The organism is Acutalibacter caecimuris (genome assembly GCF_034335085.1).
Classification (GTDB): Bacteria; Bacillota; Clostridia; order Oscillospirales; family Acutalibacteraceae; genus Acutalibacter; species Acutalibacter caecimuris.
Window position 1 is genome coordinate 57,672 of sequence record NZ_JAWXXJ010000002.1, and the last position, 115,343, is coordinate 173,014.

Here is a 115,343-nt window from a genome sequence, read left to right on the forward strand (position 1 = left end):
GTGCCCATGCTTTCTTCGGTGGATATGATGCAGTTCCAGTTGGGGAGCAACGCCGCGCAGTTGCTGCTGGAGCGGATTGAGGGGAAGAGGGACTACAAAAAGGCCATTGCCCTGGAGCCGGTACTGGTGGCCAGGGACTCGGCGGCAAAAATCAAGAAATAGCACCGATATCATATAGCAATGGTGCTGGTTCTGGAGTGAAGTCTAGGCAGAATCTCCTAAAAAATAATTTTTTTCAAAAAGTTTCGCAAAAGTATTGACAAACAAAATGAAATGACTTATACTACAGGCAACGAAAGTCATTTTATTTTTTGCACAAATATGACATCGATATCATAAACGGGTGCCAGGCGGTTATCGGGCAGGTATTGGGCAGATAACAGGCAGGTAGCAGGCCAATGGCAAAATGCCCCCTGTGCCGGGACTGCCGGGGCGGGTGTGGCGGCGCCACAAGGAGGTTGACACGCAGATGCATAAAATTGAGAAAAGGCCCCGGCTGCTGGTGGTTGGCAGCTTTGTGATGGACTTGATTGTTTCCGTACGGGAGCTGCCCGGCTCGGGGGAAACCATTTTGGGGCGCACCTTCTCCACGGCCCCCGGCGGCAAGGGGGCCAACCAGGCCATCCAGGCTGCCAGGCTGGGGGCCCAGGTGGACATGGTGGGCAAGGTGGGGGACGACGACTTCGGCCGCCGGCTGGTGGCCTCGGCCCGGGAGGCGGGGGTGGACATCAGCCATGTGGCGGTGGACAGGGCCCAGCCCTCGGCCATTGGCAATGTGCTTTTGGAAACGGACGGGAACGGCAAAAGCCGGAACCGTATTGTGGTGATACCCGGCGCCAACATGGCCATAGGGCCTGCGGACGTGGCCTTTTTGCAAGACTGCATAGGGATGTACGACATGGTGCTGCTGCAGCATGAGATACCCGCCGAGGTGAACGGGCTGGTGGCGGCCTATGCCGCTGCCGCCGGGGTGCCGGTGATGCTGAACCCGGCCCCGGCCGCAGCAGTGCCGGACGAACTTTTGGGCAGGCTGGCCTATATCTCACCCAATGAGCACGAACTGGAAAGCCTGACCGGCATAAAGGTGAAGGCGGACGGGGTGCTGGACCGGGAGGCCCTGGGCCGGGCCGTGGAAACGCTGCACCGCAAGGGGGCCCGGAACGTGGTGGTTACCTTGGGCAGCGGGGGCGCGGCGGTTTCGGGCGGGGGGGAGATCCTCTACAGCCCCTGCGTGGACGCCATACAGGCCGTAGACCCTACGGCGGCCGGGGACAGCTTTGTGGGGGCCTTCTGCACCGCGGTATGCGCGGGGGCGGACCATCAGACGGCCCTGGGGCTGGCCAACTGCGCGGCCTCCCTGACCGTGTCCCGCATGGGGGCCCAGCCTGGGCTGCCCTGGCTGGGCGAGGTGCGGGAACTGCTGGACCGGCTGGGGGATACCCGGATAGACCGGGGCCTGCTGGCCGGGCTGGGCGGCGGGCGGACCGGGCGCATCGGCGAAACTGCGGCCAAGGCCCTGGAACGGGGCAAGGAACTGGCCGGCCGGGAACTGGAGCGCTTTATAGCCGGCATGGATGTGGCGGGCTATGAGGCCGCCGCCGGGGTGATATGGGACGCCCAGGCAAAGGGCGGGCGGGTGCACATTACGGGCATCGGCAAGCCCTCCCATGTGGCCAACTACATGGCGTCGCTGCTGAGCTCTACCGGCACGCCCACCTATTTCCTCCACGGGACAGAGGCGGTGCATGGCTCCTGCGGGCAACTGGTGCCGGGGGATGTGGTCATCTGCATCTCCAACAGCGGCGAAACGGCAGAGATGAAATCTACCGTGGCGGCCATACAGAACAACGGCTGCAAGGTGATTGGGGTTTCCGGCAACCCGGAAAGCTGGCTGGCGGAAAGGGCCGACGCCCATATTTTCGCCGGGGTGGAGCAGGAGGGCGGGCCCTTGAACCGGGCCCCGCGGAACTCGGTACTGGCGGAAATGCTGGCGCTGCAGGGGCTGAGCCTGATTTTGCAGGCCCAGCGTGGGCTGACCCCACGGGAATATGTGCGCTGGCACCCGGGCGGGGCCCTGGGCGCCCTGCGGGACAACGAGCGCTGAAACGCTTAGCGGGCAGAAAAATGGGAATACTGGAAACCAGGGGGACGGCCTGGTTTGGCATGGATAGGCTCCCGGCGGGCCGGGAGGTGCAAGGAGGTGCACGGAAGTATGATCGTATTGAACAGCGGACGGCTGGAAGTAGCCATTGACCGGGACACCGGGGCCATACGGCAGGTGACGGACCTGCGTACCGGCACGGTGGTGGCCAAGGGGACCCAGCAGGAGGCTTTTATCCTGGAGCGGGAAGAGGGCTGCTTTTCCTCCGGCTACCGGCGTTTCTCTTACCGGGAGGAGCCGGGCAGGGTGGAACTTTGCTGGCAGCGGGAGGACGGCGTGGCCGTGGAGGCACAGGTGCGGGTGCGGGGGGAGGCCATCGCCTTTACCGCCAGGGCCTATGGGAACAGGGACTTCCCCCTGTGCAGCCTGGAGTACCCGTTGATCAACGGCATAAGGAGCATTGGCGGGGACGAGGACTACCTGGCCCATGCCTATGCCACGGGGTTTTTGGTACAGAACCCCCACGGGGCCTTTGAAAAGGAAGGGGACGGCCTGCGGCATATGCCCTACCCGGAGTCCTTCTCCGGGGCGTCGATGCAGTTTTTTACCTACTACACCCAGGGGCTGTGCGGGCTGTACTTTGCCGCCGAGGACGGCGGGTTTTACCAGAAGTGGCTGGATTTTTATAAGTCCGGCGACGCCCTGCGGGCCAGCCAGGCCTTTGGCTATGAGGATGTGGGGCCGGGCAAGCCGGTGGAGAGCCACTGGGACTTCCTGATGCAGGCCACGGAAGGGGACGGCTGGTACGAGGCGGCGGACCTGTATAAGGCGTGGGCCCTGGGGCAGGTGTGGTGCCGGCGGGGCCGGCTGCGGGACCGGCCGGCCGAAGAAAAGGCTGGCTGGCTGCTGGAGGATACCGGCGCCGTGACCTTTGGCATAAACGGGATGCACGACCGGGCCAAGTGGATACGCAAATACCGGCAGGCTGTGGGCGCGCCTTTGTTCCATGTGACGGGGCCGGACTGGCCACGGGTGCCCCAGACCTACGGCAGCGGTGTGCCGGGGGGCTACCCGGACTGGTTCCCCACCCGGTTCCACCCGGAAAATGTGCGGGCCTGGCAGGAGGACGGCGGGCATTTTGCCCCCTTTGAGTTCGACTTTTTGGTGGACCCGGAGAAGGGGGACAGGGAAAAGCTACAGGCCAGCCTGCAAAAATGGCCGGAGAAACCGAAGTCCCATGACGGGTACAAGTTCCATATGCTTTGCCCCCTTTGCGGGTACACCAGGGAACTGCACCGGGAACGGGACAGGCAGGTGGTGAAGGAGTGCGGCGCGGACGCCATGTACTATGACATTTCCGCCAACAACATTTTGAAAACCTGCATGGAGGAGGGCCACGGCCACCCGGTGGGGGCCGGCCGGCAGATGACGGAGGGCTACCGGGAAATATACCGGGACACCCGCCGGGCCCTTTCGGCGGACAGGGGGCGGTATATCCCCCTGGGCACGGAGATGATTAACGAAAGCCTACTGGACGTGCTGGACTTCTACCAGGCCAGGGCCAACGCCCAGCCCTGCTCGGCCTTGGAGCTGTGGCCCTACCGGACGCTGCTGCGGCTGAACCGGGCCTGGCTGGTGCCCATGTTCCAGTATGTATACGCCGGGTATGCCCCGGTGCGGATGGACGGCTGGGGCAAGCTGGCCGCCGAGGGCGGCGACCTGGTGTACCATACCATTGCCAAAACCTACCTTTGGGGCGGGCTGTTTGAGATCAACAGCGAATACAGCCCCATGGAGGTGATAGACGGGGCAGGGGAGAACAGCTCGGACGAGCATTACTGCCGGCTGGAGCCCAGGGGCTACCGGTTCGACGAGGGGATAGGGGCCTATATACGGAAGTTTGCCGCCCTGCGCACAGGCCCTTACGGGAAGTTTTTGGCCTATGGGGAGATGCTGCGGCCCCCAGAACTGGTTTGCCGGAGGACGCCCCGCACCTACCTGCAATATAACCTGAGCGCCGGGACCGCGGAGCAGAACACCAGCGGCGCCATTACCCGGAACAGCGTGGTGGCCCAGGCCTACCGGCTGGAGGGGGAAGTAGCGGTCTTTTTGGCCAACACCACGGCCCAGCCCCAGGAGGTGGCGGTGGATGTATCGAGAATAAAGGATGCGCCGGCATGGTTGGCGTGTTTAGACTATACGGACGAAAACCAGACGGAAAAGGTGGTGGATAGCAAAAAACTGGAACGCCTTACATTGGGCCCCTATCAAGTGGCTGCCCTGCGGTGCGCCGCGGGGGAATAACCGACAGAAAGGATGGACGACTTATGAAGAACACAAAGAAAACATTGGCCCTGCTGTTGGCGCTGGCCCTGGTACTGGCAACGGTACTGGTTGGCTGCGCGGGCGGGGATAACGGAGAGAGCGGAAGCAGCACGGTGGCCAGCACGCCGGAGGAGGACGGGAGCAGCCCTGAAGAGGAGGGGGAGCCCGCCGGGGACGAAGGCGGCGAGGAAGGCGCAGAGGGCGAAGAAGAGCCTGTGCACGTAAACCCATATGAGGGCACCGAGTACCCGGAAGGGGAAGAGATCGTGCTGTGGAGCCAGAGCATGGGCGACATCTGGGTGAATTTCTTCGAGAAGTCTGTGCATGAATACAACCTGGAGGGCCGGGGGTATACCATCCGCGAGGAGTTTATTGCCGCTTCTGCCTGGGACGAGCGCATTGCGGCGGCGCGGGCCTCGGACACCTGCCCCACGGCGTATATCCAGTCTTACAACCACATCCCTACCGGGGTGAAGGAAGGCTATTACGGCGCGTTTGACGACTACATGGACAGCGCGGTGTTTGACGATATGCTGCCCATTGTAAAAGAGATGGTTTCCATTGGGGGCAAGACCTATGCCATCCCCCTGCTGTGCGAGCCCTCGATGGTGCTGTACTACCGCAAGGACCTGCTGGAGGCCGGCAACTATACCGAGCCACCCAAGACCTGGCAGGAATTGATCGACATGGCCAACGCCCTGAAAACCGACGAGGTGTTCGGGCTGGAGATACCCGGCTTTGGGGATATGGGCTGGAGCACCTGGGGGATGCAGTTTGGCAACGCCGGCCACGGGCCCATCAACGACAACTGGGACGCGCCGCTGATTGACGACGGCTACCGGGATATTGCCCTGTTCTTTAAGGAGCTGTACGATACCGGCGCGGTGCCGGAGCAGCCTTTGTCCGGCTACACGGACATTAAGCCCTTTGGCCAGGGGGACGTGGTGTTCCAGATTTGCGGCTCTTGGGCGGTTACGGATTTGATTGACACCTACCCGGAGGTATGGGAGAACACCGGCGTGGCCGTGGTGCCCACCAAGGACGGCAACCTGGACAAGACCACCGCGACCATTGGCGGCTGGGTGTATGTGCTGGACTCGAAGGCGGAGAAGCCGGAGGGCGCGGCGGACTATCTCTCTTGGCTGGTGAGCAAGGAGAACCCCCAGCGGCTGGGCCAGTACTATGTGGACGTGAAGTTTGCCAAGGCCTCGCCCTTTGCCAGCATTGCGGACTGGGCGGCGGAGCAGGCCGGGGACGGCGCGGCGTATGTGGACGTGATCAACCGCATTTCCTCTTACGGCCAGCCGGAGGCGGCTTACCCCTGGGATATCTCGGCCAGGGTGGCCTCCCTGTTTGAGGACGTGGCCATGGGGTACGACGACATTGACAACGCCTTGCAGGCCTGCGCGGAGGATATACAGCAACTGATAGACGACAACAACCTGCCCGGCACAGACCCCCGCAAGTAACGGGGCCGGCGCTTACGGGACTTGATGGAAGGCAACTGAATAGGGTTTCCGGGGCCTGCCTTGCAGGCACCTCTGAAAACAAAGGAGATACCGGGTTTTCAGACGTGCCCTGGGCGGGCCCCGGACGCCTTTACTACCTGAAAAGGAGGTATGGGAATATGCGTAGGCCGGCCGGTACAAAAGTGCCCCGCTACACCAAAATGCAAAAGCGGGATATGCGCACCGCCTACCTGATGCTGCTGCCCGCTGTGGCGCTGCTGACGGTGTTTGTGGTGGCCCCCTTGGTGATGGCCATTGACAAAAGCTTTTACGACTGGAACTTTTACGGGAACTCGACCTTTGTGGGGTTTGAGAACTTCCGGGTGATTGTGGTGAACAAATCTTTTAGGCGGGCGGTGGTGAACGCCCTGAAGTTTGTGGCCATTTTGGTGCCGTTGCAGATTTTGCTGCAATTCGCCTTTGCCCACCTGCTGAAGAGCCTTTCCGTGCGGTTCTCCAACGCCATTAAGACCGCCATCTACATCCCCGGCATTATTGCGGGCATTGTGGCGGGCATCATCTTTATGTTTATCTTTGAGTATAAGGGCGGGCTGATCAACCAGATGCTCACCTCGATGGGCCTGTCCCGCATCGCCTTTTTGAACAACGGCTTTTGGGCCATGTTCTCCATTGTGGTGCCCACCCTGTGGCTGGGCTTTGGCGGGGGTACCATCCTAAACTACGCGGGGCTGATCAGCGTGCCGGCGGAGTACTATGAGGCGGCCTCTATTGACGGGGCCGGGGCTTTCCGCAAGCTGGTGTACATCACCCTGCCCCAGATGAAGAACATCTTTGTGTTGCAGTGCATCAGCATGGTGACGGGCACCTTGCAGATGTTTGAGGTGCCGATGATGATGACCAACGGCGGCCCCAGGGAGAGCACCCTGACCCCTATGCTGTACATCTACAACAACTTTAAGAGCACGGGCGTGAACATGGGCCGGACCATTGCGGGGGCGCTGCTGATTATGATTTTTATCGCCATACTCAATTCCTTTGTGTTTACGGTGATCCGGTCCGAACGGTCCATTGACGGTTAAGGAGGGAAAACAGGTGAAAACGAAACCTTTGGCAAAACTCCGGCGGGGCGTGGGCTACTGCGTGGCCCTGGCCGTAGCGGCGGTATCGCTGTTCCCCCTGCTGTGGATGTTTTTGGCCAGCTTTAAAAACAAGCAGGAGGTATTGGCCACCCCCCTGCGGATGCTGCCCAAGGCCTGGATAACCACCAACTATGAGGCCGTGTTGGTCAGCACCAAGAACCCCCTGTTCCATGCCATGCTGGTGACCTTTGTGGTGGCGGTGCTGGGCGTGGTGTTCTCGCTGCTGGTGAACATGATGGCGGCGTACGCCTTTGCCCGGCTGGAGTTTTTTGGCAAGCGGCTGTTTTGGGTGTACTGCCTGATTACCATGTATGTGCCGGGGCTGACGATCCTGATCACCTCTTACCTGGTGGTGCACTCGCTGCACATGATCAACACCATATGGGTGCTGCTGGTGCCGGGCATTGCGGGCGGGTACAATATCTTCTTCTTCCGGCAGTTCTTCTTGAACATACCCGCCAGCCTGGAGGACGCGGCCCGGATAGACGGCTGCGGGCGGTTCCGCATATTCTGGACCGTGTTCTTGCCCCTTTCGGTCACGCCCATGGTGGTGCAGGGGGCGGGGATCTTTATCGGCTACTGGAACAGTTTCATGTGGCCATCCATCACGGTAACGGACAAGTCCATCCAGCAGGTGATGCCCATTATCCGCTCGTTCCAGACCGACTACGGCACGGAGTACGGCCGCATTATGGCCGCCACCTGCCTGGCGGTGATACCGCCCATTGTGCTGTTTGCCATCTTCCAAAAGCATATTGTCAAGGGCTTTGTGCTCTCTGGGCTGAAGTAAGGGGAGGGGCTGTGGCAGTATGGACAGTGTAAACGGTGTGAGCAGGAAAGTGAAACAGGGGGTGGCCGCCATACTGGCTGCCCTGGTGGCGCTGGCTGCCGGGGGCTGCCGGGAGGCCGGGCCTGCCCCGGAGCCTACCCCCAGCCCTGCCCCGGCCCTGGCTGTGGCAGAGGCCAGCCCCACGGCAAAACCCACCCCGCAGGCCCTGACCAACGCCGAAAAGACCCGCCAGGAGGGGGAGGCGGTGGTAGCCGGGCTGCTGGAAAAGAACGTGACCTACAAGCCCCTGCGGGACCCGGAGGGGGCCTATACCCTGAAAGGGGTGAAGAACATCCACATGATCGGGATGGTGACAGGGGAGTACTCGGAGAACCGTACGGCCAGCCGATACGGGGTGGGGGGTACGGACCTGGGGGTGACGGTCAACAGGGGGGAGGAAACCTTCCTCTTCTTTGGGGATACCTTCCGGTATGAGGACCAGACCGGGAACTGGCGCAGCAATGTGGCCGCCGTGACCAGGGACAGCGACTATACCGACGGCATCACCTTTGACAGGATGATTGTGACCGGCACCGGGGTGGCCAAGGAGCTGCTGCGGGGGAAAAAGGCAGAGGGCAAAGAGGTGACGAAAATACCCACCGGGGCTGTATGCATCGACGGCAACCTGTACCTGTCCTTTATGTCGGTGCGGCACTGGGGGGAGCCCGGCGCCTGGGACTGCAACTATGGCGCGGTGGCGAAAAGCACCGACGGCGGGGAGAACTGGGAGATCCTGGAGGGGCTGGCGTGGCCGGGGGAGAGCCGGTTTTGCCAGATGTACCCGGTGCTGGTGGAGGATATGGTGTATGTGCCGGGCATTGGCGGCGGGCGCAACGGCGGCGCGGCCCTGATGCGGGCGCCTGCCGGCCGGTATGAGGAGTTTGACGCCTACGAGTACCTGACCGGCTATGGGGAGGACGGCACGCCTGTCTTTACCCAGGGGGAAGAGGGGCTGGAAAAGGCCATCGACTTTTTGCCAAAGCCGGTGGGGGAGATGTCCTTTTTGTACAGCGAGTACCTGGGGGAATGGCTGGTTACGTATATCTCCGGGCAGGATATTATTTTGCGCAGCGCCAAGGAGATATGGGGGCCCTACTCGAAACCCGTGACCATCGCCGCCCAGCAGGACTTCCCAGGCCTGTATGGCGCGTTTATGAACCCCCGGTATGTGTCGGAGGACGGGAAGAAGATCGGCTTTTTCATGTCCCTGTGGCTGCCGGTGTACAATGTGGCCCTGATGGAAATGGAACTGGAAAAATAAATTGCCTACAAGGCGGGCCGCGGGACTTCCCATGGAAGGGCCGCGGCCCGGCCTGTAGGCGGGAAACGGAGGTCGGTTATGGATAAAAGCTATACGGGCAGGCAGTTGGAGCAGGTCAGCTTCCCGGTAGGGGGCATGGGCGCGGGGATGTTCTGCGTGGAGGGCACAGGGGCCATTGGCAGCCTCTCTTTGCGCAACGCGCCGGATTTGTTTTATGAGCCAGAATGCTTTTCGGCCCTATACGCCCGGCGGGACGGGGCGGACTGGGCCAGGGTGCTGGAGGGCCCTGTGCCCCGGCGGAAGATATTTGGGGGACGGGGGACTTTATCCGGGCTGGGGACCAGCAACCAGTTCGGCAAAACCTATGGCCTGCCCCGGTTCCGGGCCAACACCTTTACGGGGCGGTTTCCCTTTGCCCGGCTGGCGTTTCAGGAGGAGGGGGCGCCGCTGGAGGCGTCGATGACGGCTTTTAGCCCCTTTTTGCCGGGGAACGAGGATGACTCCTGCCTGCCGGCGGCAACCCTGCGGTATACCTTTGAGAACCGGGGGGACAGCCCGGTTGAGGCGGTGTACTCCTTTCACACCGTCAACTTTATGGTGCACCCGGCGGACAAGTGGTTCCCCTCGCCCATACGGGAGGAGCCGGAGGGGACCATCACCCGGCAGGGGGGCGGGCTGCTGCTGGCCTGCCCGGCCAGGGAGGGGGACCCGGCCGCCTTCGGCCAGTGCCTGATCCAGGTGGGGGAGGCGGGGGCCCTATGCCATACGGACTGGTTCCCCAGCGGCTGGTTTGACCCCCTTACCATGCTGTGGAAGGGCCTGGCCGCAGGCGAAACGCCCCAGGGGGAGCGGGCGGACGGCAAAAGCCTGGGGGGCTCGCTGGCGGTGCGCTTTTGCCTGCAGCCGGGGGAGCGCAGGGAAATCGACCTGCACTTTGCCTGGTATGTGCCAAAAACCAACCTGCGCCTTGGCTATGAGGCCCAGGGGGGGCCGGGGGCCAAAGAAACCTACCGGCCCTGGTACGCCGGGCGCTTTGGAAACGTGGAGGAAGTGATGGCCTACTACCGGGGGCAGTTCACCCGGCTTTGGGAGGAATCGGCGGCGTTTTCCCGGGCGCTGTTTGCCTCCACCTTGCCGGAAGGGGCGCTGGACGCGCTGGCGTGCAACCTGTCGATCCTGAAATCCCCTACCATTTTGCGGCAGGCGGACGGGCGGCTGTGGGCCTGGGAGGGCTGCTGCGACAACATTGGCAGCTGCCACGGGAGCTGTACCCATGTGTGGAACTACGCCCAGGCCCTCTGCCACCTGTTCCCCCGGCTGGAGCGCAGTTTCCGGGACGCGGAGTTCCATGAGGACCAGAACGGGGCGGGGCATCAGGAGTTCCGCTCCTCGCTGCCCATACGGCCTTCGGGCAACACCTTCCACGCGGCCGCGGACGGGCAGTTGGGGGGGATCATGAAGATGTACCGGGAGTGGCGCATCGGCGGGGACATAGGCTTTATACGGGCATACTGGCCGTTGATGAAGAAGAGCCTGGACTACTGCATCGGCACCTGGGACAAGGGCCGGGAAGGGGTGCTGAAGGAGCCCCATCACAACACCTATGACATTGAGTTTTGGGGCGCGGACGGTATGTGCTCCTCCTTTTACCTGGGGGCCCTGGTGGCCATAAGCCGTATGGGCCGGGCGCTGGGGGAGGATGTAACCGGGTACGAGCAACTGTACCGCCGGGGCCGGGCGTACCTGGAAACCCGGCTGTTTAACGGCGCATACTTTGTGCAGCAGGTGGAATGGGAAACCTTACAGGCGCCTTTTGACCTTTCCGGGGAGCCGGAGGCCTGCCGGGCCCTGATGGAGCGGGAAGGGCCCAAGTACCAGTACGGCGCCGGGTGTATTTCCGACGGGGTGATGGGGGCCTGGCTGGCCCGCGTCTGCGGGCTGGGGGATATTCTGGACCCGGCAAAGGTGAAGAGCCACCTGCTGGCCGTATACCGCCACAACTTTAAGCCCGACCTGACAGGGCACGCCAACCCCCAGCGTCCCGGCTATGCCCTGGGCAACGAAGGGGGGCTGCTGCTGTGCACCTGGCCCCAGGGCGGCAGGCCCTCGCTGCCCTTTGTGTACAGCGACGAGGTGTGGACGGGCATTGAGCACCAGGTGGCCGCCCACCTGATGCTGTTTGGCTGTGTGGAAGAGGCAAAGTCCATTATAGCGGCCAGCAGGGCCCGGTATGACGGGGCGAAACGCAACCCCTTTGACGAGTATGAGTGCGGCCACTGGTACGCCAGGGCGTTGGCCTCTTACAGCTACTTGCAGGCCTACACCGGCGTGCGCTATGACGCGGTGGAAAAGACCCTGTATGCCAGCGGGCAAAACGCCCCGGCCTATGCAGTGTTTTTGAGCACGGCAACCGGGTATGGCGTGGTGACTTTGCAGGACGGCCGGGTGGACTTGCAGGTGGTGCGGGGGGAGATACCGGTAGAACGGGTGGTGCTAGCATAACCGGGGCGGGTTTACCGGCCGGCGGCTTTCCAGAATGCCTCCAGCGTACGGTTAAACGCTTGGGGTACATCCATGTTCACACAGTGGCCGGCGTTGGCGAAAATGGCCAGGGTGCAATCCGGCTCGCTGTTTTTCCACGCCCGGACCGCCTCTAGTTCCATGGGGACGTCAAACGCCCCGCAGCCGATGAGCAGGGGGTAATCCCTTGGCCCTGGCTTATGCCGGTTTACCAAACGGTGGAGCGTTGCCAGGTACCGGAACGACTTTTTGGGAAAGCGTAGGTTCATGGCGTAAAATTCGTTTTGGGCCTTTGGGGTATAGGCGGAAATCTCCCGGTTTGCTTTGGCAAACCATTTCACCGAGAAAAGCGCTTTCAGCATCATTTGCGCCTGTTTGGCGCTGTTTGCGCGGTTCATTTTGGGGTCGAACCGGCAGATGTCATACCCTCCAAAGCAGGCCAGGGAGCTTACGGCATGGGGGTAATGGTGGGCAAAATCCTGCGCCAGGACCGCGCCCAAGGAAACGCCGGCCATATGGATTTTGTCAATTTTTTCCGCCTGTAAGATGGCATAGATCCACGGGGACATCCTTTCGATGGTGTCCCCTTTTTGCGTGTGCAGGGACTGCCCGTGGCCGATGACGTCAACCGCCAGGATGTTGTAGGTGTGCTGAAAATACGCGAACTGGGTTTGGAACATTTGATGGTTGACAAAAGCCGCGTGGATAAACAGCACCCATTCGGCCTGCCCGGCGGCCCGGCTTACAAAATAGGTAAGGGGCGAGTTGGCTAACTTTCTTGGTTCCATGGTTTCCTACCTCCTTTTCTGGGGATTGCCCGGCGGTGGGGGGAAGAAATACCCCGCTCCCGCAGCAGCGCCGGATCTTCTCCTTCTTTTCTTCTGCCGTCCACGCACGGATAAAGTTGTCCAGCGAGGCGTACTCCCCCAAAATATTTTCCTTTGTATAGTCCATCATGCTCTCCTGCCGGAGCAGCTTGCCGTTGGTATCGTAGATGGAAACCGTTTTGTAGATGACCTTTACCGTGCAGCCGTTTGCGTCTACAACCGGCTTTTCCTGTGGGCCTACCGGGGGGACGGGCGGCTTTCCGGCACCGGGGACGGGTGCGGTTGGGGCAAAGCCGTCTACCTGCTCCACAGGGCCGCCCCAGCCGGGGTCTGCAAACAGCCGGGTCACTTTGCGGAAGTCCATCACCACAAAGTGGGTTTTCCCCTCCTTTTCCCGCAGCCGGGTACCCCGGCCAATGATTTGCTTAAATTCCGTCATGGAGCCGGTCATCTCGTCCAGAACGATCAGCTTTGTCATTTTGCAGTCCGCGCCGGTAGAGAGCAGCTTGGAGGTGGTTGCAATCACAGGTCCCTCTTTTGACGTGGAAATGAAGTATTTCAGCTTGCTTTTGCCGTATTCATCGCTGCCGGTTATGCGCACCACATAGTCCAGGTTTTCCCTGACCATGTCCGCGTTCAGGTTGACCAGTGCCGAGCACATCCGTTCCGCGGCGTCCTCGGTGGCGCAGCATTGGATGCAACGGTAAGCCCCCTTTGCACAAACGCAACGCGTTGCTTTTTTGGTATATTATATCATAGGGGGCGTCCTAAATCAAATATTTTGTAATATTCCATCAGGAACAAGCGTGGCGCGTGCTGCGGCCTACAGGTACGCCCGCTGAAAGCGTACCGTGCATTCTGCCCATCAAAAAACCTTTCACCTCCGCCAAATGAGAAAAGCAAGGGATACCTTCCCGGATAGCCGTATCCCACAGTATATTCGCTCCGAAGCCATGGATGCACACAGCATCCATGACTTGTTCTACGAACACCTCCGGATCAGTGTCCGCGAACAGCAGCAACAAATCCCCGCGACAATGGAAAAGCTCAAAGACCAGTGGGGCCAGATCGTACCACCCAGGGGAAAGCGGTCAATCAAAAACGCCGCATTCTCCACGTAGTAGCGCATCCCATACCGCTCACAAAGCTTATTCAAACGCCGACAGAAAGCCATCCCGCTCTTCCTTGGTATCGCAAGGATGGGACAGCGCAATCTTTTTCACCCTGGCGCGAACCATCTCGCAAAAACAATCGGCAGCGCCTAAATGGTAAGAGAATGTATCAATTTTCATGAGGAAGTCTCTTTCAAAATTTTGTAGTAAAAAACCTCCAAGAATTCAAATCCTAGAGGTATTGGCGCGCTTGACTGGATTCGAACCAGCGGCCCTTAGAGTCGGAGTTATCAGGCCGTTAAATGGGAAGGCCCGAAAACGCTGGATTTTGTCCAGGGCGCACAAAAAAGCCTTTTATTGTATCGGGGCCGGGAACCCTAGAAACGGCTGGGTTCCCGGCGATTTTATTGATTTTTCAAAATAGTAGTCAAACAGTAGTCAGAGATCCTGCAGCGCAGTCAAAAATTCCGGCAGCTCATCAAATAGGATAGTGCAAATCAAAGACCAATTTGTGTTGTCGTAATCATGAACCAGTCGATGCCGCAGACCGGATATTTTGGCCCATGGGATTTGACTATGACTCTGTTTGAATTCATCCGACAGGTTGTATACCTGTTCGCCAATATTGTAAAGCGGAGTTGTTATCGTCCAGCGAACCGTTTCCTCTGCCATAACTTGGTCAGCCGTGATGGATTCATCCTGCAGAAATGCCAGCAGCTTTTCCGTTGTGGAACGTATCTTCTCTAACCGCTGCTCATCTGTATACTTCATGCAATCGGCACTCCCTCCGCGAAAATGGTGTTGTAGAGGTCTGAGCCTGCCTTGATCTCGCATAGCTCATACACGTCCACATCTTTTGCTAGAGCGCGGTAAAGCTCATCTGCGATACAAAAGACATCTGTCGGCACAAAATGCTCGCCTCCGATGATGAGAAGGTCTATGTCTGACTGGCTATCGGCCTCATTTCTAGCGTATGAGCCAAACAAGATTGCTTTCTCGGCTCGGTACTTTTTGAGCAGAGGAAGGATTGCCAAACGGATCTCGTCGCCTGTTAGAATTTTGTCAGACATCGGTCCTCTCCTCCTTTTTAATGGCGTGGTAAACTTCACTAAAACATAGTATACCATAAGCTGGTCAAATAATCAACTGTCCTCTAACGCAGGATAGAGGATTCCTTTGATCAACACATTTCTGTAAAATGACAGCACAGTGGAATACCAATGAAAGCGGTCAAATGACTTTACAGTGATTGGAACAGTGATATCATATTCCAAGCTCACGTTGCAAGAAATATCAGTTTTTTGATTCCGATAGGGTGAAATATCAGCGGACCCACAATCTGCTGTCAGGAGAATATCACCATCAGATTCATCATCGAAATCCCCGCAAGCATATGAGCCACAGAGATAGGCTGTAATTAATTCGTTTGGCAATATGTTGTGGCAACGCTGACACACTTTATTCAGAATAATGATAGCTTTGGGTTGGCACATCTGGCTCCTTTCAGCCAGACAAAGCAAAAGATTTTTTGGAAATTTACGAAAGGCTGAAATACGCCAGTATTCCTGCGAGTTTCCACATAGATAAATTCCATTTTTGGCTGCGCCTGAAATTCAAAAGTTAAGCGCCTCATTCAGTATTGCTACCTGTTCCATTCTGCGGTATCGCCAACAGAATAAGTTTGCTGTGCTTTTTCTCGCAGTCCCCCTGTGCAAAAGTGTCCAGAATCAGGCCACCAATGCCGTACAGAATGCGAATACATTCGTTGCTGTCGATTATATTGTGATAGGTTTCTGTCAGCTCGCTAAGTCCCTCTGCGTTCTATACCGGTTCCGGGGAAATGATTGTTCCATAAGGAATGTAGGTTTCAAAGGTGGAAGAGATCGAACGGCCCTCTACCTCTTTTACTTTTGACCTTCTGCGACTGATTTTCGGTAGACAACAAGAGCAATCAAAGCGGTTAAGGTTTCTGCTACCCAGAAAGCATGCCAGACGCCCACGGCTCCCAGCCATCTGCTGAGGAGAAAGGCAACTGGAATGATGATCACCACATACCGGCAAATGGAAATGATCAGAGACTGTGTTCCCTTTCCCAATCCCTCCAAAGCTCCTGCTGAGGTAACAGAAATGGTGGAAACGATAAAACCACCGCTGATGATGCGCAAAGCGACCTCACCTGCATGAATAGTGGCAGCTGTGCCGGTAAACAAGCCCATTAACACTTCGGGAAATAGCAGACACACAATGGTTCCGGCTATCATAATAATGCCGCTCATGCACAGGGCAACCTGATAGATACGGCGAACCCTCTTGTGTTCTCCGGCACCGTAATTATAACCCATCAGAGGACGCATCCCCTGTACGATCCCGTTTGCAGGAAGATAGAGAAAAGTCTGCAATTTGTAGTAAATGCCTAGCACAAGGATGTAAACCTCTGAATAAGTAGCCAAAATAACATTCAGCGCTGAGATTAGGAAGGAGGGCAGCGCCAAGTTCAACGTGCCGGGAATGCCAATAGAATAGATCTTGCACAGGATGGTTTTCTCTGGTTTCATCCGTTTTATTGTAATTGATACAGGAAGGGGGCGGATCAGGTAGACCGCCACATAGATTATCAGAGTCAGTACCTGTCCGATTCCAGTGGCAAGTGCCGCTCCTTCGATTCCCATTTCCGGGAATGGACTTATTCCGAAAATCAGCATAGGATCAAGAACAATATTGGTCACACATCCGAACAGCAGACTGATCATGGTCACTTTCATGCGGCCAACGGCCTGAAATATTTTCTCAAAAGTCATTCCAACAGTAATGACCAGAGAAAAGGAAAAAGCTACGTGGGAATAGCGGATTCCTAAATCAACAATTTCCTCCGAGGTGGTAAACATTCTCAAAAAGGCGGGTATGATGGAGATGGATACAACCAGCAAGACGACACCATGTAGAATAGTCATTACCATACCCTGACTGGCCGCCCGATCTGCCGCATCCCGCTCTCCAGCGCCAAGAAATAGGGCAATCGCGGCATTGATGCCGATTCCAAAACCTACTCCTACCGAGTTGATGAAATTTTGTACTGGATATACGAGCGATAGTGCCATCATAGCATTTTCGCTGATCTGTGCTATGAAAAAGCTGTCTACAATATTGTAGAGGGAATTGACCATCATGGAAAGCACCATGGGTAGTGCCATAGACAGCATCAGCGGCACTACTGGTTTTTCTTTCATAAATGCTTCATTCATTTATATTACCATACCTTTCTACTGCGTTGCAAGGCACCAAAAGGAGATGAAATGTGGATGCCTATATCCATCTTGCAGGCTCTTATACTGCGGCGTGTTTTGATGATTGATAAAATAGTTTTCTATTTAGCATAACCTCCGTTTCAGACGCTTCTCCACAGATTTGAGCAAAAAAGCCACACAGCTATCAAAAAGATAACTGTGTGGCAAAAAGATGATTAATTCCGGAAAAGTCCACCCATATTTTACTGTGTGATTATATCACGTTATATGCCAATTGTCAAGTAGAAATTATTTGCGGCGGAAGAATCTTTCTCCGCCATAATTACTTTAGCCTTCAAAGATAGGAAAAACTGCGCGGTCCAGGGGCATCAGACCCCTGGTAGGGTTTGGGGCAAAGCCCCAAGGCCTTGCCGCAGGCCGCTTCGCATCCCTCTATTTTTTCCTACTGATTGGGACAGAAGTAATACCAAAAATAGAATCAACTATCCTTTTTGCCCACACATACCTCCTGTATCTACCGGCATAAAGTGCTTGCCTTAGTGACTCGATTGCCTTGCGGTATGCCTTCTCCGCCGCGCTATGCCCATTATAATTCAGCTGCACCGCCAGCTGCTGGAAGGTCATACAAAACTCATCGGGATTGTTCAACCCCAGGTGATACTGAATCAGATTCCGTTCCCTCGGAGATAACTGTTCCATAGCCTCCCTAAGACAGTCCTCTAAAAGTTTCTGTTCATACACTTTCGCCGGGTCAGTCTCAAAACAAGGAATACTCTGCTCCCACAGCCCATCCAGCGTAGTTTCCTGGAAAAATGTACTATAGTCTCGCAATAATCCCCGTGCAACTTTTTCAGACACATTCATTTCATGACAAATTGTCAAGAGTAAATCCTGTGGCGAAGTGTTCTCTTTCTCCATCTGAAACTTGGCTACCAGAAAGTTCACTTGCCGCAGTTGACTGTACCGCGCTGCAGGTATCGCCATTAGCAAAGACATTCGCGCCATGAAATTGCGCATGGTTTTCTTGACTATTGGAGTCACATAAGTCAGAAATAATGTGCCGTGCGCCGGCTCATAACTGCCAGCCGCATCCAGAATCGCAATGCTACCCTCCTGCACCAGGTCTTCAATTACATCAGGACTATTACTCAACCGCCGGGCCAGCTTGTAGAGATACTCCTGATTGTTCAGCAAAAGTTTTTCAATAGAATCTGCATCCCCACCCAGGACGCGCCCCATTAACTCCTCATTGGTCATGGGAGTCACCACTACCCAGGCGCTTGTTCGTTTCCGCATAAATCGCATCCTGCTCCATGAGCCGAAGATATTCCTTCATAGCAAAACTGTTGTCCAGCAGTGCTCGGTCGCGTAGTTCCTCGCAGACTTTCAGTGCCTCTCGCCGTACCTCGTCAGTGATCTTCCCACGCAGATGATGCTTGCGGATCGTTCCTGTGCGGGTTTTGAAGATTTGAAAGGTGGGGTGATTGGAGTTCTTCTCTTTCTGCTGATTCATAGCACCATACTGACGACAGGTATAGTGCGGATTTTGTGGAGCCATGCCATCGCAATACTTGGGCTTGCGGGCATCCAGTGTCAGAAAATATCTTCCACAGTTCTGGCACTTGCTTGGAGCGTGGCCGTGCCGCATTCCGTTGAGCAGGTCATATGTAAAGAAATCCATATAGCTTTCAAATGCAATCGTATCCAGGAAAACCAGCTTGTCCTTATCCTGTGGATCACAACCAAAAGAAAACCTGGAAAGTAGCGATGGGGAAAATGGGAAGTTCTCATCAGTGAAGCTTGAAGAAAAAATCAGGTTAAGGAAGTCTTCATTGCAAAAGCATTCACCGGTTGCAGTGGCAAAACTCTGCTCATCTCTCCGAGAAATGTCCCTTAAAAAATTCTTTTCAAGGAATATTCCTACGTCTCGAAAATTCTGAATAGCAGTGGCGGCAGATGCTGCACTTCGTATGTAGCGCCAGAAAAGACCACCTATCAATCCGGGTTTCAATAAACTTTCTATATCTGAATCGCAAAGAATATAACCCAATCCACGAATTTCACTGTCCGCATCCCATGAAGTGAAAGGTGGAAGCTTGCATAAAGTCCTGATCATCTCTGCAATAGTTTCCCTCAGAACAGAAAGCGGCAACGCCAAATTGTTTGTTTCAGGGTTCTTAAATGAAACGGAAACATTCTTAATCGTATCGGCATACTGTTTCAAGAGTGCAATGGACTCATCATCAATGTTAAGAGCTTCCGCTGCGAAATGTCCGATTGGAAATAACTTATTATTTGCAAATTGACTGTCTTTATAGATGCTGACTTCGGGACTGAATATAGTAATAAAAAGCTCTTTTTCTATAAACACATCTACGCCTCCTGTCCCATATGGCAAAAGCCACTGTCCTGCGATATTCACATTTTATCACTTTTGGAAGAATAATACAAGTAGAAGGACGAAATCGAGTGCGGCACTCGGTTCCGTCCTTAATCTTTGCGGAAGGAGGTGCGTCAACGTGAGTGTGACTTTGAATCTGGAATATGAATACTGCTCCCACTTTTCACGGAGCAGCCAATAGAAAGGAGGGCTTTAATGACCCAAATGCAAACCGAACTACGCCTTATCCGAATGTCCGAAGTCGAACTCCAAGAGGTACGATGGCTATGGTACCCCTACATACCGCAGGGCAAACTCACCATAATCCAAGGCAACCCCGGCGAGGGCAAGACCACCCTTGCGCTCTGGCTCGCCGCCATGTGCAGTCAGGGGACAGCGCTACCGGGAATGGAACCGAGTTCACCCATCAACATTCTCTATCAGACCGCCGAAGACGGCCTGGGCGACACCATCAAGCCCCGCCTCACGACCGCCGGTGCCGACCTCAACCGCATCATTTGCATCGACGAAGCCGAGCACTCCCTATCCCTTTTAGACGAGCGCATTGAGAAAGCAGTCAAAGCTACTGGTGCAAAACTTATGATTCTTGACCCGCTCCAAGGCTACCTGGGCCGGGACGTTGACATGAACCGCGCCAATGAAATCCGGGATGTCCTCAAGCAGCTCACCATCATGGCAGACCAGACCGGCTGTGCTGTTGTCCTGATTGGGCATCTCAACAAGGCTGTCGGAGCCAACAGCGCCTACCGAGGACTCGGCTCCATGGACTTCCGTGCGGCGGCTCGGAGCGTTCTGCTGGTGGGCAGAATGAAAAAAGAGCCAAGCGTCCGCGTCATTGTCCACGACAAATCCTCTCTTGCTCCGGAGGGAAGGTCGGTAGCGTTCAGCATTGAGGACGGCGCTCCGCGCTGGGTGGATGGCTACGATAAGGTTACCACCAGCGATTTGTTGAACGGTGGGCCGGCAGATTCTAAAGTTGACATAGCCGAAAAACTGATAAGAGATAAGCTGAGCAGAGGGGTTTCGGCTCCTGCCAGCGAGATGTTTCAGATGGCAAAGCAGGCTGGCATCTCCAAACGCACGCTGAAAATAGCCAAAGAAAATCTCGGAGTTGACTCTATAAAGAAAGGAGAGGGGTGGCATTGGAGACTGTCATGTTGAAGGATGCAAGGGTGCAAAAGATTCGGACTGCACTCTTCTATCTTGTGTGGGTGGTATGCAGTAGATTCTACATAGTGTGTGTACCTGTAAATATCTTCGAGAATCTCTACACCCTTGCACTCTTGCACCCTTGGGCCCAGGCGCAACCACAGCCAAGCAACAGCCGCCCCATAGTCGGCCCGTGTTGGCCCCGTGTGGCGGTTTTAAGGGCGAGGTGGGGTAGGAACCGCAGTCCACCCGGATAGGCCTGTGTGAGGCCACACAGGGCCGCTTTTGCGTGGACAGGTGCAGGCGGCGGTGTCCTACAAAAAACCTCCCCCTTGGGGGAGGGGCAAGCAGAGCGCTCGTCCGACGTTGTCGGACGGCACATTCAGCGGGCAGTAGCCCGCACCCACTTATGGCAGGAGCCATGTCAATGATTGGAGGAATTAAATGAGCAATAAAAAGGACAGGGCCTTCACGGTTCGGTTCACGGAAGAACAATTTCATCACATCGCGGAACAGGCTGACAGGGCAATGATGTCACCCAGCAATTACATTCGCGCGGCGGCGATGCGCGGTAAGGTCAACGTCATTCTTGACGGTAAAGTGGTGGCGCGGGAGCTAAAAGCCATCGGGAACAACCTCAACCAGTTGACGGTGCTGGCAAACATGGGACAGATCAACGCGGTGTACTTGGAGCAGGTGCATGAGGATATGAACAAGCTTTATGAGCGATTCTTTGCTCTGGCAGACAAGGAGGTGCGCCTATAGCTGTAGTTGAATTTATGCCATATAAGCGGCAATCCGTAAAAGCATTGGGCAGGGCGGTCAGTTATATTTTACAGAAACACAAAACGGTGGATGCAGATGGACGTCAGTGGGCCACTGGAATAAACTGTTCTCCTCAGTTTGCTTTCCAGGAGTTCCGTGCCACCCGCGCCGCTTATCACAAGGACAGCCCAGTCTGGTTCTATCATTACACGCAATCCTTCGCACCGGATGAGCCTATCACTGTCCAGCAGGCCCATGAATTGGCGAAAGAGTTTGCGGAAAAGGCTTGGCCTGACAGTCAAATTTTGGTGGCGACCCACATTGATAGAGAGCACATTCACTCTCACTTTGTGGTCAACTCCGTGTGCTATGAGAGCGGCTATATGCTCCGGCAGGGACCAACTACACTGGCAAAGTTGCGGAAACTCTCTGATGAAATTTGCTTGGCGCACGGGTTCTCGGTACTGCCTCCCGACCCGCCCAGGCATAGCAAGCAGCTCGGTACCCGCGAGTATCGTTCCATGGAGAAGAACCAGAGTTGGAAAATGCAGTTGATGATTGCCATAGAGGACGCCATGGCGGTGGCGCGTTCACGGGAGCATTTCATCAAGCTGCTCGAGCGGAAAGGGTACGAGGCCAAGTGGACAGACGAGCGCAAGAGCATCACCTACACCACTCCCGTCGGTATGAAATGCCGGGATATCAAGCTGTACGATGCAAAATTTTTGAAGGAGATGATGGAATACGAGTTCAAACTTCGAGCGGAAATCATTGGAAGAATTGGAGGAGCAGTCCCGCAGGCAGGCGAAAACGGCGGCAGAGGTAGTGCCTTGCGTGACGGTGACAGAGAAGAATTGGGCGGCACTGCTCGGGCTACAGCAGTCACAAATTCAGTTGCTGGTGGAGGTTCAGACAGCGGCGGCGCGGCTGGCGACCAAGGAGGAACTGGTGGAGTACCTCGACCAGCGAGTGCAGGAGTTGGAGAGTTGCACCCAAGAAATGCAATCGTCGGCGCAGAAGTTCCAGCGGGAGATAGAACGGTCTGCCTCGGAGATTGCGAAGAACCTAACGTCACAGGCTGGGAAAATGAGCGAAGAATTTTCGAGGAATCTCTCTTTGCAGGGGGAGCAGATGAAAAAATTCTCAGCGGTACTGTTCTGGATCGCACTGATTCCATCGGCGGCGCTGGTGATTTTGGAATTGATCTCGCATATCTTTCCGCTGATATTTCCGGGATGATTGACGACCGTCGTCCGCAGGACAGCACGACTATGCGAAAGCAGAAACATAAAAAGCGCGCGCTGGGTCAGAAATCTGACGAGCGTGACTTTGAGCAGAAGATGTAAGGGGGAATTTTATTGGCAAGTATCAAGCAGTTAGACGAGCACAAATTCAAAATTACTGTCAGCAATGGGTATCGTCCTGACGGTCGGAAAATTTCTAAGGCGAGGACGATTACTGTGCCTGACAGCGTAGGCAAGCGCGGTATTAGGCAGTATGTTTCTCATGCCGCAGAGGAAATGGAGCGTACCATCAAGCAGGGATTTTGTGAGGATGCTGAGATGACCTTCGAAGAATTCTCCTTGCGTTGGCTGGACAGGCAGGTGAAGTATGCGGCGGGTACTATCGCCAGCTACCGGCGAATGCTGAAAGTAACTTACCCATTTATCGGTGCTATCAAGCTAAACAAGCTTCGACCTATCGCGCTGGAGAATATGCTAGTGGAGCTTCGCAAGCGCAGTAATCACGGCAAACCTGTGCAGGAGGCTACCGTGCAAAAGTACCTAACTGTAGTGTCAGCGGTGCTGAGCGACGCCAAGCGCAACGAAATTATCCCGAAGAATCCTGCTCATATGATTGACCTGCCCGACACGGAAAAGCGTGAGCAGTTTATTCCTACCGAAGAAGATGCCAACCGTTTTCTCAACGCTCTGCTGGACGAACCGCAAGAGTACAAGATTTTTTATGTGCTGGCGCTCTACACCGGGTGCCGCCGGGGTGAGCTCTGCGCTCTGATGTGGCACGACTTTATCATGACTGACAAATACCGCTGTGTACTTACGGTCAGCCGTTCCAGGAGTAATGTGCCGGGTCTGGGTGTGCAGGAGGGGCCGACCAAGAATGGCCGCAGCCGTACCATTGTTATCGAGGAAGATATCACGTCGTTGCTGCTGGGGTATTGTGGTTACAAGACCGCCCAGGCTGAAAAGGTTGGGCGCGAGGTCAGCCCGTATCTGTTCGCCGATGAGTACGGCAATTTTATCCACCCGGACACGTTCACAAAACATTTGCGGAAGATTTTTCGAGAGAACGATTTTCCAGAATCTTTCCATTTGCACACCCTGCGCCATTATGTGATCTCGTCTTTGCTCCATCATGGTGTGGACAAGCAGACGGTGGCTGAAATAGCCGGTCACGCCGACACCTCGTTCCTTGAGCGCACTTACTGCCACCCTCAGATGGAATTGAAAAAACAGGCCGCAAATGTTATGACAGATGTGCTCCTGCACAGCGCGTAACAGCAGAGTGATGGACATAGGAGCCGCCATAGCAAGCGCATTTTGTTGGCGTAGTAGAAAGTGAAAACGCCCATGGACTTCCGGCGGGTAGTGTGGTATTGTGAGGTTGCCTCAACAGGGCAAATCGCAACAGGAAAGAGGTTATTTCAATGGCAAGCATCCGCAAACGAGGCAACAGCTACCTGATCGTGGTATCCATGGGCTATGATTTTGATGGCAAGCGCCGTAAACCCCAGCAGAAAACTGTCCATCCACCCGAAGATTTGACACCAAGGGCCAAGGAGAAATGGCTTGAGGAAGAAGCCGCTCTCTTTGAGCGCCAGTGCAAAAATGAGCCGCTCAAGGTTGATAAATCCATCACCCTTGCGGACTATACTGCGATATGGCTTCGGGAGATCGCTCCAACCAAGTTAGCAAAATCCACCCTAGCCCGGGACAAGCAGGATATTGACCGTTTCATGCCGTACCTAGGCGGTTACAAACTCACCGACCTAAAGCCCGAACATTTCAGGAATCTTTACGCCGAACTGCGTAAACAGAAGAACTCCGTGACAGGAAAGCCGCTCTCTGAATGCACCGTTGAGGGTGTCCACGCTTGCTTATGTGGCATCCTCTCCGACGCGATGGAGGGCGGCTTTTTGTCGCATAATCCGGCGTGGAAAACATACAAGTATACAGGCAAAAAGAAGAAAAAGCAGAATGTTGCCGATGAGGAAACTACACAGAAACTCATCGCCGCGCTGGAGGAAGAAAGTATCAAATATGAAACTTATTTCAAGCTGATTATCGCCACCGGAATGCGCCGAGGTGAGTGCTGCGGGCTGAAGTGGTGCGATGTGAACTTCAGAGAAAAGTCGATACACATATGCCGGAATGTGGTAAAGATTACTGGAGAGGACATCATCGTGAAAGAGCCAAAAACTGCCTCGGGCGAGCGCTATGTTTACTTCTCCGCTGAGATGGCAAGCCTGCTCAAAGAGTACCGCAAATTCTGTCAGCAGGAAACGGAAACAGTTGATGAACGTGAATTATCTGCCGATGATTATATCTTCCGCAGGCATGGAATGGAACTGCCAATGACACCCAGCAGCTTTACTTGGCGGTTTAAGCTGATATTGAAAAAGCATGGGTTACCAGAAAATTTGAACGTGCATTCCTTACGTCACACGGCGGCGAGCCTTATGATAGCTGGCGGCGCTGATGTAGCAACCGTATCAGGGCTACTCGGTCACTCACAGGTGTCCACTACGCTGGATATCTACACCCACGCCTTCGATGATAAGAAGAAAGCTGCTAGCGCGGTTTTACAGGAAAGCCTGGATATCTAGCCACACACCCGATTCAACAAAAAGTCCCTGACATCCGTAAAATGCGAAAAGCATGGGACTTTTTCTCTTTCAGCCAAGTCCCAGAGCATATTTGCACCGAAGTCGTGTATGCACACAGCGTCCAATACCCTCTCCACAAATGTTTTCGGGCCGGTGTCCACAAACATCCGCAGCAAATCCTTTCGGCAGTGGAAAAGCTCAAATACCAGCGGGGCCAGTTCGTACCACCAAGGCGCCAGACAAGCATCAGCGCAGTCGATAATCACCGGGCTGCCATATTCATCGACCAGAATATTCTCCCCGGTCAAATCTCCATGCACTAGCACCGTATCCGTCAAATCAAGGCTTGCCGCGCGCTCTGCCATCTCAGTACGCAGACTTTCTGGCAGGCGCTCTACTCTTGGATTTCCCAATGATCTACTCAACAAATCCACCGGCGGAATCAGTCCATGTGCCGGACGATTGAGCTTTTGGAGCAATTCACGTAACTGCTTGATAAATATTTCCTGCTGGTCAGGAGAAGCCTTTTCCAGCCAAGTTCCAGCTTCTATCCCCGGATAATACTCCGTGATAATGTAGTAAAAAAGGTACCTATCTTCCACCGAACCACAAGCAACCATCCGAGGTGTGGGGATTCCCCGTTCGGTCAGGACCCCGCACACCGCTGACTCATTGAGATAGTCCGCATGGGAATCGAACCCGGATTCCTTCGCTGCGAATATTTTTACCACATAATTACCCGCGCGGAACACGGCGTTTGTCCCGGGAGTAAGATTTTCAAGATTGGCAAATTCCAGCTTTTCACGGCAGAAAATCTCTTGCGCCAGAGGCGTGAATTCCTCGATTGACTGAAACACTTTACCCCAATCATCCCAATTCTTGATCGTGTAATTGAACAGCATACTTATTCCTCAGTCTCGCTATTTGCGTCCAACAAACGCTTGATACCTTCGTCTGTGTAGGAAAGCAATTTGCCGTACCGCCGGGCTATATCCTCGCGGCAATCGTCATAATTACCCGCCGCGATTGCCTTTTCCTTCTCTGCTTTCAGGCCGAGATATTCCTGCAACACCGTTTCGTCCTGATAAAAAATCACATTAACCTTGCCTTGATTCAGCGACAGGGGAAAGAGGTCCGTCAAAAACGCCTCATCCTCCACATAGTAGCGAACGCCGTACTTTCCGCACAGCGTATCAAACTCCGGCAGAAATCCGTCCCTCTCATCCTTGGTATCACAAGGGTGCGACAGTGCGATGCGTTTCACACCTGCGCAAACCATCTCGCAGAAACAATCTGCCGCACCCAGATGGTAGGAAAACTTATCAATTTTCATGAAATCAACTCCCATTAGCAATCATGATATCCTCAATAATTTTATCGAAAACGCACTCCCGTTCTGACGATGTATCGTAAACTGTAAAGCCATACTTTGTCAGGTGATTCGTCATAACTCGGTTAAATGGAATAGCGTCTCGTGTAACATAATCTCTCAATTCGTCCTCACTAAAATTGTATGTCCAATCGTCTTCTGTGTCGTACTTTTTGAAGTCGCTTACATACTCATCAACTGTCTTTTGGCCCTGCACTAATCCGATCAAAATGAAGCGGTCTTTTATCTCATTCGCCCCATATTCCTGCAAAATAGAGGTGATTTTCTCAAAATCAAAGTACCCGCCTTCCAGCACAAAAGCGTTGTCTTTTACATTGTGTGCACGGAGATTTAACTCTCCCGCAAATCCTGTATCAGACGAAAACAGGCCCAGGAAGTGGCCGATAAACGGAGCTATGTTTTCTGTTGTTTTATCCCTGTTCCAGTTCAGACGAATGTCCAACTGTGGGTATGCCGCATGAAATATAGCGACAAGTTTATCCAGGCTGATGACAAAGTAGCCCAAGTCTTCGTGGAGCCTTTTTGCCAAAGTGGTTTTCCCGGCCCTTGAGGGGCCGACGATAATAATGCTTTTCATGAGCAAGCACCTCATATCGGATATATTGTAAAGCGGTAAAGTTCGTATCGAACTTTACCGCTTTTTGGCGCGCTTGACTGGATTCGAACCAGCGGCCCTCAGAGTCGGAGTCTGATACTCTATCCAACTGAGCTACAAGCGCATATTTATGGCAACCGCAAAACCCGCGGTAGTCAACTTTGTAAAAATAGTGGTCAAACAGTAGTCAACGGCAAAAATTTTTCTCTCTCAAAACTCTGCCAACCCTACAAAACACTGGCTTTTCTGGCCTATCTCAACCGAACCGGCCTGAAACGTCGGAGTCTAATACTCTATTCAACTGAGCTACAAGCGCATATATATGGCAACCGCAAAACCCGCGGTAGTCAACTTTGTAAAAACAATGGCCCAACAGCAAGCAAAAACCAACCCTCGTAAACCCAACGGCGCCGGCAAAAACCACCTACCGTCCCCGGCGGCCCAAACCGCCGAAAAACACCTGCCTTTCACCATCTGCCTGCTATTATAGCACCGGCACAAGGCGGAAAATGTCGAAACATAGGGGAAAGTAAACTTTCCAGCCACCCGGCCGCCCCCTATATTCAAGAAAAATACGTGTCCGGGTCTACCATGTAATCATAAAACTTCTTCAGTACCTCCAGCGCGTCGGCCCCGGAGATCCCCCGGCTGCGCAGGTACGCCACCAAAGTTTTCTCTTCCCCGGTCAGCCCCCCCACTTTCTGGGGATCCACCTTGATCTTTTTCGGCGCCCGGCGCGGCTTGGCGCCCGGATCCCGGAAACGGGCTCCGTCGGTATGCCCTTCCTCCTGGAAGAACACCTCCAGCGGCACGTCAAAAATCTTGGCAATCCGGTTGAGCGTAGTGGGGTCCGGCGAGGTCTTGCCGGTTTCATAATAGGTATAGGCCGAACGGCTGATCCCAATAGCGGCCGCCACGCTCTGTTGCGAAAAGCCCGCCGCCAGCCGGTATCTGCGCAGGGTATCGGCCAGTAAAGCCGAACGATCCTTCGGGGAAACATCTGCCTTTTTCATGCTATGCATCTTCTCCTTATCAGCCCGCATAGCCCTGCTTTGCTTAAGCACAGTTGTTATTATAACCCGTATTCGACAAAAAATCCAGTACTTTTTGAGAAAAAGAAGTTATCGTGAATCTTCCTCACATTCCCGGCCTGTTTCCGCCCCAAAAGAAAAAAGTCCAAAACCCCCTTGACATTTCCCCCCGGATACGCTATACTAAGTAAGCAATGCGGGTGTAGTTCAATGGTAGAACATCAGCTTCCCAAGCTGAATACGAGGGTTCGATTCCCTTCACCCGCTCCACGAAAGTCCTCAGTCGATGATACAATCGGCTGAGGACTTTTTAATTTTGCCTATGAAAAAGCCTTGTAATTAAGGGAAAAGCGGGACGCAGGGGGTGCGGATATCCTCCGGCGTCCCGCTTTTTTCGTTTTGTGGGGTCAAGACACCATCAGGGGAGATTTGCAATTTGCACCCTCCCACTGTCCCAAGGGAGGGAAAATTAAAAGGTTGGGGGAATCGTTGAAAAGTAGAATTAAACTGGTAAATAATTTTCTTCTATTTTTATGAAGACACGATGGTACTCACAATCAGAGATGAAGGTGTCCGACAAAACCAGGCCAAGATTGCTACAATTATATGCCCTTAAATGCCGCAAAAAAAATTGTCATTTTGGGGTGGCTCCTTTGTTTCCGGGATTTCGGCAGCGTAGGTAGGATATCTGTCCAGGCGAGAAACACTCCGATTTTCTACCAAGCTATGTAACGATTGAAAAGCTATCATTACATAATAAGACTATCGATAAGAAGGGTTAGAATGTTATCGTTACTGAAGTTAAGGAATCCCTGATTAATTCTGGTTTTCCCAAAAATCGGGAATAAAATCAGAAAAACCTGATTAAGTCAGAGGTTCCTTAATGTTTTATTGAAAGAACATTCTTGATATTGAACGCAAAGTTCTCTGGAATTTATAAAAAAGTAAAGCTCTGCCCACTTGCTGGGCAGAGCTTTACTTTTTTATCCGCTAATAGATTATTGCCTGTTGAAGATATCCTTCGCCAACGGTTGTACAAGACTGCGGATTTTCTTGATATCGTCTGATACCGTCCGTTGCTTGAGACCCAACTCGTCCGCCATTTCCTGCTGCGTGGCACCGTCATAGAGCAGACGGAAAATCCTTCCGTACTTCGGCTTGATCTCGCTCAGTATGGCGATGAGGTCTTCCAAGATTGTCTCGTAGAGGATATCATCCTCAAACGCCCTTTCAGCGGCTGGCTCCGCTCCTTCATCCACCAAGAATGAAAGCGATGCGGGCTAGTTCTTCTCGCGGCACACCTCTGAGAACCGCCCACATTCTTCGCAGCGGTTAGACTCCGGGCAGTGGATCAGTTTGCCGTTCTTGCCCTTGACCATGCACTGGCCGTCCCTGTCCTCACGCTTGATCTCCGCCCAGACCGGCTCCATGTGCGCCTTGTACTCCGCCTCCGTTGCATCGACCATTACGACGCGGCACTTGCGGTTTCCGATGCGCCGCCAAGTAACGTCCTCCGGCTTGATTCCAAAATCGCGGATAACCTCATCCGTTACGGCCATAGGGATCTGGAACTTGCTTGACTCTGTGTTAATCTGGTTTACTCTCATAATTCGGGTCCTCTTTCGACCCTGTCTGGTCGAAATGAGGACCCCGTGAGAGCAACCGTGAAAAAAACGCAGTTGACCAACCGAAACGAAACCCTCATTTCAGCAATGGCCAACCATTCCAGTGGTCGGCTGTGTGTTAAGTTGTCTGCCACTCCGCTCTGGAATCGCCCGTGATCAGCGGACGAACTTCATGGCAGAGTAAACCGATTCTGTGCTTTTGCAAATTTGCCTTTGCGTTCGCAGTATCAAAATTTGCAAAGGTGTAGAAATCCAATTCGAAGTGTGATACAATGATTTCATACACTATACCCACGCCGAGATGTTGGTGACGGGATTCTGCCGAGGATTCCTACCAATCAGGTTTACTGCTTAATATTTTAGCAAAACGGCCTTTTTGAAAAGCGGACTGGATGACGCTCTCGGACGCTCTCGGACAGAGGGTGAATTTTCAAGCAGGAGGAAAATAGGGCATGACATTTTCTGAATTTGTTTCAGATCTTTCGGCGTACATTTCATTCGGAAAATCAGAGCGTGATTATTTCACAGAGCTTATCGGAAATTTTATACAAGATGCCGCAATGGACTCCTGTAAATTACTGAAGAGAAAGCCAGACACAAAATATCGATACATCAAAGGGGACCGCACATTTCAGCAGAAGGACGCGCAGTATCTTTATGATCATCGTGACAAAGACAAGTTTTCAACTTGGATATGGGGTCGGATGGCTGAGTCCGACTCCTACGATAATGTTGTCGCCTGGTTGGATGCACACGGCATTGCAAGCGACGATCCCTCAACTGCTTGTGCGGAATTATTGGAGAGCATAATCCTGGACCTCATTAACAGCACAACCGTTTCCAAAACAGCGCAAGAATCAGCAATTGATTTGAAACTGATCGATGACATCCAGGAAAAAATAAAATCGCTACCCCGTCCGGCTAATGTGCCGGTTCCTAAGGTAGCGACTTCAGACGAACAAATATATATTGATGAATTGCTTCTGGCATATGGTGATGCAAAAAAAATGACTTCTTTTACGGTTGATGACCTTCCATCATTTCCTGATTACGCAGAAGATTTGGATGACCGCCGCGTTGATTTTTATGCCGCCGAAACCATACGCCGGGGTGTTTTGGAGTTGCGCAGTAGCAGCCTGACGGACCAGTTCGAGGTGCTGAAGAAAGAAACACTTGATGGGGTGAAAGACACTGCAAAACGAATACACCCAAGCGGCTATGACCATATGCTTGCCGTAATGGAACAGGCTGTCATCGTTCCAGTTACGAATTACATACTCAGCGCATCACCATACTGGATAAGTGCGACAATCAAAAAGGGTGTGTGCCACCATCTCGTAAATGACGGCAAATTAGTATGGGCAAGGAGAAGAAGGAATCTATGAATGAATCAGCCCTTGGCTCTACCTTTGAAATATCTCTTCGTATTCTGCTGATGTTGAACGAACTGTCAACCTCGGCATTAGATGAGCAGCAGATCAGAGCGATAGATTTCATTTCCGTCTATGCGGCTGATTTCGGCCTTCTGGACGAAAATCTTCATGGGTACAGCAATTACAGATTTAGCGAATATCCCGCAAGAAAACAAATGGTGGTTTCTGCCCTAAAAGACCTTGTGTTGGATGGATACGCCCATCTGTATCCCACTTCAACGGGGTACAGATATTCCATTACAGAAACAGGTAAAACTGTCTGCGGAAAATTGACCAGCAGTTATGCCGAGGAATACATAATTGCAGTTCAATCTGTAATTAGCAGATTTGCCAATGCAGATGCCGAGGCCATGCTACTGGCAATCAGCAGAGTTACCATCCAGTCGTTGGAGAAGGTCGGACACGAATAGATTTTATATTGATAAACTCATTGCGTCTGGCGGAGGGCATAGGGCAACCATCATCGACTTTGAACCAGGGTTGAATTTTATCTTGGGTCCGTCCAATACAGGGAAAAGCCTCATGATGGACTGCCTGGATTATATGTTTGGTTTTTCTCCGAAGAAAAACTGTCCTTCAAAAATTGTGGACAGCAACTATGGTTATGAGCGGATTACTCTCCATTTGGTGACGAACAAAGGAACTGTCGTTTTTGAACGCAAAATTGGCGACACAAAAATTACCGTCAGCGGTACTGATCCCACTGTCGATCACGGATCGTATAGCATAGGGCATACCGCAAAAAAGAACATTAACTCCGTGTATCTCCATTTGCTCGGAATTGACGAGCCGCATTCCGTGCGTTCCGCAGAAAAGGGTTCTAAAACACAGGATTTAACTTGGAGAAGTATGCTCCACTTGTTTTTTATCAAGCAAGGTGATGTTGCAAGAGAAAGTTCTGCGTTGTTGGCTCCCGGCAGTGTTGGGCATACGGCATCTGCCGCTGTCCTGCTGTATCTTTTAACCGGGCAGGACGCAAATGATCTCGCTGCAGATGAAGACCCAAAAATCAGTGCGGCAAAGAAAAAGGCCCTCATCGGCTACATCCAGGAAAAAGTCGAAGAATTTACAACCAGACGTGAAAAGCTGGAAGAAACACTTGTTTCCTTTAATATCACGGACACTCGCTCAAGCGTTGAACAGGTTCGGAAGGAAATTGCAGAACTGCAAGCCCAATTGGATGCTGCCACCAAAGAAAGCCAGCAGATAATGTCGCAAATCTATGAGTGGAACGGCAAACTTTCTGAATCCAGAACTGTTGGGCACAACTTCTCCGTCCTGCGCCAACAGTACCAATCCGATATAAGGCGAATTGGATTCATTGTTGACGGTGCAGCGAGTATCTCGCCCGTGCGCAAAAAAATAAAATGCCCCATTTGCGGCGAAGAAACAGAGCGAGTTCAAGACAATTCTTTCATTGATGCATCGGCAGCGGAACTTGAAAAAATCAAAAGGCATCTTTCCGAACTTAGTGATGCGCAGCACAGCGTTGAGCGTCAACAGGAAACCATAATCGCAACGATCCGCACATTGGAAGAAAAGAAGGATACAATCGACAGCCTGATTACCGATCAGTTGCAGCCGCGATTATCCTCTTTCAAGGAGAAACTTGAACAGCAGCTTAAGCTGGTACGCCTATCAAGCGAATTAGAGGTTGTCCGCCAGAACGAAGACCAGTACAGAAGCGATCTGTTCAGCAAGGAAACTGAAGAAACGCCGGAAGCCTCGAAGTATAATATCTTTGAGGACTATGAATATGATATCATTCACGGCCTTGAAGAAAAGCTAAAAGAAATTCTAAGTGTTTCAAAAATCGGCGGTGCAGCTACAGCCAGACTCAACATGGAGAACTTCGATATTGAGATTGGTGGGTTCAAGAAGTCAGTTTCAATGGGTGGCGGATTCTGCGGAATACTGAACACGATCACCACGCTGGCGATGAGCGCATATCTTATCGAACTCAATAGGAAGGCCCCTGGTTTCTATGGCGTGGACTCTTCATTGACACAGTTGTCCGAGGCGGAGCATAAGGAGCAGAGCGATACCATAAAGCAGAACTTCATCGAATACCTTATCGCTCATGCACACGAGCGGCAGGTCATCATCGTGGAGCAGACAAAGCGTATGCCTTTCGTTTCTAACGAGGATGAGGAAAAAGGTGTCCATGCTATTCAGTTTTCCAGGAATAAAGAAGAAGGTCGGTACGGATTCTTGAACGAAGTTTATAATCCGGAGGATCAATAATCCTCATTCATTGCTTTTATGCTCAAAACTTAGGAGGCAAAAAATGCGTATAAGTTATAACAAGTTGTGGAAAATGTTGATTGACAAGGAAATGAACAAACATGACCTCGCAGAAAAAAGTGGTGTGAGTTCGGCTTCTATTGCAAAACTAAGTAAAGGTGCGAATATCACCACAGACATTCTTCTCAAGATTTGCGAGGCGATGGACTGCACCCTGATGGACATTATGGAGACAGTTAAAGAATAAATATGGAGGCAGCTATGGATTACATATTAAATAGAAATATTACCATTGTGGATAAGGAACGCAAAAAGCACTCTAAAGCATCCGAGGAATATGTTCATGTCAGGTTTGACTACCCGGATACGACTTGGGATGGCTGGGTCCCTGTTGAATATAGGAGAACAGGCATCTTTATCAAGCAAGGAGAGGTCGATAAGCTCACCGCATATCTCAATAAGGTATATGAGCAGATGAACCCCATAAATTTTCAGTCGTGGTTGAAGAAACAGGAAAAATTCTGGAGAGAAGAAAAACCTAACGCAGGAACAACAAAAGCTTTTTTTGACAGCCTTGTTAAAGGTGGATGGCAGTGCGTTGAATGTACACTACCCAAAAATCCTAACTGGGCACGAAGAATACAAGACCTAAAAGAATTCGGCTATACCCTTGCCACAGATACAAAACGCTTCTGTCCAACCTGTGGAGAAAACAAAACGCATTTGATTCTTTTACCCATTGAAAGAGGAAACGTTGAAGGTAACGGATATGAGACTTGGTCACCTGCTTTAAGAAAAAGAATCATTCAAGTTTTGGGTAGCATTGATGTGTATGAAGGAACATTTTCTGCACACTGTCTTCCTGATCACAAATTTTCTGAAATTAGATGGGATGAAAACACTAAGGTCGAGGATCCTGACACTATGTCTGACGAAGAAATAAGAGCTAAGTTTCAGCTACTCACAAACCAGAGGAATCAACAGAAACGTGAAGTTTGCAGAACCTGTTTTCAAACAGGAAAGCGTGGCTGCATCTACGGTATTCCATTCTACTACGAAGGCGACGAAAACTGGGACGTTTCTATTCCCCCAAAGGGAAAAGATGCAGAGAAAGGTTGCATCGGTTGTCCCTGGTACGATATTGCCGAGTGGAAAAGGCGGCTTTTAGAAAAGTTGGGAGGAGATATAGATGAGAACTAATGAATTTGAGAACCTTCTGACAGATGGTTCTCTTCAAAAAGAGTATTTCCTTGTTTTAAGGGATAGGCAATGGCATTGCCGTGATTGCGCTGGGAGACAAATCGGCTCAACTCAAATTGCGGGTGGTGGGGGCATCCAAGGTTTGCAGAGAGGAACAAAGTCACGACCGGGAATCATTACTGAGACAAAACGCAAGTATTGCGATATATGCAGTAAAACCTCAACCTGGGATAGATGGACAGGTAAATTTACAGAATCAAGTTCTGCATCTGGATTGCCCAGAAAGCTGCAAACTCAGATTTTTGAGCATTATGATTATACAGATTCGATTGAGCAGCGTCGCCGTCAGTCCCATGAATTAGTGATTGACCATAGATTTCCGATGGAGCGTTGGGGAACCTCCGAGGAAAAGAATCCCACACATATGACCGCTCAGGAGATCGAACATAAATTTCAGCTTTTGAAGAAGGATGCATCTGGAAACCATAACCTCCTCAAATCGAGGGCTTGCGAACGGTGCATTGCCACTGGTAAACGTGGATATCCATTGGGGATTAAATTCTACTATGCTGGTGATGAAAATTGGCCTGCGGGCTGTCCTACCAAGGGGCCTGAAGCGGAACGTGGATGCTATGGTTGTGGCTGGTACGATTTTGAGGCTTGGCGTACCGCACTTAACCAGTTGACCGATGAGAATTAAGGGAAAGATTGTTGATAATATAACTTGATAAATGGGTACTTATTAGGTAATATGAAAAGACATTGAACCCTTTAGATAGAAGGAGCTTTTGCCTATGATTTTTAAGTCAGTGGGAAGTATCTGCTCTGGTATAGAGGCCGCATCTGTTGCATGGGAACCGCTTGGAATGAAGTTTGAATGGTTCTCCGAGATAGCTGACTTTCCATGCCGTGTTTTAAAAGAGAAATATCCCAATATACAAAACTTAGGAGACATGAACAATATTCCCGATAAAATTGAATCAGGAGAGATTATTGCCCCTGACTTGATTTGCGGAGGAACACCGTGCCAAGCATTTTCACTTGCTGGATGGAAAAATGGTTTAAATGATGATCGAGGAAATTTAACTCTTTGCTTTGTTGACATCGTAGATTCAAACGACAAGAAACGACAAGAAGAAGGAAAAGATTCTTCCATTGTTTTCTGGGAAAATGTAGAGGGTGTCCTTACAGACAAAACTAATGCTTTTGGGTGCTTAGTTTGTTCTTTAGCTGGATTTGATGATGTCATTGAATTAAAACGTTGGCCAAACGCTGGTGTCATACACGGAGTAAAAAGAAATGTGGCATGGAGAGTATTAGACGCAAAATACTTCGGCTTGCCACAGCAAAGAAGGCGCCTATACCTTATGGCAGGCGGGAAAAATTTCTTCCCTGAAAATGTGCTATTTGAATATCATACAGAGGCATTAGAAGATTACCCATCTACACCATTGACCTTTGAAAAAGACGGGCATAGGTTTGAGGTTTTCAGAGAGTATACCGATTGTCTTTATTCTGCATACGGAACAAAATGGAATGGTAATGCCGCCGCCCATAACGGCTCACTATTTATTGTTCAAGATGACCGAATACGCCGCCTTTCGCCGCTTGAATGCGAAAGACTTATGGGATTTCCTGATAATTACACAGATTTATCGGCAGCAAAGAAAACCAACCGATATCAAGCTATTGGAAATTCATGGGCAGTTCCTGTTGTAAAATGGATAGGGAAAAGGCTCGTTGAATATTCCGGCGATTCAATAAAATTGGATAAAAAAAGAGAGTTTTTGCTTGCGCGAACTACAGAGCTGCCAGGGCAAGGTTTTTTCGTAGATTTTGGAAAGGATATTGCTGAAATTGGCGCTGAATATGCACTCAATTGCACTGCGACACCTGAAATCTGCAAATTTAAGGACATGAGTGCTATTGTTTCTGCAGATGCCCCCAAAGATATTTACATATCGCCTGTTGGATGCTTCGGTATTATCCGAAGAAAACAAGAGCGAAATCTCAAAATCAATATTCGTTTGGAGGAAGTATTGTTGTTAATATCTTCGCAGATGTCTGCTGAGGAAATTGAGAAACGGTCCCGTATTCAAAAACGCGGAAGATTTAGTGATCCTCTGGCCCTTGATATGACTGAAGAATCGTCGAATTCAATGAAATTATCTGGTCCAGAAGAGACAACTCAACCAGTTGCAACATCAAATATGATGCCTTAGAGGAAAGAAACAGATGATTCAATTTCAGTAAAGGGAGAAACAGTCCAGTTAACACTGTTTGACTTTTTGAAAGCATAAAACAAAGGCGATGCTTATCATCACGATAGGCACCGCCCTTTTTCAGTCTTTCTTATAGAACATGGTTTCGTAGCCGTCCGCCCGGAGATTGCGTCCGCTGATCCACGGCGGCGTCCTTCCCATCTGCTCACAGACGGCATCCAGGGATATATCCATACTGCACTCGATGATGAGTTCGTCATGGACGTGACCGCAGATGAAGCAGTGCGAGATCGTTCTCATGGCATACATGAGTATGTCCCTCGAAACTGCCTGGACGATGTTTTCCACGAACTTGGGACCGTAGGATTCGATACACTCCCATTTCTTAGTGCTGCCTACACCCTCATAGGTGACGGAATCGCCGCCGAACTGATTGATCCCCATCTTCGGCTTTACATAGCAGAGCTGCCGCCCGGAGGGCAGGACGATGAAAAGCATACCGCTGCGGTAATATGCTACCTACCGAAGGAGGTGTCCCATGAACAAGCACATTTTCGACATCACCCCAGCGCCAAAAGAAAGCGTCCGAAAACGGCGGGTAGCGGCATATGTCAGGGTGTCCTGCGGCAAGGACGCCATGCTCCATTCCCTGGCGGCGCAAATTGACTATTACCGCGATTTCATTCGCAACGATCCAGACTGGGACTTCGCCGGGGTCTATGCGGACGAGGCCAAGACGGGTACGAAAGAGGACCGGGAGCAGTTCCAGCGGCTGCTGGCGGACTGCCGCGCCGGGGCCATCGACATGGTGGTCACCAAGAGCATTTCCCGCTTCGCTCGGAACACTGTCACCCTGCTGGAAACCGTGCGGGAGTTGAAAGCCTTGGGTGTGGAAGTCTGGTTTGAAGAACAGAATATCTACACATTCAGCGCCGATGGCGAGATGGCGCTCACCCTTCTGGCATCCTTCGCCCAGGCGGAGAGAGCGGTTCCATCCTGAAGATCAATCGCCAGTATGAAGAATATGTGGCCCACTATGACGCGCTCCAGCAGGAGAAACAGGAGGCCAGCGCACAGATCGCCCTCTGCGCCGCCAAGCGGGTGCAGGTAGGCGCGTTCCTCGCCGAGTTGGAAAAGCGAAAAATGCCGCTGACCAAGTTCGACCCGCTGGTCTGGCAGGCCACCCTCAATTATATGAAGGTAAACCCGGACTGCACCGTGACCTTCGTGTTCCGGGACGGGACAGAGGTCTCCCGGCCTATCGAGCCTGGTGTGCGCCAGTACAAAAAGCGCAGGGGAACGGGGGAAAGTTCCGATGGCGAATGAGAAAACAGTCACACCCATCTATCAGAAGCTGCCGGAAAAGGGTGTCCTGCGGGTCGCGGCCTACTGCCGGGTGTCCAGTAGCCAGGATGAGCAGCTCCACAGCCTTGCCGCCCAGATCAGTCACTACACACAACTCCTCTCCGGGGATGCGTCCTGCCAGTTTGTGGGCATCTACGCCGACAGGGGTATTTCCGGCACCCAAGTGAAAAACCGGGCGGAGTTCCTGCGGCTCATGGAGGACTGCCGTGCGGGGCTGGTGGATCAAATCATTACCAAGAGCGTGTCCCGGTTCGGCCGCAACACCGTGGACACGCTCCTCTATACCCGCGAACTGCGGGGCCTGGGCATTGATGTCTACTTTGAAAAGGAACATCTGCACTCCTGTTCAGCGGAGGGCGAACTGATGCTGACCCTCATGGCGGCGCTGGCGGAGTCCGAAGCCGAGAATATGTCCGAGAACATCAAGTGGGGCAAGCGGCGCAGATACGAGAAGGGCCGCGTGGAGAGCCTTGCCCTCGCCAACCTCTACGGCTACCGCAAAGACGGCGATGCGCTGGCTATCGTCCCAGAGGAAGCGGCGGTCATCCGGCGTATCTACTCCGAGTTTCTGGACGGCTTGAACTATGAGCAGATCTCCCAAGGGCTGAACGCGGACGGCATCCCCACCCGGCGTGGAAACGATGTGTGGTTCAACCGCACCGTGATGAACGTTTTGACCAATGAGAAATATATGGGGGACTGCCTGTTTCAAAAGACATTCCATATTGATCCGATTTCCCACAAAAAAGTTCCCAACAAGGGCCAGTTGCCCCAATATTATCTGGAGGACTGCGTTCCGGCCATCGTCTCTAAGGAGGTCTGGAAGTTAGCGCAGTTAGAGATACAGCGCCGTCAGACCTGGAAACCCATGTCCTCGGTGGAGCTGCCCTTTAAGAACCGCATCGTCTGTGGCTCCTGCGGGAGCGGCGTGGTGCAGTATTATGCCAAGCGCAAGAGTGGCACCCTTGAAACCATGTGGCGCTGCGGGCGCTGGCGCAGGGAGAAAGCCAAAGGCACGGGCCTTCCGCCCTGCGCACAGACAAAGCTCCCGCTGGATACCCCGGAGAAAGCCTTCGTCCGGGCGTGGAACCTGGTGGTCAGCAAAAAACTGCAATACGGCGCGACTCTGCGCCGGAGAGCGGAAAGCGCAGAGGATACGCTTACCCGCTACCGGGCAAAGGAAATGCTTCGGCTTCTTGATGAAGTGGGCAAGTTGGCAGCATTCAACTACTATTTTTCTCTGAAGGTGCTGGATCACATGGAACTCATGCCGGACGGGAAACTGGCAATAATCTTTCTGTCTGGGGTACGGCTGACGGTCTGACGGCACTCAGCGTGGGAGCGGGATCACCGGCACCCCGCACAGACTTGCATACTCTATCGTGTTCCGCGTCCCACTGGGCTGGCCATTGTAGACGGCGATCACCCGCGCCGAGTGGTCTACCATCCACTCATTTCGCCGCTGGAAACAATCTTGGCTGTATCCGGGACAGATGAACCGCACCAGGTCGGACTGCTCCATTACCCGGCGGTACCGCGCCTGCCACTCCCGGCTCCAGCGGCTCTCAAAGCCCCGGTAGGGGCTGGCGCAGATGAGCCGTACCGCCGCCCCCTCGTCCCGGATGGCCAGCACGAACTCCGCCGCCCAGAGATCAACTCCTCTCGCCATCCCGGATATAAACGTTTGAAATCCGTCAGCAATAGCTGTACGGATTTCTTCTTTTAGGCAGGAAATGACATCCGACTCTGGCATTTTCAGCCGTTCTGGCCTATGCCCGGTGAAACAGCACCGATGCTGCCGCAGCTCCTGTTCTGACATTTTACCGTCCTCCTCCACTGGTTAATACAGTTTAATATAACGGCATAGTCCGTACAAGTCAACTGTATAAAACTGTTTAAGTGAACGGTAGAATATTGATAAGAGGGAGGTGGCATCATGGACACACATTCCAGGCTGCGGCAACTGATGGCGGAGCGGGGCTGGACGGCTTACCGCTTGGCGAAAGAGAGCGGCCTTTCCGAGTCCACGCTGGCGAATATCTTTAAGCGGAACACGGTTCCTTCCATTGGGACTTTGGAGTCCGTCTGCTCCGCCTTTGGCATCTCCCTGGCCCAGTTCTTCGCCGAGAGCGAAATGGTGGAACTGACCCCGGAGCTGAAGGAGCTGTTTGACAACTGGGTATCACTTACCCCGGAGCAGAAACAGGCGGCGCTGCAGATGATCCAGGCGATGAATACTAAATAAAAATCAGTGCCGGGGATGATAGCGGGTTATCACCTTCGGCACTTGCTTTTTCTTTTATTCTCTTGGCGGTTTAACCGTTGCGGCAATCGCATCCAATTGTTCGGCAATGCGTGTAAAATCACAGTCCAGGTTTATCGTTTTCACACTAATCGTGTTCCCGCTGATTTGATAGTCATTGTCCGGCTGGATCTCATCGTCTGTTCCGGCATACAGCAACATTCCAGCTACGCTCTCGTCAGGGGCGGTGGGCCAGTTTTTGACGTAGGCAAAGATTTGATACAAGTTGCCGGAGTGGACTGTCCTGATCCCATAAGGCATTTTCATCTGCATATTGTGGGAGTAATATTTCGCGTCGATGATCAGCGTTTTCCTGGTATTCCTACTTGATAGCACAATGTCCGTCTGCATGGCGGGGAGTTGTGCGCGGTTGCCGTCAGTGACAGCCCAATCGATCTGTGGAGCGTATGCTTTGAGTTCCGGGTGTTCTTTCTGATAGTAGCCAAGAATGAACTTCTCGTACAACTTTGCCATGCTCTGGTCATCCAGATACTCCATCATCTTGACGGCCCCACCAGATTCTGTCTGGAGCATCCCTCTTAGGATCAACTGACAGACGGCAAGAATCATGCGGTAGGTCTGATTGTTCCGGTCATATGGGATATTCCAGTGAATGGTGTGGATATCCAGAAGGGAAACCCCGTCGAAGAAAATCAGCAGTTTGCGCAATTCCTTTTTTCTGGCCTTGGACAGATTTGAGCGAAGTAGCACTGAAATTGTTGTCTTAATGATCCGGCTGGGGTAGGCATCAACGGAAAATTCATCGTAGGCGCACACAAGCTGTTTCTTTCGGATAACCAGCGTCTTGACAGAGTCGTTAACTTCAATTTTTCCTCTTGGGGAAGAAAGCGCCTCTTCCCTCGTGCGGTATTGACGGCCCAGACCGCGCTTGATCTGAATTGAAACGCCCCGGCAGAGAATGGCCGACAGCAGCTCCAGCCCGTTCTCGAATTCCTCCGCCGCCACGTCTCTGTAGCCGTTTTCGTGAAGGGCTTGGAATGCGTAGGCCAGCATATAGTAGATGTTCTGAACCCGGCGGATCATTTGACGGCCTCCCACAGCGCGTGGCTCCAGTCCTTGATTTTTGCCGGTTCATCAAACCAGTATTCTTTGAGCAGAGGGATCAACTCAAATTCCACAACCGAGCGCAGCCACTCATCGCTGATGTTGAGGTTCGTGCAAAAATAGCTATGGCCGATGCGGAAGCCCTCGCCCAAAGAGTCATCCTCAGTAATCTCTTTATTCAGCCGTTCCACCGTCTCAAATCAGCCGGTCAAACTTGATGTTGTTGATTCTCGCCTTGTACGCCTGAAAGCCGGAGGAGGTAAAGGCCGGGGGCATTTCAAAGAACACGAAACGGCGGCGCAGGGCGTAGTCCAACATAGCGAGACTGCGGTCCGCTGTGTTCATCATGCCGATAATATGGACGTTTCCAGGGATGGAGAACTGTTCGCCCGCATAGAGAAGCTGCAGCTCGACACCTCGTTTGTCGCTCTCAATCAGCATGAACAGTTCCCCGAAAATTTTGCTCAGATTGCCCCGGTTGATCTCATCAATGATAAAGAAATAGGGACGCTCATCGTCCTTCTCCGCTTTTCGGCAAAACTCATAGAACACACCTTTTTTCAGTGCAAAGCCCGTCTCAGTGGGCCGGAACCCCATGATAAAATCCTCATAGCTGTAGCTCTGGTGGAACTGCACCATCTGAACGCGGGAGGCGTCCTTTTCCCCCATGATGGAGTAGGCCAGCCGCTTGGCGGCGAAGGTCTTTCCCACACCGGGAGCGCCCTGGAGGATTACATTCTTTTTGGTCAGCACAAGGGCTTTGAGGGTTTGATAACGCTCCGCGTCCATGTAGACATCCTGCAGGAAATCCTCGGCAGTGTAGGGATCGTAAGCGGTTGTTTCTTCCCCGGAATCAAGGGACTCTTCTGGTTTGCCCTCGTCAAACAAAGCCTGCATTTTCTTCAAAAAGTCTGTATAGGGGGTCATATCGGTGAGAGTTTTCATTACATATTGATCAGGATGTTCCCACTCGCCTTTGTCCGTCCAACGGACTTTATGGGTGTGGCAAATGTTCGTCATAAGCATATTCACCCTCAACAATACCACGTCCTACGACCTTTTTCAGACCCCTTTTGACAAAGACCACATCGCCGGGTTTGATTTCATTGGCAAATTGCCAGGTAGCCAGCACCTGGTTTCGGTAGGAGCCGGTGCCGCCGTACAGCTCACGCATTTTGGCGCGCATCTCCTCTTTAGAGCCGTAGGCCGACAGGTCGCCCATCCCCGGCCAGCCAATCGCCATGATGCCCTCGGCACAGTCGCTTTCCCAGTTGGCAGAGCCGTCTCCGGCGGCGTAAAGCCAATATCGGATGGCAGCGGTGTCTACAGCCAGCACGGCATCACTGGAGTCCTTGGGAATAATGCCGTCAAAAATATCATCCCTAAAAGAGATGGATATGCCGTACTGATCCGCAATCCTGCGGCAGCTACGGCGGATGCTTGTGGACTTATTGCCGGTCTGCCCATAGTAATATTTTATATTTTCAAGTGTTGCCTGCAATGCGTTGACCAGCTTATCCCGCCCATAGTCCTCACCAATGTGTGCGATAAAATAGGAGGTCAGTTCCGTGTTGGCTTTCCATGTATAGACTTTTCCGTTCATCATGGCGGCGAACAATGTCCCAACAGTAAATTTATGACTTCCCTCTCCAAAACACGGAACTTCTGCACACAGTTTCTTTACCGCATCCTTGACATCCATCTCGCCATCATATACCCGTTTGGCATATTGATAAATCGTGATCTCACAGTCATACTCATAGCCGATGTACTGCCGCACTCCACCCTTGGAATCAATGAATTCTTTGAGCATGGTCAAATCTTTATAGTATCCTTTGGCCCGCTCCCTGGCCCGATCAGATATAACCTCATTGGTGAAGTAATCGAGTAGGTCCTGTTGGGCTGCCGCCATAGAGCCATCGTCTGCAAAGCATTTCCAGAAGGACAGGGCAATGGTGTTCTGGTACAGATAAAAAGCATCGGAGACGTGGGCGCTTACTGTACTGTCCGCCCAGTCAGGGTGTGTCTGACGCAAATAGTCCTTATATTCTCCTTTGACTCTGGTAATCGTGCTTTGAATATCCATTACATATACCTCCGAAAACGGTGATTGTTCCTTATGACGGATTTTATTTTATCACAGTGGACGCCTATCTGGTAGTGGGTTACGCAAATTTTCCAGGCAAAGAAGTATAGTTACACCTCCGGAAATTTTGCGCTATTTTAAATTCCACATACCCAGGGTTTGATACAATTTTTGCGGCGGGAAAGAAAGTCACATCTGGCTTTTGAGGCGAGTGGATTACCGCATTCTTAGCCGACTGAGCAATAACACATCTCGCATTTGCAGTTTTCTATAAGATACAATTCTACCTTAAAACCATAGGAAAAGTCCCATATTCAGCGGATTTTCGCCCTTTGCACCCGCCTTAAGAAATTTGGATCCCCTTGCACCCTGTCTCGGAGGAAAAATTGAATTGTATCGGTGATTGGGTCATAACGCAGCAGCCCCCCGCTGCATCCACACCGCGCCCCTGGCTAAGCCAGGGGCGCGGTTTTTTTGCCCCGCCGACCAGAGGCGGGGTAGGGGCGAGGCCCCCCTCACGCGGCGCCCTTTTCCTCCGCCCGCGCCACCAGGGCCTGAAACCCCTGCACCGTTTCCACGATCTCCCGGTCAGGGCACAGGATCAGAAAAAGCAGCAGCGTGGCCGCGGACGGCCTGTACCGCCCGCCCTCCAAACTGGCGTAAGAGCGCCAGGAAATCCCCAGCAGCGCGGCCATCTGTTTCAGGGTGAGCCCCTTTCGGTGGCGCACCACCAGAAAAGCCCCCCGTATGTAAGATTGCAGCAGTTTCCGCAGTTTCCTCCTAGCAAAACCTCCCTTCCCCGTAAGCTGCCCGGCTTGCCCGGCTACAGGTTAATTTTACCAGAAGAGGAGGCGTACATCCAGGAGGTACACCTCATAAAATCCCGCCCCTCAGCCGTCCTCAAAGCGCTTGGCCCGGTACCGGAACGTGGAAAGGGCCATCCCGCACTCCCTGGCCGCGGCCGCGCCGGAGATCGCCCCGGCCTTCCACCGGCGGTAGGCGCTGGGGTAGTTGTCCGGCAGGGGGCTGGGCGGGCGGCCAAAGCGCACGCCCCTGGCCTTGGCCGCGGCAATGCCCTGCTCCTGGCGCTTGTGGATGTTCACCCGCTCATTTTCCGCCACAAACGATAAAATCTGCAACACCAGGTCGGCAATAAAGGCGCCCATTAGGTCTTTCCCCCGGCGGGTGTCCAGCAGGGGCATATCCAGCACGCAGATGTCCACCTGTTTCTCCTTGGTCAATACCCGCCACTGGTGCTGTATCTCCTTATAATTGCGCCCCAGCCGGTCAATGCTCATAATGTACAGCAGGTCGCCGGGGCGCAGGCCCTTCACCATCCGCTGGTACTGGGGCCGCTGGAAGTTCTTGCCGGACTGCTTGTCCGTGTAGATGTTCTCCGCCGGCACGTCTTTTTCGTGTAGGGCCAAAAGCTGCCGGTCCTCCTTCTGGTCGGTGCTGGATACCCGCAGGTATGCATAAACGCTCATGCCTGTTCCCTCGTCCCCTTTCTACTGGATACGTTTCGGCCGGCCTGGGGGCTGTGCCGCTGTGTGCCCCTCTATTTTACCTTTTTTCGGCAGATCGCGACAGCTTTTTCTTTCCCCCGCGGCCCCGCCCGCTCCCTCCGGGTGACGCCCCCCCGCCCGTCCCCCAAAAAAGAAAAAACCCGGCCAAGGTACTTCCTTTTTTCGGGTTTTTATGCTAAAATATACTTTCCGAGAAAAAACGGAAGGCGTCCCCGCGGGCCGCCCAAAAAGAAAAGGACGTGACAGGATGAGTACCAACGCAGAAAAACCCAACCGCATGGGCACGGCAAAAGTGCTCCCGCTGATTTTGTCCATGGCCCTGCCCGCCATGTTTTCCATGATGGTCCAGGCCCTCTACAATATAGTGGACAGCTACTTCGTGTCCCAGGTCAGCGAAAAGGCCCTGGCGGCGGTGTCCCTGGCCTTCCCCATCCAAAACCTGCAAATCGCCTTTGCGGTGGGCACCGCGGTGGGCGTCACCTCGCTAATCTCCCGGCGGCTGGGCCAGGGCCGCCAGCAGGAGGCCGTTTCCGCCGCCGCCCACGGCATTTTGCTGGGCGTGGCCACCGCCCTGGCCTTTGCGGTATACGGGGCCTTTTTCACCACCCCCTTTTTCCGGATGTTTGAGTCCGACCCCGAGATCGTCCACATGGGCGACCAGTACATATCCGTCTGCTGCATCTTCTCCTTTGGCAGCTTTGTGGTGGTCATGGTGGAGAAGATCCTCCAGGCCACGGGCAATATGTTCTGGCCCATGGTGTTCCAGTTGGTAGGCGCGGTCGTCAACATCCTGCTGGACCCCGTGTTCATCTTTGGCTGGTTCGGCCTGCCGGCCCTGGGCGTCACCGGCGCGGCGGTGGCCACGGTAGGCGGCCAGATCCTCTCCATGCTGTTCAGCCTGGTGGTGCTGGCCGTGCGGCCCCATGCCATCCGTATCAGCTTTAAGGGGTTCCGGCCCCAGTGGTCCACCATCAAAAACATCTATGCCGTGGGCCTGCCGGCCATTGTCATGCAGGCCATCGGCACGGTGATGAACATGGCCATGAACGCCATCCTCTCCGGGTTCTCCACCGCGGCCTACACGGTGTTCGGCCTGTACTTCAAGCTGCAATCCTTTGTGTTCATGCCGGTGTTTGGCCTCACCCAGGGCCTGCTGCCCATTATGGGCTTTAACTACGGGGCCAAAAACAAAAAGCGCCTGCTCTCGGCCCTGGCCAGCGGCTCCGTCATCGCCCTGGTCATCATGGCCGCCGGTATGCTCCTGTTCCTCCTGCTGCCCCACCGCCTGCTGGGCATCTTCAACGCCTCCCCCGAACTCCTGGCCATTGGCGTGCCCGCCCTGCGCATTATCTGCACCTGCTTTATCTTCGCGGCCCTGGGCATCGTGTCCTCCACCCTGTTCCAGGCAGTGGGCAAGGGGGTCTACAGCCTGGTGGTGTCCCTTATGCGCCAGCTTGTCATCCTGGTGCCCGCGGCCTGGCTGCTGGCGGCGGCCACCGGGCAGGTCAACGCGGTCTGGTGGGCCTTCCCCATTGCCGAAACCGTTTCCCTCCTGGCCAGCGTGGTGTTCTTCCTGCGCCTGTATAAGCTGAAGATCCACCACCTGTCCTAACCGCCCCCGAAATTTGCGAAAAAAGCTGTTCAACGCCCCGGTTCTGTGGTATACTATAACCACAGAACCACCGCCCGGCGCTGCGCCGGACAACCCCTACAATCATACCCCTTATAAAAAGGAGCATTGCTATGGAAATCACCCAGGATATCAAGTACGTCGGCGTCAATGACCACCAGGTAGACCTGTTCGAAGGGCAGTACGTGGTGCCCAACGGCATGGCCTACAACTCCTATGTGGTGCTGGATGAGAAAGTCGCCGTGTTCGACACCGTAGACGCCCGCTTTACCCACGAGTGGCTGGACAATATCGAAGCCGTGCTGGGCGGCCGCAAGCCGGATTACCTGATCATCCAGCACATGGAGCCGGACCACTCCGCCAACATCGCCCATTTTATGCACCTGTATCAAGAGGCCAAAATCGTTTCCAGCAGCAAGGCCTTTGCCATGATCCAACAGTTCTTCGGCGAGGCTTTCGAGGACCGCCAGGTGGTGGTCGCCGAAGGGGACACCCTGTCCACCGGCCGGCACAATTTTGCCTTTGTGGCCGCCCCCATGGTCCACTGGCCGGAGGTTATCGTCACCTATGACAGCACCGACAAAGTGCTCTTCTCCGCCGACGGTTTCGGCAAGTTCGGCGCCCTGGACGTGGAGGAGGAATGGGACTGCGAGGCCCGCCGGTACTACATCGGCATTGTGGGCAAGTACGGCGCCCAGGTCCAGGCCCTGCTGAAAAAGGCCGCCGGCCTGGACATCCAGGTGATCTGCCCCACCCACGGCCCGGTGCTCAAAGAAAACCTGGGCCACTACCTCAAGCTGTACGATCTGTGGTCCTCCTACACCCCGGAGAGCGAGGGTATCGTCATCGCCTACACCTCCGTGTACGGCAACACCCGCAAGGCCGTGGAGCAGTTCGCCGAAAAGCTCCGCCAAAAGGGCTGCCCCAAGGTGGTCATCCATGACCTGGCCCGTACCGACATGGCCGAGGCCGTAGAGGACGCCTTCCGCTACAACAAGCTGGTGCTGGCCACCACCACCTATAATGCCGAGATCTTCCCCTTTATGCGGGAGTTTATCAACCACCTGACCGAGCGCAACTTCCAAAACCGCACCGTAGCCATGATCGAGAACGGAAGCTGGGCGCCCATGGCCGTCCGGGTGATGAAGGGGATGCTGGCCAATTCCAAAAAGCTCACCCTGGCCGAGCCCACCGTCACCATCAAGTCCGCCCTAAACGCCGAAAGCGCCGAAAAGCTGGAGGCCCTTGCCAACAACCTCTGCCAGGACTACCTGGCCCGCCAGGACGATACCGCCGATAAGCACGACCTGACGGCCCTGTTCAACATCGGCTACGGCCTGTACGTAGTCACCAGCAACGACGGCAAAAAGGACAACGGCCTCATCGTCAACACCGTCACCCAGGTGACCAACACCCCCAACCGCATCGCCGTGTGCATCAATAAGGAGAACTACTCCCACCACGTCATCAAGCAGACCGGCGTCATGAACATCAACTGCCTCTCCCAAGACGCCCCCTTCTCCCTGTTCCAGAATTTCGGGTTCCAAAGCGGCCGCACGGCGGATAAGTTCGCCGGCCAGGAGATCCTCCGGGCCGATAACGGCGTGGCCTTCCTGCCCCGGTATATCAACTCCTTCCTCTCCCTTAAGGTAGAGCAGTACATGGACCTGGACACCCACGGTATGTTCATCTGCACCGTCACCGAGTCGCGGGTTATGTCCCATGTGGAAACCATGACCTATACCTACTACCAGAATAACGTCAAGCCCAAGCCCCAAACCGAGGGCAAAAAGGGCTTTGTCTGCAAGGTCTGCGGCTATGTCTATGAGGGCGGCGAGCTCCCCGACGACTTTGTCTGCCCCCTGTGCAAACACGGCCCCGCCGACTTCGAACCCATCGGCGAGTAACCGTTTCCCCCTGAGCGTTTCCCTTTTTGCCTCCGGCGGGTTGACACCCCTCAAAGACTTTTATGCGCCCCGCCGTTTCTGCTATAGTAAACATACTTGAAAATCGGTATCGCCCGATTTTCAAGCTAGGCTGCATTGCCGCCTGGTTCAAAAGAGGCGGACTACCTCTTTTGAACTGTGTTAACTATAATCCCGGCACCATACCCGCAAAGAAAACCCACCCTATACCCAGGGTGGGTTTTCTTCTTTTTCTTTTCTTTTCTTCTCTTCTTTGCCTACTTTCCCCCGGAGCGCCTCCCTTTTTTGCCTCCGGCGGGTTGGGGAACTTTCTGAAGAAAGTTCCCCAACACCCTTCAAAGACTTTTATGCGCCCCGCCGGGCAGGGCGGCCCGTCAGTCCTTCAGCAGTTTCTCCCCGTCAAAGACCAGCACGCCCAAAGCGGAGCCGGTTTTGCCGCCCGCCAACAAATGGGCCTTAAAGGCCCGCTGCATAGAGGTCTTTTCGGGCAGCTCAGCGGCAGGCAAACCGGCGTCCGGGCCAAAGACCCGCCAGTTATCGTCAAAGCCGCCGTCGTCCACCCGCAAAATGGTAAAATCGTCCATAAAGCCCACAATGTTAGAGGTCCCCGGCAGCACCTTCCGGTATTCCGGGTACAGCAGCCAAGAGTGGCACACGCAAATCAACGGCCGCTCCCCCCGGCGCTCCTTAAAGAAGTCATAGGCCAGCCGGTAAGAGGCCAGCCGGGCGGCCTGGTCAAAGGGCTCGCCGCTGGAGGGGATGTGGATGCTCAGCACCTGGTCGCCGGGCTGTAGCTGCTGTCCGGCCACCGTGCAGGCGGGGCCGTTATAGGCAATGCACTCGTACTCCAGCCGCCCCAGTTTTACAATGTCGCAGCGGTAGAAAATCGGGTACCAAAAGGCCACAAAATTCCCCCACACGCCCTTATTATGCCGGCACTCCAAAACCTTGTAGCGCAAATCGCAGAAGGTGTCAAAAAACACCTCTTCGCTGATGCCGTTCTGCAAATAGTCCCCGTGGGCGCGCTCGGCGGCAAAGGCCAAAAACAGCCCCCACACCGTAAACACCGGCACCCCGCTGTCCTCGGCCATCTTTTCCACCAGTGGGGCCACCAGTTGGGTGTCGAAGTCGTTCTCATAGTAGTAGGCGATAGCCCCGTCCATCTGCGCCGGGTCCAACCGGCCCGCCGCCTCCCGGTAGGCCTCCTGCGCCTCCGCCGGAAACCCCGTCCGATCCATCAGTACCTGCAAAAAATCCTTGTTCATATCATTTTTCTCCTTAAAGTATAATAATTGGTAATGTATAACATCCAAAGCCCATCCCTGGCGTGTCCTGGTGTGCCCCTGGTGTGCCTCCGGCGGCCCAAGGGACGTTGTCCCTTGGGAATCCCTACCACCTTTAAAAAGGTGGACGAAACTTCTGTGCCCGCCCCCCAAAAGGCCGCCCGCCAGGGCCATGGCAGCTTTTCCCTTTTTGCCGATCCGGGCCCCACACCAAGCCCCCTCGCAGGAGCCGCCCTCTCCCGTATCGTCTAGCAATATTTTTATTCGGCGATTTATATCGGGTATAATCTAAACTGCGCCGCCCGGCCCAGCCGCCCTTTTCCAAGCTTGCGGCTTAAGGGCTCTGGCCGATGAGCCAACGCCCAAAGCGCCCCCGCAAAGTCCGGCTCCCGTTCCCAAAGGCAAAAGCCCAGCCGCAAGGTTTCGCCGCCCGGCCCAGCCGCCCTTTTCCAAGCTTGCGGCTTAAGGGCTCTGGCCGATGAGCCAACGCCCAAAGCGCCCCGCAAAGTCCGGCTCCCGCCCCCAAAGGCAAAAGCTCAGCCGCAAGGGTTCGCCGCCCGGCCCAGCCGCCCTTTTCCAAGCTTGCGGCTGATGAGCCAACGCCCAAAGCGCCCCCGCAAAGTCCGGCTCCCGTCCCCAAAGGCAAAAGCCCAGCCGCAAGGGTTCGCCGCCCGGCCCTTCGACCCGCGATGCCCCCCTTCGGCACACCGCCTCGACCCCCGGCAGGCAAAATGCCGTCACCAAAAACGCCGCCTGCCCCGCGACCACGAACGGCTATAGTGAACGATATAGAATAATATGTAAAATGGTACGATTATAATCAAATAAACCGGCTAAGACCGCCCGCTTATCCCCCCAATATCCCCCGAAGAACCCTGGAAGAACTGTCCATAACCGGCCTGTTATCTGCCCACAAACCGCCCGTTTTGTCAAGTTTCTTCACCCTAACCCGGTTCCGTTCCCCCCAAAAAGAGTCAGTTTTCTTCACCCTAACCCCCTCCCGGCACAGGAAAACCGGTCGATATAGTTCACCTTAACCAGCGAAAATTTCTTGCCAATCCGCAAAAAACCGGTCAATTTCCTTCACGCAAACCCGGCAAAATCCCCTGCCGCAGCCCTATAAATAGGTCAATTTCTTTCACCTTAATCGCAAACTTGCTCTCATCCCACCCCCCTTCGGGCCAGATGACAACCGCGAAAACGCCCTCTCCCGCCTACAGGAAAGGGTATAAAACCTCCTGCGTGGGGCTACACGTGCCACTTGTCCGTGTCCAAAATCAGGGTAACAGGGCCGTCGTTTTCGGCCAATATGCGCATATCCGCCCCAAATTCCCCGGTAGTAACCGGCAGGCCCAGGGCGCGCAGCCGCTCCGTAAACCGCCGGTAAAGCGCCTCCGCCTCCCCCGGCGCCGCCGCCAGGTCAAACGAGGGCCTGCGCCCCTTCCGGCAGTCGCTCCCCAGCGTAAAGTTCGAAATAACCATCACCTCGCCCCCCATATCCCCCAAAGCCAGGTTGAGTTTGCCCGCCTTGTCCGAAAATACCCGTAAATTGGCGGTTTTTTCAGCCAAAATGTCCACCTGCGCGGCGGTATCGCCCTTCAAAACGCCCAAAAATACCAGCAGCCCCTGGCCGATAGAGCGGGAAACATCCCCGTTAACTGTCACCTGGGCAGAGAGCACACGCTGTATAACAGCCCGCAAAGGAACACCCCCTTCTGTATAGCTCATGTATGTGTTTTGCTTGCCGGTGTAATCGCCACCCCCTCCGTCGGCATGGGGCCTTCCGGGGGGCGGTTCTGCCCCTATCTTACCACAAACCCGCCCAAAGGTAAAGGCCTTTGCCAAATTCTCCTTGCAACCCGCCGCCCCGTTTGCTATAATGGGGAAAAAGCACTGGAAGGAGAGAAATTTGAGGATGATTTACCAGATAAAAAACAGCCAGTTGACCGCCCAGATAGACACCCTGGGGGCCCAGTTGGTTTCCCTGAAAGGCCCGGACGGCGCGGAATACCTGTGGACAGGCGACCCCCGCTACTGGAAGGAGCACGCCCCAGTGCTGTTCCCCATTGTAGGCGCCCTGCGGGAGGGGAAAACCCGCATCGACGGCCAGTGGTATGAGATGGGCCGCCACGGCTTTGCCAAACACAGCCAGTTCACCCTAGCGGCGCAGGCGGAGGACAGCATTTCCCTGGTGCTTACCGCCACCGAGGAAACAAAAGCCGTCTATCCCTTTGATTTCAAGCTGACGGTGGCCTATACACTGCAAGGCAAAAGCATCACCACCCGGTTTACCGTAGAAAACCCCGGCAGCCAGGCGCTGCCCTACGCGATAGGGGGCCACCCCGGCTTTCTTGTGCCGGTGGGGGAGGCCGCGGCTTTCGAGGACTACACCATCCAGTTTGACCAGGCGGAGAGCCAGGTTTGCCCGGTCATTGACCTGCAAGCCGGGCTGATCGACTGGGACAAGCCCGGTTTCCGGCTGGAGGGCCGGGAGATTCCCTTGCGGCACGACCTGTTTTACCAGGACGCCCTGGTGTTTGAGGGCCTGCGTTCCCAGGCGGTGCGGGTGGTCAACAAGTCCACCGGCCGGGGGATCGAGATGGGCTTTGCCGGGTTCCCCATGCTGGGTATCTGGTCGGCGGTGAACGACGGCCCCTACATCTGCCTGGAACCCTGGACAGGCTGTGCTACCTTAGTAGGGGAGGGGGACGAATTCACAGAGAAAAAGGGTATGACCCTGCTTGCGCCCGGCGGGCAGGAGGAGCACAGTTTCCGGGTGGCCCTGCTCTAAGGGGCTTTGTGCCCGCCCGGCGGTGGCAAGCCGGGGAAATACCCTGAAAGGAGGGGCCATATGGAGGACTGGAAAAAGCTGCAAAAGCAGGTTTATCAGAATAAGCTGGATCACCACTTCAATGTGACAGACGTGAATTTGGAGTTCTGCTACCTGTACGGCGAAATGGCCGAGGCCCACGCCGCCTGGCGGGACGGGAAACCCGATTTGGGTGAGGAACTGGCGGATATTGCCATCTACTTGCTGGGGCTGGCAGAGATACTGGGCCTTGACCTGGAGGACGAGGTGGTGCGGAAAATGGACATTAACCGCCGGCGGCGCTACGAAAAGGTAGAGGGCGGTTGGCGGAAGTATATGGTGGAGGAGGAAGAAAATGGCCATAAAACTGCTGGCCTTTGACCTGGACGGGACCACGCTTGTGCAGCACAGCCGCCTGCCCGCGGCCAACCGGAAGGCCCTGCTGGCTGCGGCGGCCCGGGGCGTAGCCCTGGTACCTGCCACAGGACGTATGCTGGGGTTTTTGCCGGAAGAGGTCAGGGCACTGCCGGTGCGGTATGCCATTACCTCAAACGGCGGCGGGGTGTATGACCTTTCCACGGGCCAGGCGGTGGTAGAAAACCTGATCTCCAACGAGAAGGCCCAGGCGGTGCAGGCAATTTTGGACGAATACGATATATACATTGAGTACTATGCCCATGGGGGCGCCATTACCCGCCGTGGGATGCCGGAACTGGCCAGCACCCATTACGGCCTGCCGGAGAGCAAGTGGGGCTTTATTGAGGGCAAGACCTACACCCTTACGGACAGCCTGCCCGCCATGCTGCGGGAAACGGGGCTGTGCCCAGAGAAGATCAACCTGCCCTTTATGCAGCCGGAACAGCGGCTGGAAATATGGGCCCGGATCGAGGCCCTAGGGGGCCTGCGGTTAACGTCCTCCATACCGGATAACATAGAGATCAACAGTATGGAGGGCCACAAGGGCGGGGCTTTGCTGGGGCTGGCCCAAAAGCTGGGCCTCCGGCAGGAGGAACTGATGGCTCTGGGCGACAACGGAAATGATGTGACCATGCTGGAAACCGCCGGCTGCTCGGTGGCGGTGGGCGATGCCGCCCCGGAAGCCCTGGCCGCGGCCCGGTATGTCACTGCCCCCCACGACCAGGATGGCTTGGCGTTGGCGATAGAGCGCTTTGTGCTGGGCACGGCAGATATATAGCCAACCCACGCCCGTTCCCCCGTACCAGCCGGCCGGTGTTTACCCCAAGGGCCGCCCGGCCTAAGGGAGGGGGAGATCCCCCGCGATTCCCCATCAACCAGAGGAACGCCGCCTTTTATCCCGTTTTAGGCCGATTTCAAGGAAAAGGACCTCGTCAAGCACCTTGTTTGGCGAGGTTTTTTGTTCCCGAAACGGGCCCTAGAGTCTGTTTTAAAACTCCGAAACGCCGTCTATTTTGCCCTAAAACGGTGCTTTCTGCGTCAAAAATCCTCGAAAGGCGGCAAGCCTTTCTTGCGGTTTTTCCTTGAAAGCCCCCGTTTTTGGACAAAAATTCGACATTCCTTCGGTTTTAAAACAGACTCTAGCAGGGAGGAAAGCCGCCGGGGCCTTCCTGTTGGGCCAGGGCGTCCAGAAAATCCCCCAGGGCCTTGCGCTGGGCAGGGGTAAGGCGGTAGATTTTCGCCAGCAGCGGGTCGGCGGGCTGGTCGTCAAAAAACTCCCGTAGGGTGATGCCCAGGGTATCGCACAGCAGGGAGAGGAACTCGATGGTGGGGTTCCTGTGCCCCAGTTCAATGTCGCGCAGGTAGCTTTGGGAAACCCCTGCCAGGTTAGCCAGCTTGTTGGTGCTGTAGCCTTTGCCGGTCCGGAAGTAACGGATCCGTTCTCCTATCTTCATAAAAGCACTCCTTTTCGGTATAAAGATAGGATAGCAAAGAAAAGCCGGGATATTTACATATATAACGTTGACTTTTATCTTTATATAGATTATAATGGGAGAAAACGCGGCTGCAAGGCGGGCCGGAAGGAGTGGTGCGGCTATGGGGTGATCTTACTGATTTTGGCTACGGCCATAGCCGCAGGGGCCTACAGGCTGGCGGAAAAAGCCCGCCCGTCCGGGGAAGGGGGGCGGGCCTGGCGGTTTTTGGCGCTTTGGATAGGGTTTTTATTGCTGGCCTTTGCAGCGGGGGAGGCACTGGGGCTCCTCCCGGATTAAGCAGGCGTGGCAATCAGGCAAAAAGAAAAGGCCAGGCACAGTGGTTGTGCCTGGCCTTTTTGGTATTGTCCCGGCCGGTTGGGCGTGCCTAAGGCCGCAGGAAAGCGCCGTTTTTCAGGCAGCCCCTTTACAAATGTGGCAGTCCGGCCTGTTATCCGGCCTGTTACAGGAATGCCCGGTGCTCCTGCACGGCCTTGTAAGAGGGGCGGATGATCTTGCCGTTGCCCACCAGTTCTTCAATGCGGTGGGCGCTCCACCCGGCGATGCGGGAGATGGCGAAGATGGGGGTGTACAGCTCCATGGGCAGATCCAGCATACTGTAGATGAAACCACTATAGAAGTCTACATTGGCGGAAACCCCTTTGTAGATCTTGCGGTCGCGGGTGATGGCCTCTACAGCCAGGCGCTCTACGTTCTGGTATAGCCGGTACTCGGCGGTACGGCCTTTCTCTTTAGAGAGGCCCTCCACAAAGCTTGCCATGGTCTTGGCGCGGGGGTCAGAGATAGAGTACACCGCGTGGCCCATGCCGTAAATCAAGCCGGAGCGGTCGAAGGCCTCCTTGTGCAGCAGTTTGTACAGGAAAGCGCTGATCTCCTCCTCGTCGTCCCAATCCTTTACATTCTGTTTGATGTCCTCGAACATCTGCACCACCTTGATGTTTGCCCCGCCGTGTTTGGGCCCCTTCAACGACCCAAGGGCCGCGGCAATGGCAGAGTAGGTGTCGGTACCGGAGGAGGTGACAACATGGGTGGTAAAAGTGGAGTTATTGCCGCCGCCGTGGTCCGCGTGCAAAATCAGGGCGATGTCCAGCACTTTGGCCTCCAGGGCGGTATACTGGCAGTCGGGGCGCAAAATGCGCAGTATGTTCTCCGCCGTGGAAAGGGCCGGGTCCGGCTGGTGGATAAACAGGCTTTGACCGTCATGGTAATGGCGGTAGGCCTGGTAGCCGTACACGGACAGCAGGGGGAACAGGGCGATCAGTTGTATACATTGCCGCAATACATTGGGGATGGAAATATCTTCGGCGGCTTCGTCATATGAATAGAGGGTAAGGACACTGCGGGCCAGGGTGTTCATCATGTCGCTGCTGGGGGCCTTCATAATAATGTCCCGCACAAAACTGGTGGGCAGCGTACGGTAGAAGGACAGCAAGCCACAGAATTCCTTTAGCTGGGCCTCCTCCGGCAGTTGGCCGAACAGCAGCAGGTAGGCGGTGCGTTCATAGCCAAAGCTGTCCGTAGGGGGCTGGCGGCGGATAAGCTCCTCCACATCGTAGCCGCGAAAGTAGAGTTTGCCCTCGCAGGGCACGCTTTTGCCGTCTACGGTTTTGGAGGAAACGATCTCAGAGATGTTGGTGAGGCCGGTGAGCACGCCCTTGCCGTTCAAATCGCGCAGTCCGCGCTTTACGTCGAATTTGGTGTACAGTTCGGGGTCTATCCGGCTGTTATCTACACAGCGCTGGGCCAGGGCCTGCACTTCGGGCCGGATATCGGAATAAATGGACATGGCGGCGGTCTCCTTTCTAATTTTAAATGAATAAAGTTATTTAGATTTTATTATACTAAAGATTCGCCTTAAACGCAAGAGGAAAATTGTGAACAAATTGTGGAGGCAGGGCAGCGCCGGGGCCCTGGGCCTGCCAAACCTATAAGAAAGCGAGTGATCCTTCCCTATGCAAAAGCTCTCCCGTTTCTTCAAAAACCTTGTAACGCTGGCCTGCGCGGGCATCTGCATCTGGTGCGCGGCGGATAGCTTTCAGCGCTGGGCAAGCCAGCAGGGGGGCGACGCGCTGCTGTTTGCGGCGGGGATGCGCGTTTCCCCGGCAGAGGAGGCCCAGCCGGGGGATACCCCGGCCCCCAGTGCGCCCCCGGCTGCGCCGGTGTGGACAAGGGATGGCCTTTTGGCGGAAAGCGGCGGGGAGGGCGGGATCCCGGACGACGGCATTGTGCCCTTTCACAGCGACCTGCTACCGGGCGCGGCTATTACCCCCGAACCCGGACGTGCCAACGGCCCGGTAGAGGAAATCGCCCTGGAAGGGGGCGCGCAGGTGGGCAGCTTTTTTGTGCGGGATTCCACAGGCTCCGGCACTGACCTGGCGGCGGAACTGCTGGAGGAGCCGGATGTACATATCAAGAGTGACGGCAGCGTGGAGGTGCTGATCTACCATACCCATACCTCAGAGGCCTATGCCCTCAGCGCGCCGGGCTTTTACTATACCGATATGGAAACCCGTACCCAAAACCAGGACAGGAGCGTGGTGGCGGCAGGGGAAGAGCTGGCAAAGGCCCTGGAGGCCAGGGGCATCGGCGTGGTGCATGACAAGACCGTGAATGACGGTGTGTACAACGGCTCTTACGACCGCTCCTGGGAAGTGATCCAGAACAACCTGGCCAAGTATCCGGGCATACAGGTGACCATCGACCTGCACCGGGACTCCATGACCACCGATGCGGGGGTGAAGTATAAGCCTACAGCCGAGATCGGCGGGCGGAAAGCGGCCCAGGCTATGATGATCGCCGGGTGCGACGCGGACGGCAGTTGGGGGGATTTCCCGGACTGGCGGCAGAACCTGCGGTGGATGCTCAGGGTGCAGGAAACTGCCCAAGCCATGTATCCGGGCCTGATGCGGCCGCTGAATTTTTCCAACAGCAAGTATAACATGAATGCTACCCACGGCTCTATGCTGATTGAAATTGGCACGGAGGTGAATACGGTGCCTGAGGCCCGGTATACCGGCCGGCTGGTGGGGGAAATATTGGCCGAAACTTTGAAAAAATGCGCATAATACCGGGTTCGAGGGGGAAAATGAAGTGTAGAAAGGCTGGTTCCAGCCAGTGGATTTTGCATATGCAGGTGTAGAAAGGGGCATGGGACGTGAAAAGGGACAGGCGGGCGTTCTGGTTTGGGCTGGGCCTGGGGCTGTTTGTGTTTTTGACAGGGGCCGGGGTATTGATGGTGGACTACCAGGGGCGGAAACTCAGTTTTGGGGACAGCACCCCGGTGGCCCGGTTAGACCGGGGCGGCACAAGAACCACGCTGACGGTCAAGGCATTTGGCGGGGAGCGAAGCTGGGACGTAACAGGGGCCGGGGAGATGTGGAAAACTGTGCGGGCATTTTTGTGCCTGCCGGAGGAAAGGGAGGACCAGAAGGATTGGCCATAAGGGGCACAGGGCGCTTTAGGGCCGCCTGCCTGGAAAAGGGGGAGGCAGCGTGAAACGGTTGATCGCAGGGGGGCTAGCGGCGCTGGCCATATGGGCCCTGCTGGGCTGTGGGGAGGAGGAACCGGCGGCCCGGCGGGCTGCCGCAGAGCCCTACCGGCAGCAGGCGGTAGGGCTGGCAGGCTGGAGCATTGTGGGGGCAGGGTTTACGGTGGTGGCTGCTGCCGCCCTGGCAAAGCAACGCCCCCGGCGCAAGCGCCTGCTGGTGCGCGCAGCGGTGCAGGGCCAGCAGCCTGCCAAAATGGTGCACTCGCCGGTATATGTGCCGCCGCCCCACCGCAGGGGCTACCGCAGCAACCGGCGGCGGGTGTAGGTGTAGGGGGGGAGGTATCTTCCCCATACCCCAGCCATTAGGCGGGCGTGTTTGATGGCTACAAGACTTTGCGGTTCATAGTATGTTTACAATAATAATTCCTTTTTGGAAAATAGATGAGACGGTTTTGGGCTATAATGGTCTAAAAAGATCTGCGGTTTTTTAAGGCCGCAGGCCGGCAAGGCTGAATTTTCCCTTTCCCAAAAAGGAGGATACGTATGAAATTGGCATGGCGGCCCGGCAGGGCCAGAAGGGCCCTTTGCGGGCTGATGGCGGCGGTAATGGTGGCACTGACCCCGGTGCCGGTACTGGCGCGCACCACCGAGGAGGTAGAGGCCGAGCAGGCCCAGTTGGAGGCTGAGCGGCAGGAACTGCAAGCCAAGCTGGAACAGTTGCGGGCCGACGAAGAGCAAAAGCAGGCGTATCAGGAAACGCTGCAAAAGCAGATTACGGTGCTGGAAAAACAGATCAACACAGCCAGGGAGGATATTAAAACTCTGAACGCCAGCATCAACGAACTGAACTTGAAACTGGAAAAGTCCAAAGAAGAAGAGGCGGAAACGATCGAGCAGTTCCGGCAGCGGGTGGCGGCCATCTACCGGGCCGGCTCAGTGAGCACGCTGGAGATCCTGCTGACCTCCAACAGTTTCAGCGATTTTTCCATGCGCTCGGAAATGCTGACCAACATGAGCCGGCATGACCAGGAACTGATAGACAAGCTTACGGCCTATATGGAATCCACCAAAGACGAGCGGGAAGAGTGCGAAAAGCAAAAGGCAATGGTGGCAGAACTGAAGAAGGGCATGGAGGACAAGCAGGAGGAACTGAATGCCCTGTATGCGGAAAACACCCAGGCTATTGCGGAGTTGCAGGGTGCGCAGGATACCACCATTGGTGAGTTGAACCGCAACGAAGAGGAAATGGCAGCCCGGGATAAAGAGATACAGGAGATCATCGCCGAACAGAAACGGCTGGAGGAAGAGGCGCGCAAACGCGCCGAGGAGGCCGCGGCATCCGGGAACGGCGGGGCCACGGCCCCTGGCGGCCAGGGCGAGGTGACTTGGGCGCCAGGGAGCACCGGGGGCGTAGACGGATTCCACCCCTGCTGGCCGATGCCGGGTGTTACCTATATCTCCAGTTACTTCGGCGGCAGATGGGGCGGACAACACAATGGGCTGGACATTGCCGGGCCGGCAGGCACGGCGATTGTAGCGGCAGAGTCGGGCACCGTTACCCGGGCGTGGACTTCTGATAGTTGGGGCATGGGTTGGGGCTACCATGTGATGATCTACCACAATGGTACGTATAGCACCTTGTACGCCCATATGAGCTCTGTGGCGGTTTCAGACGGGCAGTATGTTAGCCAGGGGCAGGTTATTGGATATGAAGGCAGCACCGGCGATTCCACCGGCCCTCACCTGCATTTTGAGGTGTATCAAAACGGGACCCGGGTGGACCCACTGAATTTCCTGTAAAAAACAAATCATAAAGCAGCGGCAGAGCCTGAACACTCTGCCGCTGCCTGTTTATCCGCGGTTGCCACGGGTTTTGTTATAGCCATATGCAAACGCACCGTAATCGTGAATTGCGCGGCGCTCAAGTTCATTCAGGCTACGAAAGCCGCTGCCCTCTAATGGGATCAGCTTGATGGTGAATTTGTCCCCATACCTATAATCCGCATACACGTCGCCGTTCCCATGTCCGGTTAAATGGTTGTTGACACGCTGAAAGAGGCGCACACCCTGCCCGACATAGTACATATTCCTGGTATGGTTGAAGAGGATGTATATGCCGGGAAAATCGTAGCTACTGGAAATATGCCGCTTGCCGCGGCCGCCATAGTGGGCGTTTCGAAGATGGAAAAAGGTTTGGGGCGTCATCTCCGATACGGTATTCGGCAGCCGCCTAATGTCCCGTTTGATACGGTACCCGCGCCGTTTTTGCATACCCCGTGGGATGGCCTGGACAATCCCCAAAAGCACGAAACACACCAACAAGAGGCATACAAGCGTGAAATAGGGTTCAAACTGGGAGAACCCGGATAAATCGATGCCTGGAAACTCAAAATTTGAAACAAGAAACAAGGCAAGTGAACCCCCCGGATGCCGCATAATTGGCACAATCCTTTCTCAACACTTTATAAGGCTATTATACCATATTATGCTGCATATTGCAAGGGGAATTGTGCTTTTCTACGAAAATGCGCCCGGTTTCCCCACGTAGCGGCAAACAAATAGGGTGGGGACATCTGTTTCTACTTTAGGAAAATTTTTCTTGGCCGTTACCTGGCGTCTGGCGGGCACGTCTAATAGGTGGAGAAGGCGGGAGTTGCCATGCGGCCTGCTGCTAGCGCAGCTTGTATTTTACCAGTTGCGCCTTATCCTCTGCCGGCACCCGGTAGGACTCCCGGATCTTCTGGATGGCCTTGTTTTGCACAAAAGGGGGCAGGGCCTGGCGTTCCAACAGGGGGCGGGTGAGGGCCGGGAACTTTACGTAGCAGACCGATACAGCCCAGGCGGAGGCCATATCCACATAGTACCGGCCAGCGGGTAAGCCCTCTATAATGCCCAAGCCCCGGTAGACGTAGGGCTCCTCCACAAAATGGCCCAAGAACATCACCAGCGCGAAACGGGCGTAGTACTCCCTGCTGTCTTGAAATAGGGGCAGCAGGGCCTGCCACATCAACGCCTTTTCCTCCTGGCTCCGCAGCTTAAGGCTGCTACAGAATGTATCGCACACCGCCCAGTTGCCAATTAGCGGCAGGAAACTTTCTATAAGCGGCAGGCGCTCTGTCAGGGGCAGTTTCATCCCGGCAATCACGAACCCTCTTATCATAATCTCTTCATAAGACCCCGGGGCGGATAGGGACAGAAAGCCTGCGGGGTCTTGCCTCAGGATGGCGCGGGCCAAGCGGCGTAGCTGGGGCACCCGCACCCCATAGGTAATGGTGGCGCCGGGGACAAGGCCCTGGTGGAATTGCCTGTATTGCTCATCTGCGAGCCCGGCAAGTTCTGCCAGCAACTGCTGATAGTCCTGGGGGGTGTAGCTCATACCGGGGCCTCTTCCCGGCAGCCGCTTACCAACTGGCTGATAAGGGCCAGCATATTGGGCATGGACTGGGATTTGTCAAACTGGGCGCAGTTGGCCCGCATGGCCTGTAGGCGGTGCTTTTCCTCCAAAAGCTGGGAGATCTCCTGGGCAAAGTTGCCGTCTTTTTCAATGCGCACACACATATCGTGGGTTTTTAGGAAGTTGGCATTGTCCTCCTCCTGGCCGGGGATAGCGTCAAATACCGCCATGGGCAGGTTGCAGGCCAGGGCCTCGGAAACGGTAAGGCCGCCGGGTTTTGTGACCAGCAGGTCAGCGGCGTGCATATATTTTTCCACCTCGTCGGTAAAATACAGCAGCCGGGTGGGGATGGCCCGGTTCTCCTCAATCTCCCGCTCAAAGGCATCAAACAGTTTCTGGTTGCGGCCGGTGATCACGATGATCTGCATTTTTACGTGGGTGGCAGCCAGGTCCCGGTACAGCTTGATGATGTTGGACACCCCAAAGCTGCCGGCCATGAACAGCAGGGTGGGCAACTCAGGGTCAAAGTTCAGTTGGCGCAGCAGCATGGCCTGGTCCTGGGGGTCAAAGAACACCCCGTGCACCGGGATGCCAAAGGGGCATACCTTCTCCAGCGGCACGCCGAACTCCCGCAGTTCCGGGACCATGTCGTCGCTGGCAACCACATAGCTGTCCACCTCATCGGCAATATAGGCCCGGTGGGCGCCGTAGTCGGTGATGATGCAGATAAGCGGGGCGCTTACCAGGCCATCGGCCTTTAAGGCGGCGACCATCTCTGTGGCAAAGGGGTGGGTGGTGATGACCACGTCCGGGGCGTAGCTCTCCAGGGTAGGGTACAGCAGGTTGCTAAACAGGCCGCTTAGCTTGGGTACCAGGCTGGCAAAGCGGTTCTGCTTGTTGGTGCGCTTATAGAGCCGGCCGAACAGCATAGGCGCCTTTTTTGCCATAAACAGGTAGCTGTCGCAGACGGTCTTATCCAGCAGGCGGCCTACGGCCTTCAGGCAGTCCACATTTTTTACATCCCAGCCCGTATTCTCCCGGATGTATGCCTCTACCGCATTGGCGGCCCGGATGTGGCCCCCGCCGGTGGCGGCGGTGAGCAGTAAAATTTTCATCGCGCTTATCTCCTCATGCTCCATACTGGGCAGGGGCTAACCATAACGGTAAGCCTCTGCCATCCTAAACGAACCTGCGGACATTAGTATAGCCGCAAGCCGCGTTGCGCCTTGCCAAATCGCCAAGGCGATTTGTAAACTTGCCCTGCAAGTTTTGGCTCTACTGAAATATCCTGGGGGTATTATAGCATAGCTGCAAGCCGCGTTGCGCCTTGCCAAATCGCCAAGGCGATTTGTAAACTTGCTTTGCAAGTTTCGGCTCTACTGAAATATCCTGCGGATATTATAGCACAAACCGCAAGGGGGTTCCAGCGTTTTTAAAAAGCGTAAGCTTTTTGTAAGCTAGCGGCCGGTTGTGGGAAAAGAAGAAAGAAATATAACAAAATTGAAACCAATTTCAAGCATTTAGCGACTTTACATTTAAGGGCCGGCAATGTATAATAATAAAGTAAAGCCCGCGCTGGTAAAGCGGCAGGGCGCCGGCTGACGAAACTTGCCCGCATACGCGGGAGGAAGGACCACATAGATGGCGGAAATGAAAAAGAAAATTACTTGGAAACGGGCCGCGGCACTGGCAGCGGCGGCGCTGATGATTGCGGTGGGCATGGGAGCCTGCAAGCCGGGGGAAGAGGACGCCAGCGGGGAGTCCAGCCTGGTTTCTTCCCAGGTGAGCGACCCCACCCGGTTCCCGGAAGGGGCGACCATTGGCGGGAAGAACGTGGGCGGCAAGACGGTGGACGAGGCGCTGAAGATCGCCCGTAGCGCGTTGGAAGAAACGATGGACGCTTTGGAGATCAGCGTGAAATTTAAGGACGATACCGTTTCCCTAAAGGGGGCGGACTTTACCGCCCAGGACATTTTGGAACTGACTTTGCCGGATATGCTGGAAACCCGCAAGGCGGACAAGTTCGACCTGCCTTTTGTGGTTGACCTTTCCCCGGCAGGCCGGCAAAAGCTGGACGAGGCTGCAAAGGCCTGCTATGCCCAGGCCAAGGACGCGGAGATTGGCGGCTTTGACGGGGGCAACGGGTTCAGCTTTACGGATGAAATAAAAGGCAGCCGGGTGGATATGGCCGCGACCCTGCGCAACGTGCGGGAACTGCTGGCCCAAAAACATGGCGGGGCCATACAGGCGGCTTTTGTGGAAACGCAGCCTAAAATCACCAAGAAATACTTGCAGGAGAACTTTAAAAAGCTTTCTACGTATAGTACGGTTTCCAGCAACAATGCCAACGGGAACAGCAATATGAACCTGGCGCTTTCCAAGGTAAACGGTACCATACTGAAACCCGGCGAGGTGTTTTCTTACAACGGCACTATCGGCGACAGCACCGACCCGGCTGCGGGCTGGCTGCCGGCCGGGGGCCTGGTAGGCGGGCTGAGCGTGCAGGTCTATGGCGGCGGTATCTGCCAGGGGTCTACCACCATCTACAACGCCGCGCTGATGGCCGGCATGGAGATTGTGGAAAGGGACTGCCACAGCAGCCCTTCTGGCTACTGCCCCATTGGGCTGGACGCCACCGTGGATTACGGCAGCATTGACTTTAGGTTTAGGAACTGCCTGGAGAACCCGGTATATATCGCCTCGTGGATGGACGGCGCGACTTTGACAGTGGAATTCTACGGCTGTTTCCCGGCTGAATGGGATGACATCCAACTGGGGTCAGAGCAGACCGGCAGTGAGCCGCCCAGGGATTCGGTGGATTTCCAGGTGGACGGTTCCCTGGCAAAGGGGCAGTTTGTGCGTAAGACCTCTGGCAATAACGGCTATTATGCCAGCGCCTGGCGGGTCTTTTATAAGAATGGCCAACAGGTGCGCACAGAGGCATTGCCTGACTCTTACTACCGCTCCACAGGAAAAATCTTCTTGGTGGGGCCGGGGACAGATACCTCTAAGGTGGATACGGGCAAGGAGAGCGGCAGCACAGAGCCCACGCCGTTACCCAGCCCTACGCCTACCCCGAAACCCAATGTGACCCCCACCCCGGAGCCCCCTGCCCCGCCGGTGGATACGCCCACCCCGGAACCTACGCCCGAACCCACCCCGGAGCCCACGCCTGAGCCTACCCCGGAGCCTACGCCCGAACCGCCCCCGCCGGAGGAGGGCGGCGGGGAGGAAGGCGGCGACTCTGCCGAATGACCCAGGGTTTGCCAAAATACCTCTATTTGGTTGCACTTGTTTGAAAATCGAAAAAGCCGTCTTTCTACCTACAAGCGGCCACTTAACTGTGCGGGCCCCGCTGTTGCCCCTGTTTTCAAACAAGCCGTAAGCCAAATTTCCAGCATGGCCGATGGTAGGGCAGTATTGTCCGACCATCGGCTTTATGTGGAATAAGGGGATTTCAGCGAAACAGTGGCACACACATAAGGGAAAGACGCAAGCTTATAAATTTACTCTAAAACGAAGATAAAGCAACTCAAAAACAAAAATGTGATAGAGAAGAAAAACAATCAAAGAAAAAAGGAAAATAAAAAAGAAAAAGAAGAAAGTGATAAAAAACCGCCCCATTCGCGGGCAGCAGACTTGAAAATAAAGCAGTAATTCCCCGCGCGGATCAAAAGTTTTTGGGGATTCTTAAGACCCTTTTTCAAAAAGGGTCTTAAGCCGCCGGAGGCAAATTTACAAAGGCCAACAGCAAACTTAACGCCATAGATCTGCCGGAGCAGGCCTTTAGGGAGGAGAACCGATATGAAAGATGGATTTATCAGGATAGCGAGCGCCACGCCGCGCGGGAAGGTAGCAGACGTGGGCTGGAACGTAGAACAGGTACGAAAACTCATTGAGGAGGCGGCCAAGGCCGGGTGCGGGGTAGTCTGCCTGCCGGAACTGGCGGTCACCGCCTATACCTGCGGCGACCTGTTCCAGAACCGGGTGCTGCTCACCGGAGCGGAGCGGGGCCTACGGCAGTTGCTGGAAGAAACGGCAGGACTGGACATTGTATGTGTCGTAGGGGCGCCGGTGGCCTGGCAGGGCTCGCTGTACAACTGTGCGGCAGTATTCCACCGGGGCCGACTGTTGGGGCTGCCGGCTAAAACGGCCATCCCCAACTATGGCGAGTTCTACGAGGCCCGGTATTTTACCCCAGCAGGGGCGCCCCAGGAGGTGGTTTTCTGCGGTCAAAGGGCCTGGATGGGCAAGGGCCTGCTGTTTCCCTGCGAGAACGTGGAGGGGCTGGTTTTGGGGGTGGAGATCTGTGAGGACCTGTGGGGTGCGGAGCCCCCCAGTGCCCGGCTGGCCCAGAACGGCGCCACGCTGATCTGCAACCCTTCCTGTAGCGACGAGGTGGCGGGGAAGGCGGGGTACCGGCAGGATCTGGTGAAGATGTGGTCGGGCCACATTATGAGCGGGTATCTGTATGCGGACGCCGGGCCGGGGGAATCTACCGGGGACATGGTGTTTGCGGGGCATGATATCATTGCCGAAAACGGCGGGGTGTTGGCGGAAAGCCAGTTGTTCTCTACCGGCTTGACCATGGCCGAGATAGATTTGGAGCGCCTGATGCAGGAGCGCCGTCGGGCCAATACCTGGCAGGATAGGCACGACGGGGATCTGGTGCGGATACCCTTTGCCTACAACCAGGGGACGCTGGCAGCTTTTTCGCCGGAAAGGCAGTTCTCCAGCCAGCCCTTTGTGCCGGAGGATCCGGCAGCACATGGGGCGCGTTGCCAGATGATCCTGACCATGCAGGCCCAGGGGCTTGCCACCCGGATGCGGCATATTGGCTGCAAAAGCGCGGTGATTGCCTTCTCCGGCGGGCTGGACTCTACCCTGGCGGCGCTGGTAGCGGTACGGGCTTTTGACCTGCTGGGGCTGCCCAGGGCGGGGATATTGGCTATCTCCATGCCCTGCTTTGGCACCACTGGCCGCACAAAGCACAATGCCCAGTGTATGGCCCAAGAACTGGGGATGGAGTTCCGGGAGCAGCCCATCGCCAAAACGGTTTTAAGCCACTTTGGGGACATCGGCCAGGATCCGGAAAACTATGATGTGACCTTTGAAAATGCCCAGGCCAGGGAGCGGATGCAGGTGGCAATGGATATTGCCAACCAACGGGGCGGGCTGGTGATTGGTACCGGCGACCTTTCCGAGTTGGCGTTGGGCTGGGCGACCTATAACGGCGACCATATGTCTATGTACGGCGTAAACGCCGATGTGCCCAAGACCCTGGTACGGCATTTGGTGCGGTACGAGGCGGAACGCCTGGGCGGCCGGCTAGGGCAAGTGCTGTTCGATGTGCTGGACACCCCGGTAAGCCCGGAACTTTTGCCGCCAAAGGACGGGGAGATTGCCCAAAAGACCGAGGAACTGGTAGGCCCATATGAACTGCACGATTTTTTCCTTTACTATCTGCTACGCTACGGCTTTGGGCCAGGGAAGATCTACCGCATGGCCTGCCGCAGCTTTGCCGGGCAATTTGCCCCGGACATGATTAAGGGCTGGCTGCGGGTGTTCTACCGGCGGTTTTTTGCCCAGCAGTTCAAGCGTTCCTGCCTGCCGGATGGACCGAAGGTGGGTACGGTCGGGCTTTCCCCGCGGGGGGATTGGCGTATGCCTAGCGACGGCTGGGCGACCCTGTGGCTGGAGGAGATCGAAGGGTTGTAAGGCGCGGGGGACGGGCGTTGGCCGGTTCCTTGCCTATTCTGGATTAGGAAGGTGTTTTTGTGCGTAATCCGCATATTTTGGTGACGATACCCATGTCTGACGAGCAGCGGGAGGCTTTGGCCGGGGCCGCGCCGGAGGCAAAGTTGCGGTTCCGGTTGGGGGAGGCTTTGCCCTCCGGCCGGGGCGGGGCGCTGCCTTTTCCGCAGCTTTTGCCGGCCGAAATAGCCACAGAAGAGGACATTGCCTGGGCGGATGCTATTTTAGGCAATGTGCAGCCGGCCCTGTTGCAAAAGGCGGGCCGCCTGCAATGGCTACAAACTAGCAGCGCGGGGGTGGAGTGGTATACGGCCCCTGGCGTGCTGCCGGAGGGTACGGTGCTTACCAACGCGACCGGGGCCTACGGGCTGGCCATCTCGGAGCATATGTTGGGCACGTTGCTCATGGTGTTTAAGAAGTTAGAACTTTACCGGGACGCCCAACGCCGGGAAGAGTGGGGCAGCCAGGGCCAGGTACGCACCCTGTTGGGGGCTACGGTGCTGGTGCTGGGTATGGGGGATATCGGCGGGGACTTTGCCCGGCTGTGCAAGGCCATGGGTGCATATGTTATCGGTCTGCGCCGCACAGAGGGGGAGAAACCTGCCGGTTTTGACGAGCAGCACCTAACCCCCGCGCTGGATGGGCTGTTGCCCAGGGCCGATGTGGTGGCCGTCACCCTGCCGGGCACGCCCGCTACCCGTGGAATGCTGGATCGGGCACGCATCAGCCGCATGAAACAGGGCGCGGTGGTGCTGAATGTGGGCAGAGGGTATATCATCGACACAGAGGCCCTGTGCGACGGCCTGGAAAGCGGCCATCTGGGGGGCGCTGGGCTGGATGTTACCGAGCCGGAACCGCTGTCCCCGGGCCACCGTCTGTGGCAGCTCCCCACAGCAGTGGTGACGCCCCATGTGTCAGGGGGCTACCACCTGTGGGAAACCCACCAGCGCATTGCGGATATTTTTGCCCGGAACCTGCGCCGCTTTGTGGCGGGCGAGCCGCTTGAAAATCAGGTGGACTTCACCACCGGGTACCGTAAGCGGTAAGGGGGTGCCTATGGCGGATAGGAGGAATATCCCGGCCGATAGGGAGCATTACCTGGATAATTCGGCCACCACACAAGTGCTGCCCGAGGCGGCGGCCGAGGCTCTCCGGCTGATGACAGTATGTTACGGCAACCCGTCCTCTTTGCATACCAAAGGCTTTTTGGCAAAAAAAGAATTGGACGCGGCCAGGGCTATCGTTGCCCGGCGGCTGGGGGCCGGGCCGGAGGAGATAGTGTTTACTGGTGGCGGGACAGAGGCCAATAACCTGGCGCTGCTGGGCGCGGCCCAGGCCCGCAGGCGGCTGGGAAACCGGGTGGTCACCACAGCGGTAGAGCATGATTCGGTACTGCGGGCTGTGGGGGAATTGGAAAAACAGGGTTTTGAAGTGGTGCTGCTGCGGGAGCCGGATGACCGGGATGCACTGGAGGAAGCCATTGACGGGAACACGGTACTGGTGAGTATGATGCTGGTGAACAATGAAACCGGGGCCTTCTTGCCGGTGCAGGCGGCGGCAAGGGCTATCAAGCGTAAAAATGCCCCGGCCCTGCTGCATACGGATTGCGTACAGGCGTTTTGCAAGACAGACTTTACCCCTGCCAGGCTGGGGGCCGACCTATGTACCGTCAGTGCCCACAAGGTACATGGCCCCAAAGGGGTGGGGGCGCTGTATATCAAGAAAGGGGTGCGGGTGTTGCCCCAGATGCACGGCGGTGGGCAGGAGCGGGGGATGCGTTCCGGGACAGAGAGCCTGCCGCTGATTGCCGCCTTTGCCAAAGCAGTGGAACTGGCCCCCAAGCCCGGGGCGGTTTTACCGGAGATGGAAAGGCTGAACCATATGCTGCGGGATAGGTTGGCGGATATGCCTGATATGGTGGTGAACGCCCCCGTCGAAGGCTTGCCGTATATCCTGAACCTGTCCGCGGTGGGGGTGCGGGCGGAAACGATGTTGCATTTCCTGGCCCAGCGAGGGGTGTATGTATCGGCGGGTTCTGCCTGCGGCAAGGGGGCGAAAAGCCATGTGCTTACTGCGCTACGCCTGCCGCCGGAGCGGGTGGAATCGGCGCTGCGGGTAAGCTTTTCCCGGTTCAGTACGGAGGAGGATGTTGCTGCCCTGGTAGAGGGGTTACGGGCTGGGCTGGGCAGCCTGGCCCGGGCAAGATAGCCAAGCGCCGCCCCGGCCCGCAAGGATGTGGTTTAACTATACGGCATCCATACCAGAACAGCACTTGAATCTTTTAGCAAGAATCGTAAAAGCCTTATACCGATATAAAAATAGGCCAATAACATAGCGAACGGTCGAACCAAAAGCCAATGGTGGGTGTACACCTTAAAGGCTTTTGAAGAGCCCCTCTGGGCACCGGAGGCGACCTTAAAAAAGGAGGAAAACACGTGAAGTATAAAGCAATTTTTTTTGACCGGGACGGCACGCTGGTAAGGGGCGACCATGAATGGGTCGCCTTTCGTAACGATAAGCTGCGGGAATGGAGCGGCCAGGAATTTGACAGCAGCTACGACTACTTTATGAAAATATTTGAGAGGGTACAGAAAGGCGGTTTTCCCTTTGCACCCTATAAAACGGTGGAGCAGGAGTTAGACTTCTTCCGGCAGTGGTACCTGTATGTGTTTGAGGATATGGGCATTACAGAAAAGGCTGCCGAGCGGGCCGACCTGCTGGTGGACAAGCTGTGGTACCTGAAAAAGCACCCTTACCCGGAAACAGTGGATGTGCTGGAATACTTCAAAAACAAGGGCTATAAGATGGGGGTCATCAGCGATTGCCCGCCTTCGCTGGAAATGACCCTGGAGGGCTGTGGGCTCCACCAGTACTTTACCAGCTTTACGGCCAGTTCCCTGATAGGGGCAGAGAAACCAGACCCGGCGATTTTTAACGCGGCATTGGCGGCCCAGGGGGTCACGGCGGAAGAGAGCCTGTATGTGGACGATTACCCGCCGGAGGCCGATGGGGCCAGGGCATTGGGGTTTACCGCATTCTTAATTGACCGGAACGAGAGCCAGCCTGCGTCGGAATGGCGGATACACAACCTGCGGGAACTGGTGAATTTTGTGGAGGGGAGAGGACGGCGTTGAAGGAAGTAATCCTGCTGAAACTGGGGGAGGTGGCCCTAAAGGGCCTGAACCGCCGGAAGTTTGAAGATGTGATGATCAAGAATATCAAGCGCCGCCTGGGGGACGCCGGGGCTTTTTCCGTAACCTCCCGGCAGTCTACGGTGTACGTGGAACCCCTGGACGACAGCGCGGACATGGATATGGCAGAGGAACGCTGTGCCCGGGTGTTCGGTGCGGTAGGATATACCCGGGCCGGGGCGGCCGAAAAGGATTTGAAGGCAATCAAGGAGCAGGCTGCCGGGTATTTACGGGAAGAACTGGAAAGTGCCCGCAGTTTTAAGGTGGAGTGTAAACGCAGCGATAAGAAATTTCCGTACCAGTCGCCGGAGATCTCTATGGAGGTGGGGGGATACCTGTTAGAGCGCTACCCCCATCTGCGGGTAGATGTACACCGCCCGGACGTAACCGTGCGGGTGGAGGTGCGGGAGCAGTATGCCTTTGTCCATGCCGACGCGAAACCCGGAGCCGGGGGCATCCCTGTAGGTACCGGAGGGAAGGCAGCGGTGCTGATCAGCGGCGGGCTGGATAGCCCTGTGGCCGCGTGGATGATGGCCCGGCGGGGGGTGGAACTTACCGCCGTGCACTTTGCCAGCCCCCCCTATACCAGCGAACTGGCCCATGACAAGGTGGTGCGGCTGCTGGAAAAAGTCAGCCGGTACGCGGGGCGTATTAAGCTGGTGACGGTGGAACTGACCCGCCTGCAAGAGGAAATCCGGGATCATTGCCCGGAAGATTTGGGTACGGTGATTTTGCGCCGGTATATGCTGCGGGCTGCCCAGCAGGTGGCAAAGGACGAGGGCTGCCTGGCACTTGTTACAGGGGAAAGCCTGGGACAGGTGGCCAGCCAGACCCTACAGGCCATTGCCTGCACAGACGCGGTGGTAGATATGCCCGTGTTCCGGCCCCTGATTGGTACGGACAAAGCGGAGATCGTTAAAACTGCCCGGCGGATCGATACCTATGACATCTCCATTGAGCCTTTTGAGGACTGCTGCACCATCTTCACCCCCCGGCACCCCAAAACCAAGCCTAGTATAGAGCAGGTGGAGCGGGGTGAAAGCGCCATAGACGGCCAGTCCCTCTTGCAGGAGGCCCTGGCCCATGTGCGAACCATCCACATCAGCGAATACTGAGAAACACGGCCGGTGACGGAAGGCTTTTGCCTTATAAAGAAGGGGAGCCCTCCACAGGCTCCCCTTCCTATTCAACTTTGGCTGCCGCTATCCGTCCAGATGCTAGCCAGAATATCCTTGAGCACCAGGAAGGCATCTAGCCGTGGGTAGCCGGTTTCCCTTTCCAACTGTTTCAGCAGTTCCTGTAGGGCCGCGGCGTAGGGGGCGGCATCCATCTCCTCCCGGTAGCGGGTAAGAACAGGGTATTGCTGGCCCCACAGTTGGGCCCAGTCGATCTTATCGCTGGTTTCCTGGCTGGTGCGGCTGACCACGTCCCGAATCTCCTCTACGTCTGCATCAAAGGCAATCAGCACGTCCAAGGAGAGGCAGTAAAGGGTGGCCAGCCTTTTTGCCTGCTGGATGTCCGGCAGGGTTTCACCAACTTCCCACTTGGAGATCGTCTGGCGGCTGACCCCCAGCTTTTCGGCTACGGCCTCCTGGGACAGCCCTTTGCGTTTCCTTGCCTGGAACAGGTTGTTGCCAATTCCCATACTTATGTCCTCCTTTGTGTGGTGTAAGATGAAAGGTACATGGCCGGATGCCTATATGTGCCATCTCAGCCGATGTCGTGCACATTATACCAGCAATTCTGTGGAAGTTCTAGCAAGCCTTTTTTGAAATTCCGCCCGTATCATTAACATATTGGAAAAGGGGTGCCTTATGGAAAATATTACAACCAAGCAGTTTTGCCCTTTGGGCGACCACATGGATCTATACCGGTTTATGCTGGATGTTTTCTCCGCGGGCCGGCAAGGCGGCGTGCCCGCTCCCTTCTGGGAATACGCCCTGGTGTCCACCTGGATGGATAAGTCCTACCTGCACCGGTGCCGGATGTGGAAGGATGGGGAGAAAATCGTGGGTTTCTGTTTTTACGAGAACCCGGTGTCAGACGTGTACTTTAGCCTGCGGCCCGGTTACGAGGCGCTGGCCCCGGAGATGGTGGCCTATGCCGGGGCGCATATGCCCCGGCCGGACGGCCAGCATCGGCTGGTGCTGGTGGGGGATCAGAAGGAATTTGCCCAGGCGGCGAAGGCGGCGGAATATACCCTATGTGACGGCTATGAGAGTTTTGTCTATGATGGCACAACTCCGCTGGACTACCCTCTGCCTGCCGGGTTCCGCTTTACAGAACCCGGTGGGGTGGATGTGGCAAAGGCTATGGAGTGCTGCTGGAAAGGCTTTGACCACGAGGAAACGGAGGGCCCCTGGAACGGGGAATTTGAGTCCGGTTTTGCGCTGATAAATGCCCCCCATGCCACACCGGCGCACCACATTGCTGTGATAAATGAGGCCGGGGCGTACGTCTGCTATGCGGGTATGTGGTGGGTACAGGAAAACAGGCTGGCCTACCTGGAACCCCTATGCACGGTACCCCAGTACCGGCACAAGGGCCTGGCAGCGGCGGTGCTCTCCGAGCTGTGGCGGAGGCTGCAGCCCCTGGGGGCCCGGTGGATGACCGGCGGGGGGAACCCTTTTTACCAGAAGATCGGCTATGGGCCGGGGGTGCAGTGGACCTATTGGAGGAAGTGAGAAGTAGGATATGGATAGAACAGGCTTACATTTCAAGCGTTTGGGGGAAGAAGATGGGGCGGCAACCAGGAAGTTGTTCGCCAGTGTATTTACGGAGGAGCCCTGGAATGACGACTGGTCGGACAGCAAGCAACTGGATGCCTATCTCCACGACCTGACTGGTCAAAGCAATTCCTTGGCCTTCGGCCTGTACGAGGGCTCGGAACTGGTTTGCCTGTCTTTGGGCCGGGTTAAGCACTGGTACACCGGCACGGAGTATTGTATTGACGAGTTCTGTGTGCAGACTGCCCGGCAGGGCCAGGGATTAGGTGGGCTCTTTATGGAGAAAATAGAGGCAGCCTGTAAAGATAGGGGGATGACCCACATTTTCTTGCTAACAGATAGGGACGTTCCGGCCTATGGGTTTTACCGAAAGCTGGGATTTTATGAGTTGGAAAGCAACGTGGCCTTTGCAAAAAAGCTGTAATTTTTGTTGGTTGCCCGACACTTTAGGAATATCCCATAACATGAAAATATCAGGAAGGTGAGATAGTATGAACGCGGAGATTATATCTGTAGGCACGGAGTTGCTTTTGGGCGCGGTAGTGAATACCGATGCAGCCATTGTGGCCCGTGCATTGTCCGAACTGGGCATCAACCTTTTGCATACCTCGGTGGTAGGGGATAACCCCCAACGCCTGCAAGAGGCAGTGGAAACGGCTATTGGCCGTAGCGGCCTGCTGATCATGACAGGGGGGCTGGGGCCCACCACCGATGACCTGACCAAAGAAACTACCGCAGCGGTAGCCGGGAAAAAGCTTACGCTGCACCAACCCAGTTTGGAGCGCATACAGAACTACTTTAATGAAAAGCAGGTCAGCGAAAACCAGGCCAAGCAGGCCTGGCTGCCGAAGGGCTGCATGGTGCTGCAAAATGATAACGGCACGGCGCCGGGCTGCGCGTTCCAGGCAGAAAACGGCTGTACCATCATTATGCTGCCCGGCCCACCCAGCGAGCTGGCCCCTATGCTGCACAACTATGCCGTACCCTACCTGAAACAGAATCAGGAGTACACCATCGTGTCCCATAACGTGCATATATATGGCAAGGGCGAGGCCCCTGTTGCCCAGATGATGGATGATTTGCTGCATGGGGAGAACCCGACCCTGGCCCCCTATGCCAATGAGGGGGAATGTTACCTGCGGGTAACGGCAAAGGCCTCCAGCCAGGCAGAGGCAGACCGGCTTTGCCAGCCGCTAATCGGGGAGATCAAAAAGCGGCTGGGGAATTTTGTTTACGCCGTGGACGTGGACAGCCTGGAGGAATTGGTGGTAGGGCAGCTACAGGAGCAGGGTAAAACCTTGGCTACCGCCGAAAGCTGTACCGGCGGGCTTTTGGCCAAGCGGTTGACGGATGTTTCGGGTGCATCCGGGGTGTTCCATATGGGGGTGGTAACGTACGCCAATGAGGCCAAAGAGCAGCTTTTAGGTGTGCCCCATGATGTTTTACTGGCTCACGGGGCCGTCAGTAAGGAAACGGCGCAAGCAATGGCCCAGGGCATCGTCAAGGCCAGCGGCAGTGACTTGGGTATTGGCATTACCGGTATAGCCGGGCCGGAGGGGGGTACGCCGGAAAAGCCGGTGGGGCTGATCTACATTGCTCTCAGCGATGGAAAAGAAACCTGGGTGGCGAAACGTGCGCCCATCGGCCGTACCAAAAGCCGGGAGTGGCACCGCCACTGTGCGGCCAGCCAGGCTCTGGACATGGTGCGGCGCTACCTGACCGGCCTGCCGGTGGTGGAGGACCAGGAATATGAGGGTGATAAAACCAGCCGGAGATGAGGCCCCCCACAGGCCGGTAGGCCGGTTTGCCCCTAGCCCTAGCGGGCAGATGCACCTGGGGAACCTGTTCAGTTGCCTGTTAGCCTGGCTGGCAGTTCGCGCACAGGGAGGGCGGATGATACTGCGTATGGAGGATTTGGACCCCCAACGCACCAGCCGGGCTTGGGGGGAGCGGCTGATGGAGGATCTCACGTTTTTGGGGCTGGACTGGGATGAGGGGCCTTACTGGCAGTCGGAGCGGGGGGCATACTACCAGCAATGCCTGGAAAAGCTAGAGGCGCAAGGGTTGGTGTATCCCTGCTTTTGCTCGCGGGCGGAGTTGCACGCCGCCAACGCCCCCCACGCCGCTGACGGGGAGTACCTTTACACCGGAAAATGCCGGTGGCTCACCCCACAACAGATAGCGGAACGGGCCAAAAGCCGTCCTCCGGCCCTCCGGCTGCGGGCAGAGGGCCGCATGGCCCTGACCGACGGCCACTATGGTGCTTACAGCCAGGACTTGGCCCAGGATTGTGGGGATTTTATCCTGCGGCGGTCGGATGGGGTGTTTGCCTACCAGTTGGCCGTAACGGCGGACGACGGCGCTATGGGCATTACCCAGGTGGTGCGGGGGCGGGACTTGCTGTCCTCTGCGCCCCGGCAGTTGTACCTGTACCGCCTGTTGGGGTTGCAACCGCCGGCGTTTGCCCACATCCCACTGCTCCTAGCGCCGGATGGCCGGCGGCTCAGCAAGCGGGACGCGGACATGGGCTTGGATGCCTTACGGACGCGGATGGGGGCGGAGGAGATCATAGGCCGGTTGGCCTACCTTGCGGGGCTGCTGAAACGGCCACAGCCAGTAAAGACTGCTGATTTGGTGGGAGAGTTCGCTTGGGAGAAAGTGCCCAAAGAGGATGTTGTGCTAAATTTTACGCTGTTTTAGGGGGATAATCCGTTATAATGCTGAAAGTGTCCTTGACATATTTTTCTATACCCACTATAATGAAGGTAGAGGCTTGGCGAGGACAGGCTAAAAACAGGAAAGAAGGTGCTGGTATGGGAAAGTTAAGCCGGATTGCAGGTAGATTGGTGGCGTTGGGGTTAGGCTGCTTTATCCGTAACGGCACTGGCGGTGGAGGGCGGGCCCACGCCGTCTGCATCGCCGGGGCCGGGTAGGCCGGAGGATCAAGTGCAGGTTAACCAGTTGGCCATTGACTGGTGCCAGGAAAAGGGCCTGATGTTGGGCAACGGTGATAGCTTTGACCCTATGATCCCGGCCAGCCGGGCCATGGTAGCCGAGGTGCTCTACCGGCTGGATGGCGGCCAGGGGGAATTCCCCACCGGAACGTTTGAGGATGTGGCTGACGGTGTGTGGTACGGCCAGGCAGTAAGCTGGGCCCACAAGCAGGGCCTAATGTTTGGCACCGGCGGGAACAGTTTCTCTCCCATCCGCCATATTACCCGGCAGGAGTTGGCCTGTGTCCTCTACCGCCGGGCGGGCTCGCCGGAAACTTGGCAGGCTACCTGGCAGTGGGATTGGCAAGAGTTGGATGACGGGGAGGACATTGCCCCCTATGCCCGTATGGCAGTACAGTGGGGGATGGAAAGCTATCTGCTCCCCCATTACTATTACAGCGATGGGGAGCATCACCAGTATTACCTGCCTAGGGGTACGGTGAGCCGCAGTGAGTTGGCGGAATTACTGTATAAGCTATACCTGTTAAACCCAGCGTCCTATGATATTGACCCGGCAGAGGTTGACTTCATTTCTCTGAATGGAGAAAACCCCACTGATAAAACCCGGCTGGATAAGCCGGAGGAGATCGAGCGGTTTATTGGCCTGTTAAACCGTGTGGAGTTAAAGACAGCCTGCTCGCAGACAGCCGCTGCGGGTTGTGCCGGCAAAGGGTTTACCATCTTCCTTAAGCAGGAGGGGGTGCAAGACCCAGCCCTTAAGGAGCGGAATACCCTGCGTTTTGAGCAGTCGGGTACTGCGCAGTTGGCATTTTCCGGTGACGAGGCCCGTGGCTTTGAGGTGGTATATACCCTTATCCTGCCTGATACAATGCCAGAGGATGCGTTCGCCGAATGGATTTACGGGCTAAAAACCGGCGAGGATGCCAGCGGGGATGTAGAATCCTCAGAGTAAAAGAGCACCCCGCAAGCCAAATGAGGCGCTATGGATTACAGCAAGCGGGTGTGCAAGTAAGGTCTCCACAGGGTAATCTGGCGCGGCAGTATTGTAGGCAAAAAAGAACAGGCCGTCCCGGTTGGGGCGGCCTATTAAGTTTTACTTATCAGAAGGTTTCGTAGTTATGGGCATCCTTCAGCACCATATCCTTAACCTTCATCAGGCGGATCTGGGTGGAGCGCTCGTTCTCGTCCAGTTTCATGGAGATGTACTTGATATTGGCCTGCAGTTCGGGAATCATCACGTGTTCCAACGCGTTTACCCGGCGGCGGGTCTTTTCTATCTCCACGGCCATCAGTTGGCAGGCCTTTTCGGTTTCAGCCAGCTTAAGCATATCCGGGAAGATATCCGAAAGGGATTGCACGGCCCCGTCCAGGTCACTGGAAGTAAAGGCAAACCCGTAAGAGAAGATATCGTTCTGATCCGGGGAGCGGGTCTTAAAGTCAAAGGTGGGGATATCCACGCTCATCACGTTTTCTACGCCACTCTCCACACTGACCCGCTGTTTGGGGGCCAGCATGGCGGTATTCAGCACCTGATCCTGCATCCCGGCCCGGGCCAGCAAAAAGTTTTTGTTGGCCGCGGCGATGCCCTCTTCTACGTGTTCCCGCAGGGTGCGGTTCTCCCGCACTTTCTCCAAAAACTGGCGCATCAGCTCATCGCGCTTATCCTTCAGCAGCTTGTGGCCGCGGGTAGCGGTGGCAAGCTTTTTCTTCAGGCGGGTGAGCTCCATGCGGGTGGGGGTGATCTGTTTACTCGCCAAGAGCCATCACACCTTTCCGTAATACTGATCCAGGAACTTGTCGCTGATACGTTTCAGCTCGGAGCGGGGCAAAATGGAAAGCAGTTTCCAGCCGATGTCCAGGGTGTCCTCAATATCCCGGTTGGCACTGTAGCCCTGGGATACATATTCGCCCTCAAAAGCATCCGCAAACTTGGCGTACAGCTTGTCGATATCCGTCAAAGCAGCTTCGCCCAGCACCACCATCAGTTCTTTTGCCTCTTTGCCACGGGCATAAGCGGCAAAAAGCTGGTTCATGGTAGCGGCGTGGTCGGCGCGGGTACGGCCCTCACCGATGCCCTTATCCTTCAAACGGCTCAGGGAGGGCAGCACGTCGATGGGCGGGGAGATGTTCTTGCGGTACAACTCCTGGCTCAAGATGATCTGGCCCTCGGTGATGTACCCGGTCAAGTCCGGGATGGGGTGGGTCTTGTCGCCCTCAGGCATGGTCAAGATGGGAATCATGGTGATGGAGCCGTTTTTGCCCTTCTGACGGCCGGCGCGCTCATACAAGGTAGCCAGGTCCGTGTACATATAGCCCGGATAACCGCGGCGGCCGGGAACCTCTTTACGTGCGGCGGAAACCTCACGCAAGGCGTCGGCATAGTTGGTAATGTCGGTCAGAATAACCAGCACGTGCATATTCTTCTCAAAGGCCAGGTACTCCGCAGCGGTCAGGGCCATCTTCGGGGTGGCAATACGTTCTACGGCAGGGTCGTTGGCCAGGTTTACGAACATAACAGTGCGGTCAATAGCCCCGGTTTCCCGGAAACTCTGCACGAAGAAGTTGGACTCCTCGAAGGTAATACCCATAGCGGCAAAGACCACCACGAAGGGGTCATTGGTCCCGCGTACCTTGGCCTGCCGGGCAATCTGGGCAGCCAACTGGGCATGGGGCAGACCACTGGCGGAGAAGATCGGCAGTTTCTGGCCGCGTACCAGCGTATTCAGGCCGTCAATGGCGGATACGCCGGTCTGGATGAACTCCTGGGGATAGTTACGAGCGGCGGGGTTCATGGGTAGGCCGTTGATGTCCACCCGGCGGTCAGGCAGGATTTCGGGGCCGTTATCAATGGGGCGGCCCAGGCCGTCAAATACCCGGCCCAGCATATCCTCACTAACACCCAACTCCATGCTGTGGCCCAAAAAGCGTACCTTAGAGTTAGAAAGGTTAATGCCGGTAGAGTTCTCAAACAACTGTACCAGGGCATTGCCTTCATTGATCTCCAGCACCTTGCAGCGGCGGCGCTCACCGTTGGCCAGCTCAATTTCGGCCAACTCGTCGTAAGAAACGTTTTCCACGTCCCGCACCAGCATAAGGGGGCCAGCCACTTCCTGGATCGTTCTATATTCCTTAGGCATCAGAAGTCCTCCTTTGTCTGCTTGGCGTCATTCAGTTCCTGGTCCAGTTGGGCCATGACCCGGTCAAAGTTTTCCTTGATCTTATCCGGCTCTGTGTATTTGAAACGGCCGATCTGCTCACGTACAGGCAGGTCGATAAGTTTCTGGATATCCACGCCGGCGTTCAGGGCGCCCAGGGCCTTGTCGTAGTACCCGGTGATCAGCAGCATCATATCATGCTGCTTTTCCAGGGCAGTATAGGTGTCGATCTCGTCGAAAGAGTTCTGGTGGAGGAAGTCCTCACGGATGCTGCGGGCGGCCTCCAATTTCAGCCGGTCCGGGGCAGAGAGGGCGTCCATACCAACAAGCTGTACGATTTCCTGCAACTCAGCCTCGTCCTGCAACAGGCCCATCATCTTGGTGCGCTGGGCGGTCCAGTCCTCGGCCACATTGCCATTGAACCAGGCCTCCATATCATCCAGGTACAAGGAGTAGCTGGTCAGCCAGTTGATGGCCGGGAAGTGCCGCTGCTGGGCTAAAGAGGAATCCAGGCCCCAGAACACTTTCACGATGCGCAGGGTCGCCTGGGAAACAGGCTCAGAAATATCACCGCCGGGAGGGGACACAGCGCCGATAACGGACAGCGCGCCTTCCCGGTCGCCGGAGCCCAGGGTCTTAACGGAACCGGCCCGCTCGTAGAACTGGGCCAGACGGCTGCCCAGGTAGGCCGGGTAGCCCTCTTCGCCGGGCATCTCTTCCAAGCGGCCGGACATCTCGCGGAGGGCCTCAGCCCAGCGGGAGGTGGAGTCGGCCATCAGGGCCACAGAATAGCCCATGTCCCGGAAGTACTCGGCAATGGTGATGCCGGTGTAAATGGATGCCTCACGGGCAGCCACGGGCATATCGGAGGTGTTGGCGATCAGCACGGTGCGTTCCATCAGGGACTTGCCGGTTTTGGGGTCCACCAGTTCGGGGAACTCATTAAGCACGTCGGTCATCTCGTTGCCACGTTCGCCGCAGCCGATGTAGACCACAATGTCGGCCTCGGCCCATTTTGCTAGCTGGTGCTGGATAACGGTTTTACCGCTGCCGAAGGGGCCTGGTACAGCGGCCACGCCGCCCCGGGCGATGGGGAACATACAGTCCACCACCCGCTGGCCGGTTACCAGGGGACGGTTGGGAGGCAGCTTTTCTTTATAGGGGCGGCCCATACGCACGGGCCAACTCTGCATCAGGCCCAAAGGCTTTTTGCCGTCCTTGGTTTCTACGGTGGCCACGGTGTCCGTAACCTTGTACTTGCCGGCTTTGATCTCCGTCAAGGTGCCGGACACGCCGGGGGGGACCATGATTTTATGGGAAACCACGTCGGTTTCCTGCACAGTGCCGATAATGTCGCCACCGGTCACTTCATCCCCTGCTTTGGCGGTGGGTACAAAGTCCCATTCCAGGTCCCGTTTCAGAGAGGGGACCTCCACGCCGCGTTGCAAGTTGTTGCCGGAAATTTTCATAATGTCATCCAGTGGGCGCTGGATGCCGTCGTAAATGCTGCTGATAAGGCCGGGCCCAAGCTCAACGCTCATGGGCAGGCCGGTGGAAACCACCGGTTCGCCGGGGGCCAGGCCAGAGGTCTCCTCGTATACCTGGATGGAGGCCTCGTCGCCGTGGATCTCGATGATTTCGCCGATCAGGCGGCGTTCGCTAACGCGCACCACGTCGAACATATTGGCATCGCGCATACCTTTGGCGATCACCAGAGGCCCGGCTATTTTTTTGATGGTGCCATTGCTCATGTTTAACGATCACCCGTTTCTTGTTAAATTATAAAGTTGGCGGAGGGGGCTGGGAAGAAAAACCGAAAGGTCAAGCCACCGTACTGGCCTCTTCAAGTTTCTGAAGAGAGAAACGCTGCCAGACAAGCAAACGCTGGGAACCCTATGCCTGTTTTCCACAAGGGAGTGGACATTGGTGGCAGTCGCTAGGTGAAACCGCTGTTTCAGCCCGAAGAACATACCACAAGGGCCCACGCTATCCTGGTCGTGCGTTTCGTGCTTTTGGCGGCTTTGGGGCCGCTCTTCTTAGTCCTCCGTCAGTTGCCGTTAAAGATAATGTCCGAGCCTACCGCCTGTTCTACCGAGCGCTTTACCATGTTGATGCCAAGCCCCGTATTGCCCCGCACCCCCGGAATGGGGATAACGGCAGGTAACAGGCTTTCCCGGCAGCGGTCCAGTTCGGCGGTCAGCTCTTCGGCCAGGGCCTCGGTGATGTATATGACGGCGTAGTCCTGCTCGCACAGGCGGCGCAGGGTTTTAGCGCCCTCCTCGCCGTCCCGTACGGGGAACACCTCCAGCCCCAGGGCCGCAAAGCCGTAAATGCTGTCGCGGTCGCCCAAAACTGCAATTTTATACATACATTTCCCTCAGTCTTTCCCGGAGCATCCGGTCGTCAAGCCCGTTTAGCTTGCCGGAAAGGATGATCCGCACGGTGCTGATCTCGTTGCGCCGGGCTACCACGAAGGCGAACAGGGGACCAATGGTAAAGGGGTTGGATTTCTGCTCCTTTATCAGGTCCATCACCTTGTCGTCGCACCACTTTTCAAAGGCCGACCAGGACTCTTTCAGCCGCTCGGTGGCATCCTGGTAAGGCGTTACCGCCAAGTAGGCATACAGATCTTCCAGGCTTTTGCAGGCGGCAACAGCCAGGCTTTCTGTGTCCAGAGTACCGCAGGGGGCCAGGGCGCTCTCTAAAAAGGCGCGGTTTTTACCGGTTTTGCAGGCACGCACCGCAACCTTAATGTCAGAAACAGCCACGGTCAATTCGGCGTAATCCCGCAAAATATCACTGCCGCTCTCCCGGCCGCAGGCCAAAAGGTCTATCAGGCAGGCCTTGTCAAGGATGATATCGCAAAGCTGCCCGTCCTCGGTCTGCAAAAGGGTATGGTAGGCCTCGTCGGCAGCCTGGGCCATCCGCTGGGGCAGGGGCGAAAAATCACCCTCCCGCACGCAGCGCATCATCAGTTCCGGGTCAACGGCGCCTCCGGGCAAAAATACCTCGTGGGGTTCCGTGCCTGTAACAACCGCCTTAATGGCGGCCTTCAGGTTGTTGTAGTCGGTGGGGAACAGCAGCACCTGGAAAGGGGTCATGTCGTCGGTCAGCTCGTGGATGAAGGCCCAGGTCTTCTCCTCTTCCGCTGCCAATACCTCTTCCGGCGTAGCGCCGCCGTTCCAGCCCTTGTCGCTCAGGGTGCGCAGGCACTCGTCCAAGCTGCGGCAGGCCATTAGCTGGTCGATATCCTGGCGGCTCAAAAGCCCCAATTCCCGCGAGCGCACCCTGGCCACCGCGTAGATGTATTGTTCACTCATAAGCAGCTTTCCTTTCTCCGGGCGGCGTTACGCCACCGGGAACAGCAGCCGGCCGGCCGCGTCCCGCAGCTCTTCCCAGGCGTCCTCAAAGATGGCCCGGAAGGTGCAGTTGATGTCCACGCCGCCGTAAACCAGCATAAAGCCGCTCTCTATCTTGTGGGGCTTGGGGGAGATAGTGACCTCCGCCTCCGGCACGGCCTTGCGCATACGGGCCAGAAAGTCATCGGGCAGGCGGTCTATGTCTTTTTTGTTCAGGCGCATCTCGCCCCGGCCCTCCTGGGCAAACCGCTTATACAGCGTCAACAGGGTCTCAAAGTATGCCTGGTCGGGGGCATTTTCCAGGGAATCCCTGGCAGCGTCCACGGCCTCGCGGATCAACGCCTGCTTAAAGACCAGCATCTCGTTGCGCTGTACCAGATCCGCGGCAGACTGGGCCCGGTCACGGATATCCTGGGCCCGGCGCTCGCCGTCCTTCAGGGTGGCACGGACCTTCTCGGCGCCTTCACTCTTCGCGTTATCCGCGATCTCGCCGGCCTGTTTCCGGGCCTCCGCCAGGATCTCCTCAGCCTCTTTCTGGCCGTCGCCGGCAATCTGGCTGATGATAGAATCCAATCCGGTCATGGGTCTTGCCTCCTCTCTCCTGATGTCAGGGCCCGCATCAGACCTGGATGGTGCCGATGCTGGTGATAGCCAGGATGGAGATCAGCAGGGCCAGAACCGCGTAAGTCTCAACCATGGCGGGGAAGATCATGGACTTGCCGAACTGGTCAGGCTTTTTGGCTACCAGGGAGATGGAGGATACCGCAGCCTTGGCCTGCCACTTGGCAGAAACCATGCCCACAATAGCCATGGGCAGGCAGGCGGCCAGGTACAGCAGGCCCTTGGCCAGGCTGATGTCAGAGCTGCCGCCCAGCACGCCGATCTGGGTGAGGGTAACGAAACCGATCAGCAGGCCGTAGATGCCCTGGGTACCGGGGAGCAGTTGCAGGATCAGGACTTTACCGAACTTAGAGGGATCCTCGGTAACTACGCCCGCAGCGGCCTGGCCGGTCATGCCCACACCGATAGCGGAACCAATGCCGCCCATCAAAGCGGCCAGCACAGCGCCCAGCAGGGCGAAAACGATGCCCATAGTTGTCCAATCAAACATTGTCTATTCCTCCGTAAATTTGATATATTTTGTCTTGGTGGCAAAGGGCTCAAATTTGCGCCCGCCGCCCTCATAGAACTTGCCAAAGAACTCTACGTACTGCAAGCGGTTGGTATGTACGTAGGCGCCCAGCAGGTTGATGAGCAAGTTGAGAACATGGCCGATGATGAACACCAGGATAAACAGGATGACACCTACCGGGCCGCCGCCGGCCATAGTGCCCAGCATATTGAACACCTGGGCGATAACTCCCGTGGCCAGGCCCAGCGCCAGTAGGCGGGAGTAGGACAGGATATCCGACAGCCAACTGGATACGCCGTACAGGCCATACAGGCCCTTCAATATCCGTTTGACGCCCCGGCTCTCCCGGCCGCTGGTGGCAATGATGCCCACCGCGCCGATACCTGCCAGCACCATAGCAATGGTGGTGACAATGGGGGGGATGTTCATGTGCAAGCTCATCATGTCCTGGAACATACTGGTGGAGATCAGGCCGATGATCAGGCCCCCTACCAGCATATACCAGAACCCGCTGTCATACAAGGCGTCCAGGTACTTGCCTCGGCGGCACAACTGGTAGACCTGCATAGCCAGGCCTGCAAACAGGTGGATGATGCCTAGCAGGAAACTGAACAGCATCAGCCGCATGGGTTGCTCCAGCGGCGCGAACCACAGGGGCGGCACAATAATCTCTTGCCCGAAGAACGTGCGGGAAACTACTGTAATGGCGTCGCCGAAATAGCTGCCGAACAATACGCCCCAGAACATGGTGGAAAGCCCGCAGAAGAAGAACATCCGCAGGGTCTTACGCAGGCCGTCCTCAATGTTTTTGAACTTTAAAAGCACAATGCCGCAGCACAGGGAGATCAAAAACCCATAAGCCGCGTCGGAAAGCATCATGCCAAACAGGACATAGTAGAACACGCACATCACTTTTGCGGGGTCAACCTCCCACTTGCCGGGCAGGCTGTAACCCTCGATAACGCCCTCAACAGGCGCGCCGAAGAACCCGTTCTGTAGTTTGATCGGCAGATCCTCGTCCTCGGCGGGGGTTTCCACCTCCACAAAGGCGTTGTACTTCTCTTCCAGCTCCTGTTGCAGGGCAGGGGCCCGGCGGGCCTCCACATAGCCGGTCAGCCAGAATACATGGGGGCTCTGCCACAGTTGGCCCAGCACCTCATACTTGTCAGCCCGCATGGCGTAATAATCCGCCGTAAACAGCAGGGCCTCCCGCTGGCTGGTATAAGAAACGATCTCCTTTTCCGCCCCGGCAATCTCCTCTTTTGCCGCTTTGATGCGCCCCCGCAACTCTTCCACCCGCTCAGGGGGGGAGGTTTTGGAAGGGGTGGCAGGGTAGGTAAAGCCCATGCCCCTAAGGGCGGCCTCTACCTTGATGCCGTACTTGCCCAGGCATACCACAAACACGCAGGTCTGCTGGGGGGCGGTGCTGATGACCTCTACCTCCACACCCTGGGCCTCAGGGGCGGCTGTAGCCAGGCGGGTCTTGATCTCCCCCTCGGTAAGTTCTTCCGGGAAAGAGCCGATGAACACGCTGGAGGAGCGGGTCCCGATGGTGCGCATGGAGATGTCCAGGCCCATCCAGGGTTTTAGGGCGTCGATCTGGGATTCCAGCCGGGCGATCTCCGCCTGCTGGTCGGTAATACGTTTGCCCAGGGCGTGCAGCCGGCCGGCTGTTTTTGTCAGCGCGGGGGCGGCCTCAGCGGTTTCCTCATACTGCCGGGCAGTAATGCCCCGGCGGCCCTCCAGCATAGACAGCATGGACTTTTGGGGGGGCGCATAGCTATCCAGCACCTCTACGGCGCTGGTGATGAGTTGGGCATTTTTTTCGAACGTCTGCCGCGCGGAAACGGTGTCCGTTTTGGAGAAGGGGCCGTCGGTACCGGCCTCCTCCGGGCTGTTTACCTCCAGGACGGCTTTGCGCTGCAGCATTTCAAGGATCTTTTTGCGGTTGCTTTTCAGCGCGTACACATGCACGCGTTTCATTTCCACTACCGCCATCTGCATCGAACCTCCTTAGGTCTTACCCAAAACGATTTTACAGAGCGTTTCCACGACCTTGCCGCGGTTCTCTTCGGCCCCGCGGCGCAGGCTTTCCTGCTGGGAGAGGGTCTGCTGCTTTACGCTGGCGGTCAGCTTGTCGGCGTCCGCGCGGGCTACCCCGCACAACACGTCGGCCTTTTTGCCGGCCTCCTTCACGGCGGCCTTAATGGCCTGCTCGCCCTGGTTTTTTGCCTCGGCAACCAGCCGTTCCCCTTCCTCCTTCGCGTTCAGCACTGCCTGGCGCGCTTTCTGCTCGGCATCGCTGATGGCCTGCATGGTCTCTTTTGCCAAACTGTTTCACCTCCTGGTCGGGGATGCCTCAAAGGGCTACCCCTCATGGTTCACCCGGCCGGGCAAAGGGCGTAACCGGTAGCCGGGCGCCTGCTATAAGGGCAGGCCGGTCCCCTGTGGTCCCAGGGCAAGGCCGGCGCTGACCGATTAGCTTGCGACAGGCCTATTATACCTCTTTTGCCGCTAAAAGTCAAAACTAAAAATTATATTCCAGAAGAAAAATAATGCGGTTTTCCGCATAAAAAAACACCGGGGCCCATAAGGCCCCGGTGGGGTTGGTTTTCACACGGTTTTTCCTTGCGGAGAGCCCTTTATCCTTCCGAAGAAGACCCCTCGCTGGAGGTGCTGCTTGTAGAAGAGGAGGCGGTATCTTCCTCGGCAGAGGAGGTGCCGTTCTTGCCCATCACATCGGCTATGGCGGTGGTTTTTACCCCGGCAATGGCCTTGGCGTTGATGGTCACGTCCAGGCCGGCACCTTGCTCCATGGTGTACGCCAGGAAGTCGTCGCCCTTCATGGCGCGCAGCAGGGAGTCCATGCGCTCTTCGTCGGCCAACAGGGCCTCAAAGTCCTGGGTAATATCCAGCTTTTGCACCACATAGTAGCGGCTGGTGGCGTCTATCACAGCGGCCTCCTCATTTTTTAGGGGGAACAGGGCGTCGGAGAACAGGGTGCTCATGGAGCTGTTCCCCATTGCCATAGGCTCGCCTACGGTGGGCTCCTCACTGCTGAGGGTCTTGTGCTTTTCCACGGCCTTGTCAAAGTCCAGCCGGCCGTCGTTGATAAGCTCTACCGTGTCATCCAGCATCTCCCGTACTTCCTTTTTCTCGTCCTCCTCCATATCCACGGCGGTATCGTCCTCGCCGGCCTTGGTCAGGGGGATGGAGAAATACTGGTAATAGGTGTAGTTGTCCAGGTAATAGGCCTTCAAGTCGTCCTCGCTGACCTCCAGCTCGCCGCCCTTGCCATACAGGGCGGGTAGCAGCTTGGCCAGCTTGGTGTTATATACGGCGTAAGTTTCCTTAAAGGAACTCTCTGCCACGCCCAGACCCTCAAAGGCAGACTTGTAATAGCCCCACATGCTGGTGGCCATGCTGTTGATGCTCGCCTGGTCGTCCTCATCCAGCGTCAGGCCCAGCTCGTCAAATTTCTGGCTGACATAGTAGTAAGAGCGCAGATAGGACAGGGCCCGGTCCTCTACCCATGCCTTGGCATCCTTGCCTTCTATCTGGGAGCCGAATACCGCCTGCTCCGTACCCACCTTGCCGGCGGCGTCGGTATAAGCGCTGGTAAGGTAATAGATGTAGCCGCCGATAGGCAGGGTGTTGTCCCCGGCCTTAGCGGCCCAGGCCTTGTCCTCGCTGTAACAGCCGGCCAGCCCGGCGCACAGGGCCAGGGCCAACATAGCGGCCACAGCCCGTTTCAGGATAGTTCTCATGGTCATCATGCCTTTCATCTTAAAATTAATGGTTTGCCTTCCCGGTTTTCCGTCGAACCCGCGCGCTTTTTGCGCGTTCCCGTACATTATAGCGCAAAACCTTTCCGTTGTCCAGCCCTGAAGGGAAGCCTTGTCCACAAAGAAGGGTTTATGACGAAATTCTGGCCTCTGGCAGTGGAGAGTTGGCTACGCCAACTCTTGGGCGTTGATTCCCGGCTGCCGCCTCGGTCGGCGACAATCGCCACCGCCTTTGAAAAGGGCGAGGGCTGCCCTGCTGGCCCCCGCATATGGCCGGCCGGGTTCGGCGCCGCAACACAAAGCGGGGTTTACCCTGGTTGCCATATAATTCTGCCTCCCCCATACCGGCCCTTATGTCAGGCCGGCGCGGATGTTTCGGCCATAATTGCCAGGGTTTCCCCCAGGGCCTGCAAGGGGTCGCTGCCCTTTAGTTTTAGGCTAAGATACGGCCTGCTTCCGGCGCTAAGCATTACCCGGCCGTTCATGGCCTTGATGAGCCGCCCCACCTGCTCCATATCCAGAGCGGCCATATACAGCAGCAGCGCCTCCCCCTGCTGTTTGATCTCCGTCACCCCCAGCCCCGCGGCAGTATTGCGCAGCAGGGCAATGTCAAGCAGCCCCTTCACCGCCTCCGGGGGCTCGCCGAACCGGTCGATCAGTTCGTCGGTCACGTCCAGGGCGTCGGCCTGGTCCTGCACCTGGGCAATGCGCCTATACACTTCCAACCGCAGGTTCACGCTGTCAATATAGCTTTCGGGGATGTGGGCGGGTACCTGCATATCCACCAGGCAGCCTTCATCCACAGGTTTTTTCACCGGTTCGCCCTTCATCAGGCTTACGGCCTCGTTTAGCAGTTTCACGTACATATCGTACCCTACAGCCTCCATGTGGCCATGCTGTTCGCCCCCCAAAATATTGCCAGCCCCCCGTATCTCCAGGTCGCGCATAGCAATTTTGAACCCTGAGCCAAACTCCGTGAACTCCCGGATAGCCGACAGGCGTTTTTGGGCGATCTCCTGCAAAGATTTGTTAGGCGTATAGGTCAGGTAGGCGTAGGCCCGGCGGTTGCTGCGTCCCACCCGGCCCCGTATCTGGTGGAGCTGGGAGAGCCCCATGCGGTCGGCGTTCTCGATGATCAGGGTGTTGGCGCTGGGTACATCCACCCCGGTTTCAATAATGGTGGTGCACACCAGGATGTCGATCTCATGGTCCAGAAGCTGCCGCCACACTTCGCTCAGTTCTTCTTCCTCCATCTTCCCATGGCCAAAGCCCACTCGGGCTTCGGGGATGTCCTGCTGGAGCCTGGCCGCCAACCGGGAGATGGAGGCCGTGTCGTTGTGCAGGTAGTACACCTGCCCGCCCCGGCGCAGTTCCCGGCGGATGGCGTCATAGATCACGCCCCAGTCGTGCTCCATCACATAGGTCTGCACCGGGTGCCGGTCCTGGGGGGCCTCTTCAATCACGGACATATCCCGGATGCCGGAGAGGGCCATGTTCAGGGTGCGGGGGATGGGCGTGGCGGAAAGGGTCAGCACGTCGGCAGCGCTGCACAGGGTTTTTAGCCGTTCCTTCTGGGCCACCCCGAACCGCTGCTCCTCGTCGATGATCACCAGCCCCAGATCCTTGAACTGTACGTCCTTGCTTACCAGCCGGTGGGTACCCACAATGATATCCACCCCGCCCCGTTTGACCTTGCGCAAAATAGCCTCCTGCTGTTTGGGTGTGCGGAAACGGGAGAGCAGTTCCACGTCTATAGGGAACCCTTCCATCCGTTTGAGGATGGTTTGGAAATGCTGCCAGGCCAAAATGGTGGTGGGCACCAAAATGGCGCACTGCTTGCCCCCGGTAACGCACTTGAAAGCCGCCCGCAAAGCTACCTCGGTTTTGCCAAAGCCCACGTCGCCGCACAGCAGGCGGTCCATGGGTACGGCCCGCTCCATATCGTCCTTTATCTCGCTGACGCAGCGTAGCTGGTCCTCTGTTTCGTCGAAGTCAAACCGGGCCTCAAAATCCCGTTGCCATTCCCCGTCCTCCGGGAAGGCAAAGCCCTTTTGCTGCATCCGCTGGGCGTAAAGCTGGATGAGTTCCTTGGCAATATCCTTCACGGCTGCCCGTACCCGGGCCTTTTTCTGCTGCCAGTCGGCGCCCCCCAGCCGGCTGAGTTTAATGCCCGCGTCCTCCCGGGGGCCGATATACTTGGATACCATATCCAGTTGGGTCACGGGCAAATAGAGGGTGTCGTTTTTGGCGTAGCGCACCTTGATATAGTCTTTGGTCACACCGTTCATATCCAGCTTGTGGATGCCCTCAAACACACCGATGCCATGGGACACGTGCACCACATAGTCCCCAGGGGAAAGTTCGGAGAGGCTGGATATTTCCTTGGCGTCTTTGCTTTTCTTGGCACGCTTGGGCTTTTGCTGTACCAGCCTGCCCCGGGCGACCAGCGCAAACCCGGCGTCCGGCCAGTCAAACCCGGCGGAGAGGGAGCCCTCTGCCACCGTGACAGTACCTTTTTGGGCTGTGGAGGGGTTCTCGATATAGCTGGCAGGCAGGCCGTCCCGTTGCAGGTCCTCGGCCAATGCCTTGCCCGCCCGTTCGGTGCCGGAGAGCACCACGCAAGCCCGGCCCTGTTTTAGCAGGGCGGCAAGGTCGTCCTCCAAAAGCTGCACCCCGCCCCCCCAGGCCGGGAACTGCCGCACGGTAAAGTTTACCAGGGTCCGGGTGGGTATTTCATAGGTGCCCCGGGCAAATACATCCATAAAAAGGGTGGGCACCCGCTGGGCCTGGGAGAGGGCGTACTCCCAGGTTTCGCTGTATTTATCCAGGCCCTTGCACAGCAGGCCCTCTTCCAAATAAGAGGCCAGATCCTCCCCCCACTGCATCAGCGTGGTGCGGATGCGCTCCTTCAGCTTGGTGCCCTCGGAGAACACCAGCAGCCCGTCCTCCGGCCCCAAATAATCAAACAATGTGGCAGGCTGTTGGTATACCAGGGGGATGAACTTATCCATGGACCCGATATGCAGGCCTTCGGCAAGCTTTTGGCATTCAGCCTCCAGGGTTTCCCTGGCCTTCGGGGCCCGTTTGCCCCTAAGGGCCTTGCCCACGGCCTCTATCTTTTTGATAAGCCCCGGTACATTGCCTGGGATGACCTCCACACAGGGGGCCAGGGTCACGGTTTCCAGCGGGTCGGTGCGGCGCTGGGTGGAAAGGTCAAAGCTGCTGATGGAGTCGATCTCGTCCCCCCAGAACTCTACCCGCACCGGTTCTTTGGCGCTGGGGGAGAAAAAGTCCACAATGCCACCCCGGCGGCTGAACTGGCCGGGGCCCTCGATCTGGTCCTCCCGGGTGTAGCCGCAGCCCACCAGGGCGGCAAGCAGGCTTTCTATGGCAAGGCCCTGGCCTGGCGCCAGGGTGAGCAGGCGGCAACGCAGATCCTCCGGGCCCAGGGTGAACTGCAAGGCCGCGTCAATGCAGGCGATCAGGCAGTCGCAGCCCCCGTTTTGGAACCGGGTGAGGGCCTCCAGCCGCAGGCGTTCATACTCCCTGGAGGACACGGCGGTATCCCGGAAATTCATGTCCCGCAAGGGGTACTGGGCAGGGCGCAGGCCCAGGGCGGCCAGGTCCTCGGCAAAGCGCTGGCCCTCCGCTTCGTCAGCGGCAAGGATCAAGGGCCGGCGGTGGGTTTCCCGGCACAGGGCGGCAATGGCCACACATTTATGGACGCCGGATAGCCCTGTGACGGCAGCGGGCACCCGCCCCCCGGCCAGGGCCTGGGCGAGCTCCCGGTACCCAGCGGAGCGGGAAAGGGCGGAAAAGATAGAGCGCATAAAGAATCACCTCACAAAAATGGGGGAATGGGTCGCACAAAAGGGGGCCGGATCCGGGGTGCCCACAGCAATTCCCCATATGCCTAAGATATGCCGGGGTTTGCAGTGTGGGGCAGAAACACGGCTTTTCGGTCAGTTATAAAGGTTCATAGCCTGGTCGATGTCCCCTTTTACTATAAGGGCGGCCGCGTCACAGGCATGATCCAGGGCGGCATCCAGTTCCCGCAGTTCGCTTTGGGAGAACCGCGACAGCACCCAGTTGGCCAGGTCATAATCCGGGTGGGGCTTTTGCCCTACCCCCAACTTGATCCGGGGGAACTGGTCGCTCCCGGCCAGGTAAATAATGTTCTTCATGCCGTTGTGCCCCCCGTCGCTCCCTTTGCGGCGCACCCGCAGCCGGCCCGGCTGCAAGTTGATGTCGTCAAAGGCAATCAGTACCTTTTCCGGCGGCACCTTGTAGAAAGACATGGCCTCCTGTACCGACTGGCCGCTCAGGTTCATAAAGGTGCCGGGTTTCAGCAGCAGCACGCCTTTCCCATCCAGTACGCAGGTGCCGGTAACGCCCTTAAAGCGTACCCGGTTGACCGTGGCCCCCAGTTTCTCTGCCAGGCGGTCAATGGCCATAAAACCGGCGTTGTGCCGGGTGCCCACATACTCCCGGCCGGGGTTGCCCAGCCCGGCGATAATGAACTCCACCGGCGCCGCGGCCGGCTGCTTTTTTGAAAAGAGCATAGGCGCCTCCTTATTCGCTGTACGCCAATTTAGCGGGAGGGGATGCCCCCGCCCGCCTGTAACGTGAAATAATATTAGCAGGTTTGCGCCGGTTTTGCAAGGGGCTTTCCCTAAAACCGCAAAAACCATGCCATAAAGCTGCCGGGACTGCCCCTGCCGGGAGGCCCCGGACAGCAGGGGGATCAAAAATTTTTCGAATTTCTTCCAATTCCCTATGGCATTTTTCGGAAATATTTGGTATAATCAGGGCAGTAATCGGAGAAGAGGTATTTTTGATTCCGGTTGAACATTCTTTAGGAGGTTGTTACCAATGAGCCACAAGTATGTTTACCTGTTCAGCGAAGGCGACGGTTCTATGCGCGAGCTGCTGGGCGGGAAGGGCGCGAACCTGGCCGAGATGACCAAGCTGGGCCTGCCGGTGCCCCAGGGTTTTACCATCAGCACCGAGGCCTGCACCCAGTATTACGAGGACGGCCGGAAGATCAATGACGACATCCAGGCGCAGATCATGGAGTATGTAGGCAAGATGGAGGAGATCACCGGCAAAAAGTTCGGCGATAAGACCAACCCCTTGCTGGTGTCCGTGCGTTCCGGCGCCCGTGCATCTATGCCTGGCATGATGGATACCATCCTGAACCTGGGCCTTAACGAAGAGGTCGTGGAGTATATGGCCGAGGCTAGCGGTAACCCCCGCTGGGCCTATGACTGCTACCGCCGGTTTATCCAGATGTACTCCGACGTGGTTATGGAAGTGGGCAAGAAGTATTTTGAGGAACTCATCGACCAGATGAAGGAGAAGAAGGGCGTTACCCAGGACACGGAACTGGACGAGAACGACCTGAAGACCCTGGCCGAGCAGTTCAAGGCTGAGTACAAGCAGAAGATCGGCAGCGAGTTCCCCACCGACCCCAAGGAGCAGTTGATGGGCGCCGTGAAGGCCGTGTTCCGTTCCTGGGACAACCCCCGTGCCAACGTGTACCGCCGTATGAACGAGATCCCCTATAGCTGGGGCACGGCCGTAAACGTGCAGATGATGGCCTTTGGCAACATGGGCGACGATTGCGGCACCGGCGTGGCCTTTACCCGTGACCCCGCCACCGGCGAGAAAAAGCTGATGGGCGAGTTTTTGACCAATGCCCAGGGCGAGGACGTGGTGGCCGGCGTGCGTACCCCCATGCCCATTGCCCAGATGGAGGAGAAATTCCCCGAAGCCTTTGAGCAGTTTAAAAAGGTGTGCGCCCTGCTGGAGGACCACTATAAGGATATGCAGGACATGGAGTTCACCGTGGAGCACGGCAAGCTGTATATGCTGCAAACCCGTAACGGCAAGCGTACCGCCACCGCGGCTATCAAAATTGCCTGCGACCTGATCGACGAGGGCATGAAAACCGAGGAAGAGGCCCTGCTGATGATCGACCCCAAGCAGTTGGACGCCCTGCTCCATCCCCAGTTTGACGCCGCTGCCCTGAAGGCCGCTACCCCCATTGCCAGCGCGCTGGCTGCCTCCCCCGGGGCCGCTTGCGGCAAGATCGTCTTTACCGCCGAGGATGCTGTTGAGCAGGGCGAGAAGGGCGAGAAAGTAGTCCTGGTCCGCCTGGAAACCTCCCCGGAGGACATTGAGGGTATGCATTACTCCCAGGGCATCCTCACCGTGCGCGGCGGCATGACCAGCCACGCGGCGGTGGTTGCCCGCGGCATGGGCACCTGCTGCGTTTCCGGCTGCGGCGCCATTAAGATGGACGAGGCCAACAAGAAGTTCACCCTGAACGGCAAAGAGTACCATGAGGGCGATTATATCTCCCTGGACGGCACCACCGGCAACATCTACGGCGAGGCCATCCCCACCGTGCCCGCCTCCACCGAGGGCGGCTACTTTGGCCGTATCATGGAACTCTCCGACAAATACCGCACCCTGCAAGTGCGCACCAACGCCGACACCCCCAAGGACGCCGCCCAGGCTGTGGCCTTCGGCGCCGAGGGCATTGGCCTGTGCCGCACCGAGCATATGTTCTTTGACCCGGACCGTATCGCGGCCATCCGGGAGATGATCTGCTCCGATACCGTGGAGCAGCGCAAGGCAGCCCTTGCCAAGCTGGAGCCCATGCAGCAGGGCGACTTCGAGAAACTCTACGAGGCGCTGGAGGGCAAGCACGTAAACATCCGGTTCCTGGATCCCCCGCTGCACGAGTTTGTGCCCACCGAGGAGAAGGATATCGAGCTGCTGGCCCAGACCCAGGGCAAGAGCGTGGAGGACATCAAGGCCATTATCTCCGGCCTGCATGAGTTCAACCCCATGATGGGCCACCGTGGCTGCCGCCTGGCCGTCACCTATCCCGAAATCGCCGAGATGCAGACCGAGGCCGTTATCAAGGCTGCCATCAACGTGAACAAGGCCCATCCCGATTGGCATATCGTGCCCGAGATCATGATCCCGCTGGTAGGCGAGATCAAGGAGCTCAAGTTTGTGAAGAAGACTGTGGTGGAAACGGCCGACCGCGTTATCGCCGAGGCAGGCGCCGACCTGCAGTACAAGGTGGGCACCATGATCGAGATCCCCCGCGCGGCCCTGACTGCGGACAAGATCGCCGAGGAGGCCGAGTTCTTCAGCTTTGGCACCAATGACCTGACCCAGATGACCTTCGGGTTCAGCCGTGACGACGCCGGCAAGTTCCTGGGCAGCTACTACGAGAACAAGATCTACGAGAACGATCCCTTTGCCAAACTGGACCAGGAAGGTGTTGGCCAGTTGGTGAAACTGGCCAGCGAGAAGGGCAAGTCCGTGCGCCCCGACATCGTGCTGGGCATCTGCGGCGAGCATGGCGGCGACCCCACTACCATTGAGTTCTGCCACAATGTGGGCCTGACCTACGTTTCCTGCTCCCCCTTCCGGGTACCCATCGCCCGTCTGGCTGCGGCACAGGCTGCTATTAAGAGCAAGTAAGCCCAACCCGTGTATCGCGTAGACAACGGTAAAATGTAATAAAAGCACCCCCGCAGGCACTGGCCTGGGGGGTGCTTTTTGTGGCGGTGTCTTGTCCTCCCCGGCTTGGCGCAGCGCCACCCTTACCATCTTTATAAAACTCCCTTTTCGGAATTGTGTACCCAATGAAAATGAAACAATAAATATACATTGCGGGTGGCTGGTAAATATTTTATTGTCAAATATATAAAGCAGAATTTAGGAGTGTGGTTGTATGAAAAAATGGAGTTATTTATTCACGGCACTTGCAGTTGTACTATCAGACATTATGTGTTTTGTAGTTGCCTATAACTATCGCGGTATGCTTTGTGGTATTGAACATCGTGGTTTTAGTGCTCCTGCCAGCATTGCATTTTTATCTGCTATTCCATTTTTGATAGGAATTATCATGTGTGTGGTTCTGGCAATCAGATTTCATAGAAAAAGCAAGTAACTTCAAGTTTTATGCAATAGGAACATCTTTCCGAAAAGGGAGTTATAAAACCGGGCAAAATATATGACGAGCTGCTAGGGCAATTTTTCAATGCGTTTGGGTGCTACCAGAGAAAACTGGGGCTTGCATTTTCCGGCAAGCCGTGGTATAATACCCCTATATTTGACCGCAAAGAGGTGAAAACAGAGCGATGAAAGAGAATATACATCCCGACTATCAGGAAACCACGATCACTTGCGCCTGTGGCAATGTGATCCATACCCGTTCTACTAAGAAGAACATCAAAGTCGAAATATGTTCCAAATGCCACCCGTTCTTTACGGGCAAGCAGAAACTGGTAGACACCAGCGGCCGCGTGGATATGTTCAAAAAGCGTTATGGCTTGAAATAACCTGGGCCCGGAGGTACTGTTATGAAAAGCCTGCAGAATTTCCTGGATGGGGAAGGTCGCCTGGTCAAGTTCCCCGCAAAGCGCGCCATGCAGCAGCAGGCGCTGGTTTATCTTGCCGGGAAGTTCCAGCCCGGGCAGGCGTATACCGAGCAGGAGGTCAACGGGCTGCTCTGCCAGTGGCATAGTTTCCGTGACCCGGCAACCCTGCGCCGCGCCCTGTGTGACGGCCGGTTTTTGAGCCGGGATCCTTACGGGCGCTGCTACCGGCTGGCCGGGGAGGCTGCCGGGGAAGGGTGTTAGGCCCTTGGGGCAGATCAGCGAGGCTTTGTGTGGCCGCTTGTGCAAATGAAGTCGGCATGAAAGAGGACGGCGTAACCTACGCCGTCTTTTTTGTGTAGGTGGCCGGGCCGGGCTGGCGGAAAGGGGGAAGGGTATGGAGTACGTCACAGTGGCGCAGGAGGGCACGGCTGAGTTTGTGGAAAGGAAGTCCCGGTTTATCGGCAGTTGCCGCCCCGTGGCCACAGAGGAGGAGGCGCTGGCGTTTATTGCCGGGCTGAAAAGCCGGTATTGGGACGCTTCGCACAATGTATATGCATACATCTTGCGGGAAGGGGGCATCCAGCGGTTTTCTGATGACGGCGAGCCCCAGGGCACGGCGGGCATCCCGGTGATAGATACCATGAAAAAAGCGGGTGTTACCGATGCCGTGGTGGTGGCCACCCGGTATTTCGGGGGAATATTGCTGGGGGGTGGCGGGCTGATACGCGCCTATGCCCACACGGCCAGCATTGCCCTGGAGGCGGCCTGCAAAGTGCGCATGAAGGAGTGCCTCCTTATGGAGGTTGCCTGCGGTTATGAGAACTACGGCCGGGTGCAGGCCCTGGTGCCCGAATGCGGCGGCGTGGTAGAGGATACGGCTTTCCTGGAACAGGTGTCCCTGCGGTTCCGCCTGGAGCCGGAACGCCGGGAGGATCTCTGCCGCCGTTTGGCCGACGCTACTGCCGGGCGCGCGCTGCTTTCCGAGGCCGGCAAGAGCTTTTTCCCCTTTGCGCTGGAGGAGTAGGTGGGGCGGGCCAGGGGCTGGTAGGAAAATTTTTTTAAAATTTTTTTGCCCGGCACAAGTATTTTCGCGAAAAAAACCGTATATGTAAATAGACGGGCTTATAGCCCGCACCTTTGAGAGGAGGCGCCCGGCATGACGGTGAGGGAACAGACCGAGCGTTTGGAAAAGCAAGCCCTGGCCCCCTGGGCCATGCCTGCCGCGGACAGCCGGGGGCGCAGGCGGCCAGAGGAACCCTGCCCGTTGCGTACGGCTTACCAGCGGGACCGGGACCGGGTGATCCACTGCAAGTCTTTCCGGCGGCTGAAACACAAGACCCAGGTATTCCTTTCGCCGGAAGGGGACCACTACCGTACCCGCCTTACCCACACCCTGGAAGTGGCCCAGATCGCCCGGACTATTGCACGGGCCCTGCGGCTTAATGAGGATTTGACCGAGGCTGTGGCCATGGCCCATGACCTGGGGCACACGCCCTTTGGCCATGCGGGGGAGCGGGCTTTGGACCAGCTTGTGCCCGGCGGGTTTAAGCACTACCGGCAAAGCCTGCGGGTGATACGCCGGCTGGAAAAAGAGGGCCAGGGCCTTAACCTGACCTGGGAGGTAGAAAACGGCGTGCTCTGCCACACAGAGGGGAAACAGGCCGCTACGGCCGAGGGCCGGCTGGTGCGTTGGGCAGACCGCATCGCCTACATAAACCACGACATTGACGACGCTGTGCGGGCCGGGGTGCTAAGGGAAGAGGATATCCCCGGGGACATTACCCAACTGCTGGGCAGCGGCAAGACCCGGCGCATCACGGCGCTGATCCTCTCTGTGGTGGAGAACAGCCGGGAGGGGGACATTGCTATGGACCCCGCTACCTATGGGGCATACCAGGCCCTGCACGCCTTTATGTACGAGGCCGTGTACCGCAATGCGTACGCCAAAAGCGAGGAGCGCAAGGTTCCCCATATTATGGAGAGCCTCTACCGGTACTTTTTGCAGGTTGACCGGCTGCCGGCGTATATGCAGGCCATCGCGGAGGAAGAGGGCCCGGAGATTGCCGCGGCAGATTTTGTGGCCGGTATGAGCGACCGCTACGCCGTAGCCCAGTACCGGGAACTTTTCATCCCGAAAGCCTGGAACTACTAAGGGCAAGGTAGCGGGCAGGGGCGTAGCGGGTAATGTGCCGCCGGTACGCGAATACAAGAGCTTTGAGGATCCGGCGGTTTTACCGTGGATGAAACCGGGAAACCCCAAGCGGGGGCCGGGACGAGCCTTAAAGCTTTGAAACCCAAAGGGGGGAAGGATATGCCAAAGATACCGCCGGAGTTCATCCGGGAGGTGGAAGAGCGCAGCCGCATAGAGGAGATTGCCCGGAGCCATATAGATTTAAAGCGCCGGGGGAAAAACCTGGTGGGGCTGTGCCCCTTCCACAACGAAAAGACCCCTTCCTTCAACCTGTACCCCGGCAACAACTCCTTTTACTGCTTTGGCTGCGGCAAGGGGGGCGGGGTCATCAACTTTGTCATGGAGATAGAGCGGCTGGACTTTGTAGAGGCCGTGCGCTGGCTTGCCCAGCGGGCCGGGCTGCAGGTGCCGGAGAACGGCCAGGATAACGGCCTGGACCGGCTGCGTACCCGTATTTATGAGATCAACCGGGCGGCAGGGCGGTTTTTTCTGGACACGCTGTTTTCGCCGGAGGGGCGGGCCGGGCTGGCGTATTTCCAGGGCCGGGGGCTGGATGTGAGGACTATCCGCCACTTTGGGCTGGGTTATGCCCCGGAGAGCGGCTTTGGCCTGGTCAACCACCTACGGAAAATGGGCTACACCAAAGAGGAACTGACCCAGGCTGACGTGGCCAGGGTGTCCCAGAAAGGCAACCTGTACGACCGGTACCGGGGGCGGGTGATGTTCCCCATTTTTGACCTGCGAGGCAATGTGGTGGCCTTTGGCGGCCGGGTGCTTACCGACGAAAAGCCCAAGTACATCAACACCAGCGATACCCCGGTCTACCACAAAAGCAGCGGCCTGTTTGCCATGAATTTTGCCAAAAATACGGACAGCCGCCAGTTGATTCTGGCTGAGGGGTATATGGATGTGATAGCCCTGCACCGGGCGGGGTTCCAGAATGCCATTGCGTCGCTGGGTACCTCCCTGACCGATGAGCAGGCCCGTATCATCAAGCGCTACGCCGACGAGGCGGTGATCTGTTATGATGCGGATGAGGCCGGGCAAAAGGCTACCCAGCGGGCCATCCCTATGCTGAAGGACGTGGGCTTGCGGGTGCGGGTGGTGACGGTGCCCGGAGGCAAGGACCCGGATGAGTTTATGCGCAACTACGGCAAGGACGGGCCTACCCGGTTCCGCCTGCTGCTGGAGGGCGGGGCTACGGACGTGGAATACCGCCTGGACCGGCTGCGGCAGCAGTTCGACCTGGAAAGTGACGAGGGCCGGCTACGGTACCTGGGAGCGGCCACGGAGCAGGTGCTGGCAAAGCTCAGCGACCCTATGGAGCAGGATGTGTACGCCGGCAAACTGGCGAAGGAAACTGGCGTGGACCGGCGCAGTATCTTGGGGTCGGTGGACAGGCTCTCGAAAAAAGAGCGGCGCCAGGAGGAAAAAAAGGCTGTGCGGGCCCAGGCTGAGGTGCAGCAGGTTAAGATCTCCCAGAACCCGGAGAAAAAGCAGCGAACCAGGGCCGCTTTGGCGGAGGAGGGGGTCATCGACTACCTGTACAGGCACCAGGATAAGGCGGGGACGCTGCAAAAGCTACTGCCGCCTGAAAAATTTGTGACCGCCTTGAACCGCAGAGTATACGCCGCTATATTGGGCAAAACTATACAAGGTACGGCCACTTTGGGGGATCTGGCGGAGGAGCTGAGCCCTGGTGAAATGGGGGAATTGAGCGGTATTTTGGCACGGCGCGGGGACGCACCGACTACCGGAAGGGATGTGCAGGAATATGTGCGCATCATTTTGGAAGAGGGGCGGTTCGCGGGGGCCGAGTGGGCCAAGACTGCCAGCGACGACGCGATGATGGCTTATCTGGAAGCAATGCGCAAGGCCAAAACCCGGAACGAGGGCCCAAGTTAGGGGCAACTTTCCGGGGGATAGCAAGGGGTTGTCGGGGGGATAGGAGGGGGATAGGAAGGCGGTCTTGAGGGGATAGCAGGCAGGTATTGCGAGGGTATTTTTGTAAAGCTGACAAGCGATCGGCCTTACAGTGGCTGGGCTGCGTTTGGATCGCCGGAAAAAACGGATCCCTTTTTTGGAACGGGATGGGGCGGCGTGATCAGGAGGGCTGACAAGCCAATGGCTTTACGCGTGGTGCGGGCCTGTGCCTGGACCGGCCGCTTATGAGGAAGGCGACAAATGGATTTTGGGGCGCGGGCCGTGGCCGGGAGGCTGGCGGCGGCGCCGGGTGGGGGTAGTTGGTTGGACAAGGCAAAGTGCATGGCGTTTGGGGCTGCTTTTGGGCGGCGGATAGGCGGGCTGTGGCCGGGAGGCTGGCGGCGCTGGGTGGGGGTAGTTGGTTTGACAAGGCAAAGAGTATGGCACTTTGGGCTGCCTTTGGGCGGCGGATGGGCGGGCCGTGGCCGGGAGGCTGGCGGCGGCGCCGGCGCCGGGTGGGGGTAGTTGGTTGGACAAGGCAAAGTGCATGGCGTTTGGGGCTGCTTTTGGGCGGCGGTTATAGATTAGGAATTTGCGGGCTGTATGGCGAGCGGACATAAAGTTTAGGGCCGCCCTTTTTAAAGGGCGGTGGGTCCAGGGCAAAGCCCTGGCGGGTTTGGGCGGAGCCCAACAGGCCTGGGCGGCACCCAGTGGGTCTGGGCAAAGCCCTGGCGGGTTTGGGCGGAGCCCAACAGGCCTGGGCGGCACCCAGTGGGTCTGGGCAGAGCCCAACAGGCCTGGGCGGCACCTAGTGGGTCTGGGCAGAGCCCTGGCGGGTTTGGGCGGAGCCCAACAGGATCTGGGCGGATAAAGGGAACGGTAAAAAGGAAAGGAATGGTGGCGGAATGAGCGCACAGCCGGACAAGAAAACAGTGATCAAGGACCTGGTGGAGATTGGCAAGGCGAAGGGGCAACTGAGCACAAAAGAGATACTGGACGCGCTGGGGGAACTGGACTTTGACCCGGAACAGATAGAGAAGTTCTACGACACGCTGGAGAGCCAGGGCGTGGAGATTGTAGAGGACTTTGATATGTTGCAGTTGGACGACGCCGACCTGGTGAAAACCAGCGAGGTGGCCGAACTGGAGGGGGGCGAAGGCATTGCCATTGACGACCCGGTGAAGGTCTACCTGAAGGAGATTGGCCGGGTGCCCCTGCTGACCCCCGAAGAAGAGGTGGAGCTGGCGGTGCGCATCAACAACGGGGACGAGGCCGCCAAAAAGCGCCTTTCGGAGGCCAACCTGCGGCTGGTGGTGAGCATTGCCAAACGCTATGTGGGCCGGGGGATGCACTTTCTGGACCTGATCCAGGAAGGGAACCTGGGGCTTATCAAGGCGGTGGAGAAGTTCGACTACACCAAGGGCTTTAAGTTTTCCACCTACGCCACCTGGTGGATCCGGCAGGCCATCACCAGGGCCATTGCCGACCAGGCCCGCACCATCCGCATACCGGTGCATATGGTGGAAACCATCAACAAAGTAAAAAAGGCCAACAGCCAACTGCTGCACGTGAACGGCCGGGAGCCCAGCGCCGATGAGATTGCCGAGGAACTGGAGATGCCGGTGGACAAGGTGCGGGAGATTATGCGGGTGGCCCAGGAGCCGGTGTCCATGGAAACGCCCATTGGCGAGGAGGAGGACAGCCACCTGGGGGACTTTATCGAGGACCACGAGGCCCCGGCCCCCCAGGACGCTGCCAGCCACACGCTGCTGAAGGAAACCTTGGGCAATGTGCTGGACTCGCTGACCACCAGGGAGGAAAAGGTGCTGCGGCTGCGCTTTGGGCTGGAGGACGGCCGGAGCCGTACCCTGGAAGAGGTGGGGAAGGAATTTAACGTGACCAGGGAGCGCATACGCCAGATAGAGGCCAAGGCCCTGCGGAAACTGCGGCACCCCAGCCGCTCGAAAAAGCTGAAGGATTTTCTGGACTGAGGAAAGGCGGGAGGGAGTTCTTATGAGAGGGATGTACAAAAGGCTGGGCGGCGGGCTCTGCGCGCTGCTGATGGGCTTCCTCCTGGCAGGATGTGAGGCCCCTGTGGATGGGGGCGCCATCCTGGCGGGCGGGGAAGGGGCCTCCCAGGCGCGGGAGAATGCATCCTCCCGGCAGGGAGAAAGCGCTTGGGAGGCGGGCGGCCCTACCGCGCAGCCGCCTGCCTGGGAGAACGGCGCTGTGCCTGCCGGGGAACCTGGGCTGCTGACGGAAGAACAGGCAAAGGAACAGGCCCTGGCTCATGGGAGCCTCTCTGCCGGAGAGGTGGAATTTACCAAAGTGAAACTGGACCGGGAGAACGGGCGGCAGGTCTATGAGATAGAGTTTGTGACCGGGGACCGGGTGGCGTATGACTATGAGATAGACGCGGCGAGCGGAGAGGTGCTGGCCTGGGAGCGGGAGGACGCCCCCGGAGCGGATTCTACCCGGCAGCCGGCACAGGACCCTGGGCAGGAGGTTATCTCTATGGAAGAGGCCAAAGATATCGCCCTGGCAAAGGTGCCGGGGGCGTCGGCGGAGGATATTGTGCAGTTTAAGACAGAATGGGAGAACGGACGGACCGTGTATGAAGGGGAGATCCTGTTCGGCGGAATGGAATATGAATTTGCGATAGACGGAGCCACCGGCACGGTGTTGGAGTGGGACGCGGAGGCCTTTGACCATTGAGCCCGTGTGGACGGCCCCTGCCCATGAGCATGGCCCGAAGGCGGAGAACAGGCCCCTTAGGCCGGAGCGGAAACGGAGAAATGGCATGGTAATGACGTTGGAGGCGGACTACGCCGTGAGGATTGTGGAATACCTGACCCGGAACCAGGGCCGCCAGGACGCGGGGACGATCTCGGAAAAAATGCAGGTGCCCATGCGGTTCTGCCTGAAGATATTGCGGGGGCTGGTGAAGGAAGGGCTGGTGTGCTCGTTTAAAGGGGCCAAGGGGGGATACTGCCTGGCCCGGCCCGCGGGGGAGATCACCCTTTTGCAGGTGATAGAGAGCGTGGAGGGGCCGTATATGCTCAGCCGCTGCCAGGAAGAGGCCTATAGCTGCGGCCGGGCCCATTGCAGGCTGCATACCATCTACGAACAGGTGAGCGGTATGGTGCGCCGGGAACTGGGCGGGTATACCTTTGCGGCGATCTGCCGGGAGGGGGAGGCCGGTGGGCCGGACAGCCGGACAAGCCAGGAAGGCGGCGGGGGCCTGCCGGCAAATAAGGAGTAAGGCGTGTGGCCGCGAAGTAGGCGGGAGCATGAGAGAGGGGGGATATGGAACATGGTACCAGTGCTGCTGATGCGCCGGAACTACATCCTGAAGAAACTGCGCCGTTGCGGGGCTGTTTCGCCCCAAACTGCCGTTACCTTTGAACAGGCCGGCGTTTTTAACCCCAGGGGGTTCCCAAGGGTGACCCGGATCATGGTGAAACGTGGATGGCTGGCCCAGATAGGGGACAGATTTTATTTAGCTAAATGAAAAGGAAGTGAGCGAGCCTTCAAAGGAAGAGAACCCCAGCGGTTTGCGTAGCGTGGCTATTGCAAATCGGTATAAGGAGAAAAGGAACCAGGAAGAAAGCCTTTGAAGTACGTATAGTAAGTACATAGGCAAATAGATGCAATAGCCGGCGCAGGTGTATTCCCAAGATAAGCGCTATGAGCTATGCAAAAGGTGAAAGACGGCAAAATCAACGAAAACAACAAAAGGGGCAAACCTGGCAAAAGGGGCTGTGCCGGGTCCTCCGCCGGTGCGGGGGGTGCGGGAAGAAACAGCGGTTTGCCTGCGGGGGAAGTTTAGGGTGAACGCCAACGGGCGGCGGCTGGACGTGTGGCTGATCTACCGCTGCGAGAAGTGCGGCCATTCGGCTGCGCGGGCGTTTCACTGCAGGGGCTTAAGGGGCGCTGCCCCTTAAGAATCCCCGCCAGCGCTGTGGCGGCGCTGGACCCGCCCAGCGGCCCCGTTGTGCCGGTATATAGACAAAAAACGCAGTGCCCCTGGAAGGTTTGGGGGGATCGCGTTTTTTTGTTTTAAGGGCGTTTCGCTGCGGGGGCTTAAGGGGCGCTGCCCCTTAAGAATCCCCGCCAGCGCTGTGGCGGCGCTGGACCCGCCCAGCGGCCCTGTTGTGCCGGTATATAGACGAAAAACGCAGCGCCCCCGGAAGGTTTGGGGGGACTGCGTTTTTTGTTTTAAGGGCGTTACGCTGCGGGGGCTTAAGGGGCGCTGCCCCTTAAGAATCCCCGCCAGCGCTGTGGCGGCGCTGGACCCGCCCGGCGGCCCCGTTGTGCCGGTATATAGACGAAAAACGCAGCGCCCCCGGAAGGTTTGGGGGGACCGCGTTTTTTGTTTTAAGGGCGGGGGGAGCGGCCGAAAATCAGGGAAAGAAAAAACGTGGGCGGGATTGGGTCTTGCTCGCGGGGGGAGGGCTAAGGGGAGAGGGCTGTTGGTGCGCGGGGGAGGGGTTTCCAAAGGGGCTTTGCCCCTTTGGCGGGGATTCTTAAGGGGCAGGGCCCCTTAAGCCGCCGGAGGCAAAAAGGGGGGACAGAAGGGGGGAAATTAGGGGAGGAGTTTTTGGTAGAGGGTGAAACGCTCCAGGCCGTAGGGGGCGAGGCCGATGTCTACGCCGGTTTGGAGGGGGGTAAAGCCGTTTTTCTCGTAGGCGGCGATGGCGGGGGTGTTGTTCTCCCAGACAAAGAGGCGCAGGGCGGCGGCGCCGGCCTGGCGGGCCAGGGTTTCCGCCTGGGCCAACAGGCGGCCGGCGACGCCCTGGCGGGCAAAGGCCGGGTGCACGGCAACTACGTGGACGTACCAGACCGGCCCAGGGGCGGGGGCAGTTGCCTGCGCGCTTTCGCTGGGCTGACCGGCCCCGGTTTCTGCCGCCGCGGGCGGCGGGGCATGGTTCTCCGCCGTTTCTGCCGGTGCGGCCTCTTCTGCGTCCTCCGCCTCGGCGCTGGGGTTGTCCGTAAGGCCCAGGGAGCCGGCCAGCCGGCCGCCGGCATGGGCCAGGAGCAGGACGCCGGTTTGCTGGTAGAGCCGGGCGTTCTCCTCGGTGGGGAACATACCCCGGCGCCAACCGGGGTTGTAGGGCTTATCCGCCAGGCCGTCGCACACGGCGGCGTAGAGCCCACCGACGGCGGGGAGGTCGGCGGGGGTGGCCTGGGTGAGGGTGATCTCCATGGGTGGGGCCTCCTTTTTTTGAAAAAAATAACGCCTGAAAGCGTTGCAAATGCTGCTTGTGGGCAGGGTATTATCCAAAAAGATCAAAAATATACGAAAAAATTCTTGGCAGGGGTTGACAACGGGGCGGGAGTGGTTTACAATAATATACTGTATCATCATCGATAAAATAAGCTGCCTATGCCCTGCAACGTCCAGTATACCACAGGGGAGAAGGGGTGTCAAGCGGCTGGCGCAAAAAAACCGTTTTTTTGTGTAATTTTATGGATGTACCTTCCGGTGTGCGGGCGGCGGGCGAAACCGCCGGGCCGCGGAGAAATTCAAGGATAGGAGTGGCTGTGCGTAATGGTGAATGTTAAACCGGTCCAGTTGGGTAAGACCACGCGGATGAGCTTTGCCAAGATCGAGGAAGTCCTGAAAATGCCCAACCTCATCGAGATACAGAAGAACTCGTATGAGTGGTTCTTGAAAGAGGGGCTCAAGGAGGTCTTCAACGACGTATCGGGGATTACGGACTTCAACAACAACCTGGTGCTGGATTTTGTGGACTACAAGCTGGACGACAAGCCCAATTACAGCGTAACGGAGTGCAAGGAGCGGGACGCCACCTACGCGGCTGCCCTGCGGGTGACGGCGCGGCTGCTCAACAAAGAAACCGGGGAGATCAAGGAGAGCGAAGTCTTTATGGGGGATTTCCCCCTGATGACCCAGAGCGGCACCTTTGTCATCAACGGCGCGGAGCGGGTGATCGTGTCCCAGTTGGTGCGCTCGCCGGGCGTGTACTATAAGATGGACTATGACCGTTCGGGCAAGGAGCTGTTCAGCTCGACCATTATACCCAACCGGGGCGCCTGGCTGGAGTATGAAAACGACATCAACGATGTGTTCTATGTGCGCATCGACAAAAACAGGAAGGTGCCGATCACCACCTTCATCCGCTGCCTGGGGCTGGGCACGGACCAGCAGATACTGGACCACTTTGGCGAGGACGACCGGATACGGGCTACGCTGGAGAAGGACGCGGCCCACTCGGAGGCGGAGGGCCTGCTGGAACTGTACCGCAAGCTGCGCCCCAGCGAGCCGCCTACCATCGAGAGCGCCCAGAGCCACCTGAACGGCCTGTTTTTTGACCCCAGGCGGTACGACCTTTCCAGGGTGGGGCGGTATAAGTACAACAAGAAACTGCGCCTGGAAGGCCGCCTGACCGGCCAGGTGCTGGCCCAGCCGGTGGCGGACCCCTCTACCGGGGAGATTATGGCCGACGTGGGGGACACCGTGAGCCGGGAACTGGCGGAGCGGATGGACGACGCCGGCGTAAGCTGCGTGGTGGTGACCCTGGACGGGAAGGACGTGAAGATCCTTTCCAACGGCATGGTGGACATTGGCAAGTACGTGGCCTTTGACGCCCTGAAGGAGTGCGGCATCAACGAGCGGGTGAGTTTCCCGGTGCTGCGGGAGATACTGGACCAGTGTGGGGACGACGAGGCCGGGCTGAAAAGGGCCCTGCGTCGGCGGCGGGGGGAATTGATCCCCAACTTTATTACGGTGGAGGATATTTTTGCCACCATCAACTATATGAACTGCCTGGCCCAGGGGCTGGGGCTGACGGACGACATCGACCACCTGGGCAACCGGCGCATCCGCTCGGTAGGGGAGCTTTTGCAGAACCAGTTCCGCATCGGGTTCTCCCGGCTGGAGCGGGTGATACGGGAGCGCATGACCTTGCAGGCGGCGGATTTGGAGCAACTGACCCCCCACTCCCTGATCAACATCCGGCCGGTGGTGGCGGCTATTAAGGAGTTCTTCGGCTCGTCGCCCCTCTCGCAGTTTATGGACCAGACCAACCCCCTGGCCGAACTGACCCACAAGCGCCGGCTTTCGGCGCTGGGGCCCGGCGGCCTCTCCAGGGACAGGGCCAGCTTTGAGGTGCGGGACGTGCACTACACCCACTATGGCCGGATGTGCCCCCTGGAAACCCCGGAAGGGCCCAACATCGGGTTGATCTCTTACCTGGCCAGCTTTGCCAAGATCAACGAATACGGCTTTATCGAGGCGCCCTACCGCAAAGTGGACAAGGCCACGGGCCGGGTGACGGATGAAGTGGAATATATGACCGCCGACGTGGAGGACGCCTACATTGTGGCCCAGGCCAACGAGCCCCTGGACGAGGAAGGCCACTTTGTGCACAGCCATGTGGTGGGCCGGTACCGGGACGAGTTTGTGGACGTGGACGCCGGGCGGGCGGACTATATGGACATCAGCCCCCGAATGGTGGTGTCGGTGGCCACGGCGTGCATCCCGTTTTTGGAGCATGACGACGCCAACCGGGCCATGATGGGCTCGAATATGCAGCGGCAGGCCGTGCCCCTGATCAAGACCCAGAGCCCCATTGTGGGCACGGGCATGGAGTATAAGGCCGGGGTGGACTCCGGCGTATGCGTGCTGGCCCGGCGGGGGGGCGTGGTCAAGTCGGTTTCCGCGGACCTGGTGCGGGTGACGGCGGACAACGGGGATATAGACGACTATGACATCATCAAGTTCATGCGCTCCAACCAGAGCACCTGCATCAACCAGGTGCCGGTGGTGGACGTAGGCGAACGGGTGGAAGAGGGCAGCGTGATTGCCGACGGCCCGGGCATTAAGAACGGGGAGATCGCCCTGGGCAAGAACGCCCTGATCGGCTTTATGACCTGGGAAGGTTATAACTACGAGGACGCGGTGCTGCTTAACGAGAAGATCGTGCGGGACGACGTGTATACCTCTATCCACATAGAAGAGTACGAGATGGAGGCCAGGGACACCAAGCTGGGGCCGGAGGAGATTACCAGGGACATCCCCAATATGGGCGGCGACGTAATGGCCGACCTGGACGACCGGGGCATTGTGCGGGTAGGCGCCGACGTGCGCGCCGGCGACATTTTGGTGGGCAAGGTGACGCCCAAGGGCGAAACCGAACTGACCGCCGAAGAGCGGCTGCTACGGGCTATCTTTGGCGAAAAGGCCAGGGAAGTGCGGGATACCTCTTTGCGGGTGCCCCACGGCGAGTACGGCGTGGTGGTGGACGTGAAGGTGTTTACCAGGGAGAACAGCCACGACGAGCTCTCCCCTGGGGTGAACAAGGTGGTGCGCTGCTATATTGCCCAGAAGAGGAAGATCAGCGTGGGCGACAAGATGGCCGGCCGCCACGGCAACAAGGGCGTGGTGTCCCGAATTTTGCCTGAGGAGGAGATGCCCTTCTTGCCCGACGGCACGCCCCTGGACATTGTGCTGAACCCCCTGGGCGTGCCCAGCCGGATGAACATCGGCCAGGTGCTGGAAGTGCACCTGGGCATGGCCGCCAGCACCTTGGGGTGGAAGATTATGACCCCGGTATTTGACGGGGCCCAGGAGGCGGATATCCGGGAGTGCTTCCGTATGAGCGACCTGAACGAGGACGGGAAGTTCTGGCTGCGGGACGGCCGCACGGGCGAGTACTTTGACAACCCGGTGACCGTGGGGTATATGTATTACCTGAAACTGCACCACCTGGTGGACGACAAGATACACGCCCGGAGCACCGGGCCCTACTCGCTGGTGACCCAGCAGCCCCTGGGCGGCAAGGCCCAGTTTGGCGGCCAGCGCTTTGGCGAGATGGAGGTGTGGGCCCTGGAGGCCTACGGCGCCGCCTATACCTTACAGGAGATATTGACGGTGAAGTCTGACGACGTGGTGGGCCGTGTGAAAACCTATGAGGCCATTGTGAAGGGGCAGAACATCCCCACGCCGGGCATACCCGAAAGCTTTAAGGTACTGATAAAAGAATTGCAGAGCCTGGGCCTGGATGTGAAGGTGCTGGACCAGAACAACGAGGAAATTGACCTGAAACAGACATTTGACGACGACGATATGGGCCTGACCCCGGCCGGCGATGTGTTTGACGAGCAGAATGTGGCCGACGATATGGACGGCTACTACCAGGAGGACGAGAACGGCGAACTGATAGAGGAAGAGGACGAGGACGAGTTTGACAGCGGCCTGGACGACGGGGACTTTGGCCTGGACGACGGCGGGGACGACGACTTTTAACAGCGGGAAAGGAAGATGGTGGCAGCTATGGAATTCAACACATTTGAGTCGATCAAGATCGGCCTGGCCTCCCCGGACCAGATACGGGAATGGTCCCATGGGGAGGTAAAAAAGCCGGAGACCATCAACTACCGCACCCTGAAACCGGAACGGGACGGCCTGTTCTGCGAGCGGATTTTCGGGCCCACCAAGGACTGGGAGTGCCACTGCGGCAAGTACAAGCGCATCCGCTACAAGGGGAAGGTCTGCGACCGCTGCGGCGTGGAAGTGACCCGCAGCAAGGTGCGCCGGGAGCGCATGGGCCATATTGAACTAGCCGCCCCGGTATCCCATATCTGGTACTTTAAGGGCATACCCAGCCGGATGGGGCTGATTTTGGACCTATCGCCCCGGATATTGGAAAAGGTACTTTACTTTGCCATGTATATTGTGACCGACCCGGGGGAAGTGCGGGAACTCTCGAAAATGCAGACGCTGACCGAGAAGGAGTACCGGGACCTGCGGGAGAAGTACGAGGACGACTTTAAGGCCGGCATGGGCGCGGAGGCCATTAAGGAACTGCTGGCGGAACTGGACCCGGAGAAACTCTCGGTAGAACTGAAAGAGGAACTGGAGGCGGCCAGCGGGCAGAAACGGATGCGCATCCTTAAGCGGCTGGAGGTGGTGGAGTCCTTTAGGGCCTCGGGCAACCGGCCGGAGTGGATGATTTTGGACGTGGTGCCGGTGATACCGCCGGATATACGGCCCATGGTGCAACTGGACGGCGGCCGCTTTGCCACCAGCGACCTGAATGACCTGTACCGCCGGGTGATCAACCGGAACAACCGGCTGAAACGCCTGCTGGAACTGGGGGCCCCGGACATTATTGTGCGCAACGAAAAGCGGATGTTGCAGGAAGCGGTGGACGCGCTGATTGACAACGGCCGCCGGGGCAGGCCGGTGACCGGGCCCAACAACCGGCCGCTGAAGTCCCTTTCGGATATGCTAAAGGGCAAGCAGGGGCGCTTTAGGCAGAACCTGCTGGGCAAGCGGGTGGACTACTCCGGGCGCTCGGTGATTGTGGTGGGGCCGGAGCTGAAGATGTACCAGTGCGGCCTGCCCAAGGAAATGGCCCTGGAGCTGTTTAAGCCCTTTGTGATGAAACGGCTGGTGGAAACCGCCGCCGTGAACAATATCAAGGCCGCCCGCAAGGCCGTGGAGCGGGCGGAGCCCAAGGTGTGGGACGCCCTGGAAGTGGTGATTAAAAACCACCCGGTGCTGCTGAACCGGGCGCCGACCCTGCACCGGCTGGGCATACAGGCCTTTGAACCGGTGCTGGTGGAGGGCCGGGCCCTGAAACTGCACCCCCTGGTGTGCACCGCCTACAACGCGGACTTTGACGGGGACCAGATGGCCGTGCACGTGCCCCTTTCCGCAGAGGCACAGGCGGAGGCGCGGTTTTTGATGCTGGCGGCCAACAACCTGCTGAAACCCTCGGACGGGCGGCCGGTGGCGGTGCCCACCCAGGACATGGTGCTGGGGTCTTACTACCTGACCCTGGACAAGGAAGGGGAGGACGGCGAAGGCAAGGTGTTCCGCAACATGGAAGAGGCCCTGATGGCCTATGACGCCAAGGCCATCAGCCTGCACGCCAAAATAAAGGTGCGGCGCACCGTGGAGTTTGGGGGCAGGCCCATTACCGGGCTGGTGGAAACAACCATGGGGCGGATGATCTTTAACCGGCCCATACCCCAGGACTTGGGGTATGTGGACCGCTCTACCCCGGAAGGGGCCTTGCAGTTTGAGATCGACTTTTTGGTGGGCTCCAAGCAACTGAAGAATATTATCGAGCGGTGCATTAAGGTGCACGGCACCGAGCGCTCGGCCGAGGTACTGGACGAGATAAAGGGCCAGGGCTACAAGTACTCCACCATCAGCGGCATTACGGTGGCGGTGTGCGACGCCACCATACCCGGCGACAAGAAAAAGCTGGTGGCCGCCGCCGAGGCCGAGGTAGGGGTGATCAGCGGCGAGTACAGCGAGGGCCTGCTCTCGGAGCGGGAGCGGTATGAATCGGTGCTAAAGGTATGGGACAAGTGCACAAGGGACGTGGCCACGGCCCTGCAAAGAGGGCTGGACCGGTATAACCCCATCTACATGATGGCGGACTCTGGCGCCCGTGGCAGTATCTCCAACCTAAACCAGTTGGCCGGGATGCGGGGCAATATCTCCAACACCTCGGGCAAGACCATCGAGATACCCATCCGCTCCAACTACCGGGAAGGGCTGAACGTGCTGGAATACTTCATTTCCTCCCGCGGGGCCAGGAAGGGCACCACGGACACGGCCCTGCGTACCGCGGACTCGGGCTACCTGACCCGCCGGCTGGTGGACGTATCCCAGGAGGTGGTGATCCGGGAAGAGGACTGCGGTACCCACGAGGGCATTGAGGTGTTCGAGATCCGGTCGGGCCCGGAGTCCATTGAGCCGCTGAAGGAGCGGCTGGTGGGCCGGTACCTGGCGGACGACTACTGCGACGAAGAGGGGAACGTGCTGGTTTCCAGGGATAAGCTGATGGACGACCAGGACGCGGACACCATTATTGACCGGGGGACGGAGCGCATTAAGATACGCACCGTGCTGAACTGCCGGGCCAAAAACGGCGTGTGCAAGCGCTGCTACGGCGCGTCGCTGGCCACGGGCAAGCCGGTGCAGGTGGGCGAGGCCGTGGGCATCATCGCGGCCCAGTCCATTGGCGAGCCGGGCACCCAGTTGACCATGCGTACCTTCCATACCGGCGGCGTGGCCAGCGCGGACGACATCACCCAGGGCTTGCCCCGTATTGACGAGCTGTTTGAGGGCCGCAAGCCCAAGCACGTGGCCATTATCAACGAACTGGACGGCCAGGTAAGCTTTGAGGAGATTAAACGCAACCGCCATGTGGTGGTGACCAATGACGAGAGCGGGGAAACCAAGTCTTACCTGATCCCCTTTGGCAGCCGGGTGACGGTGAAGGAAGGGGAGTATATCAAGCGGGGCAAGTACATCACCGAGGGTTCGGTGAGCCCCCATGACGTACTGGCCATCAGCGGCGTGCAGGAGGTACAGGACTACCTGATACAGGAAGTACAACGGGTGTACCGGATGCAGGGCGTGGACATCAACGATAAGCATATAGAGATTATTGTGCGGCAGATGCTGCGCAAGGTACGGGTAGACGACGCGGGGGATACGGACCTGATGGTGGCCTCGCTGGCGGACAAGAATGAGGTGTACTTTGCCAATGAGGAGATACGCCGGCGGATCGCCCTGGGCGAAACCGGGCTGCGGGAGGCTACCTTTACCCCGGTGCTGCTGGGCATTACCAAGGCCTCGCTGGCAACGGACTCCTTTATGTCGGCGGCTTCCTTCCAGGAAACGACCAGGGTACTGACGGACGCGGCCATTAAGGGCAAGGTGGACGGCCTGGTGGGCCTGAAGGAAAACGTGATTTTGGGTAAACTGGTGCCCGCGGGCACGGGCCTGAAAATGTATGGCCAGGTGGAGATAGAATCGCGGATACCGGAGGAGCCCCCGGTGTACAGCGAGGAGCGGCCGGAACGGCCGGAGCCCTCGCAGGTGGAGCCGCTGGACTTTATGATGGACGATGAGGACGACGAGGATGAGGGCTTTGAGGCCCCCATGCCGGAAGAACAGCAGGAACCCCGGCCTGAGGTGGTATAGTTTTGGGTAAAAGGGGGAAAATCCCGGGCAGGGATGAAAAAACTTGACAGACGCTGTCTGTTGGTGCTATAATCTGCAAGATGGGCAAAATCTAGCGGAAAAGGCCGCAAAAAGGCCGGCGAAAGCCGGGGACGCGGCCCTACCGGCAGAAATAAAAAGCGCGGGCGGTTTGCCCGTGGACGGCCGAGGGGGAACCTGCGGGACAGAGCGCGGCGGATAACGCCTTAGAAGCTTTTGGGAGTTCTTAGAACCCTTTTCCCGAAAAGGGTTCTAAGCCGCCGGAGGCCAAGGCACCGGCGGCCAGCAGGCCCTATCGGCTAGGAGAGGCGGAATGGCGGCGAAAGCTGCCTTCGCATATATAATTTTTAAAGAAGGAGGTGCAGCTATGCCTACTTTTAACCAGTTGGTTAAAAACGGCAGGTCCGACGCTGTGAAGAAGTCCAAGGCCCCGGCGCTTTTGAAGGGGTGGAACTCCAAAAAGCGCGCGGCGATCGACCAGGACTCCCCCCAAAAGCGGGGCGTTTGCACGACGGTGACCACCCGTACACCCAAAAAGCCGAACTCCGCCCTGCGGAAGATCGCCCGGGTGCGGTTGTCCAACGGCATTGAGGTGCTGTGCTATATCCCCGGCGTGGGGCACAACCTGCAGGAGCATAGCGTGGTTATGATCCGCGGCGGCCGTGTGCGCGACCTGCCCGGTGTGCGCTATCACATCATCCGCGGCGTGCTGGATACCCAGGGCGTGGCCAAGCGTATGCAGGCCCGTTCGAAGTACGGCGCCAAGCGGCCCAAGGCCGGCAAGAAATAAGAGTAACCCTGTAAGCTATTCGGCTTAATTTATATAGATTCAATCCGGCAAAGCCCGGAGGGGGTCTTAGGTAAATTGCCTTTTAGCTGACCGGAGGCTTTGGCAGGGGGGACCCTGGCGGGCCTTCGAGTACCGATGAATTCATTTTATGAAGGAGGGAAGATTATGCCAAGAAGAGGCAATGTGGCAAAGCGCGACGTTTTGCCGGACCCCTTGTATAATTCCAAGCTCGTCACCAGGCTGATCAACAGCGTAATGCTGGACGGCAAAAAGGGCGTAGCCCAGAAGATTGTGTACGGCGCCTTTGAGATCGTGCAGGAGAAAACCGGTAAGGAGCCCCTGGAGGTGTTCGAGCAGGCTATGGAGAACGTAATGCCCAGCCTGGAGTGTAAATCCCGCCGTGTGGGCGGTTCTACCTATCAGGTGCCGATGGAGGTTCGCCCCGAACGGCGGCAGACCCTGGGCCTGCGGTGGATGACCAGTTTTGCCCGTACCCGCAACGAGCGCACTATGCGCGAGCGGCTGGCCGGGGAAATTTTGGACGCCACCAACGGCGCGGGCGGCGCGGCCAAGAAACGGGACGATACCCACAGGATGGCCGAGGCCAACAGGGCGTTTGCACACTACCGCTGGTAAGGGCGGTGGCTAAAGGCGGCCCCCGCCTGGGCGGGAGAGCGGCCTGAAAGCCTATAAAAAGCCCCGGCGGCGGGAGCCCCGGATGAAGGCCCCCGGCAAAGAGCCCTGCAACCTTTGGATTGAAGGAGGAAACAACGTATTTATGGCCAGACAGGTACCACTTGAATTGACAAGGAACATCGGCATTATGGCCCACATTGATGCCGGTAAGACGACTACCACGGAACGTATTTTGTTCTACACAGGCGTCAACTACAAAATCGGCGAGACTCACGAGGGTGCCGCCACGATGGACTGGATGGCTCAGGAACAGGAGCGCGGCATCACCATCACATCCGCCGCCACCACCTGTTTCTGGCCGGACCGCAACGGCAAGCAGAACCGCATCAACATCATTGACACCCCCGGCCACGTGGACTTTACCGTGGAAGTGCAGCGTTCGTTGCGGGTGCTGGACGGGTCTGTCACCGTGTTTTGCGCCAAGGGCGGCGTTGAACCCCAGTCTGAAACCGTATGGCGGCAGGCGGACGAGTATAAAGTCCCCCGCATGGCCTATGTAAACAAAATGGATATTATGGGCGCGGACTTCTACCGGGTGGTGCAGATGATGAAAGACCGGCTGAAGTGTAACGCGGTGCCCATCCAACTGCCCATTGGGGCGGAGGAAACCTTTAAGGGCATCATCGACCTGGTGGAGATGAAAGCCTATGTGTACTATGACGATTTGGGCAAGGATATCCGCTGCGAGGATATCCCCGAAGATATGCTGGAGCAGGCCCAGCAGTACCGGGCCGAACTGGTGGAGCACGTGGCGGAGCTGGACGACGCCCTGATGGAGA

105 protein-coding genes, 2 tRNA genes and 3 pseudogenes (2 of these 110 cut by a window edge) are annotated in these 115,343 nt (G+C 56.7%); 66 read left to right on the plus strand and 44 right to left on the minus strand.

The annotated features are described in order from the left end of the window. From U8U01_RS01595 to U8U01_RS01635, 9 genes and pseudogenes are all read left to right on the plus strand, one after another. Nucleotides 1-162, plus strand: the 3' portion of a protein-coding gene (locus tag U8U01_RS01595; protein ID WP_322169370.1) for a LacI family DNA-binding transcriptional regulator. Its footprint begins 876 nt before the window's first position; 162 of the gene's 1,038 nt are visible here — the last part of the coding sequence; the start codon falls outside the window, past its left edge; its stop codon occupies nt 160-162. A 307-nt stretch (nt 163-469) separates the two neighbouring features. Next, nucleotides 470-1,387, plus strand: a pseudogene (locus U8U01_RS01600) (ribokinase); the annotation flags it as partial. Between the two features lie 162 nt (nt 1,388-1,549). Further along, nucleotides 1,550-2,104, plus strand: coding sequence for an SIS domain-containing protein (locus tag U8U01_RS01605; RefSeq protein WP_322169852.1), 555 nt, complete (start codon nt 1,550-1,552; stop codon nt 2,102-2,104). Between the two features lie 108 nt (nt 2,105-2,212). Continuing rightward, a complete protein-coding gene (locus tag U8U01_RS01610; RefSeq protein ID WP_322169373.1) occupies nt 2,213-4,405 on the plus strand; it encodes a DUF6259 domain-containing protein in 2,193 nt (730 codons plus the stop codon). Between the two features lie 23 nt (nt 4,406-4,428). Then, complete coding sequence (locus U8U01_RS01615; RefSeq protein ID WP_322169375.1) at nt 4,429-5,895, plus strand: ABC transporter substrate-binding protein; 1,467 nt, start codon at nt 4,429-4,431, stop codon at nt 5,893-5,895. A 158-nt stretch (nt 5,896-6,053) separates the two neighbouring features. Further along, on the plus strand, nt 6,054-6,974 hold the full coding sequence (locus U8U01_RS01620; protein ID WP_322169379.1) for a carbohydrate ABC transporter permease: 921 nt from the start codon (nt 6,054-6,056) through the stop codon (nt 6,972-6,974). A 13-nt stretch (nt 6,975-6,987) separates the two neighbouring features. Next, the gene (locus U8U01_RS01625; RefSeq protein ID WP_322169382.1) at nt 6,988-7,824 is read left to right on the plus strand and encodes a carbohydrate ABC transporter permease; all 837 of its coding nucleotides are present in this window, start codon (nt 6,988-6,990) and stop codon (nt 7,822-7,824) included. A 19-nt stretch (nt 7,825-7,843) separates the two neighbouring features. Beyond that, complete coding sequence (locus U8U01_RS01630; RefSeq protein ID WP_322169385.1) at nt 7,844-9,124, plus strand: glycoside hydrolase family 183 protein; 1,281 nt, start codon at nt 7,844-7,846, stop codon at nt 9,122-9,124. 78 nt (nt 9,125-9,202) lie between these two features. Further along, on the plus strand, nt 9,203-11,626 hold the full coding sequence (locus tag U8U01_RS01635) for a GH116 family glycosyl hydrolase (RefSeq protein WP_322169388.1): 2,424 nt from the start codon (nt 9,203-9,205) through the stop codon (nt 11,624-11,626). An 11-nt stretch (nt 11,627-11,637) separates the two neighbouring features. Here U8U01_RS01635 and U8U01_RS01640 read toward each other — a convergent pair whose 3' ends face one another. Then, the gene (locus tag U8U01_RS01640) at nt 11,638-12,324 is read right to left on the minus strand and encodes an alpha/beta fold hydrolase (protein WP_322169391.1); all 687 of its coding nucleotides are present in this window, start codon (nt 12,322-12,324) and stop codon (nt 11,638-11,640) included. Nucleotides 12,325-12,479: 155 nt separating this feature from the next. Then, nucleotides 12,480-13,174, minus strand: a pseudogene (locus U8U01_RS01645) (type I restriction endonuclease subunit R); the annotation flags it as partial. Between the two features lie 187 nt (nt 13,175-13,361). Between U8U01_RS01645 and U8U01_RS01650 the strand changes: the two are divergent. Further along, nucleotides 13,362-13,592: a hypothetical protein gene (locus U8U01_RS01650; protein ID WP_322169395.1), complete on the plus strand. Its 231-nt coding sequence runs from the start codon at nt 13,362-13,364 to the stop codon at nt 13,590-13,592. Between the two features lie 27 nt (nt 13,593-13,619). Here the strand turns inward: U8U01_RS01650 and U8U01_RS01655 are convergent, their stop codons facing one another. The 6 genes from U8U01_RS01655 to U8U01_RS01680 all read right to left on the minus strand — a co-directional run bounded on the left by U8U01_RS01655 (nt 13,620) and on the right by U8U01_RS01680 (nt 19,199). Then, nucleotides 13,620-13,763: a hypothetical protein gene (locus U8U01_RS01655; protein WP_322169399.1), complete on the minus strand. Its 144-nt coding sequence runs from the start codon at nt 13,761-13,763 to the stop codon at nt 13,620-13,622. A 258-nt stretch (nt 13,764-14,021) separates the two neighbouring features. Continuing rightward, a complete protein-coding gene (locus tag U8U01_RS01660) occupies nt 14,022-14,354 on the minus strand; it encodes a HepT-like ribonuclease domain-containing protein (RefSeq protein ID WP_322169402.1) in 333 nt (110 codons plus the stop codon). Next, nucleotides 14,351-14,653, minus strand: a complete 303-nt coding sequence (locus tag U8U01_RS01665) for a nucleotidyltransferase family protein (protein WP_322169405.1) — start codon at nt 14,651-14,653, stop codon at nt 14,351-14,353. Before U8U01_RS01665 ends, U8U01_RS01660 begins: the two co-directional genes overlap by 4 nt. Before the next feature lie 834 nt (nt 14,654-15,487). Next, nucleotides 15,488-16,825 (minus strand): MATE family efflux transporter, encoded by a 1,338-nt coding sequence (locus U8U01_RS01670; RefSeq protein WP_322169408.1) that lies wholly within the window; start codon nt 16,823-16,825, stop codon nt 15,488-15,490. Between the two features lie 435 nt (nt 16,826-17,260). Next, nucleotides 17,261-18,085: a sigma-70 family RNA polymerase sigma factor gene (locus U8U01_RS01675; protein ID WP_161473501.1), complete on the minus strand. Its 825-nt coding sequence runs from the start codon at nt 18,083-18,085 to the stop codon at nt 17,261-17,263. Next, nucleotides 18,075-19,199: a DUF6076 domain-containing protein gene (locus U8U01_RS01680; RefSeq protein ID WP_322169412.1), complete on the minus strand. Its 1,125-nt coding sequence runs from the start codon at nt 19,197-19,199 to the stop codon at nt 18,075-18,077. The genes U8U01_RS01675 and U8U01_RS01680 overlap by 11 nt, the downstream gene beginning before the upstream one ends. 261 nt (nt 19,200-19,460) lie before the next feature. Here U8U01_RS01680 and U8U01_RS01685 point away from each other — a divergent pair, with 261 nt between their 5' ends. The 5 genes from U8U01_RS01685 to U8U01_RS01705 all read left to right on the plus strand — a co-directional run bounded on the left by U8U01_RS01685 (nt 19,461) and on the right by U8U01_RS01705 (nt 24,990). Continuing rightward, complete coding sequence (locus U8U01_RS01685) at nt 19,461-20,390, plus strand: AAA family ATPase (RefSeq protein ID WP_322169416.1); 930 nt, start codon at nt 19,461-19,463, stop codon at nt 20,388-20,390. A 432-nt stretch (nt 20,391-20,822) separates the two neighbouring features. Continuing rightward, on the plus strand, nt 20,823-21,143 hold the full coding sequence (locus U8U01_RS01690; protein ID WP_161473498.1) for a plasmid mobilization protein: 321 nt from the start codon (nt 20,823-20,825) through the stop codon (nt 21,141-21,143). 14 nt (nt 21,144-21,157) lie between these two features. Next, nucleotides 21,158-22,489, plus strand: a complete 1,332-nt coding sequence (locus U8U01_RS01695; protein ID WP_322169420.1) for a relaxase/mobilization nuclease domain-containing protein — start codon at nt 21,158-21,160, stop codon at nt 22,487-22,489. A gap of 12 nt (nt 22,490-22,501) precedes the next feature. Next, a complete protein-coding gene (locus U8U01_RS01700; protein WP_322169423.1) occupies nt 22,502-23,662 on the plus strand; it encodes a tyrosine-type recombinase/integrase in 1,161 nt (386 codons plus the stop codon). Between the two features lie 149 nt (nt 23,663-23,811). Beyond that, nucleotides 23,812-24,990, plus strand: coding sequence for a tyrosine-type recombinase/integrase (locus tag U8U01_RS01705; protein WP_322169426.1), 1,179 nt, complete (start codon nt 23,812-23,814; stop codon nt 24,988-24,990). On the opposite strand, the gene U8U01_RS01710 is transcribed toward U8U01_RS01705, so the two are convergent. The 5 genes from U8U01_RS01710 to U8U01_RS01730 form a co-directional block, all read right to left on the minus strand. After that, nucleotides 24,987-25,892, minus strand: coding sequence for a phosphotransferase family protein (locus tag U8U01_RS01710; protein ID WP_322169429.1), 906 nt, complete (start codon nt 25,890-25,892; stop codon nt 24,987-24,989). The genes U8U01_RS01705 and U8U01_RS01710 overlap by 4 nt on opposite strands. A gap of 2 nt (nt 25,893-25,894) precedes the next feature. Next, the gene (locus U8U01_RS01715; RefSeq protein ID WP_322169433.1) at nt 25,895-26,323 is read right to left on the minus strand and encodes a hypothetical protein; all 429 of its coding nucleotides are present in this window, start codon (nt 26,321-26,323) and stop codon (nt 25,895-25,897) included. Nucleotides 26,324-26,327: 4 nt separating this feature from the next. Next, complete coding sequence (locus U8U01_RS01720) at nt 26,328-26,957, minus strand: AAA family ATPase (RefSeq protein ID WP_305117340.1); 630 nt, start codon at nt 26,955-26,957, stop codon at nt 26,328-26,330. 65 nt (nt 26,958-27,022) lie between these two features. Further along, nucleotides 27,023-27,099: transfer RNA gene (locus U8U01_RS01725), tRNA-Arg, on the minus strand. Nucleotides 27,100-27,538: 439 nt separating this feature from the next. Then, on the minus strand, nt 27,539-27,988 hold the full coding sequence (locus U8U01_RS01730; RefSeq protein WP_322169437.1) for a helix-turn-helix transcriptional regulator: 450 nt from the start codon (nt 27,986-27,988) through the stop codon (nt 27,539-27,541). A gap of 214 nt (nt 27,989-28,202) precedes the next feature. Between U8U01_RS01730 and U8U01_RS01735 the strand changes: the two genes are divergently transcribed. Next, nucleotides 28,203-28,276: transfer RNA gene (locus U8U01_RS01735), tRNA-Gly, on the plus strand. Nucleotides 28,277-29,004: 728 nt separating this feature from the next. On the opposite strand, the gene U8U01_RS01740 is transcribed toward U8U01_RS01735, so the two are convergent. Together U8U01_RS01740 and U8U01_RS01745 are read right to left on the minus strand one after the other, a co-directional pair. After that, nucleotides 29,005-29,268 carry a sigma-70 RNA polymerase sigma factor region 4 domain-containing protein gene (locus U8U01_RS01740; protein ID WP_322169440.1) on the minus strand — a complete coding sequence of 88 codons (264 nt, stop codon included), beginning with the start codon at nt 29,266-29,268 and terminating at the stop codon, nt 29,005-29,007. Nucleotides 29,269-29,286: 18 nt separating this feature from the next. After that, entirely contained in the window at nt 29,287-29,613 is a 327-nt protein-coding gene (locus U8U01_RS01745) for a hypothetical protein (RefSeq protein ID WP_322169444.1), read from the minus strand. A gap of 470 nt (nt 29,614-30,083) precedes the next feature. Between U8U01_RS01745 and U8U01_RS01750 the strand changes: the two genes are divergently transcribed. From U8U01_RS01750 to U8U01_RS01780, 7 genes are all read left to right on the plus strand, one after another. Further along, a complete protein-coding gene (locus U8U01_RS01750) occupies nt 30,084-31,016 on the plus strand; it encodes an ABC-three component system protein (protein ID WP_322169447.1) in 933 nt (310 codons plus the stop codon). Continuing rightward, on the plus strand, nt 30,989-31,474 hold the full coding sequence (locus U8U01_RS01755) for an ABC-three component system middle component 2 (RefSeq protein ID WP_322169450.1): 486 nt from the start codon (nt 30,989-30,991) through the stop codon (nt 31,472-31,474). Before U8U01_RS01750 ends, U8U01_RS01755 begins: the two co-directional genes overlap by 28 nt. Then, nucleotides 31,404-33,308 (plus strand): AAA family ATPase, encoded by a 1,905-nt coding sequence (locus tag U8U01_RS01760; RefSeq protein WP_322169854.1) that lies wholly within the window; start codon nt 31,404-31,406, stop codon nt 33,306-33,308. Before U8U01_RS01755 ends, U8U01_RS01760 begins: the two co-directional genes overlap by 71 nt. A 43-nt stretch (nt 33,309-33,351) precedes the next feature. Continuing rightward, nucleotides 33,352-33,555 (plus strand): helix-turn-helix domain-containing protein, encoded by a 204-nt coding sequence (locus U8U01_RS01765; RefSeq protein WP_322169453.1) that lies wholly within the window; start codon nt 33,352-33,354, stop codon nt 33,553-33,555. 14 nt (nt 33,556-33,569) lie between these two features. Then, on the plus strand, nt 33,570-34,508 hold the full coding sequence (locus U8U01_RS01770; RefSeq protein WP_322169455.1) for a restriction endonuclease: 939 nt from the start codon (nt 33,570-33,572) through the stop codon (nt 34,506-34,508). Further along, nucleotides 34,498-35,208 carry a hypothetical protein gene (locus U8U01_RS01775; RefSeq protein ID WP_322169458.1) on the plus strand — a complete coding sequence of 237 codons (711 nt, stop codon included), beginning with the start codon at nt 34,498-34,500 and terminating at the stop codon, nt 35,206-35,208. The genes U8U01_RS01770 and U8U01_RS01775 overlap by 11 nt, the downstream gene beginning before the upstream one ends. Nucleotides 35,209-35,302: 94 nt before the next feature. Then, nucleotides 35,303-36,730 carry a DNA cytosine methyltransferase gene (locus U8U01_RS01780; RefSeq protein ID WP_322169461.1) on the plus strand — a complete coding sequence of 476 codons (1,428 nt, stop codon included), beginning with the start codon at nt 35,303-35,305 and terminating at the stop codon, nt 36,728-36,730. Nucleotides 36,731-36,850: 120 nt separating this feature from the next. Here U8U01_RS01780 and U8U01_RS01785 read toward each other — a convergent pair. After that, a pseudogene (locus U8U01_RS01785) lies at nt 36,851-37,240 on the minus strand (hypothetical protein); the annotation flags it as partial. Nucleotides 37,241-37,268: 28 nt separating this feature from the next. On the opposite strand from U8U01_RS01785, the gene U8U01_RS01790 reads away from it, so the two are divergent. From U8U01_RS01790 to U8U01_RS01800, 3 genes are read left to right on the plus strand one after another with little or no spacing between them, the layout of a single operon-like run. Next, nucleotides 37,269-37,730, plus strand: coding sequence for a recombinase family protein (locus U8U01_RS01790; protein WP_322169464.1), 462 nt, complete (start codon nt 37,269-37,271; stop codon nt 37,728-37,730). A gap of 26 nt (nt 37,731-37,756) precedes the next feature. Next, complete coding sequence (locus tag U8U01_RS01795; protein WP_322169467.1) at nt 37,757-38,056, plus strand: hypothetical protein; 300 nt, start codon at nt 37,757-37,759, stop codon at nt 38,054-38,056. Next, a complete protein-coding gene (locus tag U8U01_RS01800; RefSeq protein ID WP_322169470.1) occupies nt 38,046-39,419 on the plus strand; it encodes a recombinase family protein in 1,374 nt (457 codons plus the stop codon). Before U8U01_RS01795 ends, U8U01_RS01800 begins: the two co-directional genes overlap by 11 nt. Before the next feature lie 6 nt (nt 39,420-39,425). On the opposite strand, the gene U8U01_RS01805 is transcribed toward U8U01_RS01800, so the two are convergent. Then, nucleotides 39,426-39,914, minus strand: coding sequence for an SLOG family protein (locus U8U01_RS01805; protein ID WP_322169473.1), 489 nt, complete (start codon nt 39,912-39,914; stop codon nt 39,426-39,428). A gap of 117 nt (nt 39,915-40,031) precedes the next feature. Between U8U01_RS01805 and U8U01_RS01810 the strand changes: the two genes are divergently transcribed. After that, nucleotides 40,032-40,340, plus strand: coding sequence for a helix-turn-helix domain-containing protein (locus U8U01_RS01810; protein ID WP_322169476.1), 309 nt, complete (start codon nt 40,032-40,034; stop codon nt 40,338-40,340). Between the two features lie 54 nt (nt 40,341-40,394). Here U8U01_RS01810 and mcrC read toward each other — a convergent pair whose 3' ends face one another. The 6 genes from mcrC to U8U01_RS01830 form a co-directional block, all read right to left on the minus strand. Further along, nucleotides 40,395-41,441 (minus strand): 5-methylcytosine-specific restriction endonuclease system specificity protein McrC, encoded by a 1,047-nt coding sequence (gene mcrC, locus U8U01_RS01815; RefSeq protein ID WP_367575586.1) that lies wholly within the window; start codon nt 41,439-41,441, stop codon nt 40,395-40,397. Then, entirely contained in the window at nt 41,438-41,653 is a 216-nt protein-coding gene (locus U8U01_RS17405) for a hypothetical protein (protein WP_367575587.1), read from the minus strand. The genes mcrC and U8U01_RS17405 overlap by 4 nt, the downstream gene beginning before the upstream one ends. Before the next feature lie 4 nt (nt 41,654-41,657). Beyond that, complete coding sequence (locus tag U8U01_RS17410) at nt 41,658-42,482, minus strand: McrB family protein (protein WP_367575588.1); 825 nt, start codon at nt 42,480-42,482, stop codon at nt 41,658-41,660. Continuing rightward, nucleotides 42,457-43,497 (minus strand): DUF8426 domain-containing protein, encoded by a 1,041-nt coding sequence (locus tag U8U01_RS17415; RefSeq protein ID WP_367575589.1) that lies wholly within the window; start codon nt 43,495-43,497, stop codon nt 42,457-42,459. Before U8U01_RS17415 ends, U8U01_RS17410 begins: the two co-directional genes overlap by 26 nt. A gap of 566 nt (nt 43,498-44,063) precedes the next feature. Further along, the gene (locus tag U8U01_RS01825; RefSeq protein ID WP_322169479.1) at nt 44,064-44,279 is read right to left on the minus strand and encodes a helix-turn-helix domain-containing protein; all 216 of its coding nucleotides are present in this window, start codon (nt 44,277-44,279) and stop codon (nt 44,064-44,066) included. A 159-nt stretch (nt 44,280-44,438) separates the two neighbouring features. Beyond that, complete coding sequence (locus tag U8U01_RS01830) at nt 44,439-45,035, minus strand: recombinase family protein (protein WP_322169482.1); 597 nt, start codon at nt 45,033-45,035, stop codon at nt 44,439-44,441. Nucleotides 45,036-45,321: 286 nt separating this feature from the next. On the opposite strand from U8U01_RS01830, the gene U8U01_RS01835 reads away from it, so the two are divergent. Together U8U01_RS01835 and U8U01_RS01840 are read left to right on the plus strand one after the other, a co-directional pair. Beyond that, complete coding sequence (locus U8U01_RS01835; RefSeq protein WP_322169485.1) at nt 45,322-46,686, plus strand: MATE family efflux transporter; 1,365 nt, start codon at nt 45,322-45,324, stop codon at nt 46,684-46,686. 131 nt (nt 46,687-46,817) lie between these two features. Continuing rightward, entirely contained in the window at nt 46,818-48,611 is a 1,794-nt protein-coding gene (locus tag U8U01_RS01840) for a flavin reductase (RefSeq protein ID WP_322169488.1), read from the plus strand. 392 nt (nt 48,612-49,003) lie between these two features. Here the strand turns inward: U8U01_RS01840 and U8U01_RS01845 are convergent, their stop codons facing one another. Then, nucleotides 49,004-49,894 (minus strand): acyltransferase domain-containing protein, encoded by an 891-nt coding sequence (locus U8U01_RS01845; protein ID WP_322169491.1) that lies wholly within the window; start codon nt 49,892-49,894, stop codon nt 49,004-49,006. Nucleotides 49,895-50,008: 114 nt separating this feature from the next. Here U8U01_RS01845 and U8U01_RS01850 point away from each other — a divergent pair, with 114 nt between their 5' ends. Further along, complete coding sequence (locus tag U8U01_RS01850) at nt 50,009-50,164, plus strand: hypothetical protein (RefSeq protein ID WP_322169493.1); 156 nt, start codon at nt 50,009-50,011, stop codon at nt 50,162-50,164. A gap of 996 nt (nt 50,165-51,160) precedes the next feature. On the opposite strand, the gene dtd is transcribed toward U8U01_RS01850, so the two are convergent. After that, nucleotides 51,161-51,613, minus strand: coding sequence for a D-aminoacyl-tRNA deacylase (gene dtd, locus U8U01_RS01855; protein ID WP_322169859.1), 453 nt, complete (start codon nt 51,611-51,613; stop codon nt 51,161-51,163). Nucleotides 51,614-51,827: 214 nt separating this feature from the next. Between dtd and U8U01_RS01860 the strand changes: the two genes are divergently transcribed. From U8U01_RS01860 to U8U01_RS01870, 3 genes are read left to right on the plus strand one after another with little or no spacing between them, the layout of a single operon-like run. After that, nucleotides 51,828-52,703 carry an aldose 1-epimerase family protein gene (locus tag U8U01_RS01860; RefSeq protein ID WP_322169496.1) on the plus strand — a complete coding sequence of 292 codons (876 nt, stop codon included), beginning with the start codon at nt 51,828-51,830 and terminating at the stop codon, nt 52,701-52,703. Between the two features lie 60 nt (nt 52,704-52,763). Further along, nucleotides 52,764-53,102: a nucleoside triphosphate pyrophosphohydrolase family protein gene (locus U8U01_RS01865; protein ID WP_322169499.1), complete on the plus strand. Its 339-nt coding sequence runs from the start codon at nt 52,764-52,766 to the stop codon at nt 53,100-53,102. Further along, nucleotides 53,077-53,916 (plus strand): HAD-IIB family hydrolase, encoded by an 840-nt coding sequence (locus U8U01_RS01870; RefSeq protein WP_322169502.1) that lies wholly within the window; start codon nt 53,077-53,079, stop codon nt 53,914-53,916. The genes U8U01_RS01865 and U8U01_RS01870 overlap by 26 nt, the downstream gene beginning before the upstream one ends. Nucleotides 53,917-54,277: 361 nt before the next feature. Here U8U01_RS01870 and U8U01_RS01875 read toward each other — a convergent pair whose 3' ends face one another. After that, the gene (locus tag U8U01_RS01875; RefSeq protein WP_322169504.1) at nt 54,278-54,592 is read right to left on the minus strand and encodes a helix-turn-helix domain-containing protein; all 315 of its coding nucleotides are present in this window, start codon (nt 54,590-54,592) and stop codon (nt 54,278-54,280) included. A gap of 147 nt (nt 54,593-54,739) precedes the next feature. On the opposite strand from U8U01_RS01875, the gene U8U01_RS01880 reads away from it, so the two are divergent. Beyond that, nucleotides 54,740-54,910, plus strand: coding sequence for a hypothetical protein (locus tag U8U01_RS01880; RefSeq protein ID WP_322169508.1), 171 nt, complete (start codon nt 54,740-54,742; stop codon nt 54,908-54,910). A 163-nt stretch (nt 54,911-55,073) separates the two neighbouring features. On the opposite strand, the gene U8U01_RS01885 is transcribed toward U8U01_RS01880, so the two are convergent. Next, entirely contained in the window at nt 55,074-56,417 is a 1,344-nt protein-coding gene (locus tag U8U01_RS01885) for a citrate/2-methylcitrate synthase (protein ID WP_322169510.1), read from the minus strand. Nucleotides 56,418-56,583: 166 nt separating this feature from the next. Here U8U01_RS01885 and spoIIP point away from each other — a divergent pair, with 166 nt between their 5' ends. The 4 genes from spoIIP to U8U01_RS01905 all read left to right on the plus strand — a co-directional run bounded on the left by spoIIP (nt 56,584) and on the right by U8U01_RS01905 (nt 59,918). Next, nucleotides 56,584-57,696: a stage II sporulation protein P gene (gene spoIIP / locus U8U01_RS01890; RefSeq protein WP_322169514.1), complete on the plus strand. Its 1,113-nt coding sequence runs from the start codon at nt 56,584-56,586 to the stop codon at nt 57,694-57,696. An 89-nt stretch (nt 57,697-57,785) separates the two neighbouring features. Continuing rightward, nucleotides 57,786-58,073, plus strand: coding sequence for a hypothetical protein (locus U8U01_RS01895; protein WP_322169517.1), 288 nt, complete (start codon nt 57,786-57,788; stop codon nt 58,071-58,073). Nucleotides 58,074-58,122: 49 nt separating this feature from the next. Further along, the gene (locus U8U01_RS01900; RefSeq protein ID WP_322169521.1) at nt 58,123-58,443 is read left to right on the plus strand and encodes a hypothetical protein; all 321 of its coding nucleotides are present in this window, start codon (nt 58,123-58,125) and stop codon (nt 58,441-58,443) included. A gap of 218 nt (nt 58,444-58,661) precedes the next feature. Beyond that, complete coding sequence (locus U8U01_RS01905) at nt 58,662-59,918, plus strand: murein hydrolase activator EnvC family protein (protein ID WP_322169524.1); 1,257 nt, start codon at nt 58,662-58,664, stop codon at nt 59,916-59,918. Nucleotides 59,919-59,969: 51 nt separating this feature from the next. On the opposite strand, the gene U8U01_RS01910 is transcribed toward U8U01_RS01905, so the two are convergent. The 3 genes from U8U01_RS01910 to U8U01_RS01920 form a co-directional block, all read right to left on the minus strand. Then, nucleotides 59,970-60,389 (minus strand): GIY-YIG nuclease family protein, encoded by a 420-nt coding sequence (locus U8U01_RS01910; protein WP_322169527.1) that lies wholly within the window; start codon nt 60,387-60,389, stop codon nt 59,970-59,972. A gap of 400 nt (nt 60,390-60,789) precedes the next feature. Beyond that, the gene (locus tag U8U01_RS01915; RefSeq protein WP_322169530.1) at nt 60,790-61,494 is read right to left on the minus strand and encodes a DNA alkylation repair protein; all 705 of its coding nucleotides are present in this window, start codon (nt 61,492-61,494) and stop codon (nt 60,790-60,792) included. Further along, nucleotides 61,491-62,627, minus strand: coding sequence for an MGDG synthase family glycosyltransferase (locus tag U8U01_RS01920; protein WP_322169533.1), 1,137 nt, complete (start codon nt 62,625-62,627; stop codon nt 61,491-61,493). The genes U8U01_RS01915 and U8U01_RS01920 overlap by 4 nt, the downstream gene beginning before the upstream one ends. 535 nt (nt 62,628-63,162) lie before the next feature. Between U8U01_RS01920 and U8U01_RS01925 the strand changes: the two genes are divergently transcribed. The 6 genes from U8U01_RS01925 (at nt 63,163) to thiI (ending at nt 71,572) form a co-directional block, all read left to right on the plus strand. Next, on the plus strand, nt 63,163-64,767 hold the full coding sequence (locus U8U01_RS01925) for a VanW family protein (protein ID WP_322169536.1): 1,605 nt from the start codon (nt 63,163-63,165) through the stop codon (nt 64,765-64,767). A 549-nt stretch (nt 64,768-65,316) separates the two neighbouring features. Then, nucleotides 65,317-67,230, plus strand: a complete 1,914-nt coding sequence (locus U8U01_RS01930; protein ID WP_322169539.1) for an NAD(+) synthase — start codon at nt 65,317-65,319, stop codon at nt 67,228-67,230. 59 nt (nt 67,231-67,289) lie between these two features. After that, a complete protein-coding gene (locus U8U01_RS01935) occupies nt 67,290-68,312 on the plus strand; it encodes a D-2-hydroxyacid dehydrogenase (RefSeq protein ID WP_322169542.1) in 1,023 nt (340 codons plus the stop codon). A 10-nt stretch (nt 68,313-68,322) separates the two neighbouring features. Continuing rightward, nucleotides 68,323-69,474 carry a cysteine desulfurase family protein gene (locus U8U01_RS01940; protein ID WP_322169545.1) on the plus strand — a complete coding sequence of 384 codons (1,152 nt, stop codon included), beginning with the start codon at nt 68,323-68,325 and terminating at the stop codon, nt 69,472-69,474. A gap of 227 nt (nt 69,475-69,701) precedes the next feature. Further along, nucleotides 69,702-70,400: an HAD family hydrolase gene (locus tag U8U01_RS01945; RefSeq protein ID WP_322169548.1), complete on the plus strand. Its 699-nt coding sequence runs from the start codon at nt 69,702-69,704 to the stop codon at nt 70,398-70,400. After that, complete coding sequence (thiI, locus tag U8U01_RS01950) at nt 70,397-71,572, plus strand: tRNA uracil 4-sulfurtransferase ThiI (RefSeq protein ID WP_322169551.1); 1,176 nt, start codon at nt 70,397-70,399, stop codon at nt 71,570-71,572. The genes U8U01_RS01945 and thiI overlap by 4 nt, the downstream gene beginning before the upstream one ends. Before the next feature lie 71 nt (nt 71,573-71,643). Here thiI and U8U01_RS01955 read toward each other — a convergent pair whose 3' ends face one another. Then, nucleotides 71,644-72,102: a helix-turn-helix domain-containing protein gene (locus U8U01_RS01955; protein WP_322169553.1), complete on the minus strand. Its 459-nt coding sequence runs from the start codon at nt 72,100-72,102 to the stop codon at nt 71,644-71,646. A 169-nt stretch (nt 72,103-72,271) separates the two neighbouring features. Between U8U01_RS01955 and U8U01_RS01960 the strand changes: the two genes are divergently transcribed. The 5 genes from U8U01_RS01960 to U8U01_RS01980 all read left to right on the plus strand — a co-directional run bounded on the left by U8U01_RS01960 (nt 72,272) and on the right by U8U01_RS01980 (nt 77,089). Next, nucleotides 72,272-73,141 carry a GNAT family N-acetyltransferase gene (locus U8U01_RS01960; protein WP_322169556.1) on the plus strand — a complete coding sequence of 290 codons (870 nt, stop codon included), beginning with the start codon at nt 72,272-72,274 and terminating at the stop codon, nt 73,139-73,141. Between the two features lie 10 nt (nt 73,142-73,151). Further along, nucleotides 73,152-73,607, plus strand: a complete 456-nt coding sequence (locus U8U01_RS01965; RefSeq protein ID WP_322169558.1) for a GNAT family N-acetyltransferase — start codon at nt 73,152-73,154, stop codon at nt 73,605-73,607. A gap of 67 nt (nt 73,608-73,674) precedes the next feature. Continuing rightward, on the plus strand, nt 73,675-74,961 hold the full coding sequence (locus U8U01_RS01970) for a competence/damage-inducible protein A (RefSeq protein ID WP_322169560.1): 1,287 nt from the start codon (nt 73,675-73,677) through the stop codon (nt 74,959-74,961). Next, nucleotides 74,933-75,883 carry a tRNA glutamyl-Q(34) synthetase GluQRS gene (gene gluQRS, locus U8U01_RS01975; RefSeq protein ID WP_322169562.1) on the plus strand — a complete coding sequence of 317 codons (951 nt, stop codon included), beginning with the start codon at nt 74,933-74,935 and terminating at the stop codon, nt 75,881-75,883. Before U8U01_RS01970 ends, gluQRS begins: the two co-directional genes overlap by 29 nt. Before the next feature lie 246 nt (nt 75,884-76,129). Then, the gene (locus tag U8U01_RS01980; protein WP_322169565.1) at nt 76,130-77,089 is read left to right on the plus strand and encodes an S-layer homology domain-containing protein; all 960 of its coding nucleotides are present in this window, start codon (nt 76,130-76,132) and stop codon (nt 77,087-77,089) included. Between the two features lie 148 nt (nt 77,090-77,237). Here the strand turns inward: U8U01_RS01980 and U8U01_RS01985 are convergent, their stop codons facing one another. The 12 genes from U8U01_RS01985 to pth all read right to left on the minus strand — a co-directional run bounded on the left by U8U01_RS01985 (nt 77,238) and on the right by pth (nt 92,130). After that, complete coding sequence (locus tag U8U01_RS01985) at nt 77,238-77,894, minus strand: V-type ATP synthase subunit D (protein WP_322169568.1); 657 nt, start codon at nt 77,892-77,894, stop codon at nt 77,238-77,240. Between the two features lie 6 nt (nt 77,895-77,900). Further along, nucleotides 77,901-79,274, minus strand: coding sequence for a V-type ATP synthase subunit B (locus U8U01_RS01990; RefSeq protein ID WP_322169571.1), 1,374 nt, complete (start codon nt 79,272-79,274; stop codon nt 77,901-77,903). After that, nucleotides 79,274-81,043, minus strand: a complete 1,770-nt coding sequence (locus tag U8U01_RS01995; RefSeq protein ID WP_322169574.1) for a V-type ATP synthase subunit A — start codon at nt 81,041-81,043, stop codon at nt 79,274-79,276. The genes U8U01_RS01990 and U8U01_RS01995 overlap by 1 nt, the downstream gene beginning before the upstream one ends. Before the next feature lie 296 nt (nt 81,044-81,339). Next, nucleotides 81,340-81,660, minus strand: a complete 321-nt coding sequence (locus U8U01_RS02000; RefSeq protein ID WP_322169577.1) for a V-type ATP synthase subunit F — start codon at nt 81,658-81,660, stop codon at nt 81,340-81,342. Next, on the minus strand, nt 81,653-82,612 hold the full coding sequence (locus U8U01_RS02005; protein WP_322169580.1) for a V-type ATPase subunit: 960 nt from the start codon (nt 82,610-82,612) through the stop codon (nt 81,653-81,655). The genes U8U01_RS02000 and U8U01_RS02005 overlap by 8 nt, the downstream gene beginning before the upstream one ends. A 27-nt stretch (nt 82,613-82,639) precedes the next feature. Further along, entirely contained in the window at nt 82,640-83,233 is a 594-nt protein-coding gene (locus U8U01_RS02010; RefSeq protein WP_322169583.1) for a V-type ATP synthase subunit E, read from the minus strand. A 37-nt stretch (nt 83,234-83,270) separates the two neighbouring features. After that, entirely contained in the window at nt 83,271-83,762 is a 492-nt protein-coding gene (locus U8U01_RS02015) for a V-type ATP synthase subunit K (protein ID WP_322169586.1), read from the minus strand. Between the two features lie 3 nt (nt 83,763-83,765). Beyond that, the gene (locus tag U8U01_RS02020) at nt 83,766-85,781 is read right to left on the minus strand and encodes a V-type ATP synthase subunit I (RefSeq protein WP_322169588.1); all 2,016 of its coding nucleotides are present in this window, start codon (nt 85,779-85,781) and stop codon (nt 83,766-83,768) included. A 15-nt stretch (nt 85,782-85,796) separates the two neighbouring features. Then, nucleotides 85,797-86,114 (minus strand): hypothetical protein, encoded by a 318-nt coding sequence (locus U8U01_RS02025; protein ID WP_322169591.1) that lies wholly within the window; start codon nt 86,112-86,114, stop codon nt 85,797-85,799. Nucleotides 86,115-86,425: 311 nt separating this feature from the next. Then, nucleotides 86,426-87,568 (minus strand): hypothetical protein, encoded by a 1,143-nt coding sequence (locus U8U01_RS02030; protein WP_322169594.1) that lies wholly within the window; start codon nt 87,566-87,568, stop codon nt 86,426-86,428. 356 nt (nt 87,569-87,924) lie between these two features. Beyond that, nucleotides 87,925-91,398, minus strand: a complete 3,474-nt coding sequence (gene mfd, locus U8U01_RS02035; RefSeq protein WP_322169597.1) for a transcription-repair coupling factor — start codon at nt 91,396-91,398, stop codon at nt 87,925-87,927. A 132-nt stretch (nt 91,399-91,530) separates the two neighbouring features. After that, nucleotides 91,531-92,130, minus strand: a complete 600-nt coding sequence (gene pth, locus U8U01_RS02040) for an aminoacyl-tRNA hydrolase (protein ID WP_322169600.1) — start codon at nt 92,128-92,130, stop codon at nt 91,531-91,533. A 310-nt stretch (nt 92,131-92,440) separates the two neighbouring features. Here pth and ppdK point away from each other — a divergent pair, with 310 nt between their 5' ends. The 12 genes from ppdK to U8U01_RS02100 all read left to right on the plus strand — a co-directional run bounded on the left by ppdK (nt 92,441) and on the right by U8U01_RS02100 (nt 104,031). After that, nucleotides 92,441-95,071 (plus strand): pyruvate, phosphate dikinase, encoded by a 2,631-nt coding sequence (gene ppdK, locus U8U01_RS02045; protein WP_322169603.1) that lies wholly within the window; start codon nt 92,441-92,443, stop codon nt 95,069-95,071. Between the two features lie 253 nt (nt 95,072-95,324). Next, nucleotides 95,325-95,543 (plus strand): hypothetical protein, encoded by a 219-nt coding sequence (locus U8U01_RS02050; RefSeq protein WP_322169606.1) that lies wholly within the window; start codon nt 95,325-95,327, stop codon nt 95,541-95,543. 190 nt (nt 95,544-95,733) lie between these two features. After that, entirely contained in the window at nt 95,734-95,934 is a 201-nt protein-coding gene (rpmE, locus tag U8U01_RS02055; RefSeq protein WP_066536507.1) for a 50S ribosomal protein L31, read from the plus strand. Nucleotides 95,935-95,955: 21 nt separating this feature from the next. Further along, nucleotides 95,956-96,234, plus strand: coding sequence for a DUF2087 domain-containing protein (locus U8U01_RS02060; protein ID WP_322169609.1), 279 nt, complete (start codon nt 95,956-95,958; stop codon nt 96,232-96,234). 133 nt (nt 96,235-96,367) lie between these two features. Further along, a complete protein-coding gene (locus U8U01_RS02065; RefSeq protein WP_322169613.1) occupies nt 96,368-96,997 on the plus strand; it encodes an IMPACT family protein in 630 nt (209 codons plus the stop codon). A 132-nt stretch (nt 96,998-97,129) separates the two neighbouring features. Beyond that, nucleotides 97,130-98,125: a deoxyguanosinetriphosphate triphosphohydrolase gene (locus U8U01_RS02070; RefSeq protein ID WP_322169616.1), complete on the plus strand. Its 996-nt coding sequence runs from the start codon at nt 97,130-97,132 to the stop codon at nt 98,123-98,125. Between the two features lie 159 nt (nt 98,126-98,284). Beyond that, nucleotides 98,285-100,069 carry a DNA primase gene (dnaG, locus tag U8U01_RS02075; RefSeq protein WP_322169619.1) on the plus strand — a complete coding sequence of 595 codons (1,785 nt, stop codon included), beginning with the start codon at nt 98,285-98,287 and terminating at the stop codon, nt 100,067-100,069. Between the two features lie 923 nt (nt 100,070-100,992). Continuing rightward, a complete protein-coding gene (rpoD, locus tag U8U01_RS02080; protein WP_322169622.1) occupies nt 100,993-102,078 on the plus strand; it encodes an RNA polymerase sigma factor RpoD in 1,086 nt (361 codons plus the stop codon). A 22-nt stretch (nt 102,079-102,100) separates the two neighbouring features. Next, complete coding sequence (locus U8U01_RS02085; RefSeq protein ID WP_322169625.1) at nt 102,101-102,802, plus strand: PepSY domain-containing protein; 702 nt, start codon at nt 102,101-102,103, stop codon at nt 102,800-102,802. Next, nucleotides 102,792-103,349 carry an RrF2 family transcriptional regulator gene (locus U8U01_RS02090; RefSeq protein ID WP_322169628.1) on the plus strand — a complete coding sequence of 186 codons (558 nt, stop codon included), beginning with the start codon at nt 102,792-102,794 and terminating at the stop codon, nt 103,347-103,349. The genes U8U01_RS02085 and U8U01_RS02090 overlap by 11 nt, the downstream gene beginning before the upstream one ends. A gap of 51 nt (nt 103,350-103,400) precedes the next feature. Then, the gene (locus U8U01_RS02095) at nt 103,401-103,598 is read left to right on the plus strand and encodes a hypothetical protein (RefSeq protein WP_322169631.1); all 198 of its coding nucleotides are present in this window, start codon (nt 103,401-103,403) and stop codon (nt 103,596-103,598) included. 250 nt (nt 103,599-103,848) lie between these two features. Next, nucleotides 103,849-104,031 carry a DUF1062 domain-containing protein gene (locus U8U01_RS02100; protein WP_322169633.1) on the plus strand — a complete coding sequence of 61 codons (183 nt, stop codon included), beginning with the start codon at nt 103,849-103,851 and terminating at the stop codon, nt 104,029-104,031. Between the two features lie 641 nt (nt 104,032-104,672). Here the strand turns inward: U8U01_RS02100 and U8U01_RS02105 are convergent. Further along, a complete protein-coding gene (locus U8U01_RS02105; RefSeq protein ID WP_322169636.1) occupies nt 104,673-105,293 on the minus strand; it encodes a GNAT family N-acetyltransferase in 621 nt (206 codons plus the stop codon). Between the two features lie 345 nt (nt 105,294-105,638). On the opposite strand from U8U01_RS02105, the gene rpoB reads away from it, so the two are divergent. The 5 genes from rpoB to fusA all read left to right on the plus strand — a co-directional run. After that, the gene (rpoB, locus tag U8U01_RS02110) at nt 105,639-109,358 is read left to right on the plus strand and encodes a DNA-directed RNA polymerase subunit beta (protein ID WP_322169639.1); all 3,720 of its coding nucleotides are present in this window, start codon (nt 105,639-105,641) and stop codon (nt 109,356-109,358) included. A 27-nt stretch (nt 109,359-109,385) separates the two neighbouring features. Beyond that, nucleotides 109,386-113,060, plus strand: a complete 3,675-nt coding sequence (gene rpoC / locus U8U01_RS02115; RefSeq protein ID WP_322169642.1) for a DNA-directed RNA polymerase subunit beta' — start codon at nt 109,386-109,388, stop codon at nt 113,058-113,060. Between the two features lie 385 nt (nt 113,061-113,445). Continuing rightward, nucleotides 113,446-113,868 carry a 30S ribosomal protein S12 gene (gene rpsL, locus U8U01_RS02120; protein ID WP_322169644.1) on the plus strand — a complete coding sequence of 141 codons (423 nt, stop codon included), beginning with the start codon at nt 113,446-113,448 and terminating at the stop codon, nt 113,866-113,868. 165 nt (nt 113,869-114,033) lie between these two features. Next, nucleotides 114,034-114,504, plus strand: a complete 471-nt coding sequence (gene rpsG, locus U8U01_RS02125) for a 30S ribosomal protein S7 (protein ID WP_322169646.1) — start codon at nt 114,034-114,036, stop codon at nt 114,502-114,504. A gap of 142 nt (nt 114,505-114,646) precedes the next feature. Then, a protein-coding gene (fusA, locus tag U8U01_RS02130; RefSeq protein WP_322169648.1) for an elongation factor G crosses the window boundary here: on the plus strand, nt 114,647-115,343 show its beginning. 1,400 nt of this gene lie beyond the right edge of the window; the window shows 697 of its 2,097 coding nt (coding positions 1-697); the start codon lies at nt 114,647-114,649; the stop codon falls past the right edge of the window.

Bases quoted from the DNA above. Each gene is read 5' to 3' on its own strand.
- U8U01_RS01610 (WP_322169373.1), top strand. From the start codon at position 2,213: ATGATCGTATTGAACAGCGGACGGCTGGAAGTAGCCATTGACCGGGAC.
- U8U01_RS01615 (WP_322169375.1), top strand. From the start codon at position 4,429: ATGAAGAACACAAAGAAAACATTGGCCCTGCTGTTGGCGCTGGCCCTG.
- U8U01_RS01620 (WP_322169379.1), top strand. From the start codon at position 6,054: ATGCGTAGGCCGGCCGGTACAAAAGTGCCCCGCTACACCAAAATGCAA.
- U8U01_RS01630 (WP_322169385.1), top strand. From the start codon at position 7,844: ATGGACAGTGTAAACGGTGTGAGCAGGAAAGTGAAACAGGGGGTGGCC.
- U8U01_RS01635 (WP_322169388.1), top strand. From the start codon at position 9,203: ATGGATAAAAGCTATACGGGCAGGCAGTTGGAGCAGGTCAGCTTCCCG.
- U8U01_RS01640 (WP_322169391.1), bottom strand. From the start codon at position 12,324: ATGTTCCAAACCCAGTTCGCGTATTTTCAGCACACCTACAACATCCTG.
- U8U01_RS01650 (WP_322169395.1), top strand. From the start codon at position 13,362: ATGAGAAAAGCAAGGGATACCTTCCCGGATAGCCGTATCCCACAGTAT.
- U8U01_RS01655 (WP_322169399.1), bottom strand. From the start codon at position 13,763: ATGAAAATTGATACATTCTCTTACCATTTAGGCGCTGCCGATTGTTTT.
- U8U01_RS01660 (WP_322169402.1), bottom strand. From the start codon at position 14,354: ATGAAGTATACAGATGAGCAGCGGTTAGAGAAGATACGTTCCACAACG.
- U8U01_RS01665 (WP_322169405.1), bottom strand. From the start codon at position 14,653: ATGTCTGACAAAATTCTAACAGGCGACGAGATCCGTTTGGCAATCCTT.
- U8U01_RS01670 (WP_322169408.1), bottom strand. From the start codon at position 16,825: ATGAATGAAGCATTTATGAAAGAAAAACCAGTAGTGCCGCTGATGCTG.
- U8U01_RS01675 (WP_161473501.1), bottom strand. From the start codon at position 18,085: ATGACCAATGAGGAGTTAATGGGGCGCGTCCTGGGTGGGGATGCAGAT.
- U8U01_RS01685 (WP_322169416.1), top strand. From the start codon at position 19,461: ATGTCCGAAGTCGAACTCCAAGAGGTACGATGGCTATGGTACCCCTAC.
- U8U01_RS01690 (WP_161473498.1), top strand. From the start codon at position 20,823: ATGAGCAATAAAAAGGACAGGGCCTTCACGGTTCGGTTCACGGAAGAA.
- U8U01_RS01695 (WP_322169420.1), top strand. From the start codon at position 21,158: ATGCCATATAAGCGGCAATCCGTAAAAGCATTGGGCAGGGCGGTCAGT.
- U8U01_RS01705 (WP_322169426.1), top strand. From the start codon at position 23,812: ATGGCAAGCATCCGCAAACGAGGCAACAGCTACCTGATCGTGGTATCC.
- U8U01_RS01710 (WP_322169429.1), bottom strand. From the start codon at position 25,892: ATGCTGTTCAATTACACGATCAAGAATTGGGATGATTGGGGTAAAGTG.
- U8U01_RS01715 (WP_322169433.1), bottom strand. From the start codon at position 26,323: ATGAAAATTGATAAGTTTTCCTACCATCTGGGTGCGGCAGATTGTTTC.
- U8U01_RS01720 (WP_305117340.1), bottom strand. From the start codon at position 26,957: ATGAAAAGCATTATTATCGTCGGCCCCTCAAGGGCCGGGAAAACCACT.
- U8U01_RS01730 (WP_322169437.1), bottom strand. From the start codon at position 27,988: ATGAAAAAGGCAGATGTTTCCCCGAAGGATCGTTCGGCTTTACTGGCC.
- U8U01_RS01745 (WP_322169444.1), bottom strand. From the start codon at position 29,613: ATGAGAGTAAACCAGATTAACACAGAGTCAAGCAAGTTCCAGATCCCT.
- U8U01_RS01750 (WP_322169447.1), top strand. From the start codon at position 30,084: ATGACATTTTCTGAATTTGTTTCAGATCTTTCGGCGTACATTTCATTC.
- U8U01_RS01755 (WP_322169450.1), top strand. From the start codon at position 30,989: ATGGGCAAGGAGAAGAAGGAATCTATGAATGAATCAGCCCTTGGCTCT.
- U8U01_RS01760 (WP_322169854.1), top strand. From the start codon at position 31,404: ATGCCGAGGCCATGCTACTGGCAATCAGCAGAGTTACCATCCAGTCGT.
- U8U01_RS01765 (WP_322169453.1), top strand. From the start codon at position 33,352: ATGCGTATAAGTTATAACAAGTTGTGGAAAATGTTGATTGACAAGGAA.
- U8U01_RS01770 (WP_322169455.1), top strand. From the start codon at position 33,570: ATGGATTACATATTAAATAGAAATATTACCATTGTGGATAAGGAACGC.
- U8U01_RS01775 (WP_322169458.1), top strand. From the start codon at position 34,498: ATGAGAACTAATGAATTTGAGAACCTTCTGACAGATGGTTCTCTTCAA.
- U8U01_RS01780 (WP_322169461.1), top strand. From the start codon at position 35,303: ATGATTTTTAAGTCAGTGGGAAGTATCTGCTCTGGTATAGAGGCCGCA.
- U8U01_RS01790 (WP_322169464.1), top strand. From the start codon at position 37,269: ATGAACAAGCACATTTTCGACATCACCCCAGCGCCAAAAGAAAGCGTC.
- U8U01_RS01800 (WP_322169470.1), top strand. From the start codon at position 38,046: ATGGCGAATGAGAAAACAGTCACACCCATCTATCAGAAGCTGCCGGAA.
- U8U01_RS01805 (WP_322169473.1), bottom strand. From the start codon at position 39,914: ATGTCAGAACAGGAGCTGCGGCAGCATCGGTGCTGTTTCACCGGGCAT.
- U8U01_RS01810 (WP_322169476.1), top strand. From the start codon at position 40,032: ATGGACACACATTCCAGGCTGCGGCAACTGATGGCGGAGCGGGGCTGG.
- mcrC (WP_367575586.1), bottom strand. From the start codon at position 41,441: ATGATCCGCCGGGTTCAGAACATCTACTATATGCTGGCCTACGCATTC.
- U8U01_RS17410 (WP_367575588.1), bottom strand. From the start codon at position 42,482: ATGACGAACATTTGCCACACCCATAAAGTCCGTTGGACGGACAAAGGC.
- U8U01_RS01830 (WP_322169482.1), bottom strand. From the start codon at position 45,035: ATGAGCGTTTATGCATACCTGCGGGTATCCAGCACCGACCAGAAGGAG.
- U8U01_RS01835 (WP_322169485.1), top strand. From the start codon at position 45,322: ATGAGTACCAACGCAGAAAAACCCAACCGCATGGGCACGGCAAAAGTG.
- U8U01_RS01840 (WP_322169488.1), top strand. From the start codon at position 46,818: ATGGAAATCACCCAGGATATCAAGTACGTCGGCGTCAATGACCACCAG.
- U8U01_RS01845 (WP_322169491.1), bottom strand. From the start codon at position 49,894: ATGAACAAGGATTTTTTGCAGGTACTGATGGATCGGACGGGGTTTCCG.
- U8U01_RS01860 (WP_322169496.1), top strand. From the start codon at position 51,828: ATGATTTACCAGATAAAAAACAGCCAGTTGACCGCCCAGATAGACACC.
- U8U01_RS01865 (WP_322169499.1), top strand. From the start codon at position 52,764: ATGGAGGACTGGAAAAAGCTGCAAAAGCAGGTTTATCAGAATAAGCTG.
- U8U01_RS01870 (WP_322169502.1), top strand. From the start codon at position 53,077: ATGGCCATAAAACTGCTGGCCTTTGACCTGGACGGGACCACGCTTGTG.
- U8U01_RS01875 (WP_322169504.1), bottom strand. From the start codon at position 54,592: ATGAAGATAGGAGAACGGATCCGTTACTTCCGGACCGGCAAAGGCTAC.
- U8U01_RS01885 (WP_322169510.1), bottom strand. From the start codon at position 56,417: ATGTCCATTTATTCCGATATCCGGCCCGAAGTGCAGGCCCTGGCCCAG.
- spoIIP (WP_322169514.1), top strand. From the start codon at position 56,584: ATGCAAAAGCTCTCCCGTTTCTTCAAAAACCTTGTAACGCTGGCCTGC.
- U8U01_RS01905 (WP_322169524.1), top strand. From the start codon at position 58,662: ATGAAATTGGCATGGCGGCCCGGCAGGGCCAGAAGGGCCCTTTGCGGG.
- U8U01_RS01910 (WP_322169527.1), bottom strand. From the start codon at position 60,389: ATGCAAAAACGGCGCGGGTACCGTATCAAACGGGACATTAGGCGGCTG.
- U8U01_RS01915 (WP_322169530.1), bottom strand. From the start codon at position 61,494: ATGAGCTACACCCCCCAGGACTATCAGCAGTTGCTGGCAGAACTTGCC.
- U8U01_RS01920 (WP_322169533.1), bottom strand. From the start codon at position 62,627: ATGAAAATTTTACTGCTCACCGCCGCCACCGGCGGGGGCCACATCCGG.
- U8U01_RS01925 (WP_322169536.1), top strand. From the start codon at position 63,163: ATGAAAAAGAAAATTACTTGGAAACGGGCCGCGGCACTGGCAGCGGCG.
- U8U01_RS01930 (WP_322169539.1), top strand. From the start codon at position 65,317: ATGAAAGATGGATTTATCAGGATAGCGAGCGCCACGCCGCGCGGGAAG.
- U8U01_RS01940 (WP_322169545.1), top strand. From the start codon at position 68,323: ATGGCGGATAGGAGGAATATCCCGGCCGATAGGGAGCATTACCTGGAT.
- U8U01_RS01955 (WP_322169553.1), bottom strand. From the start codon at position 72,102: ATGGGAATTGGCAACAACCTGTTCCAGGCAAGGAAACGCAAAGGGCTG.
- U8U01_RS01960 (WP_322169556.1), top strand. From the start codon at position 72,272: ATGGAAAATATTACAACCAAGCAGTTTTGCCCTTTGGGCGACCACATG.
- U8U01_RS01965 (WP_322169558.1), top strand. From the start codon at position 73,152: ATGGATAGAACAGGCTTACATTTCAAGCGTTTGGGGGAAGAAGATGGG.
- U8U01_RS01970 (WP_322169560.1), top strand. From the start codon at position 73,675: ATGAACGCGGAGATTATATCTGTAGGCACGGAGTTGCTTTTGGGCGCG.
- gluQRS (WP_322169562.1), top strand. From the start codon at position 74,933: ATGAGGGTGATAAAACCAGCCGGAGATGAGGCCCCCCACAGGCCGGTA.
- U8U01_RS01990 (WP_322169571.1), bottom strand. From the start codon at position 79,274: ATGCCTAAGGAATATAGAACGATCCAGGAAGTGGCTGGCCCCCTTATG.
- U8U01_RS01995 (WP_322169574.1), bottom strand. From the start codon at position 81,043: ATGAGCAATGGCACCATCAAAAAAATAGCCGGGCCTCTGGTGATCGCC.
- U8U01_RS02000 (WP_322169577.1), bottom strand. From the start codon at position 81,660: ATGTATAAAATTGCAGTTTTGGGCGACCGCGACAGCATTTACGGCTTT.
- U8U01_RS02005 (WP_322169580.1), bottom strand. From the start codon at position 82,612: ATGAGTGAACAATACATCTACGCGGTGGCCAGGGTGCGCTCGCGGGAA.
- U8U01_RS02010 (WP_322169583.1), bottom strand. From the start codon at position 83,233: ATGACCGGATTGGATTCTATCATCAGCCAGATTGCCGGCGACGGCCAG.
- U8U01_RS02015 (WP_322169586.1), bottom strand. From the start codon at position 83,762: ATGTTTGATTGGACAACTATGGGCATCGTTTTCGCCCTGCTGGGCGCT.
- U8U01_RS02020 (WP_322169588.1), bottom strand. From the start codon at position 85,781: ATGGCGGTAGTGGAAATGAAACGCGTGCATGTGTACGCGCTGAAAAGC.
- U8U01_RS02030 (WP_322169594.1), bottom strand. From the start codon at position 87,568: ATGAAAGGCATGATGACCATGAGAACTATCCTGAAACGGGCTGTGGCC.
- mfd (WP_322169597.1), bottom strand. From the start codon at position 91,398: ATGCGCTCTATCTTTTCCGCCCTTTCCCGCTCCGCTGGGTACCGGGAG.
- pth (WP_322169600.1), bottom strand. From the start codon at position 92,130: ATGCTCTTTTCAAAAAAGCAGCCGGCCGCGGCGCCGGTGGAGTTCATT.
- ppdK (WP_322169603.1), top strand. From the start codon at position 92,441: ATGAGCCACAAGTATGTTTACCTGTTCAGCGAAGGCGACGGTTCTATG.
- U8U01_RS02050 (WP_322169606.1), top strand. From the start codon at position 95,325: ATGAAAAAATGGAGTTATTTATTCACGGCACTTGCAGTTGTACTATCA.
- rpmE (WP_066536507.1), top strand. From the start codon at position 95,734: ATGAAAGAGAATATACATCCCGACTATCAGGAAACCACGATCACTTGC.
- U8U01_RS02060 (WP_322169609.1), top strand. From the start codon at position 95,956: ATGAAAAGCCTGCAGAATTTCCTGGATGGGGAAGGTCGCCTGGTCAAG.
- U8U01_RS02065 (WP_322169613.1), top strand. From the start codon at position 96,368: ATGGAGTACGTCACAGTGGCGCAGGAGGGCACGGCTGAGTTTGTGGAA.
- U8U01_RS02070 (WP_322169616.1), top strand. From the start codon at position 97,130: ATGACGGTGAGGGAACAGACCGAGCGTTTGGAAAAGCAAGCCCTGGCC.
- dnaG (WP_322169619.1), top strand. From the start codon at position 98,285: ATGCCAAAGATACCGCCGGAGTTCATCCGGGAGGTGGAAGAGCGCAGC.
- rpoD (WP_322169622.1), top strand. From the start codon at position 100,993: ATGAGCGCACAGCCGGACAAGAAAACAGTGATCAAGGACCTGGTGGAG.
- U8U01_RS02085 (WP_322169625.1), top strand. From the start codon at position 102,101: ATGAGAGGGATGTACAAAAGGCTGGGCGGCGGGCTCTGCGCGCTGCTG.
- U8U01_RS02095 (WP_322169631.1), top strand. From the start codon at position 103,401: ATGGTACCAGTGCTGCTGATGCGCCGGAACTACATCCTGAAGAAACTG.
- U8U01_RS02105 (WP_322169636.1), bottom strand. From the start codon at position 105,293: ATGGAGATCACCCTCACCCAGGCCACCCCCGCCGACCTCCCCGCCGTC.
- rpoB (WP_322169639.1), top strand. From the start codon at position 105,639: ATGGTGAATGTTAAACCGGTCCAGTTGGGTAAGACCACGCGGATGAGC.
- rpoC (WP_322169642.1), top strand. From the start codon at position 109,386: ATGGAATTCAACACATTTGAGTCGATCAAGATCGGCCTGGCCTCCCCG.
- rpsL (WP_322169644.1), top strand. From the start codon at position 113,446: ATGCCTACTTTTAACCAGTTGGTTAAAAACGGCAGGTCCGACGCTGTG.
- rpsG (WP_322169646.1), top strand. From the start codon at position 114,034: ATGCCAAGAAGAGGCAATGTGGCAAAGCGCGACGTTTTGCCGGACCCC.